The organism is Bradyrhizobium sp. SZCCHNS30572 (assembly GCF_032484415.1).
Taxonomy (GTDB): Bacteria; Pseudomonadota; Alphaproteobacteria; order Rhizobiales; family Xanthobacteraceae; genus Bradyrhizobium.
The window spans coordinates 418,575-533,917 of record NZ_JAUESY010000007.1; the positions used below are offsets into that span (position 1 = coordinate 418,575).

The window sequence follows — 115,343 nt, forward strand, 5'->3', positions numbered from 1 at the left end:
GCGGCCCGCTTTGGTGTGACCGCTCAAGTGGTGCGGCTGCGGCTGCGGTTGGCAGCAATTTCGCCAAAGCTGATGCAGGTCTATCGCAAAGGCGATTTGACCCTTGAGCAGCTGACGGCGTTTGCCCTCACCGAGGACCACGCGCGTCAGGAGGCTGCGTTTGACCGGCTGTCCTATCATCGCGACGTCAGCTCCATCCGCCGCCGGCTGACCGAAACCCATGTCCCTGCCAGCGACCGGCGCGCGCGTTTTGTTGGCATCGTGGCTTATGTGGAGGCGGCGGGACCGTCCTGCGTGACCTCTTTAGCGAGGATCGCGGCGGCTATCTGGAAGATCTGGCATTGCTCGATCTGTTGGTGACAGCAAAGCTGGGCCGTGAAGCCGATGCGCTACGGGCGGCCGAGGGCTGGAAGTGGACGGAGCCCTATCCGGATTTCCCGTATGCCCATGGCTTGCGGCGGGTCTACCCCCATCAGATCGAGCTGTCGGCGGAGGATCAGGCTGCGCTTGAGACCGCCAAGCACGAAGTCGAGCAACTGTCCGAATGGCATCAGACCGCGGACGAAATCCCTGACCATGTGGATGTCCGGTTCTGCGAGCTCGAGGCGGAGATCGACCGGCTGGAGGCGAAGCGGCATGCCTACGACCCCGATGATATCGCCCGTGGCGGCGCCTTTGTCATTCTCGGCCATGACGGCGACCTTCGCATCGAACGCGGCTTCATCCGGCCTGAGGATGACAAGCCGCGACCGCAGCCGGAGCAGGCTGGCGAGGCCTCGGAGCCGCTGGAAGCCGAAGGCGCAGATGGCGAAGCTGCTGAGGGTGGGGAGGGTGAGGAGAGTGGGACCGACGACGAGGAGGAGGATTGTCCCTTATCGGACCTCCTTGTCCGCGACCTCACAGCCTGGCGCACTTTAGGACTGCGGCTCAATTTGAGTGAACAGCCAGACGTCGCCATCATCGCTGTGACCCACGCGCTCGCCGCGCAAAACTTCTACATCGGCGCCAATGCGCATGTTGTCGGCATTCAGCCGGTCAGGACCGATCTGGCATCACATGCCGATGGGATCGAGGATGCCGCGCCTGGGAAAGCGTGGGCGGATCGCAATGCCAATTGGGCAAGGCAGCTGCCGCGCGATGTTGCCGGCCTGTGAGCTTCGTGGCCGGACTCGATCACGACAGCCGCATGGCCCTGTTCGCGCATTGCGTGGCGCTGACGGTCAATGCCATCAAGCTGCCATGGGAACGGCGGCCGCGCGCGCTGGCCACAGCCGACCGGTTGGCGCAAGCAGTTGAACTGGACATGACCGGATATTGGCGTCCAACGGCGCGCAGCTATCTCGGCCGTGTCACCAAGGCTCATATCCTCGACGCCGTGCGGGAAGGGGCGGGCACCGAGGCGGCCGACGGATCGCGGATATGAAGAAGGTCGATATGTCAGAGGCTGCCGAGCAGCTGTTGGTCGCGACCGGCTGGCTGCCGGTGCTCTTGCGGACGCCCAGACGCGATCAGGAGCGCGTCAGCGAAGCGCCTGACGAGCAAAGCGGCGCGTCCTATCCCGCCGCTGCCGAGTGAGAATTGTGCCTGAGCCGCTCTCGCGGCTCCGGCGGCACATCGGGAAATGTTCGGCCGCGCACCTGACCGGCGCGCGGCCAATCGGTTATTGTGACGGTGTCACGCAATATCAGTGACGGCGTAACGCGATCGCCCAACCTTCTTGTGAAGTGGAAGTGCGAGCGCGGACTAGCCAGTTGACCGCGCGTTGGCGGATATCCAAATCGACGCCGTCCATCTCGACCAGCGATGATATTGTCGCCTCTGGCCGAGACGTTGTCATGAATCGAGCGCCACGATCGGCTGGGCAGGCAACAGCAGGGCCTCTGCAATCTGGCAGGTGCCGCCCGAACAGTCTGGCTTGCGTTAGTTTCGACGCGACATCACGGTGGTTGCTTAGGGCACGTCAGAAATCCTTCGACCGCTGCGGCCTTGGTCGCGTCCGCGTGCTGCATCTGCTCCAATGGTTGCCATGGCTATCTCCGTATGTCGGTAGTGCCGCGTCCGACGCGACCTCGAATGGGCTGATCAGACCCGAGGGCCGGCCAAAGCCTCGATCGCCTTCCCGCAACGGCTACGCCGGCTTTTTTCCCCTGCCGCCAAGCGGCGGCATTCCTCGCGACAAGTCAAAAAAGCCGGCTCTCATCGTCCTCCGCTTGCGCTTCGGGCCTGACGGCTGCGGGCCGATCGCTCCCCGGGCCAAGGACCGCCATCGAGGCCGCGATGGCCGCGGCCCGAGCAAACAGACGGAGACCACCATGGCGACTATCGGCACCTTCACCGCATCGGATAACGGCTACACCGGCTCGATCAAGACGCTGACGCTCAACATCAAGGCCAAGTTCGTCGCGGCCGAAAAGGACAACGACAAGGCGCCGGACTACCGCATCTTCGCCGCCACGGTCGAGTTCGGCGCGGCCTGGAAGAAGACCGCCCGCGACAGCGACCGCGAATATCTCTCGGTCAAGCTCGACGATCCGAGCCTCCCGGCGCCGATCTACGCCTCGCTGGTCAAGACCGAGGGCGACGAGGGTTTCACCTTAATCTGGTCGCGCCGCAGCGGCGACTGATCCAACGCTGGATCATCGGCCCCGCCTTCGAAGGAGGCGGGGCTTCTTGCATGTTCATCGCCGTCTGGAAGGAAGGCCAAGGCTCTTTTTCTCAAGAGGGATTGCTAAGGGCTCCGCCCTCGCGCGGGCAAGGGTGAAGCACGACAACGTGCCGGCCGGAGCGGTCTCCCCGGTCTTCCGCGCCTCTCACTGATGCCAAGAATCTCGCACTGAAACGGCGCGTGCAGACGCGCGCGGATCTCGCGCGCCCTTGTCAGGCGGGTGATCCCCCTCCACTCCGGCCGCCCTTGACCTTGCTACCCCAGGTCTCGCCGACGGGCAGGGTTGCAGCGCAGCGCTGCGCTTCAACCTCAGACCCGAAGGAGAAAACAATCATGACCGTGATGACTTTGTCGCAAGGCCAGCAGCCTGTTTCCGGCGGCTTTCGCGTGGACGTATCGCGCGGCCAGCGCATCGGCCGGGTGTCGTCGGAGTGGTTTGCGCGTCCCGATGACGAGCGCTACCTCAACCTGCCGGACCTCTATGACGCCGTGCGCAGCCGGGCAGAGTGCGCCGAGGTGCGCACCGTGGAAAGCGCGTCCATCCGCGTCGAAGCTGCCCGTGAGAACGCCGAGCGGCTGGCCCTGATCGTTCCCGGCCGTGGCGAACCTGTGGCGCCGACGCATTGGAGTTTTGGGCAGTTATGCACGCTTGTTGGCGCGCCAAGCGCCTATCTGCGGCAGCTGCCTGCAGCCTTGTCAGCCATCAATCTGCAACATGGGTTGCTGTCGCACCGCGCCGAGCTGATCAAAACCCTGGAAACCGACAGCGGCCGGATCGAGCTTCGCGCTGTCACCGGACCGGACTACGGCCGCATCTGGGATCACGAACTGGTTGCGGCCGTCATGCAGATCGCCGGCAATGGCACCGGCGACACACGATGGAAAGTACCGGGCGTGCTCGACTGGTCGAGCATGACTCATAACCCGTTTGTGGATGTGACCAAGGACACCACTACGCTCTACGCCAGTGACCGCGACGTGTTCCTGTTTTTGGTCGACGACACCAATCCGATCGAAGCGGGACGGCTGCCTGACGGTTCGCCGGACGTCTACTTCCGGGGGTTCTATTGCTGGAACTCCGAGGTCGGCAGCAAGACCCTCGGCATTGCGAGCTTCTATCTGCGTGCCGTCTGCATGAACCGGAACCTCTGGGGCGTGGAGAATTTCGAGCAGATCACGATCCGGCATTCGAAGTTCGCGGCGCAGCGCTTTGCGCATGAGGCTGTACCGGCCTTGACGAACTTTGCCAACTCCTCGCCCGCGCCATTCGTCGCCGGCATTGCGGCAGCACGGCAGCGGATTGTCGCTCGCACCGATGAGGATCGGGAGAGTTTTCTGCGCAAGAGCGGTCTTTCCAAAGCCGAAAAGTCGAAGGTTATTGAAGCGGTCTTGGGTGAAGAGAATCGCAAGCCGGAGAGCATCTTTGACTTTGTGCAGGGCATCACCGCCGTTGCGCGCGGCAAGGCGCATCAGGACGCCAGGCTCGACCTCGAAGGCAAGGCCAGGCGCCTGATGGAGCGCGCCATCTGAACAATAGCCGCGCAGCCGGGTGACATCGGTTGCGCGGCCGTCTGTAACCCCGATCCGCAGCGTGGCCATCTGGGTAGGCTCGACCGGCGGGGCAGCTACGCGCAAACGGCCGGAGCTCGCCGGGCCTCCGGCCCGGCTCGCGACAGAAGAAGAAACCAACGTGGGATTACAAGTACAACCTCCAATTGGACGGACGAATCCGTCCGAGGTCTTTGAATTGCGCGGGTTGCGCTATCTCACAAGATCGTCGGCTGCCGCGACTTCACGACGTCAAGCGACGGCTAGGACGTTGGCCTGCAGTGACGTTGCTGACGCTCACGTCCTGCTAAGAACGTACCGAACAAACGATACCTCGTTTGCAGTGGTTGCGAAGAAAGTCAGTCGGAGCGCCGGCGTGGACGCGCTGGGGAATGGCTTCAACCTTGGTTCTGCGAGCGCTGCATCTCTTTGGACCAACGTTGTCAGATTGGCCATGATCGACATTGGCCAGCGCCAGCAAGTGTATTCGGTCTGCAGCCGGACGGCTGAGAGATCGTTAGACGTGCAGCGGTCGAAGGGAACTTCGCTTCATTGTTCTGCACATAAACGGCACGAATTCCGAACTTGGACCGCAGCTCGTTGGCTGCGTCGCAGTGGCCTGATCGACACTCCGATCGCAAGACCTATGCGACGTAGCGGCTGAGATCGGGCTGATCCACAAGCCTCGGAAGAAGACGAGAAGCCAAGCCAAGGCTCAAGGAAGGAAGAGAAGGGATTTTTCACACCCTATGCACCTCCGGTGCTGACGCTTCGCAGGCCGCGTACGGCTATCTTATTGGGGTGAAACAAAAAACCTTCTCTTGACTGGCGTTTACGAGGGTAGGATCGACCGAATACAGCGGTCCTGCCGAACGATCGGCAAGTCGCGGCTCATCAATAACTTGCTGTCGGTTGGACGCTCATACGACTGAACTCCCGGTCTGAAGCTCGATTTCCAGTGGGATTGCCTCGGCTTAGGGCCCGCGGAAGATGTCGACCCTTGAGACAGGATTTGACCTTGCAAATGGGTTCACGAGGGCTGCAGATTGATTTGCGATGCGCGCAGTAGCTCGCTCAGGGTCGGCAATCCGGGTGTGCATCCAGGGACCGCCGCAGGCCGGGAAGCAACCTCCAATTTGTGTTCTTGGGATCTCAGCTAATCCCGCTCGTGCTCGCGATAACGTAGCTTGATCTTGGCGCCAGACATGCCGGTCGGCTGGTCCAACGTGCGGAGGACTCGACCGAGGCGAGAGCCGAGCTGAGCGGCGGCTTGGTTCCGGGTTGGCTGACCTGCGGGCAAAGCTGTCGACGGTGATGGTTGAGCGATCGGCGAGCCGGCTTGACCTAGCCGTCCTGGGAGCCCCGCGTGAGAACGGCCGCTGGTCGCCGCGTGCACGTGATCACGGCTCTTGCCGAGATCAAATCCCAGCGCCTTGGCCTCGGCCTGCCAGTGGCTGGTGAGCTCGCCGAGCTTGGCATCCCGCTTGGGGCGGCGCGTGCGTAAGGTCGCGAGCTCCATGCCCTTTGGCGTGCTGTAGCCGTGGGCCTTCGCGGCCTCCTCAATCGCCTGCCGCCGCTTGGAGAAGGCGCGCTCGACGTGGCGCGGGATGGCCGCCACCCGGAACGTATCCTTCTGCCCTTCGAGCTGAAGGCCTTTCCGTTCGAGCTCCGCGGCAAGGGTTTGGCGGTACGTCGCGCCGGCTTGCTTCTGGGCCTTGTAGAGCTCGCGGCTGACGATGGCGCCCCAACTGCCGTCGCGCCGCGGCGCGAGATTGAAGATGAAGGTGTGGGTGTGCAGCTGCGGGTCGGATTCGCGGCTGGTGTGGTGGTCGAATTGGGCCATCAGCAGCCCCGCGGTCTGCTCTCGCGTGGCTCCAGCCCGGCCACGTCTGGCCCAGCCAGCCTTGGCTTCCAGTTGAGCGGATGCCGCCAGCACGGCCGTCCGATGAGCTTGCGCGATCATCTGGCGCTCCGGAGCCTCAGAGAGCGCCCAGAGTACCGAGACCGATTTGGGGGCGCTGAAGGTCATGTCCCAGCCCGCCGCGTGCTCGCGGCCGCGGCCGCCGGGCTGCGCAAGCCGCTCGCCGGTCTTAGGATCGATCCCGCGCAGCGCAGCGTCGAACTCTGTCCGCGTGACCGACCCGTCGAGGCTAAGCCGTTCGGCCGCTTTGCCGGTCCAGCGGCCGGGTGGCTCGCCATCGCGGCTGTAGTAATCGTCGCGCTGCAGATGGCTGTAGTAGCGGGAGGCAGAAGCGGCGTTCCCGCGGGCAGAGATGGAGGCCACCATGGCTCACTCCCGCCGCTTGAGGATCTGGGCCGCCAAGTCCTTCGTGAGGCGGGCAGGTGAGGGCGTCGGAGCTGGATCGGTGTGTTCGCCGGCGCCGCCCGAGAGCCTCGCTCCGGCCAAGGGGCGGGTCCAATCCGCCGGCATGATCGGCTCCCTCAGTTGGCGTAGCTTGAGATAGGGCAGCTCCAGCTCATAGACGTCCTCTCCAAGGCCAATGAGCAGGACTCGTACGCCGTCTCTGGTTGGGCCAAGGCGAGAGCCAAGCTCAGATGCCGTAATCACCCGGCGCATCTCGCGTTGGGTGCTCTCGGTGACGCTGGTCTTGCCGCCGGCATGCGTTGAGCTCTTCGTTCTCCGCTCGATCTCCTGCTCGCCGATTAGGCGGCTGATGTCCTCGGCCGCTTCGCTGGCATTGATCCGAGTGATGATCTTGGTGCCGGTCATGCCAAACCAGGACTTGGCTTGGTCCTGTCCATAGACTGCGCGGATCTGGGCCGTGTCCTGCGCTCCGATCACGACCGCAATGCCCTTGGAGCGGCCGAGCTCGAGGAAGGTCGGAAACTGCTTGATCGGCGGCAGCTGTGGGAACTCATCCAGGAAGAGCCAGACACGTCTCTCGCGGCTTTCCGCGAGGGTCGGGCTGCCCACGGCCGAGGCAAGCAGGCCGAGCATGCTGCCAATCCAGATCCGCGACAGTTCGGGATAGCCGGGGTCGTGTTGCAGGATCAGGGGGCGATAGGGCGTGGGGTGATGCAGCCAGTTGCGGATCGAGAAGCGGCGCGCCGTTGGATCGGACCAGGCCTCTGCCAGGACGGAGACAATCTGCATGTGGGTCTGGAAGGTGGTCAGGATGCTGAGAGTCGTCTTGCTTTCCGGCTGGTCGAGCAGTCGCAGCGCATTGGGGTTGTGGTCTTTGGCAAAGGCTGCGAGCTTGTCGACATCGGCGGTCACCGCTCGTTCCAGATCACTCCACCCCCAGTCCTTCCCCTTGGTCGCCTGGAGATAGACGATACAGGCGACGAAGATCTCTTGTGCCGCCTGCGACCACATCGGGTCTGAGCTTGGCGGAATGAAGCGGGCGGCGAGCTCGCGGGCGTCCTGCTTGATGCTGCAGTCGGTTGCCACGTCCCAGGCCAGAGACCGCTGATCATGTGGCGCGACGAGGAGGGGGTCTCCATCGGCTGGAAGCCCGCCCATCATGTCGCCTTTGGTGTCGAGCACCAAAAGGCCATCTCCGCGGGAGAGTGCTTCGTCGATCAAGTGAAGCATGGTCTGAGTCTTGCCTCCGCCAACGCTGCCGACGATCAGGAAATGCCGCGCCTCCCGCTCACGGCCGAACGGCACAGCCGGCATCAACTCAACCCCCTTGCCATGGACCTGGCACTCCGCGGCTGCGGCCCGGGCGAATGCCTTCAGGCCTTGGCGGCCTGTTTGCAGCCGTGCTCCGCGAAGGACCTTGAGCGAGACCGAATCCAGCCGAAGGCTTAGCGCAAACCCTAACAGCGCCAGTAAGCCCGCAAGACTGGCACCGATCACGCTCCAGAAGCGAAGCTCGAAGCCCGTCAAAGCTTGATATCGGGTGAGCCAGTCTCGGCAAGCCCGCCAATAGGCCTCGCCGGAGCGGTCTCCCAGCCAGGCCAGGCCACGCTCTCTGATGCAGACGTCGATGTCTGCTGGCTTGAACTCGGCGCTCCATCCGTTTGCCAGCTTGGCGCTCGGCGGCCAGACCTCGAACCCGAGATGCGAGATGCTTGCCGCAACCGTGAAGCAGCCTATGGCAGCGAGAAAGCAAATGATCCGCAAACGCCGGGTCATGCTGCCCTCCCGGAGCTTTCGTCGGTGAGCGCCTTCAAAAGCGCCTCGAACATCGCGAGCAGGTCGCGCGTCGCCTTGTCGACGGACTGGACCCGCGCGTATGTCTCTTGGCCTTGCTGTTCGAGCGCGACGATCCGGCGCTCGATCCGCATCAAGCGATCGGCTAGCGCTTTGTTGTCGCCGCCAGCAAGCCCGGTGCGGATCAGGTCGCGGGCAACCCCGCTGATGTTTGCTGAAAGTCTGTGAGCGCGTGTTTGGATTTGTTCAATCTCGCTCGCTGCGAGACGGATCGAGATTGGTCTTGTCTTGCTCGTCATGAGATTGCCTCAACAGAGTTGCCGAGGCGATCGATCACGAGATCAATAAGACATTTCGCTCAAGGACGTCACCGTTCTTAGGCAACGTCTGGTCTCGCCTGGCGATGCCTCAAGGAGACCAAGCGAGCAAAGATGCAGAAGTGTCTACCGACGAAGAACATAGATCGAGCTGATCGTCGCCCCGAGTGGACGTCGATTGCCGATTGTGGTTCTTTTCGGAATCCAGGTCGCCGATCGTACGATCGGCGTGAAATTGCTAGACCAGCTGCTGAAGTGGCCATGTTGCTCGACAATCATGCGAACGTTTTCTGACTTGCCCCCAAGGCCGCAAGCCACGATGTCGACCTCTGATCCGGCTGGCAAATCGTGAGCAAATACGTTGCGTCGATCGTGCGCGTTAATCGGCCCGTTTTATTTGAAGGGCAGCTGCACGTCGGCAGCGTTACACACCGCTTCGATCAAGAGCCTAACGGCTTGGGCGTGCCAGTCAATTTGCTCGATAGGAGCATCCCAATGCTCTGACATCACGTAGGCTGCATGACGAGCCTTTATGCCCAGACCTACGATCGTCCGCGCGGGCGTGGCCATAATTGCCCGCTCAACGGGTTCCAGGCGAGCCAGGACCGATTCGAACTCTTGCGTTCGTTTGGCCTCGTCCGAGCGAACGCTCTCCGCGTCTCGTCGCCCCCGACCGTCATGGTGCTCGGGCTCCAGGGCGAAAAACTCCGACAGCAGTGTGACAAACGCCGTGTCAAGTTGGACAAGCGCGAAATCGTCCTCAAGCTGCTCAGCTAGGACCGTCCGGCCCGCTAGAAGCTCATTTGGAATGTTTAGCGCCTCGACTCTCAGAGAGCTGCTGGAATTCATCGACGGCCCCGACGGTACGTTGCCATTCTCTCTGGACACCGCTTCCGGGGAGGTTGCCTCTGATGGTGATGGGGTTGCGCCAGAGCGAGCGCCGCAGCCAGGCTGCATAGGGACAATCAGCCTTTCCATTGGAAACTCCAGAATAAATGGAGACGATCCCGTATAATACCGAATTTATCGGTATCTGAAAAGTCGTTTTATGTCTCTGGCCCCTTCGGGAGGCCAGGATGCCGAAAACGGTGACATCACCGCTGCAGAAGAAGCTTGCCGCCATGCTGGTCGAGCACAGGAAGGCTGCGGGGCTGAGACAGGTCGACCTAGCTGAGAAGATGGGTGTCTACCAATCTTGGGTGACCCATATGGAATCCGGCCAGCGACGGATTGATGTCGTCGAGCTGATCGAGTTGGGGAAGATCCTGGGGTTCGACCCGGTCGACGTAGTCCGGAAACTGAGTCGCAAGTAGATCTTGCGAAATCCGTTCGCTCGAACGAGACCGCGTTTCGAAAACCGCGCGATGTACTGGACTTCCTGTTCCAGATTCGCGACAAAAGCGATGAAAGTGCGGCGAAGTCAGCGGAGCGTCGGGCGGTCCTTTGCTGTTGATGAGTTGCCAGGGCGGCTACCGTAACAAGGGCACGGGTTACGTCACTTGGCTTAAGTTTGGTCGACACTCGGACGTGTCGCTGGCCAGAGCGCGCGATATCGCGAACGACGCCGCAAGACCGTGGCGGCCGGCGGAACGCCGCTGATGCCGAAGATCGAGCGCGCCGACGCCGAAAAAGACTTAAACGTACAGGTGTCGCGGGACGCCGAAACCGCGCTGCGGCTGGTCCTCGTTAGGGCGGCATGGTCGGCGGCGAGCTTCGCAACTTGAGCGGGCCGAGCGAGAATGGTCCGCACCGGTCGCTTTCCGCAGAGCGGACGAAGGCCGGGAGCCCGTTCATCGCGCCGCTCACCGGCTTGCCCCTCGGACTGGTGCGGCCGCACCTACAGAGCGACCCGACGGTGAGGCTGTTCAAGCCGACTGGCCGCAAACAGTTACACGAAGCGGCGCAGCGCTTGGTTGAGGGGCTGAAGATGGAGCGATGGACGCCCCACGACCTCCGGCGCACCGCCGCGACGATCCTGGACAAAGTCAGGAACCACCAGTCGGCCATTCAGAGGCACCGCTGTCAGCACCACGTCGTAGCCCCGACGGTCTTCGTGCGACCAGGCCGCGCCGATTCTGGTCTAAAAGGCCTCGTCGCCTTCCACCGTCCGACACGAAAACTGTGAGGGTGGGGCAGCTCTTTGTGAGTGAGTGCCATTTTGGATTTCTCCTGTTAGTTTCCTGGCCACGCCAATCGCGGCCTTCGGGAGCTCAAGAGGCCGGACGGATCGAGCGGACGCGCAAGGAGGTTCCGACCGAGGGGGCGGTTGGATGCCTTGTGGGGATGCGCCGTTGGCCTAACTCTCCGCCCCATTTCTGGCCGCGTTGGCGCTGGCCGGGCATTGAGAGAGGCGGGATCGCGCGATAGCCGCCTCTACCGGGCTTTGTTCACGTGGGGGTAGGATGTTTAATTGGACTCAACTAATGTGGCGCGTGGGCGCTTGGTGACGGCTGCTGCTCCCGCGACGGAGGTTGCCTTTCATGTCGAAGAACATCGTCGTTTATTCCGACGGGACGGGTCAGGACGGCGGCGTTCGTCCGGAGCAACGCATCAGCAACGTCTACAAGATGTACCGGTCGTCTCACGTGCATCCGGACAATCCGATCGATCCGACCGAACAGGTCTGCTTCTATGATCCTGGGCTAGGAACTGACATCGGTGCAAGCGGCCTGACCGGCATCATGCGTAAGATTGACAAGCTGCTGCAGTCGGTGACTGGACGCGGCATCACCAAGAACATGGCCGACTGCTACGAGTTCATAATCAATCACTACAAGGAGGGCGACAGGATCTACCTGATCGGCTTCAGTCGTGGCGCGTACACCGTCCGCTGTCTTGCCAACACGATCATGCTGTGTGGCATCCCGACAAAGGCGGAGAACGGTCCACTGCTGCGCTACCGCAAGCAGGTCCATGATATCGCAAGGGAAGCTGTTGAAACCGTCTATGAGCATGGCGCTGGACATGCGCGCGGGGATTATGAGACCGAGCGTGACGAGCAGGCCCGAAGATTTCGCGCGAAGTACGGCTCGAACTTTGTCGGTGAGGATGCCGACAAGGACAGGTCCAACGCGGCCGTCTACTTTGTTGGCGTCTTTGATACAGTCGCGGCGCTCGGCGCGAGCGGCGTGCGCAGGTTTGTGATTCAGGCGGGTCTGACGCTTCTCTTCGCCAGCATGGCCAGCTTCGCGGCTGCCGTCGTAGCAATCCTACCGTCGTTAGTCGCAGGATACTATTTTGACCTCGGCTTCTGGTGGTCGGAGCTTGTGATAGGTGCCGCTCTGGTCGTGCTCTCGGTCGTCTGGTTTCTGTACAGGCAGCGCGCGCAATACACGAAGACGATCTACGATTTCCCGAACAAGGGCGATAAGCATTCCCACCAGGCCGAATGGAAGTCAGGCAACTTCGACCGCCTCTTGTCGAAATATGTTGGCACGGCCCGTTCGGCCAACGCCATTGACGAAAGGCGAAAGGATTTCGACCGCGTCACATGGGGGCAGGCAGACAGCAAGCAATTGTCGCAAGTTTGGTTTGCCGGTAACCACTCCGATATCGGTGGCAGCTATCCGGAGACCGAGTCCCGGCTGTCTGATATTTCGCTGCAATGGATGCTGGAAGAGATCCTTACCCTGGACCATCCGATCAAATTCGGACCGGTAACGGTCAACGGCGGAGTCGTGACTGGCACGGGTGCTACCGGCACACCTTTGCATCTCTACCCGGACGGGACGAGCATGCAGCACAGCGAGATTGCGGGTACCCGAGATGCCATTGATGCATTCAGGGAGCGGCTGCCCCGTCTCCTGCGAGGCCTTCTGGCAAATGCCAACTACGAGATCATCAAGCGGTCAATTCTACCTCAGGCGAAGATTCATCCGACGGTCAAGGTCCGGTTTGCGTTGGAAACGATTATTGATTGCGCGGGAGACAAAGTCGGCAGCTATCGCCCGGAGGCACTTCGTGAACACGATGACTTCAAACAGTTTTATTCTGCTCCACCGCCTGCGGGTGCGCCGCCGCCTGGCAGAAGCGAAGAACTGGCGCCTCCAGCACAATTCCTGCGGTAGATGGAATTTTCTTTTTTCGGTAAGCTGGATGGTCATGTAATTCTCTCGTGGGTGAACAGATGATCAGTCCTCAAAAGCTTCCTTTTCCCGCTTTGAGTCAGCAATGCCTTCCTCGGCATGCTTTCGCAGCGCATCGTATAACTCGAACGCTGGTGAAAATCTCGGCACCGATTGGAGGATTTTCTCGCTCTCTTCTTTTATCTTGATATCACGCGGATCGCCTCCCCTGGTGTTCCTGACCGAATGCCGCCGATCGCAGAGGCAAACAGCGAGCTAATGGCTGTCTTGAGGACTCTCGGGTCTATCTGTTTGTCCTTATCTAAAGGCGTTCGACAAACGGTCGGTGGGTGAAAGCAAAGTCGTGGATTGCCTCACCAAGTATATCGGAGATCAAACGCAAATCGCTTTCGTCGGACATTGCAATCCATTCTTCCAGAAACGCTGCCGTCTCCCCGTCGAAAGGCCCGAACAAACTCTCGAACAATTCCTGGGCACGATCGCCAAACACGGCGGGCTTGCTTTTACCAGACTTCATCCACTCTGCGACTGTCCTCAGCAACTCGGAATAGGCGTCGGAATCGCGGAACCGGAGCGGTATGTGAGTGTACGGTCCATTGTTGACGGGCTGATATTGCCAATCTTCGTCGTTGGCGGCGCGCTCAACCCGGTTCATGAAGAGAAGCCATTGTTTCCTTCGGAAATGCCTTTGACGATAGCGCGAGGACTTCCTCGATCCTGTAGCCGTCCAGCTCTTTAGAAACCAATGCGTACATGTTGGCGGCGACGCGTAAGTGCACTGTTCTGGCCCTAAGCCGCCAAATGTTGGCGCACTTTCTAGTTGTCCGGCCAGCCCATTCTGTTTTAGCCTGCCCGGGGTTGTGGCGCGTTGGCGTTGAGTAATCCGTTCGATCTCTCCCGTAAGCTGAAGATACTGAAGTCCGGCGGCCGCTGGGGATTGAAGGCAGCTCGTTCACCGACAGCGACGTTTGCAAATGCAGAAGAGGAGCCTACACAGGCCAATAGGAGGGAGATCTTTCTGAGGACATCACCAAATGTGATTGCCCGCCCGATGATCCCGGCTGGGCGGTCAGGGTGCGAACAAGCGGTGCCAAAACGGCTAGGGCCGAGAAGCGGCCCGGCTGTTCTGTTGCATCCGCAGAACCGGCTTTTCAACGATGTGCCGATTGACAAGCGGATCGAAGCGTTGGAGCGAGACAGTTTCCTCAGGAAATTCCCGTTCAGGTGATCAGGCTTTGGAGGGCTCGACATGACCCGGGCGTTGTTCGATCGCCAAAAGGAGCTCTGGGCCTATGTGCGTCGCAGCGACAGTCCGAATTCCAAGCTGGTGATCTTCGTCCACGGGTTCTCGGGGAGCTATCTGAGCACATGGGGCGAGCTGGCAAATTTTCTGACGCAGCATGCCGACGCCGATCAGAAGCTCTCGACCTGGGATTATCTCTTCGTTGGTTACGAGACCTATTCCATCAATACTTACATGGCCATCGCCGATCTTGTCGGCACGCAATGGCATAGAGCCTCGACAGGTCAGCCGCCGTTTGACAACAACGCCTATACGCAGCTTGCGATCTTCGCGCACTCGCTCGGCACGCTGGGTGTTCGGCAGCTGCTTTGCGCCGCCTCAAAGCAGCCGCCGGGTATGATGACCGCGCTGAAGAAGGCGGTTCTGTTCGGAAGCCCGCTCAATGGTAGTCCGCTGGCCGGGATGGGCGGACTGTTCAGGATCGTTGATCTGTTCAAGGGCAAGCCCGCGGCCGTTCTGCCCAAGAATTTCCGGATCGCGCGCGCGCTGGTGGAGGGTAATCCTGAACTCGAAATGCTTCATGTCTGGAGCAAGACGATGCGGCTGCATGGCAAGTCGGCGTTCGGACCCACCAAAGTCATTCTCGGCACCGATGATCATGTGGTTGGTATGGGCGGCCTGGTGGACTGGGACGACGATGATAAGGCCGTGACCGCCATGGATCACTCCGGGATGGTGAAGATCGTCAATAATGCTCAATCCACCCAGGGCTTTCTGCTGGATGAACTGAGGGGGCTGCCGTGACGGCGTTCGAGGCCAGACAGCGCATCAAGTTCCTCAACCAGGGGCCCTGGATCAGAAGAGGCAGGCGCGCCTGGCGTGAGATTGGCGGTCCGCCCGCGGGATCGTCAATCGAGGTGGCGATGAGGCAAAGACAGCTCCGGCGTCTCCTGCGGTCTCACTGGGACGACGAGATTTATCTCGAAGAAGGGATTGTACGGGATTCCTTCGATGAAGCGCTCACCCTTTATCAGCTGTACGAGCTCGCGGTCGAGACCGGATACATCCAGCTTGAGGATGTCAGGGATCGCATTTACCGGGAATTGGGTGCTCTCCTGTGGTCGGACGGGGCGCGCCGGTACCTGCGCGACTACAGCTATGCCGCGATCGTCTACCTGGCCCAGCGGGTCGAACTCGATCTGGGCTTCAAGAGGATCCCCGAGCTGCCGCCCGTCCGCAAAAGCACGCAAGGACGCTTCGCATCATTCCTCTCTCAGCACGCGCTTTGGTACAAGGACAGGGAGCTTGATGGCTGGATCGATTTTCTGGATGACTATCAGGTCCTGAACGTTTCAGAAGAAACCGACAAGGAGGTCTTGTGGACTTTTCTCACCACATCGCGCCGGTTGAGCAAGGAAGCCAGGCTCTGGCGTTTTGTCGCTGGCGCGGACCGCCTCCTGATGCAGCTGGCCGGACTTGCCGAAAGTCTGGCCGTGGAAGAGAAGCCGAGCTACGGTATGTTCTATGCGTACTGGATGGCCAAGCTGTACGGCTACGACCTCAAAAGAAAGGGCTTCGTTCGCGACCCGGCGCAGGTGGACTGGCCGAAGGCCATGTTAGCCAGCCAGCGCATCATCGATCAGCTTAACGAGGCCGATCGACTCCGCGGTGAATTGCCTGAGGGCATAAAGCCCCAGGATGCAATGTCTCAATTCGCGCGCCGGGACGAGGTGGTACGTGCTTTCTGGGACATCACCCGAAAACAGTTTGAAAGCGATCCGATTCAGTTTGCGTGATGCCCGCCACGCAGAGGGGGCTGTAGTTGTTTGCTGCCCTCAGCGGTAGAGTCCTAGCCGATTAGACCGTTCGGAATCTAACCGGTTGCACTCCCGACACTTGCCGTTGCTGACCAGCCGATCCTCGACATGGCCATAGATGCAGGGATCGCCTGTAAAGTACCACTTCTTTCCCTTTGCCTTGGCTTCCGCCCGCAGTCTTCGTGCTCGCACCCTGGGACCTTCGCCGTGTCCGCTGCTCTGGCGCGAAGTCCTGAATGCGAACCGGGTGGCATCTCCCGGTACCACTTCAACCTCAGTCTCGATCACGGGCGGCGGAAGCTCGACTGGTTCACTTTCCTCGGCAGGCACTTTGTCCTGCTCGGTATCTTTCGAGACGAAGTGTTCTTTGATGACACTGCTTCGCAGAGACCCCGTCTTAAGTCGTATCCGCGGGATCGCGCTATCGTCGACATCTTCATCAACGTCGGTCTCTTCGCTTGCGGAATCTGCTGCGGCGCTATCGATGGGTTCGCGCGCCGAAGAGCCGACACTTTCATCGATGAGCCGGTTCATAGCCAACAGTTCGTCAAGATCAGCGATACTGCCAACCTTGACTACATGCCTCGGGTAATCCGTCACAGATGCTGCAAAAAGCATTTCAATTCTGTCAACTTCTGCCTTGTCGACTGCGTCCGTCAAATCGAAATCGAGCAGCATTCCGGTTTCGATATTGTAGTGCAAACCTGCAAGAGTGAGATTAGCGCTACCTATGATCAGGCGTGCACGCTCTCTCCCACGCACGAGGTATAGCTTGGGATGGAAGATCACTGTCCGGGATCCCGTATCGACAGTGTAGAGCTCATTTACGACGCGGTGTAGCCGAGCCAACCCTTGGTACGAGGTAGCGCCGTTTCGAATGCCCACAAACATGGTCGTGCAGGCCAAGTGCGGGATCAGATGTGCTTCAATCCGGTCCACGCCCCCTTCAGAAACGAACGCAGCGCTCACCAGAACCTTTTGAACATCCGGTAGCTCAAATAGCCGATGCAACGCATCGATATGCGTTGTTGACGTGAAACCCTGAAGGATGAATTCAGACGTCGCCATCCAAAGAGAATAGCAGATCTGGATTTGTTGCACAGACCGGAGGCCTCTGCGGGTACCCCGTCCTGGTAATCGGGCCCACAACGGTCATCTTTTGCCGTAACGCAGCTGCTGGCGGCGACATGGGCCTCGCGGCCGGCAACGGGATTTGTCTGATTGAGCCGGTACGCCGCAGCATTGAATAGCAAGTAAAGATCGTTGCCAGTCTCCGATTTGAACCTATCGATTGATCACCCCTGTAGTCGCAGTTGACCCTCGTCAGACTCGTCGTCCTTCAGATCTATCCCCCGCGTTTCGGCTCTAATGCCGGCCGCGGAAAGTCCAAAGATGAAGGTCGCCCTCGTTGTCGGTTCCCATGGGCCTTCGAGGCGGCGATATCGTGAGCGTCCGCAAATTGACGTCGGGATCGCGGCAGCAGCGCGTGCGGGGAGGCCATGGCGCTGCCGTTCTTGTCAGGCCCGCAGAGAGCCGATGTGCCCCTATTGTGCCCCAGCTTTTTTGGGGCACGCATCAGGCGAAGAGGCTCGCTAAGTCATTGATTGCAATGATCGAATGGTGGGCGCACAAGGGATCGAACCTTGGACTCTCCCGTGTGAAGGTTGATTGCGATCACGGCTGCGGTGCAAGCTCTTGATTTCACTGGCGCACTCGATGCGATTCGAACATGTGACCTTTGCCTTGGAGGCCAACGGTCATATGCGATGACGAGAGCAAACCTTTACCGCCGTTTTTCGAACGCTCCGCGTCAGGTCGCCCCAGTCGGATAGGCACGTCTATCCACCCGATCGCAAATCCCGCTCACGATTGTTCCGGCGGGGTTTCCGAGAAGCTCAAGCTGATCAGATCACCACCCCCACGACGAGTCTTGATGAAGGTTGCCTCGATGAACTTCAATCGCCCGTTCTTCAAGTCGACCTGCAACGCCCAGTACGCGGCCTCGGGCAAGTAAGCGGAGAATAATCCGCCTTCGTTGCTAAGTCGCATGTCGAGCAAGAAAGGCATTTCGGAAACGGTCTGACCCTTGCCAATTCGCGGCCAAGGCACTTCGTCTGGATCATCAACACGCGAACACATGAGCGAGCAGGTCACTTCTTTGCCTAGGTGCTTGGGCATCTCAGGCTGCATTGCGACGATGTCGCAGAGCACCTCGGTTATGGCTTCGTCCGAGACGCCGTCGCCGTTTTTTTGTAAATAGTAACTCACCGTGACGGATTTCACGGACGCAAGCAGCGCCTGTTTGTACGTCTGCGGCTGCTTGCGCTTGCGTCTTCGTTCCTTCTTCATTAGGCCCGCGCTCTCCAAACTCATCGATGTTGCGGACTGTGAATACCGCATAGAAGCGAATGAGTCGCACAGGCGATAGAAGGACGACTCGAACGCGACCATGCGGTCCGAAAATGTTGGCTCAGGTTTTTTAGGCTGATCCCTCCGCAGTCTTCTGATGTACGCCAGGACACTCTGCTCTTTCGGTCCTGTTGACGTCGGGTGCAGGCGGCCTCACGGTGCATTCCTTCGATCACGGAGGAAGTACATCCTTGACGCGGCGTGGCCGAGACATCGAATGCACTACCCAAACGGCGCCTATTGTGACTCCAGAGGAGTCGAAGCGTCACCCGCCGGATTGCATCCCGTTTGCGCAGCGGCTGACCTGTACCGTGGCGGAAGCGTGTGAAGCGACCGGTCTTGGGCGAACAAAAATCTATGAGCTCATCGGAAATGGTCGAGTTACGACTACGACGATCGGTCGTCGCAGGCTCGTCGTTGTGCAATCTCTGCTGTCTCTAGTTGGCATCAATGCGGTACCCGCCAACAGCAGATAGATTTTTTCCTCAAAAGTAGACAATAAAATAACTGACTGCCTGCAGCGTTACGACGCAGGCCCAACAGGGCCGTTCCATCTAAGGCATCATGGATCGGCAACAAGAGCTTCTGGTTGGACCCCGCCATCGGCGAAATGCTTGCTTGGCCTCTCCGGGAGAATAAGCGGTATGACAGCCGCCCTGGCAAGATCTTCGAGGGCCGTTGCGATGTATTTCGCATAATGGCGTTCAATCATCTGCACCGACGTGTTGTGCAGTTTAGCAACGTGTTGGATAGGCAGTAGATTGCGGAGGCCGCGTACGATGCTGGAATGCCGGAATGCATAAGGGATGACCTTCGGGAGCCCGGCGCGCTTGCGGATGTCTTGCCACGGGCGAGTGAGTTCGGCTGTCCTCCAGGGACCGCGCTCCGACTTTTTCCACCCGAAGCTACCAGCCTGCTGGTACCGCCATCGCTCGAACAATGACGCTTCTTTCGGGCGGCCTGAAATTGCCGGCAGCAAAACGTCGATGACATCTTCACCCACGGGTACCGGGACATAGCCGCCGTTGCCGCCGCGCCCCTTGTATGACCCTGGCACCATTAAGCGTCGCTCTATTCGCTGCGCATCACTCACGCGCATTCGCCTTAGTTGCGCGAATCGGGCACCCGTGGCCGCAAGGCACACGACAATACGATACAGGTCGCCTTCAAACCCTTGCTCCTCATCGATCTTGCGCGCGGCTCGGAGGAGAGTACTGACCTGTGTATCCGTGAGGATTTGGTTGTCTCGAGCGACAGATGTCTCGTCGTCATCGTCGATTCGCTCAGCCTTGAGGCCGTCTTTCACGATCGAGGGAAATGTCGGGTTCAACTTCTTTTGTTCCGAGGGTAGGCGGAGCCATGCTGCATTTAGGGCAGCCTTCAGGTCAGCTGCGAGCCGGCGCCTGGTTGTGGCCTTCAGTTTTGCGGGCAGGCTCTCACGCCAAGTCAAAAGGTGATTTTCTGTCAACGCGTACAGGCGGACAGCGACAAGGGAGGCAGCCTTAATGGCTTCCTGACGACCACGGCGCTCTTGGCCAAGAAGGTAGCGCCGCAGTCGGTGGCCAGCATCGGAGCGAACGTCGCGACCGGCCCTCCGGCTGTCACGAGCGTTGCGCTCTCGAACGTATATCTCAATTGCCGCTTGCACTGTGGGCGGCGGTCCGGCAGCTAGCGCCGCCGCTTCTGCCCTTGACCGGGTGACGTGTTCTCGCGCTTGTGTCACGGCTTGTTCAAAGGTCAGCGTGCCTTCGGCTGGTTTGTCGTTGACGTCGTTGGCAACGCCGATCGGCGCCTGCCTGTAATTTGCCCCATCATGGCGATTGCGCCAGCGAACCAACCATTTCCCACTTCGCTTGCCCTTGCGATAGCCAAGATGCGCCTCGGCATCGAGGCGACGCCAATGCACGCCTAGATCCAACCTGGAGCGTGCCCTGGCCGTCGTTATCTGTTCCTCTGCGAGTGTTTTCGCCATGACGACCTTCTCGAAAGCGTCGAATATCCGTCGAATAAGCGAGGGCGTACGGAGACGGCCGACCGCGAACCGCCATCGTCTAAGTATATGATAATATTGGATTGTGGCGAATGGATGCGAACTGGCCGAGCCGGAAAAACTCCAACTCTCAAGGCTGAAACAGGGGTTCGATTCCCCTAGGGAGCGCCATTTCCCGGCGCTCAACCCTCAATCTCCGACCATCACGACGCGGCTCCTCAGCCTCGCGGCGCGCTGTCGCGTCCGAGCTTTGCTCATCAAGGCACCCTTTCAAAAGAAGGGCGCAGGGAAGGCCGGGTGCAGGCCGCACCCATGGCCCGCCTGCAGAAAGAAAAGCAGGCGGCAGTCACCACAGGATTGGCCGAACATCCGGCCTTCCCTGCGCGATGGGTTGAACGGCTGCTCCGTGCTCTCCCAGGGGACCGGGCTTGCTTGCCCCCGTCATCGACGTCGTCGCCGACCAAGACACCAGCGTCGGGGTGTCGGGACCACACGGCTTGACCGTCCGCCCAGGGTTCGTTCGTCCGCACGCGAAACGCGCACTGCGACCCCAGGCGGCCACCGCATCTCCCGCTCCACGGTCCGTGACGATCGCGAAACGCCCCTTCTGTGAGCAGGAGACGGCGGGAAGCATCGATCTGATTTGCCCGACGACACAAGGCCGAAGTTGCCCGACGGAATGCGGCAAACTGGCATGACGGGCAGTTTGGGCAGGTGGGAGATTTCTTTGGAGCGGCTCGGAAACTCCGATCGGAGATAGTTGCTCTCGCTGATTCCCCTTTGGCTGGGTACATCACGGCTAAGCATCTTTCCACGAATGAGGTATTTGGCCAGTTGCCCGCAGGCTTCTCACTCAGCTATGCGTCATAAAGCAGGGGGATTCCGAATCAATGGCATCGCAAATTAATAGTGGCAGTGATCTTGGGTTCGAAGCGGAGTTATTCAAGGCCGCGGACAAGCTTCGCGGGAACCTTGAACCATCGGAATACAAGCATGTCGCGCTTGGCCTGATATTCCTGAAATACATCTCCGAGGCATTCGAGCATCATCGCGCCAAGCTGTTGCAGGAGGAGTTCGCCGACCCCGAAGATCCTGAAGAATATCTCGCGTCAAACGTCTTCTGGGTACCACCGGAAGCGCGGTGGGAGAACTTGCAGGCCAACGCAAAGCGCCCGCAGATCACCTTTATCGATGTTGCCACCGGCAGGGAGCGCGTGGGCGACATCGGCAACCTGATCGACAACGCGATGGATTCCATCGAGCGCGCCAACGCCTCTGTGCTGAAGGACGTGCTGCCCAAGGAGTACGGTCGCCCGCAGCTCGACAAGACCATGTTAGGTGAGCTGATCGACCTGTTTTCCAAGGTCGGGATGCATAGTGCGGACGGCAAGTCGAAGGACTTGCTCGGCCGGGCCTATGAGTATTTCATCAGCCAGTTTGCTGGCGCGGAAGGCCGGCGCGGCGGCGAGTTTTTCACGCCCCGTTCGGTCGTCCAGACTATCGTCGAGATGTTGGAGCCGCACAATGGTCGCGTGTACGATCCGGCTTGCGGATCGGGCGGGATGTTCGTGCAGTCCGAACGATTCGTCGAGAATCATCAGGGCCGCCGCAGCGACATCGCCATCTATGGGCAGGAGCGTAACCACACCACGTGGAAGCTCTGCAAGATGAACTTGGCCGTTCGCGGCATCGATGCGGATATCAGGTGGAACAACGAAGGCTCTTTCCTCAACGACGCCTTTCCCACGCTGAAGTTTGATTATGCGATGGCAAACCCACCCTTCAACATTTCGGACTGGTGGCAGCCCCAGCTTGAAGACGATGTCCGCTGGAAATACGGCACACCGCCTGCGAGCAACGCCAACTTCGCTTGGCTTCAGCATATCATTCACCACCTTGCTCCGCGCGGCACTGCGGGCGTCGTCCTGGCCAACGGATCGATGTCATCCCAGCAATCGGGCGAAGGCGAAATCCGCAAGGCCATGATCGAGGGCGACGTTGTTGATTGCATGGTCGCGCTGCCGGGTCAGCTATTCTATTCTACCCAGATTCCCGCCTGCCTTTGGTTTCTGGCCCGTGACAAGAGCGCGAACGGGCACCGTGACCGGTGCGGCGAAATCCTGTTCATCGATGCCCGCAATCTGGGCCATATGGTGGACCGCACCCGCCGTGAGTTTTCTGAAAGCGATATTGGCACGATCACCGAAGTTTATCACCGCTGGAGGGCGAAGCCGGAAGCGGGACTTGGCGAGTATCAAGATATCACAGGATTTTGCAGGTCAGCTTCTTTGGAGGAGGTCCGAGAGCTCGGTTATGTTCTCACTCCAGGGCGATACGTCGGAATCCAAGATTTTGTCGATGACGGTATCTCGTTCGAGCAACGTATTAGTGTACTTCGTTCAAAGATGTTCGATCTCATGGAGGATGCGCGGGCGCTTGATGAGAAAATTGCCGATGCTTTTGGTGGGCTGACTGGAAATGAGTAATTGGTCGAGCGGGCCGCTGGATAGCTATCTAGAGCGGATTACGTATGGATTCACCAACCCAATGCCGACAACGAGTGTCGGCCCCTTCATGCTTACAGCGAAAGATATCAACTTTGGCCGCATCTTGTATGAGCAGGCGCGACGCACATCTTGGGAAGCCTACAATACGCTTCTTACTGCCAAAAGCCGGCCAAAGGTCGGCGACGTATTAGTCACCAAAGACGGGACGCTTGGTAGGATTGCCGTTGTAGACAGAGATGATGTTTGTATCAATCAGTCTGTCGCACTTTTGAGGCCATCAAACAGAATCAGGCCGCAGTTCCTAAAATACTTACTGGAAGAGCCAAATAACTTCGCAAAAATGCTGGGCGACGCCGATGGCTCGACTATTAAGCACATTTACGTCACTCGACTTGCGAAAATGGAAGTGTCGGTTCCAGAAGTCTGTGTCCAAGATCAAATCCTGGATGTCCTTTTCTCGTTAGACCGAAAGATTTCTTTGAATCGACAGACAACTGAGACGCTGGAGAGTATAGCGCAGGCGATCTTTCGGGATTGGTTTGTCGACTTCGGCCCGATACAGCGCAAGCTAGCTGGCGTCACAGATCCAGTGGCGATTATGGGCGGCCTGAACACAGACCCGATCCGCGCCGCCGAGCTTTCTGCTCTGTTCCCCGCCGTCTTCGGCGCGGAAGGCTTGCCGATCGGGTGGGATAAAGAGTCGCTTTTGGATCAGGCGCATTGGGTTAATGGTGCCGCATACAAGAACATGCACTTCGTACAGAAGGGGCTCGGCTTACCGGTCGTCAAGATCGCTGAGCTAAAAGCGGGCATCACTAATCAAACGAGGTTTACGAATACGGATCTTGGGCAAAAATATCGGATTAGTGACGGCGAGCTACTGTTTTCGTGGTCCGGAAATCCTGACACTTCGATCGACGCGTTCATTTGGACCGGCGGTGAGGCTTGGCTGAATCAGCATATTTTCGCGGTGCGAGAGAACGGAAAGATGGACAGGTCAGCATTGTACACCTTGCTGAAATGGCTAATGCCGCAGTTTTCGGAGCTTGCACGAAACAAACAAACGACGGGTCTTGGTCATGTGACAAAGGACGATATGAAGCGCCTTTTGATCACGAAGCCAACTCCGCCGGTTGCTGCCGCGTTCGCGGCCTTTGTCGGGCCGATCTTTGACCGACTCGTTGCGACGCTCCTTCAAAACGTCACTCTCGCTGCAACCCGCGACTATCTGCTGCCCATACTAATGTCTGGTGCAGTGCGCGTCGCCCAAAAAGCTGAAATCGACTAATGGACGTGGCCCCTTATTTCCGGTCGTTGCCGCTGTTTCCGGCCTATGCCTTTGGAGACGAGCGTATCGATGGGCTCGTTCCTGCCTGCCGGGTTGAAAGCTGGGAAAAGTTCATTGAAGCGATGCGTTCGCCGGATCATAATCGGGCAAAAGCAGAAATCATCTATCGTGGACAGCGCGGGCATAACTGGCATCTGTCCTCTACTCTTGCACGACTTTTTGATGGCGGATCGGTCCCCCCTCAACACGAAGCCAGCTTGCTGGGTCAGTTTCGTCTCGCCATGCGCGGGCGCGGTCTGGATGTTAGTGGCTTGGATGAGCAGGAAATTTGGGCCTTCGGTCAGCATCACGGCCTGCGAACTCCGCTGATCGACTGGACTAAATCGCCCTATGTCGCGCTGTTCTTCGCTTTCGATGAGCCGGACCTCGAAGGCGTGGACAATCCCTCGCGCGCGGTCTTCTGCCTGAATATGACCGCCATTCGTGCTGATGAGAGCCTTTCCGAGATCATTTTCGAACCAACTCATCACGAAAATGCGCGGCTGGTCAATCAGGCGGGGTTGTTCACTATCACGCCCAGCGGTAGAGACAATCTCGTGTCCGCAATCTTGAATGAATTGATCGAAAACGAAGTAATCGATCCCAGCGACCCTATGGACGTGTCTCGATTTATCGCGAAAATCCACATCCCAAATGAACATCGCGTTGAGTGTCTGAACACGTTACGCAAGATGAATATTCATCATGCCAATCTTTTTCCTGATCCAGGCGGCGCATCGAAATACTGCAATGATTGGTTGGCGCGGGTGATCGAGGAAGAGAGACACGGCGAATTGGAAGCCCAGGTGCTTGAACAGCGCCGACTCCGAACGCAGGCTGAAGATCATGAACAGCAGCGCAAAGATGTTTCAGCGCCGCTAGATTCACAATTGATAACAGCAGGTGAAATTTCCGCAGAAGTCATAACCCAGCTTTTGCAAAATATGTTGGGGCCAGGCGACAAATTTTCTGCAGATTTGCTGACTGGCTGGGCGCCAAAGATCATCAACCTGTATGAGCGCGTTGCGGGGCTCGATTGGCCAGAACGTGATGCTGTGCGGGCGAACCTCAAGCTCGAATTTCGCAAGTTCTTGTTGAGCAACAGTGTCAACAAGTCGGTTGCGGAGGCATGCGCGCTGCAATTGTTGGATTTATTCGAATCAAACTGGCGGAAAGTTAATAACCGGCCCCACCAGTAGAAGTATGCTGGGCCTTCGGGAGGCGCCCCTTGACCATTACCGAAGACATTGTTGAGCTGGCGGCGCTGGAAACGTTGCGAGAGCTTGGATGGTCCTACGTCCATGGTTCAGTGATTGCTCCCGATGGAATTGCTCCAGAGCGTCGATCCTTTGGGGATGTTATTCTGACAAGCAGGCTGGAAGTTGCGATCGCTCGGATCAACCCCGATGCACCGGAAGCTGCTCGAGAGGAGGCCCTGCGCCGCGTGTTAACCGGCGAGTTGCCCTCTTTAGTCGAGGAAAACCGACGCATCCACAAGCTGCTGACCGATGGCATCGATGTCGAATATCGCGCCGACAGTGGCAAGACTGCCGCCACCAAGATTTGGCTGATCGACCTTGACCACCCCGACGCGAACGACTGGCTGGCTATAAACCAGTTCGTCGTCGTGCAGAACCGCGCCAGTCGTCGCCCGGACGTCGTGTTGTTCGTCAACGGCATGCCGCTGGCCGTGGTGGAACTGAAGAACGCCGCTGCGCAGAACGCGACGATTGCCGACGCCTACAATCAATTGCAGACCTACCTCCACCAGATCCCCGCCTTGTTCAACACCAACGCCATTCTGGTGACATCAGACGGCATGGAGGCGCGCATCGGTTCCATCACTGCCAATGCCGAACGCTTCATGCCCTGGCGGACCGTGGACGGCAAAGATTTCGCTCACCGAGGCACGCCCGAGCTGGAAACCCTGCTGCGCGGCGTGTTCACACGTGAGAACCTGCTGGCCCTAATCCGCGATTTCATCGTGTTCGGCGACAAGGGCGAAGGGTCGTTCAAGATCATCGCCGGCTATCATCAGTTCCACGGCGCGCAGAAGGCCGTGCGGCAGGCGGTGGAAGCCTCGCGGCCTGACGGCGACCGCAAGATCGGCGTGATCTGGCACACGCAGGGTTCAGGCAAGAGCCTGTTGATGGCGTTCTTCGCTGGGCTGGCTGTGAAGTCGCAGGCGCTCGAAAACCCGACGCTCGTCGTGCTGACCGACCGAAACGATCTCGACGATCAGCTTTTCAGCACCTTCGGCCTGTGCCGCGACCTGATCCGCCAGAAGCCGGAGCAGGCGGACAGCCGCGCCGACCTCAAGCGGCTGCTTGACAAGGCAGCAGGCGGCGTGGTGTTCACCACTGTCCAGAAGTTTTCGCCGGAGAAGGGCGAAGAAAGCTTCCCGCTGCTGTCCGACCGGCGCAACATCATCGTGATCGCGGATGAAGCGCACCGTAGCCAATACGGTTTCGAGGCACGGCTCAACCGGGAAACGGGCCTGAGGCGCTATGGCTATGCTCACTATATCCGACAGGCCATGCCGAACGCATCGTTCATCGGCTTTACCGGCACCCCGATTGAAGCAGCAGATATCAACACGCCCGCGATCTTCGGTGAATACATCGACATCTACGACATCAGCCGTGCGGTGGAAGACGGCGCGACCGTGCCGATTTTCTATGAAAGCCGCCTGGCCCGGATCGTACTGAGCGAAGACGAAAAGCCGCTGATCGACAGCGAGATCGAGGCGCTGGTCGAGGATGAATCGCTGACCGAGGCGGAAAAGCTCAAGGCAAGATGGTCAGCCGTCGAAGCCTTGGTGGGGTCTGAAAAGCGGTTGTCGCAGGTGGCGGAGGACATGGTCGCGCACCTTGAAGCGCGCATCGAGGCGATGAATGGCAAGGCGATGGCCGTCTGCATGAGCCGCCGAATCTGCGTCTCCCTTTATGACCGCATCATCGCCTTGCGGCCGGACTGGCACTCGACCGACGATGCCGAAGGTGCAGTCAAGATCGTGATGACCGGCTCAGCGTCAGACCCGCTCGAATGGCAGCAACATATCGGATCAAAGAAGCGCCGCGACGACCTGGCAAAGCGTGCGCGTAGTCCCGATGATCCGCTTCGCCTGGTCATCGTTTGCGATATGTGGCTGACCGGATTTGATGCACCTTGCATGAACACCATGTATATCGACAAGCCGATGCGCGGACACGGGCTTATGCAAGCAATTGCCCGTGTGAATCGTGTTTTTAAGGACAAGCCCGGCGGTCTGGTGGTCGATTACATCGGCGTTGCGCAGAATCTTCGCAACGCGCTCAGCCAATACACCGATTCCGACCGCGATAAGACTGGAATCGACGAATCCGCAGCCGTCGCCGCGATGATGGAACGGTACGAGACCATCCGAGACCTATTCCATGGCTTTGATTATCGCCTCGGTATCAACGGCCAACCACGCCAACGCCTGATCTGCCTTGGCGGAGCTATCGACTGGGTTCTGAAGTGGCAGGAAGCTCAGGCAGCACGGCAGAAGACCGATGAGGAAAAGAAGCGAGCGCACCGCCGCTTCATGGACATGGTGCTCGAACTATCAAAAGCCTACGCTCTTGCTTCTGCGAGCGATGAGGCTCGTACCATTCGCGATGAGGTCGGCTTCTTCCAGGCAATCCGGGCAGCGCTGGCCAAGACCACGGCGACCGGAAAGATCAGCGAAAAAGACCGGGCTTTCGCCGTTCAGCAACTCATTGATCGTGCCGTTGCGTCTTCCGAGATTATCGATATCCTAAAAGTGGCAGGCTTCCAGTCCCCGGACATTTCAATCTTGTCCGACGAATTCCTCTTGGAAGTCGGCAAGATGGAGAAGAAGAACCTAGCGCTGGAAGCGTTGAAGAAGCTGCTCAATGGCGAAATCGTTAGCCGCGCAAAGAGCAATCTGGTTGAAAGCAAAGCGTTTTCCAGCAGGTTGGAGGAGGCGGTCGCCCGCTACCATGCGGGGGCTATTTCAGCCGCAGAGATGATTCAAGAACTGATCGAACTCGCCAAGGACATGAAAGCGTCTCGCGCGCGTGGCGAAGAGATGGGCCTCAGCGAGGAAGAGGTTGCGTTCTACATGGCGCTTGCGGAAAACGAGAGCGCGGTGGAAGCCATGGGCAACGACAAACTGCGTGTCATCGCCCATGAGCTGCTGGAGCAGTTGCGCAGCAACGTCACCGTCGATTGGCATCAGCGCGAAAGCGCTCGCGCCCGTATGCGCGTCTTGGTGAAACGCATACTTAAAAAATACGGTTATCCGCCAGACCTTGCGGATGAGGCGGTACAGACCGTTCTTGCCCAAGCGGAGATTTTGCTAAGAACTCTCTAATTGAATATCGCTACCGCAACCTCACTACCAACCCCAGCGGCCCCCGAAACCCGAACCCGTGCCACCGCACGCCCGCCGCATCCACCAGCTCCATCTTCGGAAACCGCTCGAACAGCATCGGCAGCAATATCGCGCCGACGGTGCGGCGGGAGAGGTGGGCGCCGGCGCAGTGGTGGGGGCCGTTGCCGAAGGCCTGGTGGGGGTTGGGGTCGCGCAGGGCGTTGGTGGTCTCGCCGTCGGTGAACAGCTTCTCGTTATGGTTGGCGGAGGCCTGGATGGTCATCACGGTGTCGCCCTTCGGGATCAGGCAGCCGCGGATCTCGGTGTCCTCCATCACCAGGCGTGAGCTCGCCGGGCTCGGCGCCACCCAGCGCACACCTTCCTCGAAGACCGATCGTCATTTGTCCTGCGCGCGCACAGCGGCGAGCTGCTCCGGATTGGTGAGGAGGCCGTAGAGGATCGTCAGCAGCGCGTCGCGCGGTTCGTTGATGCCGCGGCAGCGGCCTCCGCACAGGAATGTGCGAGACGGGACGTTCGCCCTTCGAGCCCGCCGCTACGGCGTCCAGTTCCCCGGGCCCAGCAGGGTCGGAGGAATGAGCGCGCCGGTCATGGCGTGGATGAAGTGGAATCTCGAGCAGGCCGGGCAGCTCACGGTCTCGAAGGTCACGGTCTCGAACCGACAGTCGTCCTTCGGCTGGTGCAGGATGGCATCGACCTCGGACCCTGTCTGGGGGCAGCGAAATGTGATCGGACAATCCATCATCCCATCTCCGGTGCAGACTCGAAAGTTGGGTCGCCGCAGGTTGCGCCTGATTCTCCGGTATTGACTGAGCAATATTGATCAGCCGCGCGCGTTCGCCTCTGGCAGTCTGGTTGCGGGAGACATTGGGAGACGCGCTCGAACGGCGGCTTCGCCCCGCCCGAAAGGCCGCGAGGCGGATCAAGCGTCGCTTCAGACCCGCTGTATCACGGGGCGTTCAGTCGTGGCGGCCGCCCGCGAACGACGCGTCGTGGCGTCGCGTGCCGTGCGGCGGCGTCGAAGCTTGGATGACGACCATGCCGGAGAGCTGATCATGATCGCGAATTCCATCTTGCGACGTTTGACGCTTCACCTGAAGGAGACACGGATGTTGATCGATGTCAGGACCGATGGAAACGTCGAGGACGGCGAGCAGTTGTCGCAGGACGTGAAGGCGTCGCTTCATGCGGTGCTGCATCGCTATGAGGATCAGGTCAGGCGGATCGACGTGCAGCTCAGCGACGCGGTGAGCCACAAGCCCAGTCACGACGACAAGAGCTGCAAGATCGAGGTGCACCGTGACGGCGGCGAGCCGATCGTCGCGGCGCATCAGGACAGCTTCATGGAGCAGGCCGTGCGTGGCGCGGTCCACAAGCTGAAGCGCGCGCTCGACCACGCCTTCGGCAAGGAGGCGGTGTCCGATCAGCTTCGGGACCATCGCTAGACGCGTGGCGGGACGGTTTGCCGGCAAGGCCGCCGGTTGGGAGATCCGTGATGGACATGCTTGCTGAGATCACCGACATCGGGCCGCAGCCGCAGGCGTTCGACATCGAGCGGGCGACGCGGGACAATGCCAATTATCGGTCGGTCGCCTGGAGCGGGCGCTATCTGCAGGTGACGCTGATGTCGATTCCGGTCGGCGGCGACATCGGCCTGGAGGCGCATCCGGAAACCGATCAGTTCCTGCGGCTCGATGCCGGCCGCGGCCGGGTGCAGATGGGGCCCGCCAAGGACGAGCTGACATTCGACCAGACGGTGTCGAACGGCTGGTGCGTGCTCGTTCCGGCCGGGACCTGGCACAACATCACCAACATCGGCCCGACGCCGATGCAGGTCTATGCGATCTATGCGCCGGCCCATCACGCGCCGGGCAAGGTGCAGGCGACGGCGGCTGCGGCCGCAGCCGACCGTGACGACGCGCCCGCGACCTGGTCTGTGCAACCCAAACAGGTGGCCGATCACCACGGATGAACGACCGCGAGGATGCGATGAGGCCTCATTCACTCGGCCGGCGCGCGCCGAGGAGATGGTCGAACGCGCGGGGTCTGGTGCACGCCGGTCTCTCGTTCGAAGCGGCTCCGGCGTGAGCATGCTCCATCATGTGAGGGGCTGCATCGCAGGGAAGGTCTCGCATCGATTGCAGAATGGTGCTCGCGGCGCCTTATCCTCGCCGGGAACTCAATCGGAGGGCGATGAGAAGATTGACCTAGCGCAAAGATGGAAGCGGTTTCCACCGTAAAATTTCGGCATGTCCACCGAGGGGGATGGGGGCTGTGCCGAGTTCGAACCTCGCCAGATTTGATCCGAAGGCCTTTCTCGACAAGGTATGCCCGGGGCAGAAGGTCCTGAAGGTTCCCAAGGGGGGAAGCGTGTTCGCCCAGGGCGACCCGGCCGACGCCCTGTTCTTTCTCCAACAGGGAAAGATCAAGCTGACCGTCGTCAACGACGTCGGCAAGGAAGCGGTCATCGGCATCGTCGATGCCGGGCAGTTTTTCGGCGAAGGCTGTCTGACGCGGCAGGCGGTGCATACCGGCTCGGCATTCGCCCTGCAGGATTGCGTGGTCACCGCCATCGCCAAGAAGACGATGATCGCAGCGCTTCGCCTCCACCCCGAGCTTGCGGAGATGTTCGTCGCGTTTCTGCTGGCCAGGATCGACCGGTTCGAGGCGGACCTGATCGACCAGCTCTTCCATAGCAGCGAAAAGCGGCTGGCGCGGCTGCTTCTGACGATGGCCGATTACGGCCGCGGCGAAACGCCGCTGCCGGTCATTCCAAGAATCAGCCAGGAAACGCTGGCCGAAATGATCGGCACGACGCGGTCGCGCGTCAGTCATTTCATGAACAAGTTCAGAAAGGCGGGCCTGATCGAATATGACGGCGAGATCGTCGTCTATCCGGCGCTGCTGCAAGCCGTCCTGAACGACAACCTGCAGGCGGAGCAGCAGAACTAGCTGCGGGTGTGCAGCGCGCGGGTGGTCTGTTTTGCACAGACGGAACTCCGTCCGCATCGCTAGCTGCCAGAACTCGCCGCCGGGCTCTGCGTTTCGTTTCGCCGCTTGAAGGCGGGACACGCGAAGCGTTCGTGACGGGGGGACGTGTTGCGTAGGGAGGGGACCACATGTTCAAGCAGCAGTTTTCCGACGCGTCTGACGCGTGCGCACTTGCCGAAGCCATTGTGGACACGGTCCGGGAGCCGCTGCTCGTCCTCGACCACGATCTCCGCGTGATTGCCGCCAGCCGTTCGTTCTATCTCACCTTCTCCGCGACGCCCGAGGATGTGCTGGGACAACTCTTCTATGAGCTGGATGACGGCGCCTGGAATATTCCGGCGCTGAAGTCGTGGCTGAGCCAGATCTTCTCCAACACCGGCGTGCTGCATGATTTCGAGGTGGAGCACGTCTTTCCCGCCGTCGGACCCCGGGCGATGCGGCTGAACGCCCGGCAGGTGTCCTACACGGTCGGGTCCCATACGACCATCCTGCTCGGCCTCGAGGACGTCACCAGCGAGCGCGAGATGGCGCGCCGGAACGAGGAGCTGCTGCGTCAGAAGGATATGCTGCTCGAGGAGTTTCAGCACCGCGTCGGCAACAGCCTGGCGATCATCGCCAGCATCATCTCGTTGAAGGCACGGTCCGTCGGCTCCGAGGAGGCGCGACGCCACCTGGACGACGCCCGCGACCGCGTCATCTCGTTCGCGAACATCCAGCAGAGTCTCCACACCTCCGCGCGCAGCGGCGTGGTCGCGCTCGGAGCGCATTTCGCGAGGCTCTGCCAGGCGATCTCGCAATCGATGATCGCCGACCATCAGCGGACCAGGATCGAAACCCGCGGCGACGGCCAGGCGACGACGAGCGAAGCCGAAAGTCTCGGGCTGATCGTCACCGAGCTCGTCATCAACTCCCTCAAGCATGCGTTTCCCGAGGACACCGCGAATGGGCTGATCACCGTGACCTACGAGTCCTCCGGAGCCGGCTGGACCCTGTCCGTCTCGGACAATGGAACGGGGAAATTGCAGCTGAACGGCCGGCCGAAGGGGGGCCTCGGCACCGGCATCGTCACGGCGCTGGCGAAGCAGCTCGGTGCCGAGGTCACGACCGTGGCCGGCCGGCCCGGCACGACCGTCTCGGTGCGTCACGCCGCCGTGGCGACCCGCGACGACTTGACCGGAGCAAGCGTGCCGTCCGCTTCCGCGATCCGATCCAGGGCCGAATCCAAGGCGGGATCCATGGCCGGATCGCGAACCGTCAGCCGATCGTGACGTCGTCGCCGATCAGTACGACCCGATCAGTACGACGGAGAGACCAGGGTCCTAGCCCACCCGCGACCAGATCAGGCGCACTGACTCAGCGCGCAGTAGTACGATCCCCCGCGCGCTGCTTCTCCTGCAGCCGAACCGGCAGATTGAGCGGGCCGCGGAAGCCGAACCCGTGCCAGCGCACGCTCGCGGGATCGGGCAAGGTCATGTTGGGAAAACGCTCGAACCGCATCGGCAGCAGGATGGCGCCGACGGTGCGGTGGGAGAGGTGGGCGCCGGCGCAATGGTGCAGGCCGCCCCGATTGCCCAGCTCACTCTCCTCGCTCGAGCGACGGCGTCCTGATCGCAAGGAACCAATGGTCCGACACGGAGATTGGTATCGAGACCGGGCTGGCCCCACTCCGGCGATGCCGCACAGGAAGGCCTTTCAATGAACAAGCGCAAATCAAATGGCTCCCACAAGGGGAACAGCGCGAAACCCGTCGTGGCGAAGCCGGTATCAATGCCCAAACACGCCGACGCGACAGCGAGGCAGAAGCGCGCTCGCGTGCTAACCGAGTTCGTAAGCTCGGACGCAGACGAACTGCAGGCAGTTCCGGAGACCGAAACGAGGCTCCCGGGACGACCCGGCCAGGAGACGGAAACGATCCTGCCGCCGCTCCCGCCTCGTGAGCCCGAATCCGCGCCGGCGCGCCTGCCGCCTCTCAGCGAGCTGAAGCCCGATGCCGCTCAGCCTGTCGGCGCTGGGACGGACTCGCACGAAGCCCAGCCAACCCCGATCGCTGAAGCCAGGGCGGCCGATCCCTCGCCCGTGGCGGGCGGACCGCCGCCGGCGCTCGCCGGCATGGAGGCCTGCCAGACCCTGCTTATGGAGATGACGCGAGACAATCTCGATTTGGCGGCCAGCCTCGCCACGATGCGCTCGCCTCTCAGCATGTTCGGCGTCGCGACCACGTTTGCCGGCAGACAGATCGACATCTACCGCAGGTTCACGAAGGCCGTCGTCGAGATCGCCACCGGGCCTGCCAAAGCGCGATAACTCGAACGTGGTGATTCCAACCAACCCGGGGCCCGCCTCAGGTGCACTGAGACAACGCGAAGAACAACGCCCTTCGTGCCGGACCTATTGCAGCCGTACCGGCAGATTGAGCGGGCCGCGGAAGCCGAATCCGTGCCAGCGCACGCTCGCGGGATCGGGCAGCGTCAAGTTGGGGAAACGCTCGAACAGCATTGGCAGCAGGATGGCGCCGACGGTGCGGCGGGAGAGGTGGGCGCCGGCGCAGTGGTGGGGGCCGTTGCCGAAGGCCTGGTGGGGGTTGGGGTCGCGCAGGGCGTTGGTGGTCTCGCCGTCGGTGAACAGCTTCTCGTTATGGTTGGCGGAGGCCTGGATGGTCATCACGGTGTCGCCCTTCGGGATCAGGCAGCCGCGGATCTCGGTGTCCTCCATCACCAGGCGTGAGCTCGCCTGGATCGGCGCCACCCAGCGCACGCCTTCCTCGAAGGCGGAGCGCCATTTGTCCTGCGCGCGCACCGCGGCGAGCTGCTCCGGATTGGTGAGCAGGCCGTAGAGGATCGTCAGCAGCGCGTCGCGCGGCTCGTTGATGCCGCCGCCGATCGCGATCTTGATGTTGGCGATGATCTGGCTTTCGGCAATCGGATTCTTCGCGTTGACCATGAAGGAGAGCGCGGACGAATCCGGCGCGGCACGGACGCGCGCCATGTTGGCGCGGATGCAGCGGTCCATCTCGGCGTTGGCGATATCGGACGCGTCGAACGGCCCCGGCGTCCAGCCGAAATTGCCGGCGCCGTCGATCAGGGCCTGCGACCAGCGCTGCATGTCCGCGTCGCTGGCGTCCGGGATGCCCATCACTTCAGCGAGGATGCGCGCGGCCAAGGGGCCTGCGAGGGCGGGGAAGAGATCGACGATCTCGCCGCGCGGCAGCCGGCCGAGATAATCAGTGGCGAATTTGGTGTAGAGCGGCTCCCAGACGGCTTCGATCGTCTTCGGCATCAAAGCCGGCATCATCGCCATGCGTTCGGCGCGGTGCTCATCGTGATCCTTGCGCATCAGGGTATGCGCGAGGAAGGCGCGCTTCATCGGCGTGTTCGGATCGTCGGACGAGAACAGCGCCGCATTGTCCTTCACATATTTGGTGTCGGCCGCCTTGGTGAGGAACGTCCGGCCCACCGACTTCACTCGCAACACCGGCGCTTCGCGGCGCAGCCGCCGGTAGATCGGATAGGGATCGCGCGTCAGCTCCGCGATGGTGATGGTCTCGTCCAGGGGAGCCAGAGTCTGAGCCGGGGTCGCGGTCGGCATGGGGCGCTCCTGTGGGATGCGGGCCAGCGCGTGTCTCACCTCAAGGATAGTGGCCGGGACGGACCCGTGCAATCCTGGTCCGATGCATTGGCCGGGACGAGCGTCCGCACCGAACGAATTCTGACCTCGCCAGTTCCGTTCCTTCAGCGATTCCGCGGGTTTGCGGTGACAGCCGGCGGGCGACATTCCGTCCTTCAAGGCGTCAGCTCCGACATCGTCGGCGCTCCACCGCCATTGCAGCACGCGGATGGATCGCGAGATCGTTGTTGCCAGCGACTCTGCGCAACGCGGTGCGACGTGCGCTCCGCGGGGCGGCTGTGACGCGGCGTTCGGGCCGTGATTCCCAGCACGCATTCAGCCGGTCAGTCCTGCGCCGCCGGCGAAGCCTCCTGCGGCCTAGTCAGCAGCGCTCCTTCGCGGCGCAGGTGTCCTGCGTCGAGAAGACTTCTGAGACTGCCCTGCACGGTCTCCCGCAGCTGGGCGCTGGTCGACCCGAAGCCAAACAAGCGGGCCACCGCCTGGATCAACTGGTCCTCCTCGGCACCGAAGTTCTGCTCGACAATCTGCATGATGGCCGCCTTGATCTCCTCCGGCGGCAGCATCTCGGGCTTGCGCAAGGACTGCGATTGCACGTCCTCGCGCGTGCGGACGACGATCGCCTGTCCCGGCACGGCGTAGAACGGACCTCCGGCGATCCGTCCCCTCGCCACGGCCGATGTCAGCGCCGTTCGCACGGCATCGCGGATGCGATTGCCGGCGCGGGCAAGGCCCCAGGCCGATCTGATGCGGACGATGATTTCCGATTCATGCACCGGCCCTTCGATGGCGACGATCTCGACGACATGCCGCGTCATGTCGGCAAGCGGCGTCTCGTGCGGCTCGATCTCCCGACGGACGCGCAGCTTCGCCTCTTCATAGGGGGCCACCGTGGGTGCCTGTGCGAGGATTTCCTGAGGGCGCTGCTCGGTCTGCTCCGGCGCCGGCACATCGGAGGTTGCCGGAGGCTCGGGTTGAGCTCGCGCAGTCCCTTGGTCGATGTCCCGCCAATGCGCCTTCGCAGCGTCGATCGCGCGGAGGACCTTCTCGGTTTCCTCCTTGGGACGGAGAAACCAGTCGGTCGACCAGATGCGATGCAGCACCCAGCCATGCGCTTCCAGCACATTCTGCCTAAGGCGGTCGCGGTCTCGCGCCGAACGAGACGCATGGTACTGGGCGCCGTCGCATTCGATTCCGAGCAGGAAGCGGCCCGGCTTGTCGGGATCGACGACGGCGAGGTCGACGAAGAATCCGGCGGTGCCGATCTGGGTCTTCACGTCGTGGCCGAGCGCCCGCAGCCGTGCGGCGACCTGCTCCTCGAACACCGAGTCGGGATCGCGCCCGGTCTCCTGCGCGATGCCGAGCTGCCCCGTCTGCGCGAAGGTCAGGAACGTCTTCAGCGCCGCGATGCCGCGACCCTTGGCGCGCGACAGGTCGATGTCGTCGCCGGTGATCGAGGAGAACACCTCGCATCGGAGCTTGGCGCGCGAGATCAGCACGTTCAGCCGGCGCTCGCCGCCGTCCGAGTTGAGGGGGCCGAAGCTCATCGAAACGAAACCTTCCTTGGTTCGCCCATAGCCGATGGAGATGAAGATGACGTCGCGTTCGTCGCCCTGGATGTTCTCGAGGTTCTTCACGAAGAACGGCTCGCTCGTCCCGCGGACGAAGAAGCTCTCCGTTGCCGGGTTTTCCTTGCGCAGGATTTCGAGCTGATCCTGGATCGCCTGGCGCTGCGCCACCGAGAAGGTCGCGACGCCAAGGCTTCGGTCCGGGGTCTCGCGCGCATGGCGCATGACGGCCTCGGCGACGAGCCGCGCTTCCCCGGGGTTGGTCCGGCTGCTGCCGCGTTCGTAGTGCGCATCGGGGTTGTAGTTGAACTTCAATCCCATTCCCGCAACCGCGTCGTACGGGCTCGGCACGATGAACAGCCGGTTGTCGTAGAACTGCTTGTTGGAAACGGCGATCAGCGACTGGTGTTTGCTGCGATAGTGCCAGTTCAGCATCCGGTGCGACAGGCCCTTGGCAAGGCAGAGGTCGAGAATGCTCTCGGCGTCCTTGACCTGGAAGGTCGGCTGATCCTCGTCGTCATTGTCCTCGTCGTCGTTACCTGTCAGCTTCGCGAAGAAGCGCGTCGGCGGCAGCTGCCGCTCGTCGCCGACGACCACGATCTGCCGGCAGCGCGCGACCGCGCCGAGCGCGTCGACCGGCTCGATCTGCGAGGCCTCGTCGACCACCAGAAGATCGAAGGCGATCGCGCCGGGCTTGAGGAACTGGGCCACCGACAGCGGGCTCATCAGGAAGATCGGCTTGATCTGCTGAATGACCGGACCGGCCCGTTCCAGGAGCTGGCGGATGGGCAGATGATTGCGCTTCTTGGCAAGCTCGCCGTTCAGCACGCCGAGCGGCCCGATGCCGCCGGCGTTGCGCGGCAGGGCTGCGGCATGCTCGTGGGCGATCTGATCGCGGGCCAGTTGCATGCGCGCGACGTCGAGCTTGCGGAAGCCGTCGACCAGCCGATCGTGCGATTCGCCGTCGAAGCGCTTCAGCTCGGGATGGTCGGCGAAGATCACGCTGCGCATGGCGTCGTAATAGGACCGGTCGAAGGCGGCTTCGAGCGCTTCGCCCGGCAAGGAGCCGTCGAGCGTGCGGTCGACCAGCGCGGCGAGGCCTTGCGCGCGCGCAAGGCGGACCCGGTCCATGAACGCGATCCAGCGGGTGAGGCGCTCGGTCGCGCTCTGCCACTCCGACAAGGTCTGCGACAGGTCGGCCAACCGGATCTGGTCGCCGGCCTCGAGCGGGATGCGGGCAGGCTCCAGCTGGAGAGAGTCGATCAGCCTGCCGAGGCCGGACCTCAGACTTGCGAGGTCGTGGTTGAGCTGTTCGATCGATTGCCGATCATCGGCCGACAAGGCCAGCTGCGTCAGCCGCTGGCGCGTTTCGTCGTTTGCGAACGGCTTGGGGAATGCACTCCACCAGGTCGCCAATCTGGACAACGCATCCCAGTCCGACCGTTCCTTCTGCCACGCCGTTCCGAATGCGGTGCTGCCGGCAGCTTCGACCTCCGCGAAGGACCGGCGTGCGGCTTGCGCCGCGATGAGGCCGTCGAGCAGCAGAAGCCGCTGCTCGAGCGTTTTCGGCATCGGCACCTTCAGGTACGAGGCCAGCAGCGCCACCTGCTCGCGATAGCGCGGGCTGAGCAGACGCAGCCAGGAGCGGCCCTTCTCGGCGATGACCTTGCGGCACTCGGCGATCGGCGCATCCCAGGCGGCCTCGACGAAGGCGCTCTCGAAGGCCGTCCTCAATTTCGCGTAACGCAGCCCCTTGTCGATGATGTCCGTGATGAGTCCGGTCTGGCTCCAGACGCCGTCGCGGAAGGACGTCCGATCGCACTCCGGCATCGCGGCCGCGGCCTCGGCGAAGGCGAGTATCCCCGCGGCATCGGCCAAGGTGGCCGGCGGCGGGAGATCGAGCAGCGTGCCGAGGCGGGCCGCGCCTGTGGATACGCTGCCGACAACGTTCGAAATGTCGTCGAGCGATTTTCGCAGCTCTGTCATCTCGGCTGGATCCAGCGCGTCGCGGCCGACACCGCGCCAGGGATGCAGGTGCGGCGCGCCGTCGGCCGCAATTCGTTCGGCGAGTTCGGCGATCAGCTCACGCCGCCGCTCCAGATCGAGGGGAGACCAAGAGGGGGCACCCTGCAACGGATAGGGAGGCTGCGCGGAGTTGTCCCCAGAGCGCACGAGATGACCCAGCAGCCTGAACGGTGTCAGTTCGCTCGGCTGATGCGGCTGGTGCATCATCTCCGCATGCCGGTTGAGGCCGTCCCGGCTGTCGGTCAGGCGCTGCACCAGCGTGGCTTCGCCGCGCGGGACCGGGACCTCAGCCGATTTGCAGCGTTTCAGCTCTTCGAGCAGAACGCGCTTGTTGGCCTTGTTGGAGTGCAGCTCCAGCGCGAGCGCGCCGAGACCGACATGCTTCAGCCGCCGGTGCACGACCTCGAGCGCCGCCATCTTCTCGGCGACGAACAGCACCGTTTTCCCCTCGGCGGCAGCCGACGCGATGATGTTGGTGATGGTCTGCGATTTGCCGGTTCCAGGCGGTCCCTTGACGACGAGGTCGCGTCCGCGGACCACTTCCTCGATTACCACGGCCTGCGATGAATCCGCATCGACGACATGGTTCATCGCCACCGGCTGGATGACGGAATCGATCTTTCCGTCGTCGGCCACGATCGGCTCCGCGCCCTCGAAACCGTCCTGAAGCAGCGCTGCGATGAGGGGGTGACGATCAAGGCCGCCATCTGCGGGCCAGTTGTCAGGGTCCAGATCGCGATACATCAGGAACTTGGAGAACGAGAAGAAGCCGAGGACGATCGCGTCCGTCCTGACCTCCCACCGCTGTTTGTTGGCGACCGTCTCCGCGACGCCGGCGAGATAGGCCGCGATGTCGACATCGTCCTCGTCGCCAAAATCCTCGATCTTGAGTCCGAACTCGGCGTCGAGCTTGGCCTGGAGCGAGAGGTTCGGCGACGGCGGCTCAGCGCGCGAGACCAGGTGAAACCGATCGGCGGCGCTGCTGCGTTCCAGGCGGACGGGCAGCAGGACGAGCGGTGCGAAGCGCTCGACATCGGATTTGTCGTCCTCGAACCATTTCAGCAGCCCGAAGGCGAGATAGAGGATATTGACGCCCTGTTCTTCCTCGAGCGTTCGTGCGTCGTACCAGATATCCAGCAGGCGCTTCTGCAGCGCCTCCGATGACAGCCGGGTCCTGAGCCGGGTGTCCGGCTGCCGCGTCTGCGACTCCGAATCATCACCTTCCTGGTCCACCTTGGTGGTCGGCGTGTCGGATCGAGGTGCCGGCACGCTCAAGGGCAGGGTGCCTTCCGCCTCCGCAGTCTCTGCCTTCGTCGGAAGGAACGTGAAGCGCTTGCCTTCGCCGAGAAGCTCGAAGAGCGCAGCAGAGCGCGCGCCGACGATGTCGATGGTGCGGATGGTCTTGGTCTTGAGCGGGATGTGCACGAGCCGGTTGCGCGTGCCCAGATCGAGCAGCGCGCGCCGGTCCGCCAGCAATCGGTCTCGTACGGATGTGGTTGCCACGTGCAATCCTCCTGCGATTCGAGGATTGCAACCCGGAATGATCGCGGTCAAGCATCCGGCGCGGTGGAGAAGCGGTCAATGAGCGATGGTTCATCTTCCCCGTGAAGAGGTCTCATCTCCCAATCGAGGGAGACGAGACTCGTATGTTCCCAGGCCGCCTGTTCCTAGGCCGCTGCCTTATGCCGCGCCAGTTCCGCCTTGTAGAGCTCGAACTCCTCGGCGATGGCACGGGCGATCGACGGCCGCGCGCGCAGGCGCTCGTAGTACGCCTTCACGGCCGGCCATTTCGCGAGCTGGACCGGCGGCGTTGCCATGGTCCAGTTGATCACGGTGACGAGATACGCGTCGGCGACCGTGAAATGATCGAGCAGATAGTCGCGATCCCGCAGATGGTTCTCGAGATGATCGAGCCGCGACAGGTTCTTTTTCAGGACATGAGCCTTCATTTCCTCGGGCGCGGTCTTGTCGAGGATCGGAATGAACAGGCCCTTGTGCAGCTCGGTGCCGATGAAGCAGAGCCATTGATGCAGCCGGCTGCGGTCCATGCCGGGGCCGGTGCCGAGCTTGGCCTCGGGGAAGCGATCGGCGACATATTGCAGGATCGCGGCGTTCTCGGTCAGCAGGTCGCCGTCATCGGTGCGGAGCGTCGGGACGAGCCCGAGCGGGTTGACGGCGCGGAAATCGGAGCCGTCGTTGAGGACGATCTTGGTCTTGGGATCGACCTCGAGATAGTTCGCCTTCGCGCCGGCTTCGTAGAGCGCGATGCGGGTGGCGAGCGAGCAGGCGAGCGGCGAGAAATACAGGTCCATGGACGTCTCCCTCGGGCTCCGGACCGGAGCATTGGTTGATTTTTATACTGTCTCGCATAATATGAGCTCGGTCAAGGAATTTAGTGCGAAATGGTACAAAAAAAGAAAGGGCCGCCGCAAGGCGACCGTCCGATAGAAAAGGCGGGTGCCCCCGACCAGCCGAAGCGGCGCGGGAGGCCGCGGGCGTATGAGCCGGATGTCGCGCTCGGCAAGGCGCTCGACCTGTTCCGGTCGACCGGCTTCGCCGCGACCTCGCTCGACGATCTCAGCGCCGCCACCGGCATGAACCGGCCGAGCCTCTATGGCGCGTTCGGCGACAAGCGCGAGCTCTACATCAAGAGCTATCAGCGCTATCGCGACAATGCCCGCGCCCTCATGGGCGACGTCTTCAGTAACGATTGGCCGGTGCGACGGCAGCTCGAGCAGATCTTCGCCACGGCGCTCGACATCTATCTGTCGGGCGAGGAGGGACCGCGCGGCTGCTTCACGGTGATGACGGCGGGCTCGGAGGCTGTCGCCGACCCCGACATCCGCGCCATGGTGCAGAACGCGCTGACCGAGCTCGACAAGGCGTTTGCGCATTGCTTCCGCCGCGCCAAGGAAAAAGGCGAGCTGCCGGCCGACGCCGATCCCGTCGTGTTGGCGCGTCTGGCGTCGGCGACGATCCACTCGATCGCTGTCCGGGCGCGCGCGCGGGCGCCGCGTCAGGAGCTGGAGGCGATCGTCGCCGGCGCGATCGATGTGATGGTCGGCAACAAATAGCGGTTCAATATCCCCTGACGCGATCGACCAGATTGCGCAGCGCCCCGCCGGCCTCGAAGGTCGCGATCTGCTCGGCGACGTAGCGCGAGATCGCGTCGGCGTCGGTGTCGGCCGCATTGTGCGGCGTCAGCACCACCTTCGGGTGGCTCCAGAACGGGCTGTCGACCGGCAGCGGCTCCTGGCCGAACACGTCGAGCGAGACCGAACCAAGTGTGCCGTCGTCGAGGCAGGCGAGGATGTCGGCCTCGTTCTGCAGGCCGCCGCGCCCGGCATTGATCATGACGGGGGCGCCGAGCGGCGAGCTGCGCCGAAGCCTCGCGAACATCTTGCGATCCAGAATGCCGCGCGTGTCCGGCGTCAGCGGCAGCAGCGACACCAAAATGTCGGTCCGCGCCAGGAACGCATCCAGCTGCGCCGCACCGTGGAAGCACTCGATGCCGTCCGCCTGCTTTTCGCTGCGGCTCCAGCCGGCGACCTGGAAGCCGAGCCGCTTGAGCACCTCGGCCGCATCGATGCCGAGCGTGCCCAGTCCGAGAATGCCGACTCCGATCGCGGCCGCCGGCCATTGATACTTGGGCGCCCAGCGCTTCACGCGCTGCGACTCGCGCAGATACAGCTCCTGCCGATGATGCATCAGCACGTGCAGCACGACATATTCGGTCATCCGCGCCGTGAGATCATCGACCGCGACCCGGACCAGCGGCACGCTCGGCAGCGTCTTGTCGGCCATCAGCGCGTCGACGCCCGCGCCGAGATTGAAGATCACGCGCAGGTTCGGGAAGCCGGCGAGCTCGCCGGGGACCGGCTTCCACACCGCGGCGTAGTGCACCTCCGCCGGATCGAGGCTCGCATCCGGCAGCAGCACCACCGGGCGGTCGCCGCAGACGTCGTCGAAACGCGCCTTCCAGCGCTGCGGCGACCAGTTATCGGTGCCGCCATGGATCAGGAGCGCCAGCGCGCCTTTGGTCATCGGGGGGTCCTCGAGCTTATGTGACGTGTTCCACATACCAGATCGCGCGCGCAGGCCAATCTCCAGCCATCAACACGGAGACATCGTCATGCGCAAATTGCTTCTCGCCGCCGCTTTCGTCATCGCATCCGCCTCGGTCCAGGCTCAGACCATCGATGTCGGGTCGATCCTGTCGGCCAACGGCATTTCCATTGGCAAGGGCGGCGGTCAGCCGCAGGCCGCCAGTCAACAGGGCGCCGCGGACGGCATGGCGCAAGGTGCGGGCGGCCAAGGTGCCGCAGGGCAAGGTCAGGGGCAGGGCCAAGGCCAGTCGCAGCGCCAGACGGGCCGAGCCAGGCAGCCGCGCGAGAGCGCGCAGGAGACGCGGGCGCGCAACATCGCGGCCAAGTACGGCATCTCTTGGTAGGCGGCTTGTTCCTGCAGGCGGAACCCGCGAAAATACTTCGTGGGTCTGTCGGCCGGAGGCATACTCCGCCGTCTTGAAGACGAATGGAGATGACTTCCGATGCTGTATGCGCTGCTCTGCTATCATGACGAGGATGTCGTCTGCGCCTGGAGCAAGGACCAGGATGCCGCGGTCATGGCCAAGCTTGCGGTCATCCAGGAGAAGCTCGCCAAGCAGGGGCGGCTCGGGCCGGTGGCGCGGCTGCTGCCGACCACGGCCGCGACGACGCTCCGGAAGGAGGATCCGCCGCTCGTCATCGACGGCCCCTATGCCGAGACCAAGGAGCAACTGCTCGGCTTCTATCTCGTCGACTGTGCCAATCTCGACGAGGCGCTCGAGGTCGCGCGCGAGCTCGGTGAGGCCAATCCAGGCGGCTCCTACGAGATCCGTCCCGTCGGCACGTTCAGGCCGGGTGGAGCGCTGGCATGACCGATACGGCCTGGATCGATGCAGCCCTGACATCAGCACGTCCCCAGGCCGTCGGCGCGCTGCTGCGCTATTTCCGCGACCTCGACACGGCGGAGGAGGCATTCCAGAACGCCTGCCTGCGCGCGCTGAAGAGCTGGCCCCAGAATGGGCCGCCGCGCGATCCCGCGGCGTGGCTGATCATGGTCGGACGCAACGCGGCCATCGATGATGTCCGCCGTGTCCGCCGCGAGCAGCCGCTGCCGGAGGACGAGGCGATCTCGGATCTCGACGACGCCGAGAGCGCGCTGGCCGACCGGCTCGACGGCTCGCATTATCGCGACGACATCCTCCGCCTGCTGTTCATCTGCTGCCACAAGGATCTGCCCGCGACGCAGCAGATCGCGCTGGCGCTGCGCGTGGTGTCCGGACTGACGGTGAAGCAGATCGCCCGGGCCTTCCTGGTCAGCGAGGCCGCCATGGAGCAGCGCATCACCCGCGCCAAGGCGCGCGTCGCGCAGGCGAACGTGCCGTTCGAGACCCCTGGCGCGGTCGAGCGGTCGGAGCGCCTGACCGCGGTCGCCGCCATGGTCTACCTGATCTTCAACGAGGGCTATTCGGCCAGCGGCGAGACCGCCGCGCAGCGCCAGCCGCTGTCCGAGGAGGCGATCCGGCTGGCGCGGCTGCTGCTGCGGCTGTTTCCGAGCGAGCCCGAAATCATGGGGCTGACGGCGCTGCTGCTGTTGCAGCACGCCCGCTCCGCCGCCCGCTTCGACGCCGAGGGATTGCCGATTCTTCTGGAGGATCAGGATCGCTCGCTGTGGAACCAGCCGATGATCGCGGAAGGCACAGCCCTGATCGACAAGGCGATGCGCCATCGCCGCAGCGGTCCGTACCAGATCCAGGCGGCGATCGCGGCGCTGCATTCGCGCGCCGCGCGTCCGGAGGACACCGACTGGACGCAGATCGACCTGCTCTATGGCGCGCTGGAAGTGGTGCAGCCCTCGCCGGTGGTGACGCTCAACCGCGCCGTTGCGGTGTCCAAGGTCCGCGGCGCCGGGGCGGCGCTCGACCTGATCGCGCCGCTCGAAGGGCGGCTCGCCAACTATTTCTATTTCTTCGGCGTGCGCGGCGCGCTGCTGATGCAGCTCGGACGCGCCGACGAGGCACGGACCGCCTTCGACCGCGCCATCGCGCTGGCGCACAGCTCGGCGGAGGCCGCGCATATCCGCATGCAGCTCGATCGCCTGATGCGCGACAGCGCAACGGCTCAGGTCCAGGTCGGCCAGTGACATTCCGCTGAGATTCGATCCAAAATCTTGAACCGGGCTGTCGGCGGCACGCTCCTTCATTCGTCCTTGGAGCAGCATTACGGGGAGGAGCTGCAGATGACGACGATAACCTTGGAAGAACCGGTCTCGCGCGCCGAATTGTGGAGCGGCCGCATCCTGAGTGGGCTGGTCACCCTGTTCCTGCTGTTCGACGGCGCGATCAAGCTCGTCCCTCTGCCAGTCGTCACCCAGACGCTGGATCAGATGGGCTATGGCGCGAGTGACGGCACGGCCCGCGCGCTCGGTCTGATCACGATCGTCTGCACCGTGCTCTATGCGTTGCCGCCGACGTCGTTCGTCGGGGCGATCCTGCTGACAGGCTATCTCGGCGGCGCCATCGCTTCTCATGTCCGCATCGGCAGTCCGCTGTTCAGCCACGTCCTGTTCGGCCTCTATCTCGGGCTGATGCTGTGGGGCGGCTTGTGGCTGCGCGATCGCCGGCTGCGCGCGCTGCTGCCGCTGCCGCGCTGACGAATGATCTTTCAACCAAGGAGGATGACGATGATCTGTCCCTATCTGACGTTCAACGGCGATTGCGAGCAGGCGCTCAAGCACTACAGCGAGGTGCTCGGCGCCAAGATCGAGATGATGATGCGCAACGGCGAGGCGCCGCCGGAGATGCCGTGTGCGCCGGAGCACAAGGACAGGATCATGCATGTCCGCTTCTCGATCGGCGGCGGCGTCCTGATGGCCTCGGATTCGCCGCCCGAATATTATCAAGGCAAGCCGCACGGAATCTCGGTCTCGCTCCAGATCGCGGATCCGGCCGAGGCCGAGCGCAAGTTCAACGCGCTGCTCGAAGGCGGTGCCGTCACCATGCCGTTCGGCAAGACCTTCTGGTCGAAGGGCTTCGGCATGGGCGTCGATCGCTTCGGTATTCCGTGGATGATCAATTCCCCGGCGGAAGGCTACGCGGCGTGACGCCGCTAGCGGCACGAGGGGTACATCGCCTTGAGCTCGCGCCCGCGCAACAACAGAAGCCGCGACGTCAGGCCGCCGCGGCGCTCGATCCAGCCGCGCACCGGCGTGGGATAGGTCTGCAGCACCAGCTTGGAGGCTTCGGGTTCCGCATAAACGCGGCCGCGCCGGTCGACCGAGCGTGCGGCGTGGAAGCCGAGGAAGGCTCGCCGCGTCACGCAGATGCGGTCCTCGGGCACGACGCTGAGCACCAGCGTGCAGGCCGACAGGCAGGGACCGTCGATGATGACACGCTCCCCGGAGGCGCGCACCTTCTCGAACAGATCGAGGAACGGTCCCACCTCGCCGCCGGGCGAGGAGATGATGCGGACGTCGGCGCGCGCCAGCATCGTCGCGATCCCCCACAAGAGGACGGCGAGCAGCAAGGTCAGGATGACGCGCGTCCGGCTCGGCATCGTTTCATGTGTTCCTGCGTTGGCCGCGCAAGGTCGGCAATCCGATTCCCGCGGCATCGAAGCCGCCATCGACGGCCAGGATCTGTCCGGTGATATAGCTGGAGCGTTCGGAGCTGAGAAACAAGATCGCCTCGGCGAGCTCGTCCTCGAGGCCGTAACGGTTGAGTGGAATGGCGTCGTGATAGTCGGCGCGGATCTCCGGCGTGTGCACGTCCTTGGCCATCGCGGTCTCCACCGGGCCCGGCGCCACCGCGTTGACGCGGATGCCGGCGGAAGCGAGCTCGACCGCGAGCTGCTTGGTCAGATGCGCCAGCGCCGCCTTGCTGGTGCCGTAGGCGGAGCGCAGCGTCGAGGCGCGGACGGCTGAAATCGAGGTGATGTTGACGATGGTGCCGCCGTGCTCGCGCATCAGCGGCACCGCGGCGCGCGTGCACAGAAACGGCCCGGTCAGGTTGACGTCGAGGATGCGTTGCCAGTCGGCTTCGCTGGTTTCCATGATCGGGGCGAAACGCGCCACGCCGGCATTGTTGACCAGTGCATCGAGACGACCGAAACGGCCGGCAATGCGCGCCAACGCATCGGCGACCATCGCCGCGTCCGCGACGTCGCAATGCAGCGCGAGCGTTCGATCGGGGGATTTGAGTGCCGATGTGGCGTCGTCGAGCAGCGTCTTCTCGATGTCGAGAAGCGCCACGCGCCAGCCCTCGTGCAGAAATCTCTTTGCCGTCGCCAGCCCGATGCCGCGTGCCGCCCCGGTGATCAGGGCGACCTTGTCAGTCAGCGTCGTCGTCGATGTTTCCGTCACGGGGGTCGACTCCTCGGGCCGGCAGCCCGGCTCTTCTCGTCGTTGAGTCCTAACATGCGCTGCGCGGATCGGCTGTGAAGGCCGTCACATCTGTCAGTGTACGTTCAATCCAGCTCCGCGCGATGCGTATAGCCAGCGAGTTTCGTGGGCGTTGTCAAACAGCCAGGGGTGGTAACGACGACGTCAATTCGCGTTCTCGCGGTGTCGAAGCACCCGAGTCATGCTCGCCCTGGCCTCCCTCTCGGGTCGGAGGGCGCAGGGAAGACCGGGAGCTTGCCCGCCCCATGGCCCCCGCGGGAAAAATGCACGGGGCAGGAACCACAGATTCGGCTGAGACATCCCGGCCCTCCCTGCGCGATGCCCGGGGACCGGCTGTTTTGCCCCCGTTTCCGCCACAATACGCTCCCGCATCGGACACGGCATCAGCATCGGGATGCCAGGGACCACATGATTTCGCCGTACGCGCCGCGTTGTTCGTCTGCGTGTCCTCATATGAGCATGATCTTGTCGGAAAGCTGTGGCGCAATAGCCGTCAACGGCCTCCGGTTCCGAATCATGCTCCACGCTGCAACATCGACGCGTCCACCGCATCCTGCCCCCCACGTTCGTGACGACCGCGAAACATCCCTCTCGATCGGGAACAGGACGTGGCTAAAGGAGTATGAATTCTGGAAAGGCGAAAGAGGGACTTTCTTACGGGAAGCACTGGACAAGGGTGATCGACTTGAAAGTCTTCAGGAAAAGAGCCGCCTCTCCAGGCGCGTTCCCCCGTGGAATTGGACAGTCCCGCCGTCGGCTGATTTGCTCGTCGTCGGTGGCTCTCGGACGTGTCCGGGACGAATCTGAACCGGTGGCGTAGAGTTTAAGAGTCTCGGTAGAATCGACATGGGCGATCTATTCATCAGCCGGCGAATCACCCTCGTCAGAACCACGGAGCTGCACGCTTCGTCGCACGGGTCGAATGGTCTGTGGCGCGGGTGCGGCGCGCTGCTGTTGTCGTGCATTGTCCTCGGGCTCGCGGCGTCCGGCGCCGCCGGAGCGGATGGCAGCGTTGCTGCGAAACCGGCAGAGACCGAGCAGGCTGCGCACGATGTCGCGCCGCCGCAGCAGCCGCAGACGGCGGAGCCCGAGACGGTGGGGCGGCCGTCGGACGTGCAGATGCCGGCTCTGAAAGTGGTCGTTCCACCGACCGAGCCTGCGAAGCCGATCGCGGCCGAGCGCAAGGGCGACCCGCGGAGCGACGCCAAGACCACGAAGAATCTGTCGGTGCCTCAGCGCGCGCTGCCGGCCGACGTCGCGCAGATGATCGGCCGCAGGATCTGGCTCAACGAGGCCGGGGGACGGCGCGACGCGATCACGTCGTGGAATGCGGGTGAAGAATTCGCCTCGCTGGGAATCGGGCATTTCATCTGGTACCCGTCCACCGCGAAGCCGCCTTATGAAGAGGGTTTTCCGGGGCTGATCGCATTTCTGCGCAAGGGCAAGACGCCGTTGCCTGCATGGCTCGACAAGACGCCGATTCCGGCATGCCCGTGGACCAGCCGGGCCGACTTCAAGCGGAATTTCAACTCGCCGCAAATGCGGCAATTGCGGCAGTTCCTGCTCGACACGATTGCGGAGCAGACGCAGTTCCTGGTGGCGCGTGCGCAAGGCGCGATGGACAAGATCCTCGCCAACACGCCGGACAGCGCCGAACGCGAGCACATCGTCGCGCAATATTCGCGAGTCGTGCGCGCCTCCAACGATCTCTACCCGCTGATCGACTACATCAACTTCAAGGGCGAGGGCACCAATCCGTCCGAGACGGCCGTGGACAAGGAGACGGGCCAGCGCCAGGGCTGGGGTCTCAAGCAGGTGCTGCTCAAGATGAACGGCACCACCACCGAGTCCAAGGCCGTGCTCGCCGAATATTCCGACGCGGTGCAGGTCGTGCTGCAACAGCGGGTTCGCAATCTGCCCTCGAACCGCGTGTGGGAGGCGGGCTGGCTGCGTCGCGCCGAGACCTATCGCCGTCCGATCGCGCAGCTCGAGCAGGCCCCCGAACGCGCCCCGCGCAAATCATCGCGCTACAGGGCCGACAACACGCGGTTCTGATGCGGGAAGCGGCGCGCACGATCCGTGCGCGTCGCGAGGCGTGCGATCATCGGCCGCCTGCCTCGGCCTTCTTGGCAGCGACGACCTTCTGGTAAGCTGCCTGCAGCCGCTCGCCGACGCTCGGTCCAGCCCTCCTGCGCCGTTTCGCGCCGAGATGGGTTTCGCGCAGCTCGTCCATGAATTCGGCCCACATCTTCGGGCCGCCTTCCATCAATAGCTTGGCGCGGATGCCGAGCTCCTCCGAGACGGGCAGATACTTGTAACCCCAGCCCGCCATCTGCGCGAGGATCGGCAACAGCTCGATGCCCTGCTCGGTCAGGGAATAGATGCCCTTTTGCTTGTGGCTCGGATCGTCCTCACGGCTGATGATGCCGGCCGCGAGCAGCGTCTTCAGCCGGTCGGCGAGAATGTTCGAGGAGATGCCCTCCTCCGAGCCGCCGAGCAGCTCGCGATAGTGCCGGCGATTTCCGAACATCATGTCGCGGATGATCAAGAGGCTCCATTTATCCCCCACCACTTCGAGCGACAGGTTGATCGGGCAGCCGGAGCGCTGAGGGTCGGACATCGAAGTCTCGTGAGCAGGGATCGCGCATAAACCGCTTGCAATATTGCACCGGTCTGGGCATTCTCCAACTGCTTGCAAAATGAAAGCAGTCAGGGAGAGGCAGTCGATGGCGAGACTGGTGATGTGGAACATGATGACGCTGGACGGCATGGTTGCGGGCCCGAACGGCGACATCTCCTGGCACGAGGATGTGTGGGGCCCGGAGCTGGAGCAGATCTCCGAGACGCAGCTGCACGAGGCGGGCGGATTGCTGTTCGGCCGGGTGACCTACGATCTGATGGCCGGCTATTGGCCGACGGAGAAGGGCGTGATCGCCGACGTCATGAACAGCATCCCCAAATATGTCGCCTCCCGCACGCTGTCTCGCCTGGCATGGTCAAACGCGCATCTGCTGGGTCCGGAGCTCGCGGCCGAGGTCGACAAGCTCAAGCAGGAGAATGCCAAGGACCTGTTCCTGTTCGGCAGCGCCGACCTCGGCTCGACGCTTGTGGCACACGACCTGATCGATGAGCTTCGAATCGCGATCAATCCGCGCGTGCTTGGCGCCGGACGGCCGCTGTTCAAGCCGGGGCAGGCCTTGAAGCTCAGCCTGATCGACAGCCGGGCGCTGACCAACGGCGTTGTCATCGCGCGCTATGCCCCCGTTCGGGGCGTGTGAGCCCATATCTCGCGGCGCGCTCCGGGTTCCGGGGCAGCGCAGGTCTTTCCACTCACATCATCCGTGCGTCAAGGGCCTCACCTCAACCCTCTCCCCGTGAACAGCGGGCCGCGGGAGCGCACCGTCCTGCGGCCGCGCGTTCGGGACCAAACGACTTGTTCTCACTCAACTCAGCAGGAGCGTACGATGTCCCTGACCCTTTACTATCATCCGCTGTCGTCGTTCTGCTGGAAGGTGCTGATCGCGCTGTATGAGAACGACGTTTCGTTCACGCCGAAGCTGATCAATCTCGGTGACGCGGATGAGCGCGCGGCGTTCTTGAAGCTGTGGCCGATCGGTAAATTTCCCGTGCTGCGCGACGAGCAGCGCACGATTCCGGAATCGAGCATCATCATCGAGTATCTCGACCAGCACTATGCGGGCAGGACGCGCTTCATTCCCGATGATCCCGATCTCGCTTTGCGGACACGTCTGCGCGATCGCTTTCTCGACCTCTATGTGCACATGCCGACGCAGACCGTCGTGTTCGACCGGCTGCGGCCGGCCGATGCCCGCGATCCGCTCGGCGTCGCCGACGCCCGAAGCCGGCTCCGCACGTCCTACGCCATGCTCGAGGCCGAGCTGCCGCCGCGTGGCTGGGCGATGGGCGACCCTTTCACCCTGGCGGATTGCGCGGCCTTGCCGGCGCTGTTCTACGCCGACAGAGTGGAGCCGCTGGGTGATGGGCTGCCTGGGGTCACAGCCTATCTCGACCGGCTCAAGGCGCGGCCCTCCGTCGCGCGGGTGCTCGCCGAGGCCCAGCCTTATTTCCACATGTTCCCGCAAGAGCCGGGCTGAACCGGGAACCCGGCCAAAATAATTGCGGGAGCGTGTCGGCCGTGCCGGGGCCGGATCGTCCTACTGATGAGGGCAGGGCAGTCCTGCCGGACAGCATCAGGGGAGAGCAGCCATGCGGTTCATGGTGATCGTGAAGGCGACCAGGGACACGGAAGCCGGAATCCTGCCGACCACCGAGGAGTTCGCGGCGATGGGCCGGTTCAACGAGGGCTTGGTGAAGGCCGGCATGATGGAGGCCGGCGAGGGCCTGCATCCGACCGCGAAGGGGGCGCGCATCGACTTCTCGAACGGGACGCCGAGCGTCGCGCGCGGTCCGTTCGATCTCTCCCGCGATCTCGCGGCGGGCTTCTGGATGCTCAAGGCCGGCTCGCTCGAGGAGGTGATCGAGCACATGAAGCGGGCGCCGTTCCCGAGCGGCGAGATCGAGATCCGCCAGGTCTATGCCGCGGAGGATTTCGGCGAGACGTTCACGCCCGAATTGCGTGAGCGGGTCGAACGGCTGCGTGCGCAGGCCGCCAGGAACTGAACCGACCCTGATCAGGAGAGGAGGATAAACGCGATGCGATTCATGATGCTGATGATCCCGCTCGGCTATGAGAGTGCGCCGCCGGACGTGCAGCTCGATCCCGAGCGTGTCAAGGCGATGATGCGCTACAACGAGGCCCTGAAGGACGCCGGCGTGCTGATCACGCTGGAGGGCCTGCATCCGCTGTCGATGGGGGCGCGGGTCTCGTTCGCGGGCGGCAAGCCTGTGGTGACCGACGGCCCGTTCGCGGAGGCCAAGGAGGTGCTCGGCGGCTATTGGATGATCGAGGTCGCCTCGCGCGACGAGGCGATCGCCTGGGCCAGGCAGTGCCCGGCCTCGGACAACGAGATCATCGAGATTCGCCAGGTCCAGGAGATGGCCGACTTTTCCGAGGAGGTGCAGCAGGCGGCGGCGGGCTTCGCCGAGCTGCCGCATGCCGGCCGTGTCTGATCGATCCGTTTCACAGCAGGAGAGGGAAGTGCAATGAGTGACAACAGCAACACCTATCTCGCCGTCTTTCTCGGCAGCAAGACCAGTCCGGTCTGGAAAGACTGGGAGGCGCTGTCCGAGACGGAGCGCAATGCCAGGGGACAGCAGGGCATGGCGGCCTGGCATGCCTGGGTGGACCAACACAAGGACGCGATCGTCGCGATGGGCGGGCCGCTCGGCAAGACCAAGCGGGTCGACAAGGGCGGCGTCAACGACATCGCCAACGAGATGGGCGCGTTCACCGTGGTCCGCGCCGCGTCACATGAGGATGCCGCGAAGATGTTCGTCAACCATCCGCATTTTGCGATCTTCCCGGGCGAGCGGGTCGAGATCATGCCGGTGCTGCCGATTCCGGGCGGCTAGTTGAGCGGCCTGCAGGGCGGAGCACGTCGGCCGAGGTGAACGTCCCGCTTGCTGCGCGCGCCCGGCGTTTGTGCCGGGCGCGCTGATCCCGCGGCGACTTCGGTGCCACCCTGCCCCTTGCGGGGGCCCTCAAGGGGCGAGGGTGGCACCTGTTCGCGGGGGGCTTAACCGAACGGCGCGATAGAGCGTCCCGGAAGTCGGCGGCTGACCCCGCCCAAAAGTCGCTGGCTTCCTTCGACCCGGCTCATGTAAAAGCCATTTACATGAGCTGGCGCAAGGAAGAGCGCCGCGCCGAGCGCGGCTATCATCACGGTAACCTCAAGGAGGCGCTGCTGCAGGCGGCGCTCGACCTGATCGCGCAGAAGGGGGCTGCCGGCTTCACCTTTGCCGATGCGGCCCGCATGGCCGGCGTCAGCCCGGCCGCGCCCTATCGCCACTTCCGCGACCGCGATGAACTGCTGTCGAGCATCGCCCAGCGCGGCTTCGAGCAGTTCGAGGCGCAGCTCTCGGCGGCGTGGGACGACGGCCGGCCCGACACCGTCACGGCGTTCGAGCGCGTCGGCAAGGCGTATCTGGCATTTGCCCGTTCGGAGCCTGCGTTCTACTCGGCGATGTTCGAATCCGGCGTGCCGGCGGACTCCACCGCGGGCCTGTTGGCGGCGGGTGAGCGCGCTTTCGGCGTCATTCGGGCCGCCGCGGAGCGGCTGGCGGCGCTGGCGCCGCCCGGGATGCCGCGGCCGCCGGCCCTGATGATGGCGCTGCACATCTGGTCGATGGCGCATGGCATCGCCTCGCTGTTCGCGCGCGGCGATGCCGCCCGGCGCAAGCTGCCGATGTCGCCCGAGGAGCTGCTGGAGGCCGAGCTGCTGATCTATCTGCGCGGGCTCGGCTTCCCGACCGACCGCCGGCCTGCGCCGTCCTCCGCTGCCGAGCCGCCGCCGCTGCCGGACGATGACAAGCCGGCAGGGCCCTGGGGCCGCCCGAAATAAGGTTCAAAGAACGCCGAAAAATAATTCGAGCGACGCGTCAGGCGGTCGCCTTGACAAAATCCCGGGTTGAGCTAGCTATGTAAATGTTATTTACATTCACACGGCATGGCGCCGCGAATGGAGAGGGAGATGGCCTACACCGCAGATGTCAATCGTTGGCGCGGTTCGGAGGAGGAGCAGAGGTACCGGCCCCGCATGATGGAGTCGCCCTGGCATCCCGGCTGGATCGCCGTGACCGTGCTCGGCTTCATCATCTGGTGGCCGATCGGACTTGCCCTTCTCTTTTTCACACTCGGGAGCAGAAAGATGTCGTGCTGGAACGGCGGAGATCGCTGGTCGAACAAGATGGAACGGATGCAGTGGAAGATGGACCGCATGCGCGACAAGATGGAGCGCCGCGGCTTCGGCTTCGGTTTCTCGCAGCCGGCTTCGAGCGGCAACCGCGCCTTCGACGAGTACCGCATGGAGACCCTGCGGCGGCTCGAAGAGGAGCAGCAGGAGTTCCGTGACTTCCTGACCCGGCTGCGCCACGCCAAGGACAAGGAGGAGTTCGACGCGTTCATGGCCCAGCACAAGCCGCGTCCGACCCCGCCGAACGACCAGCCGCAGAGCTGATCGCCTCTCACCTGACGCCGCAGGGCTTTCAGCCCCCGCCCTGACGGCACAAGACGCCCGCCTGCGGTTCCCCGCCGGCGGGCGTTTTGCGTTCTCCGATACCGCCCGCCTGCGGCGGCTGGCCGCTGTCCGCCGCCGGCCAAAACGGTCAAGCGGCTGATCACAAAGGCTCTATCTGGCTGGTCCGGCTGGACCTTTGACCTCGGCAATACTCCGCGGTAACCCCGCCTTAACCCCGGAGGGGGTTTGGTTAAGGGGCGCTTACGCGCGCCAAGAGCCCTTGTTTTGACACGTTGGCAGAGGAAGCAGGCCGCTTATGGCTTCGGCGGGCCTCTTAAAGCGATCAGTTCAGGGTTTTCTCGCGCAGGCGCTTTCCGCCGCGACGGCATCCGGCATGGAACGGCGGCTGCATGGTCCCGGGCATCCCGGGATGATTGGTTGAGAGGATACTGCAGATGTCTGTCGATAGCGGCGGCCTGTCCCTGATCGATCTGTTCGGCAATGCCGGCTGGGTAGTTCGGATCATCATGCTCGGCCTGATCTCCTGCTCGATCTGGGTCTGGGCGATTGCGATCGACAAGATGTTCCTGTTCTCGCGGACCCGTCGCTCGATGGACCGGTTCGAGCAGGCCTTCTGGTCCGGAGAATCCATCGAGGAGCTGTACCGGGTGCTATCGGCGAAGCCGACGCAATCCATGGCGGCGTGCTTCGTGGCGGCGATGCGCGAGTGGAAGCGCTCGTTCGAGGGCCACGCGCGCTCCTTCGCCGGCCTGCAGATGCGCATCGAGAAGGTGATGAACGTGTCGATCGCGCGCGAGGTCGAGCGGCTGGAACGCCGTCTCCTGGTGCTTGCCACGGTCGGTTCCGCCGGCCCGTTCGTCGGTCTGTTCGGCACGGTCTGGGGCATCATGACCAGCTTCCAGGCGATCGCGGCTTCCAAGAACACCTCGCTGGCGGTGGTCGCGCCGGGCATCGCGGAGGCGCTGTTCGCCACTGCCATCGGCCTGATCGCGGCCATCCCGGCGACGATTTTCTACAACAAGTTCTCTTCGGAGGTGAACCGGCAGGCGCAGCGGTTGGAAGGCTTCGCAGATGAATTTTCGGCCATCTTGTCCCGTCAGATCGACGAGCGGGGATGAGGGCAGGTATAGTGGCATCCGGATCGTGAGTACCACAGCATGGGCATGAGCATGGGCAGCGCGTCCGGCGGCGGTGGTCGCCGCGGTCGGCGCAAGGCGGCCGTGATGGCGGAGATCAACGTCACGCCGATGGTCGACGTCATGCTGGTGCTGCTGATCATCTTCATGGTCGCGGCGCCGCTGCTCACCGTCAACATCCAGGTCGACCTGCCCCAGGCGCAAGGCGGCTCGGCCTCGACGGCCGACGCCAAGCCGCCGCTCGAGGTCACCGTGAAGAAGACCGGCGGCGGCTGCGCGTCGAAGGTGGACGTGTATCTCGGTGACTCGCCGATCGCGATCAACGAGCTTGGGCCGAAGATCAAGGCGATGAAGGAGGCGGGCGCCGGCGGCGGCGACAACGTCGTCAAGATCCGCGGCGATCGCGACGCCTGCTACTCCGACATGATGAAGGTGCTGGGCCTGGCGCGCGATGCCGGCTATCGCGCCAGCATCGTCGTGCTGCCGGATCAGGGCTCATGACGTCGAAGGACCTCATCCGGTTCGTGCGCACGCGCAAGGGGACGGTGCTGTCCGTCGCCCTGCACGTGCTCGTGCTGTGCTGGGGCCTGTTCAGCTTCTCCGCGCGCTCGATGGTGGCGCCGCCGGAGGACCTTGTGCCGGTCGACGTGATCTCGGAGGACAACAGCTCGAAGGCCAAGGCCGGCGCGCTGACGGGCAAGAAGGAATCCCAGAAGCTGCTGGCCGACAAGATCGGCGAGAAGAAGCCGACCGAGGACATCGTCGGCAAGGTCGATACCAAGCAGGTCACCGAGACCGACGCCGCGCCTGAGCCGCAGCCCAAGCCGGAGAAGCCGGTCGAGAAGAAGCCCGATCCGCCGAAGCCGGTCGAGAAGCAGCCGGATACGCCGAAGCCGGTGGCCGAGAAGAAGCCGGAGCCGCCGAAGCCCGCGCCGGCCGAGAAGCCGAAGCCGGAGGAGAAGAAGCCGGACCCGTTCAATCCGGACCAGATCGCCAGCGTGCTCAACAAGGACAAGGCGAAGCAGCCGCCGAAGCCGCAGGCCGCCGCCGCGCCGCCGGAGCCGCCCAAGCACAAGAGCGAGCGCAAGTTCGACGCCGAGAAGATGGCGAGCTTGATCAATCAGAAAGATCCGACGCGGCAGGCGGTCACGGGATCCGAGATCAATGCGAATGCGGCGCTGGGCTCGGTGCGAGGAACGGCAGAGGCCAATGTCGCGAGCTGGCAGGCCGCGTTCCAGGAGGCGGTCACCCGCTGCTTCAATGCGCCCTATAGCGGCGTGGATGAAGACAAGATCTCCGTTGATCTCGATATCCAGCTACGGCCGGATGGATCGCTCTTTGCTGCTCCCGCCGTCGTCGGCATGACCGGACCGTCCCGTACCGTCAGCCTGGCCATGGCGGAAAATGCCAAGCGTGCGGTCGAGAACTGTGCGCCCTACGCGTTTCTGCCGAAGAACCGGTACAATGAGTGGAAGTTGATACCCGCGACATTCAACCTCAAAATGATGAATTCGATGCGAGGCCGAACTTGACGACACCTCCGACGCGCAAGACAGGATCCACCACGCGGCGCCAGGTTCTGCTGGGCGGAGGAGCCGCCATGGCAGCCTTGGGCGCGGGGCCCGCGTTCGCGCAACGTGTGATTATCGGCCCCGGCGAGTTCAAGCCGATCCCGATCGCGATTCCGCCCTTCGTGCCCGGCGGTGCCGGCGACGCCGATGTCGGCAACGGTATCGCACAGGTGATTACCAACAATTTCAAGCGCAGCGGGTTGTTCGCGCCGGTGGACCCGGCCGCCTTTCCCGAGCGCATCAGCAATTTCGAGGCCCCGCCGCAATTCGCGAGCTGGAAGCCGCTCGATCTGCGCGGGCTCGTCACCGGCCGCGCGACGCGGCAGCCGGACGGGCGGCTGAAGGCCGAGTTTCGGCTGTGGGACCCGAACTCAGGCCAGCAGCTCACCGGCCAGCAATATGTGACGGCGCCGGAATACTGGCGGCGCATCGCACATATCATCTCGGACCAGATCTACACCCAGATGACCGGCGAGAAGGGCTATTTCGACAGCCGCGTCGTGTTCGTCGACGAGAGCGGCCCGTCCGAGCGGCGCGTCAAGCGGCTCGCGCTGATGGATCAGGACGGCGCCAACGTCCGCTACCTCACCCGCGGCGCCGACCTCGTGCTGACGCCGCGGTTCTCGCCGTCGAGCCAGGAAATCACCTACATGGAGTTCGGGCAGGGTGACCCGAGGGTCTATCTGTTCAACATCGAGACCGGCCAGCGCGAGATCGTCGGCAACTTCCCCGGCATGTCGTTCTCGCCGCGGTTCTCGCCGGACGGCCAGCGCATCATCCTCAGCCTCCAGCAGGGCGGCAACTCCAACCTGTTCGTGATGGATCTGCGCTCGCGCACGACGACGCGGCTCACCGACACGCCGGCGATCGACACCTCGCCGTGCTACTCGCCGGACGGCAGCCAGATCTGCTTTGAAAGCGATCGCGGCGGCAAACCGCAGATCTACGTGATGTCCTCCAGTGGCGGCGCAGCGCAGCGCATCTCGTTCGGCGAGGGCAGCTACTCGACGCCGGTGTGGTCGCCGCGTGGCGACTTCATCGCCTTCACCAAGCAGGGCGGCGGTCAATTCGCGATCGGCATCATGAAGACGGACGGCTCGGGCGAGCGCATCCTCACCGCCGGCTTCCACAACGAAGGGCCGACCTTCTCGCCCAACGGCCGCGTGCTGATGTTCTTCCGTGACCCCGGCGGCACCGCTGGTCCGTCGCTATATTCGATCGACGTCTCCGGCCGCTTCGAGCAGAAGGTGCCGACGCCGGGATTCGCCTCGGATCCGGCCTGGTCGCCGCTGCTGTCGTGATGGAGCGAGCCTCTGGGTCCGCTCACGTCGTGGTGGACGCGATTTTTCCAGTCGCGCGATGCGTGTTCTATGGAAAGGCATAACTATTAGTTGTAGTAGCCGGGTAGTGTTTGCCTAGTTCTCTGAATTTTCGAGCGAATTCGTGCACTTCGCGAACGCGGAAACGCTCCGCTAACGATGTTCCCTCAGAAAGACTTCACCTGCGAGCGGTAATGTTTGTGCACCGAACAGGACGCGTGCGCACGAATGCAGCTTGCCACTCAGAACGGAGAAGACGATCGAAAGTTGTCGCCTGCGATCCAGGCGGCTCTCGTCGACTCCCTCTTCCAGGATCCCGGCCCGATGTTCGCCGGCGCACTCTGCGCCGCCGTCGCCGCCGTCATGACCGCGATCAAGAGCGGCGACGTCAATCTGTGGCCGTGTGCCGCGATGCTGATCATCGCAGGGGCGTTCCGTTCGCTCGACATGCGCTACTATCGAAGCCTGTGCGACAACGGCCGCCTCACGCAGGAGGCGGTCGAGCGCTGGGAGGTTCGCTACCAGATCGGCGCCATGATCTATGCGCTGGTGCTCGGCGTCTGGTGCGTGGTCGCCCTGGTCGACAACAGCGACCCGGTGGTGCACCTGATCGCGATCACGGTGACGCTCTGCTACATGTCGGCGGGCGCGGGCCGGACCTACGGGCGGCCCTGGATATTCCACGTCCAGATCCTGCTCGCCTGCGGACCGCTCGCAGTGGCCCTCGCGATCCACGGCAGCCCTTATTACCTGGGCATGGCGGCGTTCTGCGTCCTGTTCTTCGTGTCGCTGAAACACATCTCGACCAACCTGCAGCGGATCTTCGTCCAGGCCTTCGTGGCGCGCGAAAGCGAGGCCGCACTGGCCAAGCAGTTCGATACGGCTCTGAACAACATGCCGCACGGCCTGTGCATGTTCCGCTCCGACGGGCGTCTGGCCGTGATGAACCATCGCTTCGGCCAGATGATGAGCCTGCCGGATGACATCCTGCAGCGTGGCGGCAAGGCGGCCGACATCATCAACGCCTGCGTGATTGCAGGCTCGATCTCCGCTTCGAGCGGCCGGCTGATCCTGGCCGAGATCGAGCACACCAAGACCCATAATGTCATTACCAGCGATCCCGACGTCGCGCGCGACCGGTCGCTGTCCTGGACCTTCCAGCCGATGGCCGACGGCGGCGCCGTGGTCCTGCTCGAGGACATCACCGAGCGCCGGCATGCCGAGGCGCGCATCTCGCATCTGGCGCGCTACGACGAGCTCACGACCTTGCCGAACCGCGTCAGCTTCCGCGACGAGATCGAACGGCTGCTCAGGATTCCGCAGCGGCACGGCGAATTGTCCGCGCTGCTGTTCGTCGATCTCGACCGCTTCAAGCAGGTCAACGACACGCTCGGCCACCCCTGCGGCGATCAACTGCTCTGCGCGGTCTCCGAGCGGCTGCGCGACATGCTGCGTCCTGAAGACTTTGTCGCGCGCTTCGGCGGCGACGAGTTCGTGGTGTTCCAACGCAACATCCGCTCCAACGACGACGCGGCGATGCTGGCGCGCCGGATCGTCGACCAGCTCAGCGAGCGCTACAAGATCGACAATCACCTGGTCGAGATCGGCGCCAGTGTCGGCATCGCCATGACCGCGCCGGGGATCAGCGCCGACACCCTGCTGAAGAATGCCGACATGGCGCTGTATCGCGCCAAGGCGGAGGGACGCGGCACCTTCTGCTTCTTCCGCGATGAACTCGCCCAGACGGTGGAAGCACGCCGCATCCTCGAGCTCGACCTGCGCAAGGCGCTGGCGAACGAGGAGTTCGAGCTGTTCTACCAGCCGCTGGTCAACCTGAAGTCCGGCAAGATCTCGACCTGCGAGGCGCTGCTGCGCTGGAACCACCCGGTGCGCGGCACGGTCTCGCCGGTCGACATCATTCCCGTCGCCGAGGACATGGGCCTGATCGTCGATCTCGGCCGCTGGATCCTGCGCAAGGCCTGCCTGGAATGCATGAAATGGCCGGATGCGGTCAGCGTCGCCGTCAACTTCTCGCCGCAGCAGTTCCATCAGCGCGATGTGCTCAGTGAGGTCCGCTACGCGCTCGAAGTGTCCGGGCTGCCGCCGCATCGGCTCGAGATCGAGATCACCGAATCCTCGCTGTTGCGCAACACTCAGCTCACCCACGATGTGCTGTCGCAGCTGCACATGCTCGGGGTCCGTATTTCGCTCGATGATTTCGGCACCGGCTATTCGAGCCTCAGCTATCTGCACAACTTCCCGTTGGAGAAGGTCAAGATCGATCGCTCTTTCCTCGAAGGCATCGACAGCGATCGGCCGCTGACCCTGTTGCGCGGTGTCGCAAGATTGTCCGCCGATCTCGGCATGTCGGTGGTGGTGGAGGGCATCGAGACCAACGAGCAGCTCGAACTGGTCAGCGCCGACGGTACGGTCACCGAGGCGCAGGGCTATCTGTTCAGCCGGCCCGTCCCCGCCATCCGCATCCGGCAGCTCCTGAATGCATCGCATGGGCGCCGTTCGAGCGACGGGGCGATCGCGGCCGCCGGCGGGACACGTTCGATCGCTTGATCGCCCGACCTCCGCCTTGATGCGGTGGTGCCGGGAAAGACCGACCAGTGCTGAAGGCGGCTCTGTGCGCAGCATCCCGCCGGTCCGAGCATGGCTCGTATGGGAATGGCAATGTAACAACCCCACGTCGCATCGTTCGGAAACATCGCACGTGCATGCCAAGCGAATCCGTTTCGATTTGATACGCAAGTGATCCGAAGCAATCGTCCAGCGTAGCATCCAATCCCGTAAGTCACGGTTACGCCTCCGGGATTCTACGTGCCGTTAACTTTGTACCGGCGAAAGCTTTGCGTCGGCATTAACCCGCTGTTAAGCTCATACTGCTCGTAGGAGTTGTGTGAAAAGGGGTTACGGATGAAGTCGGCGGCTAGAGTGAGTGCCGTTGCTGAGCAGAAGTCGGATGTGCTGGAGAACGTGGACTATCGACTGGCGTTGACTGCTGAAGACAAGGACGAGATCTATCGGCTGCGCTACCGCGCCTACCTGCGTGAAGGCGCCATCCTGCCGTCGCCCAGCGAACGCGTCAGCGACGAATATGACGATCTTCCCAACAGCTTCATCTTCGGCGTCTACGTCAATGGCGAGCTCTACAGCTCGATCCGCATCAGCGTGCTGAACTCGCAATGGCGCCGATCGCTGTCCTCGGACATGTTCGCCGACCTGCTGCATCCCGAGCTTGATCGCGACAAGGTCATCATCGACCCGACACGGTTCGTCGCCGACCATGAGAAGGCGCGGCTGTTTCCGGCGCTTCCCTATGTGACCGTCCGGCTCGGCTACGTTGCCTGCGCCCATTTCAATGCGGACATCGGTCTCGCCAACGTGCGCCCCGAGCATCGTGCGTTCTACAAGAAGGTGTTCCTGCAGGAACCATGGGGTGAACCGCGGCTCTACTCCGGTCTCACCAAGCCGGTCGGCCTGGTGGCGGCGCATTATCCTTCGATCCGCGATCGCGTGTTCCAGCGCTTTCCGTTCATGCGATCGAGCGCGTTCGAGCGACGGATGCTGTTCGATCGTCCGGCGCCGGACGCCTTCACTGATTCGTTCAGGATTCACGCGGTCGCGAGGGCCGGCTGATCGTCGGCCGATATCGGGGCCAGCTCGGCCGTCCGGCCGGTTCGCACCGTGGCAGCGATGCAAAAATCAGCGAAAAAGCGCCCTGCTGCAGGCGCTGAGCGGCTTGCCTTCACCCTGGCGCCACATTTACAACCCATTAACCATCGCGGTCGCTTTTCGGGTTTCGTTAGCATTTGACGGGGTTCGGCAAGACCCCATCAAGGTTGACGGAACGTTCGCTTAACCATCGCCCTGTAGACCGGATGGCAGTCTAAGAACGTGAGCGTGGAGGCTCCGGGAATGAAATATCAGATGCGTATCCTCCAGGGATTGAAGTTGGCCGCCGTGCTGGCCGTGGCGCTGTCGATGGGCGCCTGCGCCAACAAGAATCTCACCGGGGCCGACGGGGCGATGGCCAGCGCTGCGACTCCAGGCAGCCAGCAGGACTTCGTCGTGAATGTCGGCGATCGCGTCTTCTTCGAGAGCGATCAGACCGATCTCACGCCGCAGGCGATCGCGACCTTGGAGAAGCAGGCGCAGTGGCTGCAAAGCTATCCGCGCTACTCCTTCACGATCGAGGGCCACGCCGACGAGCGCGGCACCCGCGAGTACAACATTGCGCTGGGCGCGCGGCGCGCGCAGTCGGTCCGCAACTTCCTGGCGTCGCGCGGCATCGACCAGGGCCGCATGCGCACGATCTCCTACGGCAAGGAGCGGCCGGTGGCGGTCTGTAACGACATCTCGTGCTGGTCGCAGAACCGCCGTGCGGTGACGGTCCTGAACGCCAGTTCATAAAGCTGAACGAATCCGTTGCTGATGAAGCCGGCGTCGCCCATCGACGCCGGCTTCGTCGTTTGTTGTCGGCGGGTCTCGGCCGGACTTGGTATTTTCTTCGCTTGAACGTCATTTGTATCCGTCGCATTTCTGCTTTACAGCCACGCTCACAGGCCTGTTTTCAACGTCTCGCCGATCTGGTCGTCAGGGCAGCATGTCGTTCATGTTTCTTCCACGGAGCGCCGCCGCGATCCTCGCCGCGCTCGTCATTTTCTCGTGCCAGGCATTTTCGTCGCGGGCGCTCGCCCAGACCGATGATGATGATCCCGAGATCCGGATTCAGCGGCTCGAAAATCAGCTCCGGCAACTGACCGGTCAGAACGAGGAGCTGCAATATCGCAATCGCCAGCTCGAGGAGCGGCTGCGACAACTGCAGGGCGCAGCACCTGGGGGCGCCGCCGCGGCGCAGCCGACCGCGGCCGCGCCGGCGCAGGCCAATCCCGCCTACGGCCAGGCTGCTCAGCCGGCCAACGGCCAGCAGCAATATGGCCAGCAGCCGTACGGCCAGCCGCAACAGGCCTATCCCCAGCAGCAGCCGGGCTACGCGCAGCCGCAGGCCGGCGCGCCGGTGCAAATCGTCCAGGAGCCCGCGGCCCCTGGCCGGGGCCGCCGCGGCGATGCGTTCGATCCGAGCCAGAATCCGACGGCTCCCGGCGCCCCGCAAGCGCTCGGCGGCGGCCAGTTGCCGATCCAGCCGGGTGGCGGCCAGCCCGCCGGCCGTCCCGCCGGCGATCCCACGACTCTCGCCAACACGGGCGGTCGCTATCCCCAGGGTGCGCCGCCGGCCGCCGCTCCCGGCGCTGGCGGACTGGAAACCGCGCCGCCGCGGCAGACGCCGCGCGACGAATACGACCTCGGCATCGGCTACATGCAGCGCCGCGACTACGCGCTGGCCGAGCAGACGATGCGCAACTTCACCCAGAAATATCCGAACGATCCGATGGTCGGCGACGCGCAATACTGGCTCGGCGAGAGCTTCTACCAGCGTCAGCAATATCGCGATGCCGCCGAGGTCTTCCTCGCCGTGACGACGAAATACGAGAAGTCGGGCAAGGCGGCGGATGCGCTGCTCCGGCTCGGCCAGTCGCTGGCCGCGCTGAAGGAGAAGGAGGCCGCCTGCGCCGCGTTCGGCGAAGTGACGCGTAAATATCCGCGCGCCTCGGCGGGCGTGAAGGCGACCGTCGATCGCGAGCAGAAGCGGGTGAAGTGCTGAACGTCCCCGGGCGAGGGTAGCCTCTCGCCTATAATCGGCGAGGCGGGTAGGCTGCGGCGCCATGTCCAAGGCCCGTTCCGAAGCCGATCCTGCGATCTCCGCAGCCGAAGCCGAGCGCCTGTTCGCCCCGCTTTCGGGGGCGCCCGCGCTGGTGCTCGCCGTGTCGGGCGGTCCGGATTCGATGGCTCTGATGTGGCTCGCGGCGCAGTGGCGCGCGGGGCTCGCGCAGGGGCCGCGCCTTGTGGCCGTGACGGTCGACCATGCGCTGCGGCGCGAGTCCGCCCGTGAAGCCCGCATGGTGAAGGAGACCGCGCGCAGGCTGGCAATTCCACATCGGACCCTGCGCTGGAACGATGAGAAGCCGGACACTGGGATTCCCGAAGCGGCGCGCCTGGCAAGATATCGCCTGCTGGCACGCGCCGCGCGGCAGGCTGGCGCCGGACACGTCGTCACCGCCCACACCCGTGACGACCAGGCCGAGACCGTGCTGATGCGGCTCTTGCGCGGCAGCGGCATCGCGGGGCTCGCGGCGATGGCACCGCTCAGCGAGCGTGAAGGGCTGTTGCTGGCGCGGCCTCTGCTCGACGTTGCCAAGGCCAGGCTGGTGGCGACGCTGCGCTCGGCCGGCATCCCTTTCGCAGATGATCCGACCAATCAAGATCCCGCCTTCACCCGGCCGCGGCTGCGCGCCCTGATGCCGGCTCTGGCCGCCGAGGGCGGCGATGCCCGGACGCTGGCGACGCTGGCCGACCGGCTGGGGCGGGCCAATGCCGCGATCGAATTGATGGTGGATGGCGCCGAACGCTATCTTGCACTGCGCGCGGCCGGGAGCAGGCCGGTGGGCGCGATTCACGGCGAGACCTTCGAGGCGCGCGCCTTTGTCGCACTTCCAGCCGAAATCCGGCTGAGGCTGCTGATGCGCGCGATCAACCGCGTTGGAACCGAAGGTCCCGTGGAACTCGGCAAGGCAGAGTCGCTGCTGGCGCGGCTGGACCGGACTCTTGCGGAGATCGCAGATGGTGGTACGTCTGCTCCGGGCAGGCTAAAACAGACCCTGGCTGGTGCACTGGTAAGCATGACGAGAGAGACGATCCGCATCACGCCCGCGCCGCCGCGGCGGTCGCGCGGGGTCTGAAGCGGCTCACCGCCTTCGCGGACGCTTAACCACCTGCCTTGGCGGCGCTTTCCCGCGCCATTTTTTGAGCGGGAATCGGGCTAGGATGCGATAAATAGTCCTTTCTAGTTCCCTTGGCATTGCGGCGAGTGGTACCTAGATTACGAGATGGTCGACCGGGGGATTCCCTCGTGGCTACCCAGGGATGAGTCCGAGGACGAACGGCCGCGATCCGCGCGACCACGAAGGAAAATCGATGAACGCCAATCTGCGCAATTTCGCCCTTTGGGTCATTATTGTCCTGTTGCTGTTGGCGCTGTTCACACTCTTCCAGAACCCGGGGCAACGCGCGTCGTCGACCGACATCAACTTCTCGCAGCTGTTGACCGAGGTCGATCAGGGCAATGTGCGCGACGTCGTGATCCAGGGGCCGGAGATTCACGGCACCTTCAAGAACGGCTCGTCGTTCCAGACCTACGCGCCGAGCGATCCGAACCTCGTGAAGCGCCTGTACGACGCCAAGGTCAACATCCAGGCCAAGCCGCCCGGCGACAACGTGCCGTGGTTCGTGTCGCTGCTGGTGTCGTGGCTGCCCTTCATCGCGCTGATCGGCGTCTGGATCTTCCTCTCCCGGCAGATGCAGGGCGGCGCCGGCAAGGCGATGGGCTTCGGCAAGTCGCGCGCCAAGATGCTGACCGAGGCGCATGGCCGGGTGACGTTCGAGGATGTCGCGGGCGTCGACGAGGCCAAGCAGGACCTGCAGGAGATCGTCGAATTCCTGCGCGATCCCGGCAAATTCCAGCGGCTCGGCGGCCGCATCCCGCGCGGCGTGCTGCTGGTCGGCCCTCCCGGCACCGGCAAGACGCTGATCGCGCGCGCCGTCGCTGGCGAAGCCAACGTGCCGTTCTTCACCATTTCGGGTTCTGACTTCGTCGAGATGTTCGTCGGCGTCGGCGCCAGCCGCGTCCGCGACATGTTCGAGCAGGCCAAGAAGAACGCGCCCTGCATCATCTTCATCGACGAGATCGACGCTGTCGGTCGTCATCGCGGCGCCGGTCTCGGCGGCGGCAATGACGAGCGCGAGCAGACCCTCAACCAGCTGCTGGTCGAGATGGACGGCTTCGAGGCCAATGAGGGCGTGATCCTGATCGCGGCCACCAACCGGCCCGACGTGCTCGATCCGGCGCTGATGCGTCCCGGCCGCTTCGACCGCCAGGTCGTGGTCTCGAACCCCGACATCATCGGCCGCGAGCAGATCCTCAAGGTTCACGTCCGCAAGGTGCCGCTGGCGCCGGACGTCAACCTCAAGACCATCGCCCGCGGCACCCCCGGCTTCTCCGGCGCCGACCTGATGAACCTCGTCAACGAGGCTGCTCTGACCGCCGCTCGCCGCAACAAGCGGATGGTAACGCAGTCCGAGTTCGAGGAGGCCAAGGACAAGGTGCTGATGGGCGCCGAGCGCCGCTCGATGGTCATGACCGAGGAAGAGAAGATGCTGACCGCCTATCACGAGGCGGGACATGCGATCGTCGGCCTCAACGTCCCGAGCCACGACCCGATCCACAAGGCGACCATCATTCCGCGCGGCCGCGCGCTCGGCATGGTGCAGTCGCTGCCCGAGGCCGACCGCCACTCGCATACCCGTGAGTGGTGCGTCTCGAAGCTTGCGATGATGTTCGGCGGCCGCGAGGCCGAGGTGCAGAAGTTCGGTCCGGAGAAGGTGACCAACGGCGCCACCGGCGACATCCAGCAGGCCACCAACCTCGCTCGTGCGATGGTGATGGAGTGGGGCATGTCCGACAAGCTCGGCCGCGTCCGCTACCAGAGCAACGAGCAGGAGGTCTTCCTGGGTCATTCGGTGGCGCGCTCGACCAACATCTCCGACGATACCGCCCGCCTGATCGACTCCGAAATTCGCGGCCTGATCGAGGCCGGCGAGCAGGAGGCGCGCCGCATCATCACCGAGAAGCGCGACGACTGGGAAGCGATCGCCCAGGCGCTGCTCGAATACGAGACGCTGACCGGCGAGGAGATCAACGACCTCCTGAAGGGCAAGAAGCCGAACCGCGAATCGGCGATCGAGCCGTCGACGCCACGGGCGTCGGCCGTGCCGCCGGCCGGCAAGCCGCGGCCGCGGCCCGATCCGGGCCTGGAGCCGCAGCCTCAGGCGTGAGCCAGGGTTGATATGCAACGGACATCCGGCGGTCAGCCCGTCTGATCCGGAAGATTAAGAGAAACGACAGGCCCGGCTTGCAGCCGGGCCTTTTGTTTGCTTGGAGATCGGTGCCGGCGGTGGTCCGAACCGCAGGTTATGAGCGTGGGAGAAGTCCGTGTGTTGACGGGGTTGCCGCGGACCGCATCCAGCGGCGCCGCGCGCATCACGGCTTGTCGAACCAGGCCTTCCACTGCGGGACGGCGGTCGCGAACGTGCCGCGATGGCTGGTCGGCCCGGTCGACACCGCCTCGACCTTGCTGTTACCGGCCCCGATCGCCTGCTGGTAGGTCATCGCCAGGCGGCCGAGACCGGTCGAGATCGCCTCGTCGGTCTCACCGTAATAGTTGCGCACCGGCGTCTTGATGATCCAGCGATAGGCCTGCGTCTGCGCGACCAGGCGGCCGTAGGCCGACGCCGCGAAATACTCCGCATCGAAATAGTCGGGCTTGAGCAGCTTGTGCAGATCGGTCGGGACGTCGGCGACGTTGAAGGGCTCGCGCTCATAGGCCTTGCGCGCCACATCGTAGTAGCTGTCGCTGATCACCGAGCGCGCCAGCCCCGGCACCGCATAGTAGTTCTCGAACGCGAACGCCGACAGGATGAACAGCGAATTGACCCAGGCGGCGTCGTTCTTGCGCGGGAAGCTGAGGAAGCCGTTGAGCGCCACGGACACGTCGACAGGGGCGCTCGCGGTCGCCGCCGCCGTCACCGGCACGCCGGCGCTTTCGAGCTTCTCGAGAAAGGCCATGGTCACGAAGCCGCCTTGCGACCAGCCGGCGATGTCGAGCCTGGCGCTCGTCAGCTTCATCTGGTCGAGCACGGCGCGGCTCGCCCGCAGCATGTCGTAGGTGGCCTGCTGATGGCTGGCCTTCACCATGTAGCCTTCTGGCTCGGTCGAGATGCCCATTCCGAAATAGTCGGCGCCGATCAGCAGATAGCCTTGCCCCGCGAACTGCGCGATCATCAGCTGGGTCTCGGGCGACTGCTCCGGAAACGACGGCACCTCCTGCTTCCCGTACACCGTGCCGTGCTGATAGGACACCATCGGCAGGCTGGTCTCGCCGGTCTCGGGCACCGCGAGCAGGCCGCTCGCCGTGATCGGCTTGTTGCCGCGCTCGGGGATGACGGACGCATAGGTGACGCGATAGAGCCGGACGGCGTTGCGGGCCGGGGTGTAGGTCACCGAAACGCCCGCGAATTTCGGCGTGTCGACGGTGAGGATGGTGTTCAGCCGGGCGACGTCCCAGCGGGCCAGATATTCATAGCTGACGTCGGAGGAGACGCGCACGGGCCCCTTGTCCTGGGCGCGGGTTGCGGCCGGCCAAATGACGCAGACGAGCAGTGCGATGAGAGCGCGATGAACGAACATGGGATCTCCCCGGCCTGCCGCCGTTGGTTGCATTCGGACCCTGCGATACAGTTTGCGAGTAAACAATCGGTGCGGCGCCGGCAGTCGCGCGCCGTTGCCCGCGTTTAAGCCTTCTTCAAGCGTCCGCGCCTATGTCTCGATCGGGAATGCATCCATGCAGCGCGGGGCGAGGTCCAGATGGCCGACAATCCTGATGCCGCCGCGATCCCATCGCAGCGTCGTGACGTTCCGCTCGGCCTGTTCGCGGCCTGCTTTGCGCTCGCCTGCATCAACGCCTCGTTCTTCCCGGCCGGACTGTGGTCGGGCACCTGGATCTGGGACCAGGCCGGGCTCGGCATTCCGACGGACTTCGTCAATGTCTGGGCGGCCGGCAAGCTCGCGCTGCAGGGACATCCGGCGCTGGCCTGGGACTGGGACGTGCAGCGCCAGGTCGAGCTCGCTCTGCTGCGGCAGGATTTTCCGGGCTACTTCGCCTGGCACTACCCGCCGCCATTCCTGTTCGTCGCGGCGTTCCTGGCGCAATTTCCCTACACGCTCGCCTTTGTCGGCTGGGTCTATGCCAGCTTCGTTCCCTATGCGCTCGCGATGCGCGCGATCGTCGGCCGCGGCTTCGGCCTGCTGCTTGCAGCCGGCTTTCCGGCCCTGTTCTCGAACGCGCTGGTCGGGCAGAACGGATGCCTCACCGCCGCGCTCGTCGGCGGCACACTCTATCTGCTGCCGGTGCGGCCGGTGCTGGCGGGGATCTGTCTCGGCCTGCTGACCTACAAGCCGCAATATGGCCTGCTCTTCCCGATCGTGCTGATCGCCACCCAGCGCTGGACAGCCTTCATCTCTGCGAGCGTCACCGCCATCGTGCTGGCGCTGCTGTCATGGCTCGCCTTCGGGTTGGAGAGTTGGCAGGCCTTCTTGCATTGGCTGCCGATGTTCTCGCAGGCGTTCCTGACCGAGGGCAAGGCGACCTGGTGGAAGCTGCAGAGCCTGTTTTCGCTGGTACGCTATTTCGGCGGCTCGGAAGCGCTCGGCTGGACCTTCCAATGGGTGCTGACCGCGGCCGTTGCGATCGCGCTGGTGATGCTGTGGCGCAGCCCCGTGCGCTATGCTCTGAAGGCGGCCGCGCTGGCCGTCGGACTGCTGCTGACGACGCCTTATCTGTTCATGTACGACATGATGGTTCAGGCCATCGCCGTGGCGTGGCTGGTGCGGATCGGCCTCGCCGAGGGCTTTCGCCGCTACGAGCTGCCCGCGCTCGGCGGCATCGCGGCGCTTCAGATCACGTTCATGCTGTCCGGGATTCCGCTTGGGCTCGCCGCCAATCTGATCATGGCCGGCTTGGTGCTGGCGCGCGCCGGCTCGTGGTGGCGTCGGCAGCCGGCGCCCGCCGGCATGGCGCTCGCGCACGCCTGACGCATCGATCGCGCAGCACAGGGTCATGATTTCTCTTGTCTTATCGCGTGAACAAGTGTTCAGTTCTTCCCAGCCATTTGTGAGGTCGATCCTCCAAAAACACTGAACCAGCGTTCGCCGGGTGCCCTGGACGAGCGCGTCCGGGACGAGAAACGCCATGGTCTATCGGCGAACCCATCAGGTCGTGAAGCGGCTGGCGGCCCGCCGCAGTGCGATTCTGGCAGCCGCTCGCGAGACTGCTGCAGAAGGCGGCATGTCGGCCGTCCAGATCGCCCCGGTGGCGATCCGGGCCAATGTCGCAGCCGGCACCGTCTATCGCTACTTTCCTTCCAAGGCCGATCTGATCTCGGAGCTGATCGCGGAAGTCTCGCGCGACGAACTCGCTGCCGTCCGGCGCGCCGCCGATGCCGCGCCCGGTCCGTCCTCGGCCCTGGCTGCCGCGGTATCCACGGTGGCAGTGCACATCCTGTCGCAGCGCAAGCTTGCCTGGGGTATCCTGGCCGAGCCGGTCGACGTCGACGTGACGGCGTCACGGATCGCGAGCCGCCGCGAGATCGTCGGCGAGATCGCCTCGCGGATCGACGCGGCCGTCCGTGCCGGCCACCTTCCGGCGCAGGACACCCAGTTGGCCGCGACCGCGCTGCTCGGCGCGCTGCACGAGGCGCTGGTGGGGCCGCTGGCGACCGAGAATCCCGACGACCCTGCCAAACTCCGCGACACCGTTCAGGCGGTCACCCTGCTGGCGCTGCGCGCGGTCGGCGTCATGGATGCGCGTGCGCGCGGTCTCGTCGTGCAGGCCGTGCTGCCGGTCAGGAGCCTGGTCGGCGCGTAGTCCGCGTCACCCATGCCTGTCGGGCAAGGCCGCGCTTAAGCAAGGATTCACCCGTCGCGGCGATGGTGGGGGCTGGCGCGCCGCGAGAGGGCCGCCCTTGCCTCACTCCAGGTGCCTCCTCGGACGATGTCGATTGCACGCAACCCTCTGGCGACGCGCCTCGTCATCGCCGGATCGGCCGCCGCCGGCGCCGTCTATGCGTATCTCGCCGGCGAGGATATCAACTGGGACTGGCAGAACTATCACGACTATGCCGGCTTCGCGCTGCTGCATGGCCGCTTCGATGTCGATGTGGCGCCCGGCGGCTTTCAGAGCTTCCTCAATCCGCTGATCTACCTGCTGCCTTACGCGGTCCGCCACGGGCTCGAGGCGCCGTGGTGGGGCGTCGCACTGGGCGCGCTGCACGGCCTCAATCTCGCGCTGGTCTATTGGCTCGCGCGCGTGCTGCTCGGGCGCGCGGCTGACGCGTTCACGCTCGGCGCCGCGCTCATCATCGCCGCCCTCAGTCCGATGGCGCTGTCCGAGGTCGGCACCAGCTTCGCCGACATTCTCACGACCATTCCGATCCTCGCCGGGATCGCGCTGATCTTCGGGGAGGACGATGAGCGCGGCCGACGTTTCGTCGCCGCTGGCCTGCTGATCGGCGCGGCCACGGGATTGAAGCTCACCAATGCGACGTTTCTGGTCGGAGCGGGCGTGTCGCTGCTGCTGGTGGCGCGGCCGTGGCGCGCGATCGTCGCGTTCGGGGCCGGCAGTGCGGCCGGCGCGATCGTGACCGCGGGGCCGTGGGCGCTGAAGATGGCGCGCGACTACGGCAGCCCGCTGTTTCCATTCTACAACACGGTCTTCCGCTCGCCCGAAGCGCCGCAGATCTCGATCGCCGATACGCGCTTCATGCCGTCCGGCGTGCTCGATGCGCTCGCCTATCCGTTCTACTGGGTGATCGGCAAGCATCCCTCGTCGGAATGGCCGTTCCGCGATCCGCGTTTCGCCGTCGTGATCGTGCTGCTCATCGCGCTGATCGTCACCGGCCTATGGCAGCGGCGTGAAGTGCTGCCGCTGCGCGAGCGGCGCCTCCTGATCTTCTTCTGGCTCGGCTACGTCCTGTGGATGCTGGCCTTCTCGATCCAGCGCTATCTGATGCCGCTCGAGCTGTTGTCGGCGCCGCTGATCGTGCTGCTGCTCATCCGCCTGGTCGATGCTTGGCGTGCAGACGCTGGGCCGGTCGCGTCACCATCGCGGCGGATGACGCAGGCCGTCACGGTGATGGCCGCGCTCGGCATCGCGCTGGCGTCGCAGCCGACCGACTGGATGCGGCGGTCGTGGTCGGACCCCTATCGGCCGCAGCTCGCGGCCAACCTGCAGCGTCCGGCGACATTCCTGCTGCTGCAGAAGCCGCTCGGCTACGTCACGTCGTTCCTGCCACAGGGCTCGCGCGTCTATCAGTTGTCCGAGCTCGTGGTGCCGATCGTGCCTGGCGGCGTGCTTGACCGCCGGGTTCGCAACGGCCTGGCCAACCCGCTGCCGGGAGGCGTATGGGCGCTGTATCTGTCCAGAAGCCCGGCCGACAACCCGCCGCGGCTCGAGGTGCTCGCCGACTACGACCTCCAGATCGATGCGTCGCGTGGCTGCGAGCGCATTCCTGGCGCCGCCGGCATTGCCATCGAGGCCTGTCCGGTGATCGCGCTGCTCAAGCCCCCGTCCACGGCCGGATTGGGTGCGATCGATACGACCCAATAGGTCGTCTCAGATATGGGCGTCGCTCGACGGCCCGACATAGGCGATCCGCACCATGTTCGTGGTGCCGGGCGTGCCGAGCGGCACGCCGGCGACGATGATGACGCGCTGTCCGGCGCGGACGAACCCGTCGCGGAACGCGATCGAGCCGGCGCGCTCGACCATGTCGTCCTGGTCGCGCGCGTCCTCGGCCACCACGCAGTGCACGCCCCAGACGACCGACAAGCGGCGCCCGGTCGCCAGATTGGGCGTGATCGCGACCACCGGCGGCTTCGGCCGCTCGCGCGCGACACGGATGGCGGTGGAGCCGGACGAGGTCCAGCAGATGATCGTAGGAAGATCGAGATTTTCCGCGATCCGCCGCGCGGCCTCGGCGATCGCATCGCCCGCGGTCGATTCCGGCTCGGGACGCTGCGCCGCGATCACCGAGCGATAGACCACGTCGCGCTCGACCTCCTCGCCAATGCGGTTCATGGTCGAGACCGCCTCGACCGGGTATTTGCCGGCGGCCGACTCGGCCGACAGCATGATGGCGTCGGCGCCTTCATAGACGGCGGTGGCGACGTCGGAGACCTCGGCGCGGGTCGGCACCGGCGACTGGATCATCGATTCCAGCATCTGCGTTGCCACCACCACCGGCTTGCCGGCGCGGCGCGCCAGCCGGGTCATCTGCTTCTGCAGTCCGGGCACGCGCTCCAGCGGCAGCTCGACGCCGAGATCGCCGCGCGCCACCATCAAGGCATCGGAGACATCGATGATGTCGTTGAGCCGGTCGATCGCCTGCGGCTTCTCGATCTTGGACATCACCGCGGCGCGGCCGCGGATGATCTTCTTGGCTTCCAGCACGTCGTCTGCACGCTGCACGAAGGACAGCGCGATCCAGTCGATGCCGACGTTCAAGGCTGCATCGAGGTCGGCGCGGTCCTTCGGCGTCATCGCCGAGACCGGCAGGTCGGTGTCCGGCAGGCTCACGCCCTTGCGGTCGGACATCCTGCCGCCGATCACGACCCGGGTGACGGCGCGGGTCGGCGAGGTCTCCTCGGCGATCAGCCGCACCTTGCCGTCATCCAGCAGCAGCGCATGTCCCGGCTGCAGGGCGGCCAGGATTTCCGGATGCGGCAGGTGGACCCGCGTCACATCGCCCGGCGTCTTGTCCGAATCGAGCACGAAGCTCTGGCCGTTGTTGAGCTGAACCGGGCCCTCGGCGAAGGTGCCGAGCCTGAGCTTCGGGCCCTGGAGGTCGACCAGAATGCCGATCGGGCGGCCGTAGCTCGCCTCCACGCTGCGGATCGTGGCCACCAGCTCCCGCAACTTGTCGTGCGAGGTGTGGCTCATGTTGATCCTGAAGATGTCGGCTCCGGCCTCGAACAGCTTGCGAATCATCGTGCTGTCCGAGGAGGCGGGACCGAGCGTGGCGAGGATCTTGATGCGTCGCAGCCGCCTCATGGCTTGGGTGCTTGCCCTGGCGGCAGGGCCGGCGCGGCCGCCGGCGGCGTGCCCTGCGGCCCATTCGGCAGACCGGGGACGTTGCCTCCGGGCCCGAGCGTGCCCGGGATACCCGGAACGCGCTGCTGCGCCGGCTGCTCATTGGCCTCCGTGAGCTGCACGGTCCAGGCACGCTGGTCGCCGGTGTCGACCTCGAAGAAGCCGGTGCGGTCGAAGCCTCGGGCCAGGCAATTGTCGGTGCCCTTGATGGTGAATTCCTTGTCACGCGAGCACATGAAGGCCTGTCCCGACCATTCACCGCCGCGGTCATAGTCCAGCGCATAGATGTAATAATAGCGCGCCACCAGCGTGCCCTTGAGCAGCGTCTCGCAGCTGCGTGACGACACGTTCCACCAGCCTTCCGTGGTCCAGCCTTCGGCGTCCTTGTAGCCGAGGGCGATCCCGACCCGGCTGGAGGTGTTGTTGCAGAGCCGAAAATCGGCGGCCGCCGGGGACGACCACAGGCAGAGCGCGGCCAACCCAAGCAGCGAAAGCAGTCCGTAACCGGGGCGGAAGGGATTGCGATGCAAGAGAGAGGAGATTTTCGGGATCATTGCGCGACGCTATATCAACCGTTGAACGATGTCGCTGGGCTTGGCTGCGGCCATCAACGCCATGACGATCTCGTGCGAAGCCGCTGCGATCCAGCGCCTCGCTCCTCCTGACGGTGCTGCGATATGGCCAAATCTGCGACGAAGCCTCATTATATAGCAGACATCCGTCACGGCGCGGAACAGGGAACAAAGAGATGACGATGGACAGCACCACCCGGACCGAGCTCGAAGCCGCCGCCTTTCGCCGGCTCGTCGAGCATCTGCGGACCAGAACCGACGTTCAGAACATCGATCTGATGAACCTGGCAGGCTTCTGCCGCAACTGCCTCTCCAACTGGCTGAAGGACGCCGCCGACGCCCAGGGGGCGCCAATGACCAGGGACGAGAGCCGCGAGGCGGTCTATGGCATGCCCTACGAGCAATGGAAGGCGAAGTACCAGCGCGAGGCGAGCGCCGAGCAGCACGAAGCGTTCAAGAAGGCGCATCCGGGCCACTGAATCCGGAACGAGCGCGCAGGAGACGCGCTGTGTTGCCCTGCGCGCGCGAGTCCAGACTTGGCAGGGGCTTCGAACGGCGAATCGGGTGCTGCGCGCGATGGCGACGAAACACAAGTGGCGCGGGCGGCTTGCGCGGGCTTGACGCTGCGCAGGCCAACAAGATGTGGGCGCTCTGTGGATGAGGTCGATGTCGCCTTGACGCAGGGCACGCCAGATTTGAGGGTTCGCGGCGAACACGCAGCGCCCTTTGGCGCCTTCCTTGGACACAGAGTTCCACTCAGGAGTATCAGATGGCCACCTCCGCCGCCGCGAAGGACGACGACTCGCCCGCGACCCGCTTTGCCGTAGACCAGCTCAAGTCGATCATCGAGCGGATCGAGCGTCTCGAGGAGGAGAAGAAGGCGATCTCCGAAGACATCAAGGACGTCTACGCCGAGAGCAAGGGCAATGGCTTCGACGTCAAGGCGCTGCGCACGATCATCCGGCTGCGCAAGCAGGACCCGAACGAGCGCCAGGAAGAGGAAAGCATCCTCGAGACCTATATGCAGGCGCTCGGAATGATCTGAGCAGCCGGCCTCGCTCACCAGCAGGAGACCTCCGCCGGCCCCTGACGGGGCATTCGCTTTCTCGCGATTCGGCTCGGCGCGCCGGCGGCATGCGCGTGCTGCGGCGATCGACGCCGCACTCCAAACGCGTCAATGCTGAGGAGAACGACGAAGCCGGCCGCCTCGGCGTCAGCGCAAGGCTGCGGCGCGCATGGCGAAGGATTTGGTTTCGAGCTTGATGATCGCCGGCCCTGTGAACTGGTCATAGCTCAGTCCCGGCGTCGGCTCGGCGGCGAAGCTCATCGTCAGCGCGACCTGCGGCTTGACGAAATAGCTGCGCATCACGGTGAGGTCGACCTCGCCCATTTTCGTCACGGACATCGATGACGATGCGCTCGGCGTCAGCATGATGGCCCGCATCCAGGTCGAATCGGGGCCCTTGGCCGCGGAGATTCGCGTCGCCATCGTGATGGCGCCGTCCTGACCTTGCCCGTTCTTCGCGGCCACCGGGGCGGGCTCCGGCGCCGGCGTGACGCTGCGGGTCGCCGGGCGGGAGTTTCGCACCGGGATGGCGGTCGTGGAGGCGGCATTGGCGCGATCGAGCGGAGAGGAGGCCGGGGGCGCGAAGGCCATGGCCTGCATCAGGCTCGCCGTCTGTTGCTGATCGATCGACGACAGCGCACGGCGCGCCGTGATCGCGGCAACCTGCTCGGGGGTTGCCTGCTTCGGCGTCCCAGGATTGTCACCCCAGAAGCCGCGCGAATTGATGATGTCGGCGACGCTCTGCGGCGCGCCGTCCCTGGATTTGCTGCCGACAGCGCCCGTCGTTTCGGACTTCGTCTCGGGCCTGGTCGCCACGGGCTGAGCGGCAGATTGCGCATCCGCGGAGGCCAACTGCAGCGCATTGGCGATCTTGCCACGCGCGGTGGCGGCTTTGCTGTCCACCGCTCGCTCGGCGGTCCGGCTGTCCTTGTCGGAGCTCTTGTCAGCCGGCTTGGCGGCGAGTGCCGCGGTTTGGACCGGTTTGGCGTCGGCCTTGCTCTCGCTCTCGCCAGACTCGTCGTCATCCTCGCTCGGACGACCGCGGAACAGCCGTGCAAACAGGTTGGGGCGGCTGGACGACGCGTCATCGCCATTGCCGCGTTTCTCGATCTCGGCCTTCGCCAGCTCATAGCCCTTGAGCGGAACGCCGTTGCTCGGCACGTGAACGGTCTTTCCGTCCGGGAAGACGCGGGCAAGCTGGTCAGCCGTCATCCGCGGCCAGTGCCGGATGTTGCCGGTGTCGAGGTGCACGAAAGGCGAGCCGGAGGTCGGATAGAAGCCGACACCGCCGCGCTGCAGGCGCAGGCCGGCGAAGCGGATCTGCTCCAGCGGCACATTGGGAATGTAGAAATCCATCGCGTGGCCCAGCATGTGCTGGCTGTGCCGCGCCACACCGGAATGCGCCGAGCGACGGCGCAGCATCGAATTGGTGGCGGGCGACCGGTACGACGAGATGATCTGGATCGGCTGCTTGGCGTCGACGTCGCGATAGACTTCCCAGAGGATGTCGAACAGGCGGCGGTCCATGACCGTCTCGTCCTGGGTACGCCAGTCGCGGAGGAAGTGATTGAGCTTCTTCAGCGCGTCTTCGTCATAGCGGCCCTCGCGCTTGAAGGTGACCGTCAGGTCCTCGCCGGAATGGGTGTGGTGGAAGGAGAGGGTGTGGGTTTCATTCAGCGCCGCTGCGTCATGCACCGAGCCGGCGCCGATGAGCAGCAGCAGCGCCGCCAGCCCGCATTGGCATCCAGCCTTCCAACCCGCCCTCGTGAGCGAAACAGATTGGCGCGCGAAAACAGACAGCAAGATGCAGCCCACCCCGTCGACGAGCGTTTACTCGATTACCCTCTTGCGGCCCGTCCGGCGGAAGAGAGAGGAAACGCTTACCTAAGGCGGGATGGTTAAGGGATACTGACCGGCCCGCCCCCCAATTACCCTTAACATATACTCTTGAGTGTGGCGAAAAAGAGCCATCGAATCTTGGTTGATCCTTGTGGTTAACCTAAAGCAAAGGCCCCGCCGATCGGCGAGGCCTTTGATCTCCAAACGGAAATTGTGACCGTGATTGGCGGCCTGATCAGCGGGTGAATACCCGCCGGGCAGGACGGCCGACCGGCGCCGGCGGCGTCGGCGGGCCACCGCCACCGAACAGACGCTCGAAGAAGTTCGGGCCAGAGGAGAAGCTGTTGTCGCTGAGGCTGACCGAGTTCGGCAGCGCCCCCTTCGGACGCGCGTAGCTGGGTTGGGCGTGGGCGACGACGTTCTCGAGATCCTTGCCGCGGTTGTTCTTCAGGATCGCGATCATGGTGGCGTCGCGGCCATAGATGTCCTTGCGGAATTGCAGCTTGCCGGCATCGTCGACGAAGGCGGTCTGGTAGGTGATGTTGACCGGGATCGGCGTCGGGAATTTCAGGTCGATCTCGCTCCGGCCGTACATGCTGCGGATGCGCTCTGGCGTGTAGCGCTCGTTCGGCATGGTGATGTTGAGCAGCACCGACGCGTACTGATCCGGATACTGCACGCGCATGCAGCCGTGGCTGAAGGCGCGCTCGTCACGGGCGAACAGGTTCTTGTCCGGCGTGTCGTGCTGATAGACCAGGAACTTGTTCGGGAAGTTGAAGCGGATGCGGCCGAGCGCGTTGGCCTCGCCCGGCGGCTGCGAGATGTGGATCGAGCCGTCGCGCGCGCGCTCCAGCCGCAGGCCCATGCGGTCCAGCACGGTCGGGTCCTGCTGCAGCGCCGGCAGATACTCGTTGTAGATGATCGACGGCGGCACGTTCCAGGTCGGATTGACCGTGATGAACTTCATCGTCTCGCTGAGCAGCGGCGTCGCATGCTGCCCGGGCTTGCCGGTCACCACGCGGGTGGTCCACACCTGCGCGCCGTGCTGCATCACCTTCAGCGTGTAGTCGGGAATGTTGAGGATCACATAGGCGTCGCCGATCGCAGGCGCGCCGAGGTCGCGCGGCAACCAGCGCCAGCGCTCCATGTTGACGAGGACCGTATCGATCTGCTTGTCACGCTTGGGCGTGTTCAGCGCCTTCACGGTGCGGTCGTCGAGCACCCCGGTCGGCTTGAGGTCGACACTCTCCTGGAACTTGCGGACGGCGGCGGCGACCTTGGCGTCGTAGCGGATGTCGTCGGCATTCTCGGTGAGACCGAGCTTGGCGCGCAGCTTGGGCACGCGCGGGTCGGACATCTGCGCCTCGGCTTCCTGCGCATTCTTGCCGCGGGCCGGGGTGTATTTCAGCGGCTGGCCTTCGTCGATGATGACGGGCGCGCCGTCGGTGACGCCGCGCAGCTCGGCAAGCTTGGCCTTCAAGAGCTTGTAGAGCCGGTGCGGCGGGTTGTAGCTCTCCAGCGCCGCGGAGGCGTCCTTGGCGCCGGTGACGTTGGCCAGCACCTCGTTCGGGTCGATCGGGTGCTCGGGATACTGGATGTCCGCCGAGACCTGCGACCAGTGCATGCGGCCGCTCTGCGCCTGGCGGGCGTAGTCCATCATGCTCTCGGTGAGCCTGAGATCGGCCTCCGCCAGTGCGTCCGGTGCGGAGGCTGCGGCCGCGAAGTCCGGCACCGGATAGTCGCCGGGATTGAGGCCATCGGCCGCTGCATCCTTGAGACGGGCGATGACGCCCTTCGCGGCGGCCGTCAGGTTGCCGCCCTGGGTCCAGATCGGCGCGTAGTCGCGGCCGGTGTAGAATTTCTCGACGGCGGCGCGTTCGGCCTTGCGGTCGAAATACCTTGTCGCCTTGGTCGCCATCAGGTCGCGCAGACGGTCGGCAACCGGCTGATCGGCGGCGGGAACGGTGCTGGCGGCCTTGACCGGCTCTGGGACTGTCGCGGTCGCAGGGGCTGCTGCAGGCGGCGTGGCGATGGTCTTGGCGGGATCGGCCGCAGGCGCCGCGGCAGAGTCGAGCGGCTTGGTCGTCGTCTCCGGCGCCTTGGCCGGGTCGGGCGACACGGTGGCGGTGGTGTCGAGTTTGAAGTCGCTGGCGGTCGGTGGCGGCACGTTGGCCGGCTCGGGGAACGGGATCGCAGCATCGATGGCGAGCTCGGCCGCGCTGCTGCGGGGCGGATCGCTCTGGGCGAAAGCAGAGGTCGAGGACACCGCGAGGAAGGTCGCCGCGACAGCCATGAGCACGCGGTCATATCCGCCACGGGTGGTCACACAATCTCGCATCGTCAATCCCTCGGATGATCTGTCCCGGCTGGAACAGGTGTAACAAGGTCGATCTGCCAGCTTCGGCGTCGGTACCGCCGGTGAGGATGGTTCACGTCTGCACGCAATGATTCACGCCCAAACGATACTCAAGCCCCACTTCTGCGGCCAGCGCCACACGGGACAACTCACGACAAACTGACTCTTGGGAAACCCCGGCCAAACCGATCGTGCGTTTGTGCCACGCGTTATTTCCTTTGTCTGTCACCGCAAGGCAACGGTTCAGATGTTCCAGTGTTGCCAAGACTTGCGGCCTTTTTCGGACGACAGCCGAGCGCGACCATGGTGAGGATCCGAGCGGCTCAGCCGAGCGGCGGGCTTTCCGTCGCGGGCGTCTCGCCATTGGCTTCGTCGAGCTTGCGGTAGAGCGTCGAGCGTCCGATTTTGAGGCGGCGCGCCACCTCAGACATCTGGCCGCGGTAATGGGCGATGGCGAAACGGATGATCTCATGCTCCATCTCCTCGAGCGGCCGCACCTCGCCGCTTGCGGTGAGCAGCGGCAGGAACCCATGCGAGGGCAGGGGGGCAATGGGGACTTCACTCCCCGGCACCATCGCAGGCAGGGGAGGAACGGGCCGCTCCACGGTGAGGGCCGGCGCAGGCTCCACCGGCGGCGCGTGGGTGGGAATCAGCGGAAAATCGGCAACGCCGAGCTGGTCGCTCTCGCCCATGACGACGGCGCGGTAGACCGCGTTTTCCAGCTGGCGGATATTGCCGGGCCAGTCGAGCTTGGTCAGATAGGCGACGGCCTCGCCGGTGATGCCCGAAATGGCGCGGTTCTCCTCAGCCGCAAACCGCGCGAGGAAATGCCGCAACAGATGCGGGATGTCCTCGCGGCGGGTGCGCAGCGGCGGAACGGTGAGCGGCAGCACATGCAGCCGGTAGAAGAGATCCTCGCGGAAGTGGCCTTCCTTGACGCGGTCTAGCAGCCTGCGATTGGTCGCCGATATGATGCGCACGTCGACCTTGACCGGCTTGCGGCCGCCGACGGCTTCCACGGCGCCCTCCTGCAGGGCGCGCAGCAGCTTGACCTGGGCGGTGAGCGGCAGCTCCGAGACCTCGTCGAGGAACAGCGTGCCGCCATGGGCTTCGACGAACTTGCCCATGTGACGCTCGGTCGCGCCGGTGAATGCGCCCTTCTCGTGGCCGAACAGGATCGATTCCACCAGATTGTCCGGGATCGCGCCGCAATTGACGGCGACGAACGGCTTCGTCTTGCGCTCGCTGGTGCCGTGGATCGCGCGGGCGAACAGCTCCTTGCCGACGCCCGATTCGCCTTCGATCAGCACGGGAATCGACGAAGCCGCGGCCTTCTCCGCGATGCGCAGGATCGGCGCCATCGCCTCGGCGCGGGTGATGATGTCCGCGAAGGTCAGGCGCCCCTCGCGGCTGTGCCGGATGCGCTGCAATTCGCCCTTCAGGGCCGAGGTATTGAGCGCATTGCGCAGGGAGACCTGGAGCCGCTCGATGCCGACCGGCTTGACGACGAAATCCTGCGCGCCGGCGCGCATCGCGGAGATCACGTTGTCGATGCCGCCATGCGCGGTCTGCACGATCACGGGTATCGAGATCCCCGTCTCGCGCATCTTGGAGAGCACGCCCATGCCGTCGAGGCCGGGCATCACGAGGTCGAGCACGATGGCGTCGATGGGGCCGGCATCAGGATTCGTCAGCTTCTCGATGACGGCGTCGCCGGTCTCGACGACGACCGCCTCGTAGCCGCATTTCTGCACCATGTTCTCCACCAGCCGGCGCTGGACCGGATCATCATCGGCAATCAAAATGCTGGCAGCCATGGCTTTCCTTGCACGCTACGACTATCTGTCTCGAATCGGGGCACTCTCGCCGACGCCGATTAACGCAACCTTAAACCTCGCTGATCGGGATAAACGTTCGAACAACAGGTTACCCATCCGATGACCTCGCGCGCCTCTTCTGCCCTTCGCAAGCCGACCAAAGCTGCTCCTCCGCCCAAAACCGCGTCAAAGACTGCCAAGGCCAAGCCGGCCAAGAAGTCCGTCGTCAAGACTCCGTCGAAGCAGGCAGCCGCCAAGACCAAGCGTGGCGCGACGGCCAAATCGTCTGCAAAGCCGGCGAAGAAGGTGGTCGCGGCCAAGACGGGGATCGGGACGCTGCCCGAATGGAATCTCGGCGATCTTTATATGGGCATCGACGCGCCGGAGATCGCTCACGATCTCGCGAAGATGGATGCCGAATGCGTCGCGTTTGAGACCGACTACAAGGGCAAGCTTGCCGAGCATGTGGCGCGCGAAGACGGTGGCGAATGGCTCGCAGAAGCCGTGCGGCGCTACGAGGCGATCGACGACCTCGCCGGACGGCTCGGCTCCTTCGCGGGTCTCGCGCATGCCGGCGACAGCGTCGATCCTGCGATCTCGAAATTCTACGGCGACATCTCGGAGCGCCTGACGGCCGCGTCGACGCACCTGCTGTTCTTTCCGCTCGAGCTCAACCGCATCGACGATGCCGTGATCGCGCGCGCGATAGAGACGCCCGCGCTCGGTCACTACCGGCCATGGATCGAGGATCTGCGCAAGGACAAGCCGTACCAGCTCGAGGATCGCGTGGAGCAGCTGTTCCACGAGAAGTCGCAGACCGGCTATTCGGCTTGGAACCGGCTGTTCGACCAGACCATCGCCGGTCTACGGTTTCAAGTCGGTGGCAAGGAGCTTGCGATCGAGCCGACGCTGAATTTCCTGCAGGACCGTGACGGCGCCAAGCGGAAGGCCGCCGCCGAGGCGCTGGCCAAGACCTTCAAGGCCAATGAGCGAACCTTCGCGCTGATCACCAATACGCTCGCCAAGGACAAGGACATCTCCGACCGCTGGCGCGGCTTCCAGGACGTTGCGGATTCGCGCCATCTCAACAATCGCGTCGAGCGCGAGGTGGTCGATGCGCTGGTGGCCTCGGTGCGCGCGGCCTATCCGAAGCTGTCGCATCGCTACTATCAGCTCAAGGCGCGCTGGTTCAAAAAGAAGAAGCTCGCGCATTGGGACCGCAACGCGCCGCTGCCCTTCGCCGCCAATGCCACCATCGCCTGGCCCGAGGCCAAGAACATGGTGCTGACGGCGTATCGCGGCTTCTCGCCCGAGATGGCCGACATCGCCCAGCGCTTCTTCGACCAGAGCTGGATCGATGCGCCGGTGCGGCCGGGCAAGGCGCCGGGCGCGTTCTCGCATCCGACCACGCCCTCGGCGCATCCCTATGTGCTGATGAACTACCAGGGCAAGCCACGCGACGTCATGACGCTCGCGCATGAGCTCGGTCATGGCGTGCACCAGGTGCTGGCAGCGAAGAACGGTGCGCTGATGGCGCCGACGCCGCTGACGCTGGCCGAGACCGCGAGCGTGTTCGGCGAGATGCTGACCTTCAGGCGCCTGCTGTCCGAGACCAAGGACGCGAGGCAGCGCCAGGCGCTGCTCGCCGGCAAGGTCGAGGACATGATCAACACGGTGGTGCGGCAGATCGCGTTCTATTCGTTCGAGCGTGCTGTCCACACCGAGCGCAAGAACGGCGAACTGACCGCGGAGCGGCTGGGACAGATCTGGCTGTCGGTGCAGACCGAGAGCCTCGGCGAGGCGATCGAGATCAAGCCGGGCTACGAGAACTTCTGGATGTACATCCCGCACTTCATCCATTCGCCGTTCTACGTCTACGCCTATGCCTTCGGGGACTGCCTCGTGAACTCGCTCTACGCCGTCTACGAGCATGCCGCCGAGGGGTTCGCCGAGCGCTATCTGGCGATGCTCGCGGCCGGCGGCACCAAGCACTATTCGGAGCTGCTCGCCCCGTTCGGGCTGGACGCCAAGGACCCCAGGTTCTGGGACGGTGGTCTCTCGGTCATCGCCGGGATGATCGACGAGCTGGAGCGGATGGGGTAGGGGCGTATAACATGTGTTGAACGGGTCGAAGAGGCGCGCCGGCGAGGTCAGCGAGGCCAGCCTGACACGCTGGATCCGTGATAATTGGCCCTGCCAATAGGGCGATCGGAAAAGGTGATAAAACTGCCTTGCATGCCAGCCGTTGCCCTTGCATCGGCTTTGGGGTATGCGACCTTAACAAAGCATATTTTCTCTGGGGGACCCCGATGGCAAACCATGGCGAGATCGCCTACTCGACGGCTGACGGCAACGACTATCTGGCGCATGAGGCCACCTACGAGGGCTTCATCAGGCTGGTGAAGTACGGCACGATCAGCGTCGCTCTCATCGTCATCTTGATGGCTATTTTCCTCGCTTAATGTCGCGATCGGCCCGCCGGCATCCCCGCTGGCGGGCCTTCAGCTGACTGCCGAAGCCGATTGCTGACCAGGCGTCACGCTGTAGCCCATGGACGTCCCGCCCTCTTAAAGCTCGCGCGCGCATTCGCGCCGGAGGCCTCATGAAGATTGCCGTCGCCAAGGAAATCGACCCGTTGGAGCCGCGGGTCGCCGCCTCTCCCGACACGGTGAAGAAGTTCAAGGCGTTGGGTGCCGAGATCGCGGTCGAGCCCGGCGCCGGCATCAAATCCGGCCTGCCGGATTCGGAGTTCACGGCGGCGGGCGCAACCGTGAGCGCCGATGCGCTCAAGGACGCCGACATCATCATCAAGGTGAAGCGGCCGGAAGCCTCCGAGCTTGCCAACTACCGGCGTGGCGCCTTGGTGTTCGCGATCATGGATCCCTACGGCAACGATGCCGCGCTCAAGGCGATGGCCGATGCCGGCATTGCCTCGTTCGCGATGGAACTGATGCCGCGCATCACCCGCGCCCAGGTGATGGACGTGCTGTCGAGCCAGGCGAACCTCGCCGGCTACCGCGCCGTGATCGAGGGCGCCGAGGCGTTCGGTCGCGCCTTCCCGATGATGATGACTGCGGCCGGCACCGTGCCGGCGACCAAGGTCTTCGTGATGGGCGTCGGCGTCGCCGGCCTGCAGGCAATCGCAACCGCGCGCCGGCTCGGCGCCATGGTCTCCGCCACCGACGTGCGCCCCGCCACCAAGGAGCAGGTGGAGAGCCTCGGCGCCAAATTCCTGGCGGTCGAGGACGAGGAGTTCAAGAACGCGCAGACGGCCGGTGGCTACGCCAAGGAGATGTCCAAGGAGTACCAGGCCAAGCAGGCGGCGCTGACGGCGGAACACATCAAGAAGCAGGACGTCATCATCACAACCGCGCTGATCCCCGGCCGTCCGGCGCCGCGCCTCGTCACCATGGAGATGGTGAAGTCGATGCGCCCGGGCTCGGTCCTGGTCGACCTCGCGGTCGAGCGTGGCGGCAATGTCGAGGGCGTCAAGCTCGGCGAGACTGTCGAGATCGACGGCGTCAAGATCATCGGCTACCCCAATCTCGCCGGCCGGGTCGCAGCGTCCGCCTCCGGCCTGTACGCCCGCAACCTGTTCTCCTTCATCGAGACGATGATCGACAAGAAGGAAAAGACACTGGCGGTCAACTGGGACGATGAGCTGGTCAAGGCCACGGCTTTGACAAAGGATGGCGCCATCGTCCACCCGAACTTCCAGCCGAAGGCCTAAGGAGCAGAGCCATGGAACATGTCGTCCAAGCCGTCGACCCCTTCGTCTTCCGGCTGTCGATCTTCGTGCTGGCTGTGTTCGTCGGCTACTTCGTGGTGTGGTCGGTGACGCCGGCCCTGCACACGCCGCTGATGTCGGTGACCAATGCGATCTCCTCGGTGATCGTGGTCGGCGCGCTGCTGGCGGTCGGCGTTCCCATGCTCTCGAGCGGCAGCGGTCTGGCGCGAGCGTTCGGCTTCGTCGCGCTGATCTTCGCCTGCGTGAACATCTTCGGCGGCTTCCTCGTCACCCAGCGCATGCTGGCGATGTACAAGAAGAAGTCCAGGTAACAACGCCGCACGACGCGGGATGACAGGCACAACGGGGCATCTGCAATGAACGCCAATCTGTCGGCACTCCTTTATCTCGTGGCAGGTGTGCTGTTCATCCTGTCTCTTCGCGGGCTGTCGAGCCCGGCCTCGAGCCGGCAAGGCAACTTCTTCGGCATGGCCGGCATGGCGATTGCGGTCGCCACCACCCTGGCCGGGCATCCACCGGCGGATGCGATCGCCTGGGTGCTCGTCATCCTCGGCGTTGCGATCGGCGGCGGTATCGGTGCGGTGATTGCGCGCCGGGTGCCGATGACGTCGATGCCCGAGCTCGTGGCGGCGTTCCATTCGCTGGTCGGCATGGCCGCGGTGCTGGTCGCCGCCGGCGCGTTCTTCGCGCCGGAAGCCTTCGACATCGGCACGCCCGGCAACATCCATCCGCAGAGCCTGGTCGAAATGTCGCTCGGCGTCGCCATTGGCGCGCTGACCTTCACCGGCTCGGTCATCGCCTTCCTCAAGCTGTCCGCGCGGATGAGCGGTGCACCGATCATCCTGCCGGCGCGCCACATCATCAACATTGCGCTCGCGGTCGCGCTCGTCTTCTTCGTGGTCCGCCTGGTGATGACCGGCGGCGGCTTCGACTTCCTGATGGTGACGCTGCTGGCGCTGGCGCTCGGCGTGCTCATGATCATCCCGATCGGCGGCGCCGACATGCCGGTCGTGATCTCGATGCTGAATTCCTATTCGGGCTGGGCCGCGGCCGGCATCGGCTTCACGCTCGGCAATTCGGCGCTGATCATCACCGGCGCGCTGGTCGGCTCGTCCGGTGCGATCCTGTCCTACATCATGTGCCACGCGATGAACCGGTCCTTCATCTCGGTCATCCTCGGCGGCTTCGGTGGCGAGACCGCAGCGGCCGGCGGGGCGACAGGCGAGCAGAAGCCGGCCAAGCTCGGCTCGGCCGACGACGCCGCCTTCATCATGAAGAACGCCTCCAAGGTCATCATCGTCCCCGGCTACGGCATGGCGGTCGCCCAGGCGCAGCACGCGCTGCGCGAGATGGCCGACACGCTGAAGAAGGAAGGCGTCGAGGTGAAATACGCGATTCATCCGGTCGCGGGCCGCATGCCCGGCCACATGAACGTGCTGCTCGCCGAAGCCAACGTTCCCTACGACGAGGTGTTCGAGCTCGAGGACATCAACTCGGAATTCGCCCAGGCCGACGTCGCCTTCGTGATCGGCGCCAACGACGTCACCAATCCGGCGGCCGAGGAGGACAAGTCCTCGCCGATCTACGGCATGCCCGTGCTGCAAGTCTGGAAGGCCGGCACCGTGATGTTCATCAAGCGCTCGCTCGCCTCGGGCTATGCCGGCATCGACAATCCGCTGTTCTACCGCGACAACACGATGATGCTGCTCGGCGACGCCAAGAAGATGACCGAGAACATCGTCAAGGGCATGTAGCCCACGGCGTCGGGAGCCATGACGTTTCTGAAATGGCTCCTGATCGTCCTGGCGGCGGTCTACGGCATCGTGCTTGCGGCCCTGTTCGTCCGCCAGCGTGCGATGCTGTTTCCCATTCCGCCGGTCGGCCGCACGGCACCGGCTGCAGCCGGGTTTCCTCAGGCTGAGGAGCATGTGCTGACCTCGGCCGATGGCGAGCGGGTCATCGTCTGGCATGTGCCGGCGAAGCCGGGCCGCAAGGTCGTTCTGTACTTCCCGGGCAATGGCGATTTTCTTGCCGGCGTGGCGTCGCGCTTCAAGGCGCTCACGGCCGACGGTACCGGTCTCGTTGCGCTTTCCTATCGCGGCTATGCGGGGTCCAGCGGCAGTCCCAGTGAGCCCGGGCTGCTGCAAGATGCCGCAGTCGCCTATGCGTTCACGACAGAGCGCTACGAGGCGGGACGGATCGTCGCCTGGGGCTTTTCCCTCGGCAGCGGTGTCGCCACCGCCATCGCGACGGAGCACCCGATCTCCAAGTTGATCCTCGAAGCCCCTTATACGTCGACCGTGGACGTCGCCTCCGCGATGCTCAGGGTCGTCCCGGTCAGCCTGCTGATGCGCGACAGCTTCCATTCCGACCAGCGCATCGCCAATGTGCATGTGCCGCTGCTGATCATGCATGGCGAACGGGATCCGGCGATTTCGATCCGCTTCGGGGAACGATTGTTCGCACTTGCGCATGACCCCAAGCGCTTCGTACGGTTTCCCGGCGGCGGACATAACGACCTGGATCTTTTCGGTGCGACTGAGACGGCAAAGAGCTTCATCGACAATCCGTAACGTCCGTGGATCGCGGTGGCCGGCCCTGCGCGGGACCATCCTGCTCCTTGTCTTTGCGAGCCTGCCGGTGCAGGCGCATGCGGCCGGGCTGAACGGCTCCGCGATGACCTGGCCGTTCGCGCTGCCGTTCGCGGGACTGCTGTTGTCGATCGCGCTCGGGCCGCTGCTGTTTGCCAGGTTCTGGCATCGTCACTACGGAAAGATCGCCGCGGCATGGGCCTTGGTGACGTTGGCGGCGTTGACCTGGAATGCAGGGCTCGGCACGGCGCTCGCCGCCTTCGTCCACGCGCTGCTCGCCGAGTATCTCAGCTTCATCGTGCTGCTGTTCGCCCTCTATACGGTGGCCGGCGGCATCCTGGTGACCGGCGACATCAGAGGTACACCTGCGACAAATACGGCCATCCTGGCACTCGGCACGATCATCGCGAGCGTCGTCGGCACGACGGGCGCCGCGATGATCCTGGTGCGCCCCCTGATCCGCGCCAATCTGAGCCGGCCGCATAATGTGCATGTGCTGATCTTCTTCATCATTCTGGCCGCCAATGTCGGTGGTGCACTGAGCCCGCTCGGCGATCCACCGCTGTTCGTCGGTTTTCTGCGTGGTGTCGACTTCTTCTGGACGACGCAACATCTCTGGCTGCAGACCGCGATCGTCGCCGGATTGCTGCTCATCGTCTTTGCCGCTACCGACTGGTGGCGCTTCCGCGCGGAGAAGCTTGCGTTGCAAGCGTCCGTAACAAGGGAGCCGGTGCGCATTCGCGGCCTCATCAATGTCGTTTTGATCGCCGCGATCGTTGCCAATACGCTGCTATCGGCGACCTGGAAGCCGGGCATCTCCTTCGACGTCTTCGGCACGCATGTCGAGCTTCAGAACCTCGTGCGCGATGCCGTCCTCGTGGCGATCGCCGGACTGTCGCTGTGGCTGACGCCGGACGAGCACCGCGAGGCGAACGGGTTCAACTGGGAGCCGATTCGAGAGGTCGCCAAACTGTTCGCGGCGATCTTCACCGCGATCGTCCCGGTCATCGCCATGCTGAATGCGGGGCGCAGTGGCTCTTTCGGCTGGCTCTTGGATGCCGTGACGACACCCGCCGGCGCGCCGCGGGAGGTCGCCTATTTCTGGTTCACCGGGCTGATGTCGGCCTTCCTCGACAATGCCCCGACCTATCTCTTGTTCTTCGAATTGGCGGGCGGCGATCCCAAGGTGCTGATGGGCGAACTCTCGGGAACGCTGGCGGCGATTTCGATGGGCGCAGTCTACATGGGCGCGCTGACCTATATCGGAAATGCGCCGAACTTCATGGTCGCAGCGATCGCCACTGAGCGCGGCATCAAGATGCCGAGTTTCTTCGGCTACATGTTGCGGGCAGGTGCAGTCCTCATTCCGCTGTTCGTGCTGCTGACCGTGCTTCCGATCCATCCGCTGCTCAGCCCGCATTGACCTGATCGACGGCACTTTCAGAGACCGTCCTGGTTGACCCTGTCACGGCCGGACCGCGTGACGATCGCCTCGCGGTCGCGCATAGTCGGACAGAACGGATCGAAGGACGCGAATCATGAGCGTGAAGGGCGCAACGCCCGCATCATCGGTGATCTTTCCCGGCCTGGCGGTCGCGCTCGTCGCGATCGTCACGGCGACGCATTATGACTTCACGCCTTCGGCCGCCGGCGTGGTCTTCGCCGCGGTGCTGCTGGTGATCCTGTTCGGCACGGTGTTCGCGGCCGTGCACCATGCCGAGGTGATCGCGCATGAGATCGGCGAGCCGTTCGGCACGCTGCTCCTGACCCTGGCGGTGACGGTGATCGAGGTGGCGCTGATCGCCACCATCATGCTCGGCGACAAGGCTGCGCCCGCGCTGGCCCGCGACACCGTGTTCGCGGTCGTCATGATCGTGTGCAACGGCCTGGCCGGCATCTGCATCTTCATCGGCGGCCTGCGCTATCGCGAGCAGGACGTGCTGGTCTCCGGTGCCAATCTGTATCTCAGCGTACTGTTCACGATGGCAACCATCACACTGGTGCTGCCGAATTATACCTTGACGTCGCCTGGTCCGGTGTATTCTGCCGTGCAGATCGCCTTCGTCAGCGTCGTGACGATCCTGCTCTACGCGGTGTTCCTGTATACGCAGACCACCCGCCATCGGGATTATTTCGTCGGCGGCTCGGCTGGGTTCGCCGATGACGATGTCCGGCTGCCGCGTGCGAAGCTGTTGCTCAGTGTCGGGCTGCTGCTGGTCGCACTGCTCGCTGTGGTCCTGCTTGCCAAGAAGTTCTCGCTGGTGGTCGACGCCGGCGTTGCCGCAACGGGGGCGCCGCAGGCGGTCGCAGGCGTGCTGGTGGCGCTGTTGATCCTGCTGCCGGAGAGTGTCGCCGCCCTCTCGGCCGCCCGCGCCAACGACCTTCAGAAGAGCATCAATCTCGCGCTTGGCTCCTCGCTCGCCACCATAGGGCTGACCATCCCGGCAGTGGCGGTCGCCGCCCATGTGCTCGACAGGCAGCTCGTCCTCGGGCTGGACCCGCAGGGAACAGTGCTGCTGGTCCTGACCTTCGTCCTGAGCATGCTGACCTTCGGCACCGGTCGGACGAACATTCTGTTCGGGCTGGTGCACATGGTGGTGTTCGCGATATTCGTGTTCCTGCTCTTCGTCCCCTGATTCAAGAGATCCCCCATGCTCAGCGCTCAGTCCGACGTCCAGGTCGATACGCCCGAAGTCCGCGTCACGGAGTGGCGGCTATTGCCCGGCAGTGCCACGGGGCGCCACGTTCATGAGATGGATTACGTGATCGTGCCGGTCACAGCGGGCGAGATGACGATCGTGGCGCCGTCCGGCGAGCGCTCGAAGGCGCAGCTCGCGGTCGGCAAATCCTATTTCCGAAAGGCCGGTGTCGAACACGATGTGCTGAACGAGACCGGTTCCGAGATCGTTTTCCTCGAAGTTGAATTGAAGCCGTAACCAATTGTTTACCGGGATGCCGCTGATTGTGGTATCTTGAGCCGGCGATCCGGAAGCTGTGGCAACACCCTGGGATTGCTGGCTCCGGTTTCAAAGGATTTCAGGAAACGACTTTTCGGCGGTCGCGTCTGCGCGGAGTGCAGTCTGCGAGCTTCGGAAGGTGTGGGATGGTCCCTTAATTGTGCCTCAAAGTTCCCGCAAATACCGCGCGGGAGTGGTCAGCATGCTGAAATATCTCACAAAGTTCGCCATGGAGATCATCCCGTCGGTGGTTGCCACCATCATCGGGGCCTACATCGTCAATCACTACATCAACACCAAGCCGGACTCGCCGCCATCGACCGTGGCGTCGGTGGCGTCGGCTGCCTACGCCAAGCTCACCGGCTCAAAGAGCGACGCTCCGAAATCCACGGGCAAGGGGACCGACCCTGCCAAGCTGGAAGCGAAGGCCGATCCCAAGTCTGACGCCAAGCCGGCGGAAACGTCGAACGAGGTCTCGAGCATTCCCGCTCCCGGCATCAAGGCCAAGGGCGTGTCCGAGAAGTCGCTGGCCGACAAGGCTGCAGAGAAGGCGGTCGAAGTGAAGCCGGCCGAAACGGCGAGCCTCCCGGCCGATCCGCAGGCCTCGCGCCATCCCGCGTCGCCGCGGGATAAGCTGATTGCGCGCGGTACTCCGGCCGAGGCCCCAGCGACCCAGCAGGAAGATCGACGGGATGCCGCTGATCTCGCCCGCGCGGCGATCGAGCGGTTGCGCGCGAGCGAAGGTACCGGCAAGGCGGCTGTCGAGAAGCCGTCGAGCGACGCACCCCGGGGCGCTGGCGAGGCGCCGCGCATCGCGACCGTCGCGCCACCGGTGTCGCCGGTCCGTCCGCTGCCGCCGCCCGTGACGGTGTCTGCGCCACCGGTCGAGCAGGGCTTTGCCTTGCCGTCGGCCTCGAGCCCGCCCTACGCGGGATCATTGCAGCCGGACGGGCGCCCGACGCCTCCGGCGGAGATCCCTGTCCAGCAGTTGCGTCCGCTCGACCTGCGCGCCGACAGGACTGATCCATCGATCAAGGACCAGATGTCCAACGTGGCGCAGGACATGATGTCCGCAGCCAAATCGGTGTTCCACTCGGTGTTGCCGAAATAGCTGACCGAATCGTTCGCCGACGTGATCGAGGCGGTGGGCCCGGGCGGTCTGCCGCTTTTTCTTTGGAGTGGCGAACTCTGCAGCGATGCGAGGAGTGGCGGCGCAACCCGGATTGACCCCGGTCGCCGGATGGCAGGAGGCATGAAATCAAAGAGAGGCGCCCAAAACAAAAACGCGAGCCAAAGGCCCGCGCTTCAGACGACGTCAGATCAATCCGGCCAGATCAGCGCGGCGCGCTGGGACGGGCACCTGCACCCGGACCACGACCAGCACCACGGTCGCCGCCGGGGCCAGCGCCGAACACCGGCTTCGGCTTCATCGGCAGCAGGCCTTCACGCTGCAACTTCTTGCGGGCCAGCTTGCGCGCACGACGCACGGCTTCGGCCTTCTCGCGGGCTTTCTTCTCGGACGGCTTCTCGTAATGGCCGCGAAGCTTCATCTCGCGGAAAATGCCCTCACGCTGCATCTTCTTCTTGAGCGCCTTGAGGGCTTGATCGACATTGTTATCGCGAACGAGAACCTGCACGCGGCATCCTCTTTCTCAGTCTATCGGTTTGAAATCTGGTGAAGCCAGGGCTGGCAGATGGCCGCGCCCTTGACCTTGAGCGCGCCCGTGTATCAGAGGACATCCTCGCTGTCCACCCGCTGACGGGCTCTTGACCGCAAGTTTAACCCCGCCGGAGCGGTTTATTTCAGCCCTGCCTCGGCGGCAGTGGTGAGACCTGGGTCACATGCCCCATCTTGCGGCCCGGACGAGCGGCGCCCTTGCCGTAGAGATGCACGGTGGCGCCCGGAACCGTGAGCCACTGCTCGTAGCTGTCGATCTCGTCCCCGATCAGGTTCGTCATCGTGACGTGACCGTGGCGCAGCGGCTTGCCGAGTGGCCAACCGGCGATCGCCCGGATGTGCTGTTCGAATTGGGAAATCGAGGCGCCATCGAGGGTCCAGTGGCCGGAATTATGCACCCGCGGGGCAATTTCGTTGACCAGGACGCCTGGAGTGGGTCCGTCCGACACCACGAACATCTCCACGGCCAGCACCCCGACGTAGTCGAGGGCGGTGGCGATCCGGCTGGCAATGTCCCTGGCCTCGTCGGCGAGCGCATCAGGGATACGCGCCGGCGCCCGCGACACCTTCAGGATGTGATCGCGATGCTCGTTCTCGGTCACGTCGAAGCACTCGACCTGACCGTCGGCCGCTCGGGCCGCCACGACCGAGATCTCGCGCTCGAACGGAACGAACGCTTCGAGGATGGCCGATTTGGTGCCGAGCTCGGCCCAGATCCGCTCGAGATCGTCACCCTGTTGGATCTTGATCTGACCCTTGCCGTCATAGCCAAATCGCCGCGTCTTCAGCACGGCCGGTAAGCCGATCCGGAACGCAGCTTCGCGCAAGGTGGCGACCGAGGACACATCCGCATAGGGCGCGGTGCCGATGCCCAGCGAGGTGACGAAATCCTTCTCGGTGAGGCGATCCTGGGTGGTCTCGAGCGCCGAACGCCGCGGCAGCACCGGGCGTCTGGCCGCCAGCACCATGGCCGCAGCCGAGGGGACGTTTTCGAACTCGTAGGTGACGACGTCGACATCATTGGCGAACAGCTCGAGCGCCTCGACGTCGGCATATTCGGCGCAGGTTGCGTTCAGCACGACGTCGAAGGCGGGGGAGTCCGGGTCCGGCGAGAACACCTGGCAGCGCAGCCCGAGCCGCGCCGCAGCAAGCGCCAGCATGCGGCCGAGCTGGCCGCCGCCGAGAATACCGATGGTGTCGCCGGGCTTGAGCTTCACCCGATTGGAGTCGGTCACGCCGTGCCCTCCGGACGTTCGGCGATCGCATTGGTCTGCGCCTGGCGCCAAGCCGACAGACGGCTGGCAAGCGCGGAGTCCGAGAGAGCGAGCACGCTGGCCGCCAGCAGCGCTGCGTTGATGGCGCCGGATTTGCCGATGGCGAGCGTTCCGACCGGAATTCCGGCCGGCATCTGGACGATGGAATACAGCGAATCGACCCCCGACAGCGCCTTCGACTCGACGGGAACGCCGAACACGGGCAGTTCCGTGAGCGAGGCCGTCATGCCCGGCAGATGGGCGGCGCCGCCGGCACCGGCGATCACGACCTTGTAGCCCGCCGCCTTGGCACCCTTGGCGAAAGCATACAGCCGGTCCGGGGTGCGGTGCGCCGAGACGATCCGGGCGTCGTAGCTCACGCCCAGGGCGTCAAGCGTCTCGGCGGTATGGCGCATGGTACCCCAGTCCGACTGGCTTCCCATGATGATGGCGATCGGGGCGGTCATGACCTCAATTCTTCTCGGGAATCCATCAGCATGGGCCGGAGTATAGGATCGGTCCTGACAGCGGCAAGCCATGGCATGGAGGTCCGAATGGACTATCCTGTCTTGGTCAAGCCCGGCAAGCCCAAACGATGGCGCGGCAGGTGTCCGATGAAAAAGAAGCGCATGGCGGCCGCGTGGCGAGCCGGAAAGCGAAGAACCCGGTACCGTCATCGGCCTTCGCGGCGCGCGCGGGCTCCTGAACCCGGTTCCGTATCGGCAGGCGCGCGGCACACGATCCGACGCCTCAAGGCCGAGTTGGCGACAGCACAGGCCCGGATCGCCGAGCTGACGGCCTCCGCAGAGCGCGATTTCCTGCTCGACATCTTTAATCGTCGCGGCTTCGCCCGCGAACTCCATCGTTCCATCGCCTTCATCAAGCGCTACGACGCGACCGGTGCTCTCATCGTGCTCGACGTCGATCGGCTGAAACCGATCAATGATACGTTCGGCCATGCCGCCGGTGATGAGGTCCTGAAGGCGGTTGCGCGTGTCCTCGGCGAGCATGTGCGATCCTCCGACGTGATCGGTCGGCTCGGCGGCGACGAGTTCGGCGTGCTGCTCTGGCACCTCAGCGCGGCGGACGCACATGCCAAGGCGACGGAGCTGGAACAGGCCATCGACAGCCTGACCTTCACCTTCGGCGATCAGACCGTGCGTGCCGGCGCGTCGGCCGGGATTGCCCTTCTCGACAAGCGCGTCAACCCAGTACGTGCGTTGGAGGAAGCCGACCGTGCGATGTATATGCGCAAGGCCCAGCGGAGGTACGAGAGCCCCGCGCACGGCACGGCCCTGTCGGGCGACCAGCGGTGACGCTCGTGGGCCGTCCGCTCCGATGACAGAGCTGTGCACGGCGCTCACAACTCGCCGAGATCGTCGGGCAACTCGCCGAACTTGTCCAGCAGCCGGGCGTCGCAGAATTCCCCCAGCAAGGGATCCCCGCTGCGGCTGAAGGCAATGGCGCCGATGTTGTCCGGCAAGCGCGACATCGCTTCGGCACGACGCAGCGCTGCGGACGAGCTCTGGCATTCCTCGGCCGCGCCTGCGACCAGCATCCCAGTCTCGTCCCGTCTGAACGGCATGGCGACGTAATAGGTGATGTCAGGCATTGCACGCACCTCCCGGCCTTCGTCGAAGCTGCGAGCGAGCGCGGTGGCAATCGTCCGGAGAGCCTCGACGGCCTAGGGCTCAGGCCGCATTGTTCTGCGCATCGTCCGAAATGGTGTTGGGCATGCAGCCGCAGGAGATTGTCGCCCGCAGCTCCTGCAGCTCCAGCTCGAGATACTCGTTCGCCATGATCAGCGCCTTGATCGTGGAGCGCAGATTGCCGTCGCACATCGCGATGGCTTGGTCACAGGCCTGTTCATAGAGGCGATCCTGTGGGGAGAAGGAGGCGGGCATCACAACCATCCTTGTTGTCGTCAGGAGTTACGAGGGACTGGTCCGATTGTTCTCTTTTTGTTCTTATTGTCAAGGCGCTTCGGCAAATCCTGCACCGCTGTTGCGTATTGCTTGTGTGCATACGGTCAGCCGTGCTGACGCTTCGCCTCAGGCGATGATGTCGGGCGTGATCTGGTCTTCGATGAAGGCGATCCGATCGCGTAGCAGAAGCTTCCGCTTCTTCAGTCGTTGCAGCCGCAACAAATCGGGGGCGGGCGATTGATGCAAAGCGTCGATCGCCGCGTCGAGATCGCGGTGCTCCTGCTGCAGGCGCGCGAGTTCGGCCTGCAGTTCGCGCTCGTCTTGGTCAGCCATGATCTATGATAGCAAAAAAGCGGAAGGAAGTGGAAAGCCTTGCGAAGGCGGGCGCAAATATTGCGCCTGCGAAGCTGATAAGCAAGTCGCACTCCTCGAGATCGGTGCAGCTGTCCCGTGAATTTCGGGTTGGCGCCGGCTTTAGATTCGTCCGGATCTGCTCACGCTTCGTTACACACGGCGCTCAAATTTGCATGTGCGGTCTTTTGGCCCCATCGACAGGTCAAGCGACTTGTGTACACTCATTAGCCCTGGTCGAATCTCAGGTTCACCTACCGAGGAGGTTTCGAATGGCCATTCAGGCGCATCTCGTTGAACTGGAGCGTAAGCATAAAGTTCTTGAAAACGAATTGCATCAAGCTCTCCTGCATCCATCGACGGACGACCTGCGAATTGTCGAACTGAAGCGACGCAAACTGATGGTGAAGGATGAGATCGAGCGCTTGAGACAGGTAACCAGCGAAACACTTCACTGACATGTGACCATCATCCGCCGTACCATCTGATCGTAAGACCGTGCGCCTGGGATGGTGACGAGTCCATCCCAGACGCAACTCCAATCAAATTAGTTGCGATATACGATGACGCGGACGCATCTGCCTGCGTTGTCTGCCGGCGCATCTATCGCGACACGCCGTTCATCGCGATATCTGGGGTCTTCAGCTCGAGGCGAGATCGCAGACGTGAGCCGCAATCGCGAGCGATGACGTCAATCCAGGCGATTCAATTCCGAACAGATTGATGAGTCCGGGCACCCCGTGATCGCGCGGGCCCTGAATGACGAAATCCTGCGACGCCACGGCCGGCGGTACGATCTTCGGCCTGATACCGGAATAGCTCGGCATCAGCGCCCCATCCGGCAGCGACGGCCAGTACTTGCGGATCGCCGGGTAGAAGCGCTCGGCGCGCGCCGGATCGACCGTATAGTCGATCCGGTCGATCCACTCGACGTCGGGGCCGAATCTGGCCTGGCCTGCCATGTCGAGCGTGAGGTGCACGCCGAGGCCGCCTGGTTCCGGCACCGGGTAGATGAGCCGGCTGAACGGTGCCCGGGCGCTGCAGCTGAAATAGTTGCCCTTGGCGAGATAGGCCGTCGGCACCAGCGACGACGGCATGCCGTCGATCAGCCGCGCCAGCTCGGGCGCGTCGAGGCCGGCGGCGTTCACCAGCAGCCGGCAGCTCAGCGTCATCGGTTGCGCGCCGCCCGCATCGACCTCGATCGATCCCCCGGTCGCCTTGGCCCGCAGCAACGGCGTGTGGAAGGCGAAGGCACCGCCGGCGTCCTCGATCTCGCCGCGCAGCGAAAGCATGAAGGCATGGCTGTCGAGGATGCCGGTGGACGGCGACAGCAGCGCAGCCTGGCAGGCCAGGGCCGGCTCCAGCGCCAGCGCTTCGGTTCCGGATAGCAGCCGCATACCTTCGACACCATTGGCTTCGGCGTGCGCGCGGATGCCCTGCAGCTTCTCGGTCTCGGCCGGATTGGTCGCAACGATCAGCTTCCCGCAATTGCGGTAGGGCACGCCATGGTCGTCGCAATAGCGGTAAAGCATGCGCTTGCCGGCCACACAGAAGCGGGCCATCAGGCTCCCGGCCTTGTAGTAGATGCCGGCGTGGATCACTTCGCTGTTGCGAGACGAAGTGACGGTTCCGATACCCTCGGCCGCCTCGAGAACGATGACCTCGCGTCCGGCCCGCGCCAATTGACGTGCGACGGCAAGTCCGACGACGCCGGCGCCAACGACGACGCAATCCACTCTATCCATGCATAGTCCTGAGACGATTGGGAGAAGTCATGTCTCGCTGCAATCCCTGGTGGGTGGAACCCCGGTCCGGAGTGCGAGGGCCCTTAGCAAACCATTCATCATAAGGCGCCATTGACCAAATTTGCTTCGTCTTTTTCGAAGTTTGCAGAACCCGTTTACCCGATCCCAATAGGTGAAGCCAGATACTGTCGCCGAATACCGCGGGTGATTGATGGCTGGCAAGAATTGGCAGGCGAGCGACCGAAACGCGTTTTCTGCGCGTGTCGTTGCGGCCTCGGTGGCCGCCATGGCAGCGTGGGCGGCTGCGCCGACCCGAGCCTGGGCCGCTTCCGCCGATTTCTCGCCCTCCGGTTACCTGGCCACCATCGAGCCGGACGTGCTCTGGAAGGTGTTGATCGCCGGCGTTGTCGTCTGCGCCTTCCTCGCGTCGGTCGTGATCTGGATCCATTCGGCCTTGCGGCGCGCCAAGCGGGCACAACTGCGGCGTAATGTTTTCATCAGCTCCGCGCTCAACAATCTGAGCCAGGGGCTGATGCTGACGGACGCCGCCAACCGCGTCGTCTTCTACAATCATCGCTTTCTCGAGATCTACGGCATGAGCCGGGCCGACATTCCGCCCGGTTGCACCGGCCGGGATCTGGTCGAGTTGCGGCGGCAGCGTGGCCTGCTCAATCTGACGGTCGAGGACTATGCTCGCCAGGCGCGGGCACCGGACGGGTGCCTGACCGAACTGCCCGACGGGCGTGTGGTGCGTGCCCAGATTTTCCGCCTTCCCACCGGAGGATCGATCGGCATCCATGAAGACTGTACGGTGCAGCACCGGCTGGAGCGCGAGCTCGCCTCGACCAAGCAGTTCCTGGAATCGGTGGTCGATCAGGTTCCCGTCTGCGTCGCCGCCAAGAACATCGAGGACGGCCGCTACATCTTCGCCAACCGGGCGTTCGAGCAGTTCGCGCAGGTGCCGCGGGATCAGATCATCGGACGGCGCCCGAGCGACCTGTTCGGCGAGGAGACCGCGGCCGACATCGCGGCGGCCGATCGCGAAGCGATGCTGGCACCTGGCACCACCTATTGCAGCGAACTCGTGGTTCAACGCGGTGACGAGAAGCGCATCCTGGACGCCCACCGGGTCGTTGCACGCAACGACAAGAACGAACCGCAATTCCTCATCGCGCTGTTCGACGATGCCACGGAGCGGCGATCGCTGAGCCGCGAGCTGGAGAACAGCAAGAAGTTCCTGGAACTGGTTGTCGACAACATTCCGGTTTCGCTCATCGTCGAGAGCGTCAGCGACGGCCGTTATCTGCTCGCCAACCGCAGCGCCGAGATCATCCTCAACCGCAAGCGCGAGGACGCCACGGGCCTGACCACCGCCGACATCTTCAATCCGCGCGAGGCCAGACTGATCACGGCGCGCGACGAAGCCGCCATCAAGAAGCGGGGCCTTCTGACCGAGGAACATCCGATCTCGACCAAGGACGGCCTGCGGCTGTTCCTGACCCGGCGGGCAACCGTGCTGGGCGAGACCGGCGAGCCGCAATATCTGATCAAGACCTATGAGGACGTCACCGACCGGCGCCAGACCGAATCGCGGATGGCGCACATGGCCTATCACGACGGCCTGACCGATCTGCCGAACCGCGCCGCGTTCCTGCAGGCCCTGAGCCAGATGATCGAGGCCTGCGCGGATACGGACGAGGAGTTCGCGGTCCTGAACGTCGATCTCAAGGGCCTGAAGGACGTCAACGACGTCTTCGGCCACGCCATCGGCGACAAGCTGTTGATCGAGGTCGCCCGTCGCGTCCATGCCGTTGCCCGGGGCGGGGTGGTCGCGCGGCTCTCCGGCGATGAGTTCGGGCTGATCATCGACGGCAAGCAACCGGAAACGGGCAGGGCGCTGGCCGAGCAATTGGCGGCGGCGATCGCGGTGGACTTCCAGATCGAGGGCAAGTCGATCCGCACCGCGCTGACGACGGGCATCTCGGTGTTCCCGCACAATGGTTCGGATCCGGCGTCGCTGCTCGCCAATGCGGGTGCCGCTCTGTTCCGCGCCAAGGCCAAATCGCGCGGCAGTATCACCTTCTACGAGCCTGAAATGGATCAGCAGATTCGCGACCGCCGCGTTTTGCATCAGGAGCTGTCTGTCGCGATCAAGCATGGCGAACTGTCGCTGTACTTCCAGCCGCAGGCCGTCTCGGGCCGCACGGTCGACGCCAGCGAGATCATCGGCTTCGAGGCGCTGGCGCGCTGGCAGCACCCGGTCCGGGGTTTCGTGCCGCCGAGCGACTTCATTCCGCTCGCGGAAGAGAGCGGCCTCATCGTCGAGATGGGCGAGTGGATCCTGCGCGAGGCCTGCCGCGAGGCGGCGTCGTGGCCGAAGCCGCTGCAGGTCGCGGTCAACCTGTCCCCGGCCCAGTTCGTCCATGGCGACCTCGTTGCGCTGGTCCACTCGATCCTGATCGAGACGGGGCTCGCGCCCGGCAGGCTCGAGCTCGAGATCACCGAGGGTGTGCTGATCGAGGATTTCGATCGCGGTGTCGCGCTGCTGCGCCGGCTGAAGGCACTCGGCGTTCGCGTCTCGATGGACGATTTCGGCAGCGGCTACTCGTCGCTGAGCTACCTGCAGGCATTCCCGTTCGACAAGATCAAGATCGACCGCGCCTTCGTCATGAACATCGGCCGCAATCCGCAATCGGCGGCGATCATTCGTGCGGTCATCGGTCTGGGTCACGGCATGAACATGTCGATCGTGGCGGAAGGCGTCGAGACGCCCGAGCAGCTTGGCTTCCTCGCCGAGCAGGGCTGCGACTCGGTTCAGGGCTATCTGCTCGGCAAGCCCCTGCCGATCAACAAATACGACGGCATTGTCGGTCGCGCTCACGACGACGACGTCGCGTCCGTTCGCAAGACGGGCTGACCAGGCACGCCGGTCAGAGGCTGTTGCGCAACAGCGCGAATTTATCCGCGCGCACGACAGCTCGGCCGCTACGAGAATCATTTCCGCCGGTCTACGATCATTCGCCCTGGCACGCTCGAAGACCTTGCGTATGGCGGACTACGATCTTGCGATCATCGGCGGCGGTCTGAACGGCGTCAGCCTGGCACGCGATGCGGCCGGCCGCGGCTTGCGCGTGATCCTGGTCGAGCAGGGCGATCTTGGCGGCGCCGCCTCGTCGGCCACGTCGCGGCTGGTGCACGGGGACCTCGCGGCGCTGGAGCGCCGCGGCTTTCTGCGCGTGCGCCGCGCGCTCGCCGAGCGCGACGTCTGGCTCACGGTCGCGCCGCATCTGGTGCGGCCGATCCGCTTTGCGATTCCGGCTCACGCCAATGAGCGGCCGCCATGGCAGCTGCGCGCAGGGCTCTGGCTCTACGATCGCCTCGCTACGCGCAACCGGCTGCCGGCCGCGTCGGTGCTCGACGTCACGCATCATCCGATCGGCGATGCCCTGAAGCGTCCGATCGGGACGGCGTTCGACTATTCCGACTGCGTGGTCGACGATTCCCGCCTGGTGGTTCTGACCGCGATGGATGCCGCCGAGCGCGGCGCAGAGATCCGCACCGGCGCCCGCTGCGTGCGAGCCGACCGTGACCATCTATGGCGGCTCGCCATCATCGACCGCGGCCATCGCCGCATCGTCACTTCGCGCGCGCTCGCCAACGCCACCGGCGCGTGGAGCGTCTCGACGGCGGAAACCGTGCTGCGTCAGCCGCCGCCGCGGGTCACCGCGCGGCAGGTCAGCCAGATCATCGTGCCGCGGCTGTTCGATGTCGAAGCGGTCTACGTGTTTCAGAATTCGGATGGAAGGCTGATCTTTGCCCAGCCCTACGAGCAAGATTTCACCCTGATCGGCACGGTGGCCCACGGCTTCAAGGGCGACCCAGCCGTGGTGGCGGTGCCGGCGGCGGACGTGGCCTATCTCTGCAAGGCGGCGAACCGCTATTTCCGCTCGGACGTCCAGCCCGCGGATGTGGTCCGGAGCGTGTCCGGCGCCAACATGATGGTGCTGCGTGCTGCCGACAGCGGGGAATTGGAAACGATCGTGAGCCTTGATGCCGGCCGCGCCAAGGAGCCCGCCAAGGCGCCGCTCCTGACCATGTGCGGCGGCGATGTCACGACAGCCCGGTACCGGGCCGAGCGGGCGGTCTCGCGGCTTGCGCGCTTCTACCCGATGTCGCCGCGCTGGACTGCGAGCGCGCCGCTTCCGGGTGGCGATTTCGCCTGGGATCGGTTCGAGGATCTCGTCGACGACGCACGGGAGCGCTGGCGCTTTCTCGGCGAAGCCGAGGCCCGGCGGCTGGTCGGCGCCTATGGCACCCGGCTGGCGGAGATCCTCGGCGGGGCGAGATACCGGGCCGATCTCGGACAGGCGTTCGGGCCGAAGCTGACGGAGGCGGAGGTCCGCTACCTCATGACGCGCGAATGGGCGCGGTTTCCCGACGACGTTCTATGGCGGCGGACCAAGCTGGGCCTGACGCTTCCCGCTGCCGAACGCGATGCGCTCGCCGCGTTCATGGCGACGGTCGCCTGTGGCCGGGGCTCGCCGCAGGCCGCTGACGCGAGCGGGGATAGTCCGGCCCGTGCGGTTGAGCTGCAATCCATGGGCGGCTAGCTTGCCGACCGGCCGGGCGTTGTGTCCGGGCAGGGTGATTTGATCAGGACATGGCTGACGACATCGCAAATCCAGCGCCCGCCGAGGAGCCGGCGGCATCACCACTGCCGGAACCGCGCCCCGATCCTCAGCCGCCGATCCTGCGGATCGAGAACGTCGTCAAGACCTTCGGCAGCTTCCGCGCCGTCGACGGCGTCTCGCTCGACATCCGAGCCGGCGAGTTCTTCGCGCTGCTCGGCCCCAGCGGCTGCGGCAAGACGACCTTGCTGCGCATGCTGGCCGGCTTCGAGACGCCGGATGAAGGGCGCATCCTGCTATCGGGCGAGGAGATCGCGCAGGTGCTGCCGCATCAGCGGCCCGTCAACATGATGTTCCAGAACTACGCGCTGTTCCCGCATCTGAACGTGCGCGACAACATCGCCTTCGGCCTGAAGCGCGCCGGCATGCCGCGCGCCGAGATCGCCACCCGCGTCGCGGAGATGGTGGCGCTGGTCCGGCTCGAAGGCCTGGAGAAGCGCAAGCCCGATCAACTGTCCGGGGGACAGAAGCAGCGCGTCGCGCTGGCACGCTCGCTGGCGCGCCGGCCGAAGGTGCTGCTGCTCGATGAGCCGATGGCGGCGCTCGACAAGAAGCTGCGCGAGAGCACGCAGTTCGAGCTGATGGAGCTGCAGCGCAAGCTCGGCATGACCTTCATCATCGTCACCCACGACCAGGAGGAGGCGATGACGGTGGCGAGCCGGATCGGGGTAATGAACGCGGGAAGGCTCGAGCAGGTCGCTGCACCGCGCCGCCTGTATGAAGAGCCCGTGTCGCGGTGGGTCGCGGAGTTCGTCGGCGACATCAACCTGTTCGAGGGCGAGGTGACCGCGCGTGAGTCGCACCGGCTCCGGATCACGACCGCCGCTGCCGGCGAGCTCGCCGCGGCGCAACCCGTCACTCCGATCAGCGAGAGCAAGGTCGCAGTCGCGATCCGTCCCGAGAAGATCCGCCTCGCGCTTCGCCGGCCGGCGGCTGATGCCGCAGCGATCAACTGTGTCGAGGGCGCCATTTCCGATGCGAGCTATCTCGGCGGCAAGACCGTGTACAAGATCAAGCTCGACGGCGGCGCTGTCCTGCACGCGTCGCAAGCCAACACGGCCCGGCTCGACGCCGACGGCTATGGGCTGAACCAGCGCGTCGTGGCCTGGTTCACGCCCGATGATTGCGTGGTGCTGGAGCGATGAGCGCGCGCCGCATCTTCTCGCGTCCGGCGCGATTTGCGGCGATCGCGCCTTACGTCTGGATGGTGCTGTTCTTCCTGGTGCCGTTCGCCTTCGTCGCCAAGATCAGCCTGTCGCAGACTGCGATCGCGCAGCCCCCCTATACGCCGGTGTTCTCGCTGGCTGATGGTTTGTCGTCGCTTCGGGATGCATTTGCGGCGCTGTCGCTCGACAATTTCCGTCTGCTGCTGTCGGACGATCTGTATCTCGCGTCCTATCTGCGCAGCGTCGTCGTCGCGGCGACGTCGACCGCGATCCTGCTCCTGATCGGCTACCCGATCGCCTATGGCATGGCGCGGCTGCCCAGGCGTTGGCAGGGCATCGCGATGATGCTGGTCATCGTCCCGTTCTGGACCTCGTTCCTGATTCGCATCTATGCCTGGGTCAACATCCTGCAGCATGACGGCCTGTTGAACCAGATCCTGCTCGCGCTGCATCTGGTGTCCGCGCCGGTGGTGTGGCTGTCGACGGACAGCGCGATGTATGTCGGGATCGTCTATTCCTATCTGCCCTTCATGATCCTGCCGCTGTTTGCGACGCTGACGAAGCTGGAGCCGGCCCTGGAAGAGGCCGCCGCCGATCTCGGCGCCTCGCCGCGCCAGACCTTCTGGCTGGTGACGTTTCCGCTGTCGCTGCCGGGTGTCGGCGCCGGCGCGCTGCTGTGCTTCATTCCGATCGTCGGCGAGTTCGTCATTCCCGATCTGCTCGCCGGCTCGAAATCGCTGATGATCGGCCAGACGCTGTGGCTTGAATTCTTCACCAACAAGGACTGGCCGGTGGCCTCCAGCATCGCCGTGGTCCTCTTGGTCGTGCTGTCGCTTCCGCTTCTGCTCTACGACCGGCTGCAGCGCCGGCAGTTGGAGGAGAGCAGGTGATGGATGGCGTACAGCAAGGCACGTTCTCTCGCTCCCCTCCCCCTTGCGGAGAGGGGTTGGGGGTCCGCATCGGCGGTCTTTGCTGGGTGCCTCCCTCCCTGACCCTCCCCCACAAGGGGGGAGGGAACGGAGAGGGTTTCACTGGGATTGAGGGAGGAGGAGATCGTGCCTAATCCCTCCCGCCTGTCGCGCTTCAACGTCGCCTCGCTGACGCTTGGGCTCGCCTTTCTTTACCTCCCGATCCTGATCCTGGTGATCTATTCGTTCAACGCCTCGCGGCTGGTCACGGTCTGGGGCGGCTGGTCGCTGCGCTGGTACCACGAGTTCTTCAACGACCGCGCGATGATCGATGCAGCCTGGATGAGCCTGCAGGTCGGCGCCACCTCGGCGACGGTGGCGACCTTGCTCGGCACCCTTGCCGCGGTGGCGCTGTCGCGCGGCCAGGGATTTCGCGGCCGCATGCTGTTCTCCGGCATGCTGTATGCGCCGCTGGTGATGCCCGAGGTGATCACCGGCCTGTCGCTGCTGCTGCTGTTCGTGGCGCTGGAGGCCGAGCGCGGCTTCTGGACGGTGACGCTCGCCCACACGACCCTCACGATGTGCTTCGTTGCGGTGATCGTACAGTCGCGGCTGGTCTCGCTCGACCGCAGCCTGGAGGAAGCCGCGATGGACCTCGGCTGCGATCCCTTGCGCGCGTTCGTGATGGTCACCTTGCCACTGATCGCCCCGGCGGTGGTCGCCGGCTGGATGCTCGCCTTCACGCTGTCGCTCGACGATCTCGTGATCGCGAGCTTTACCACCGGCCCGGGCTCGGCGACGCTGCCGATCCGGATCTATTCGGAAGTACGGCTCGGGGTGAAGCCGGAGATCAACGCGATCTGCACGCTGGTGATCGGGCTGATTGCCGTGGTGATCGTCGTGGCGTCGTTAGCTTCAAAGCTGTCGAGTGATCGCGGCGAGAGCGCTGCGCCACTATAGAAGTCGTCATTGCGAGCGTAGCGAAGCAATCCAGGGCCGCGCCAGGACTCTGGATTGCTTTGCTACGCTCAAAATGACGGAGAATGCTGCGGCAGCGTCGCTCAGGCCTCGAACAGATGCAACGCGGCGGCCACAACCGTGCGGTGGATCGCGCCGCGGTCGACCGACGGCGGATCGACGCAGCACGCCGGGTCGGCGCTGCGTCCGAGCGCGGTGCTCTTCGGCAGGAACACATAGTGGCCGGCCTCGTCGGCAACGACATCAAAGGTGCTGCCGCTGAGCCGCTCATGCAGCCAGCGCGCGGATGGCAGCAGGGCGTCCCCACCGCCGACCATGATGCGTGCGGGTACGCTGATCGCGGCGACGCTCTCGTCGGAGAAGCCCTGCACCGATCGGCCCGGCGCCAGCAGCAGCGCAGCCTTGATGCGGGGATCGCGATAGGAGGCCGACATCCGCCCCCAGGAGTCGCGGAAGATCTGGCTCTTCTCCATCAGCCGCGGCAGATGATCGACGAGATCGGGAAACTCGCGCGGTCCGCGGCCCAGATTGGCGCCTGGTTCGAACGGCGAGCGGAGCATGATGGCGCCGAGCAAGGCGGTGGCGGTGACGCCGCCGAGCGAATAGCCGACGGCGTAGATGCGGTCGGGGTTGATACGGCCTTCGAAATCGGGATGAGTGGCGATGTGGTCGATCAGCAAGGACATGTCGCGCGGGCGTTCCCATGAGCAGAGGAAGCCCTCTGCCCGGTAGGGCTCAGCGTTGCTGTTGCCATGATGATTGACGGCGACCGCGACGAAGCCGCGGGACGCCAGCTCGCGCGCCAGCCATTCGAACTGCAGGCCGTTGCAGCCGGTGCCATGCGAATACACGACGAGCGGGCAAGTCCCGTTGGGACCGAGCGGCGCATCCAGCGCCGCAGGTCCCGCCTCGAACCATCCTTGCGGCCATGGGGCGACCGGAAGCGCTGCTTCGATCGCGCTATCCGCGGCCGGATACCAGGCGAACCAGTCGATGGGCCGCGGCCCGTCGTCGTCCCAGTTCGGCCGCGAAGCGTCGGCGAACCGTCCCTGACGAAATCCGACCCTCATCGCTCCGTCACGACTTCACGGCGCCGGCGGTCAGGCCGCCCACCATGTAGCGCTTGAAGGCATAATAGACCGCCGCGGGCGGCAGCGCGTAGATGAAGCCGGTGGTCATCAGGAGCTCCCACGGCGAATCGTCGGCGGCCAGGAAGTTGCCGAGCGCCACGGGCAGCGTGATATCCTTGTCGTTCGACAGCAGGAGGAACGCGTAGAGGTACTCGTTCCAGGCCAGCAGCACCGCATAGGTTCCGATCGCGACCAGCGAGGGCATCATCAGCGGCACATAGACGAGGCGGAAGATCTGCAGCGGGCTGGCGCCATCCATGACGGCGGCCTCGTCCAGCTCGACCGGCAGCTTGTCGGAGGCCTGTTTCAGCACCCAGATCGCGTAGGGCGAGGCAATCGTCACCATCGCCAGGATCAGCGACCAGTCGTTGTTGAGCAGGCCGTATTTGCCCATGGTGCGATACATCGGCACCGCGAGGAACGCCGCCGGGATGAAATAGGTGAACAGCGCGAGGTTCATCACCACCCGGCTGCCGGGCACGCGCAGGCGCGAGATGGCGTAAGCCGCGCAAGTCGCGATCACCAGGGTCAGCGCGCCGACGGCGGCGGCAATGATGACGGAGTTGCCGAACTGGATCCAGAAGTCGCGCAGGAAGTAATGCTGCTGATGGAACACGATCGAGAAATTGTGCAGCGTCGGATGGTCCGGCCACAGCTTGCCCGAGAACGCGTCCTCCTTCGGCGAGATCGCGAACAGGAACATGTGGTAGATCGGGATCATCGTCCAGATGAAGACGGGGATGCCGATCAGCAGCAGCCGGGCCTCGGTGCCGACTTCGCGCAGGGTGGGGAGCTTCATCGCGACAACCGCTTCATCATGAAATAGACTAGGGGGAGCACCAGCGGCATCGCGCAGACGATCGAGGCCATCGCGAGGCTGAGCTGATCGAGCCGGAGATAGCGGATGCCGAGTGTCGCCAACACGTGGGTGAGATCGGCCGGACCGCCGCCGGTCAGGAGATACACGCTGTTGAAGTCGCCGAGCGTCCAGATCATCGAGAGCAGCGTGCAGGTGACGTAGAGCGTCTGCATCGACGGCCAGGTGATGTAGCGGAACTTCTGCCACCAGGTGGCGCCGTCGACCTCGGCGGCCTCGAACAAATCGTGCGAAATCGCCAGCCGCCCGGTCATCAGGATCAAGGTCCAGAACGGCAGCGACTTCCAGATGTGCATGCCGATCGCCATCGACAGCGCGACCGTCGGGTCGTTCAGCCAGTTGGGGCCATCTTCGCCGGTGAACTTGAAGATCAGCTGGTTCACCACGCCCCATTCGGGATTGAGCATGAAGCGCACCGACAGGATGGTCGGGATCGAAGGCACCGCCCAGGGCAGGATGAAGATGACCGACAGCCATTTGATCCAGCCGCGCTGCTGAATGAAGAAGCCGGACAGGAACAGTGCGATCACCATCTTCAGATTGATGCCGACCACAAGGAAGATCAGCGTGTTGACGGCGGCGCGCGCGAAGATGGGGTCGTTATACAGCGCGACGTAGCTGGCCGGCTCCCGGGCGAGCCACAGGCCGTAGCCGACGGGATAGACGACGAAGGCGAGGAAGACGAGCAGATAGGGGGCAAGCATGACGATGCCCCACACCTGTGACGGTGTGAGCAGCACCGGGCGCGGCGCCTCCGCGAGTGCGGAATCGGAAGCTGAGAGCGTGATCGCCATGGTCGTTTTTCCCGGGTCGTCTCTTCCCGCCTATAAGCCATCCCGGCCGCATGCGCTGCGGCCGGGTTTTGTTGTCGTTGTCAGGATCTCGAGCTAGTGCCTCGCGAGGCGAGAGACTAGCCGGCGACCTCCTTCAGCCGCGCGATCAGCTCGTCGACGGCCTTCTCGACCGGCACCTTCTCGCTGACCACGCGGTTCATCGCCTTGGCCCAGACGTTCTCATTGTTGAGGATCGTGAACTTGTAGTTCTTGGTGAAGTCGAACGGCGTCGTGCCGCCGGTGAACTGGGTGTAAACGGCCTTGCGATGGCGGTCGGCCTGCCAGAACGGGCTCTTCTGGCCTGCGGTCGTCACCGGGAACCAGCGGCCCAGCGCGCCCTCGATGTAGGGGCCGAGGTTCTCCTCCTGCATCAGGAACTTGATGAATTCCTTGGCCTGCGCCTTGTGAGGAGCATTGGCGAAGATCAGTCCGGTCTTGACGTCGGAGCGGTACTTGATCGGCGTGCCGTCCGGCTTGTTGGGGAAGGACGCGGTGATGATGTCCTCCTCATAGGCCTTCTTGCCGGCCGCGCGCTGCTCGGGCGTCAGCGCCGGGTTGGTGGAGTCCTCGAACCACTTGGCCGCGATCGAGATCGTGAAATTGTGGGTCATCACGATCGTCTTGTTGTGGAACGCGACGTTGTTGTCCGGATCCTTCCAGGTCGTGGACGAGGGCGGCGTGCAGCCCTTGATGTAGGTGTCGGTATAATCCTTCATCGCCTTGACGAGGCCGTCGCGCACCTTGGGGTCGTCGACCAGCAGCTTGCCGTCGTCGTCGACCAGCTTGACGTTGTAGGCGTCCATGAAGGTGTAGAACGACTGGAACGAGTCGGTGGATTCCACGCCCATCGGCTGACCGACGCCATACATGCGCTGGCCGGTGGCCTTGCGGACCGCCGGCTGCACCTTGTCGCACCAGAACGTCCAGTAGTCTTCCCACTTGGTGGGGATGTCGCTCTGCTTGAAGCCGGCCTTGCTCAGCAGGTCGCCCCAGATCTGGACGTGCATGCTCTGTTGCTTCAGCGGGAAGCCGTAATAGGCCTTCTTCTTGGTGACGTTGTTGTAGAGGTAGGCGGTCTCGAGCGTGTTCGGAGCGAACGCCGACTTCATCGGCTCCAGGATGTCGGTGAGATCCTCGAGCTTGCCTTCGTAGGCCCACTTGCCCTGGGCCTGAACGTCGTAGGTGTCGGCATAGGCCACGTCGGGCACGGTGCCCGAATCGAGCGCGGCGACCGTCTTCGGAATCATGTCCTGGATCGCGTATTGCGACAGCTCGACCTTGATGCCGGTCTTGGCCTCGAACTTCTTGACGACGTTGAGCAGCGCATCGTCCTCGGACTTGTAGAAGCCCTTGCTCCACCAGATCGTGATGGTGTCCTGAGCGATGGCTGGTGCTGCAGCGCAAAAAAGCCCGGCGGCTGCGACTGCGATCGAAAGCGCACCCATTCCCCTGGATTTCACGTGTCTCTCCCTGATCCGCCGATCTTGCTTGATCGGTTGCGGCCGGACACTAGCCCAGGGACCCGACGTGATCCAGAAGTAATATATCAGACATAGGTCGTGACGGCGGCCGCGTATCGGCACGCGAAGCAAGCCGCGTCGGTCAGTTCTGCTTGGTGGGAGGGTCGCCCGTCGGGGCGTCAGCCTGCGGCGCAGTGTCTGGCTGCGCCGGGCGCAATCCGCCGCCGGTGAATCGTTCCAACACCGAGCGCACCGCATCCCTCGTCTTGCGGTCCTTGACCGCATCGAGCAGAGGGGCGGCGGCCGGAGCGCGGCGGATCAGGCTTTCCGGATCGGGAAAGATCAGCGGATCTTCCCAGGGGCCCTGGACGACGAAAGGCAGTTCGAAGCCGTTGCTGCCGTTGCCGGACGACAGCAGGCTCGCGACGCCCTTGAAATCGTATTCCCGTGTCGGCACCGAGGCCGTACCGGTCATCGTGATGCGCGCGGTCGGGCTCTCGACGCGGATGTCCTCTGCGGTCGCGATACCCTCGGAGAACTTGACCGCGATCGTCAGCGAATCGTAAGGCGTCGAACCGGAGCGGAAATTGCCGCCGCGCGACAGCGGGCTGCGCTCGAGGCGCTTCAGGAGCTGCTCGACGTTGAAGCCGGAGATCGCGCCATCGCGGCCCTGCAGGTTGGCGCTGCCGTCGAGCGACTGGGCGAGCCCGAACGGGCTCGAGCCCGAAGCCGTCAGCGAGACGTTGAGATTGCCGCGTCCCGACAGCGACGACACGCCGAACATCTCGTTGGCGCAGGCCTGCAGATCGACATCGTTGAATTGCAGCTCAGCCTTCACGTCGGCCACGGTGTCGGCGCGGGCGATTCCGAACGAGCCGCGCACGACGCCGCCATACATCTGCGCCTCGCCGACCGAGAGGGCGAGCACGCCGTTGCGCAGGTTGGCGCCGAAGGCCGTACGTCCGATTTTCGAGGAGCCGACCGTGACCTTTGCGGCCGATAGCCGCATGTCGAGGTCAGTGGTGGACAAGGCCTTGAGGTCGAAGAGTTGCCGATTCCAGTCGCGGGCCCCATTGGCCAGCAGCCGGACCGTCGAGATGTAGGGGGTGAAGTCGAGCGCGTCGGCCGCCAGCGTCGCCTGCAGCGTCTGCCGGCCGTTATTGGCGTAGGTCATCACGCCTTCGGCGGTGTTGCCGTCGAGTTCGACGTTGACATTGGTGAGGGCGATCGAGGCGCCGACCACGTTGGCACGGGCGCGCAAGGCGAAGCGCCCGAAGCCGCCGCCGCCGAGCGGCGTCTGCCCCGTCCAGCGCAGCGCATCGCGGAGCGAAGGGCTATCCACCGTCAGCATGCCTTCCATCAGCGCGCTGGTGCGGTTCGCGACCGTGCCGTCGAAGGCGACTTTCAGCGGCGCGCTGGCGAGCCGCATCTTCAAGCCGGACCGGTCCCCCGACAGCGCAGCCAGGAAGTCGCTGACGCTGATGGAGCCCTCGATGCGCTGGCCGCGCCAATCGAACTGCCCGGTCGCCGCGAACGAGCGCGAGATCGACGGCCAGGCGAGCGACAGGTCGATATCGTCGAGCCGCTCGGAAGCGTGGTGGTCGGTGTCCTCGTAGACCAGGATGCCGTCCTGGATGCGGATCTCGGAGAACGACATCTGGCTGTCGGGCCCCGGACGCATCGTGCGCGCGATGGTCTCGATGAAGGGCGTCCAGTTGCTGTTGCCGTCGGCCTCGCGGGTGACGTTGATCTGCGGCCGCAGCATCATGACATCGGCGATTTCGAACCGCTGCAGCAGCAGCGGCAACAACTGCAGATTGGCGGTCAGCACGTCGACGCGCAGGGCCGGATCCTCGGTGCCGCTGCCCTTCAGGCCGACATCGTGGAACGAGACATAGCTGCCCGGAAACAAGGAGACGTCGATATGTCCCTTGACGACGAGCTCGAGGCCGGTCACCGCGCGGATCTGGCTCTCCACCGCCTGCCGCAGTGCCTCGCGATTGACCAGCCAGGAGCTCGCGAGCAGGGCCACGAACGCGATGCCCAGCAGCACCGCGATCGGTGTGCCGAGGCGCCTCATTCCTTGGGCCATGGTCACGGACATGTCCTGGGATCGTCGGATCGCTGGTTACGCGGGATGGGCAGGGTGCGCCGAAAACCCCTGCCAACATCAACAACTTGATGCGCTTTCTTGACGCTTTCAAGGCCACGCCGCCGGTGTGGCCGGATTGCGGCGGAGCCCTGATATTCCGGACTCCGGATCGCCACGGAGGCGCAGGCTGGTGCGACAGCTAAAGCAGGATGTGCGCGTTGGGAAGGCATCATTGACGCATTGCGAAGATTTCGCCTAATAATCCGGTCGATATCCGCGCGGTCGCCGCTCTCCATCAGGTCATTCCCGTATGAACAAGGTCTATCCGGACGCCAAATCCGCCCTTGCCGGCCTCCTCAAGGACGGCATGACCATCATGTCGGGTGGGTTTGGTCTTTGTGGCATCGCAGAAACCCTGTCCGACGCCATTCGCGAGTCCGGGGTGAAGGACCTCACCGTCATCTCCAACAATGCCGGGGTGGACGGCATCGGCCTGAGCCGGCTGCTGGAGACGCGGCAGATCAAGAAGATGATCTCGTCCTATGTCGGCGAGAACAAGCTGTTTGCCCAGCAATATCTGGCCGGCGAGCTGGAGCTCGAATTCTGCCCGCAGGGCACCCTGGCCGAGCGCATCCGCGCCGGCGGCGCCGGCATCCCGGCCTTCTTCACCAAGACCGGCGTCGGCACGCTGGTCGCGGAGGGCAAGGAGGTGCGGGAGTTCGACGGCGAGAAATATCTGATGGAGCGCGGTCTGTTTGCCGATCTGGCGATCGTGCACGCCTGGAAGGGCGACACCGCCGGCAACCTCGTCTACCGCAAGACCGCGCGCAACTTCAATCCGATGATGGCCACTGCGGCCAAGGTGACGGTCGCGGAGGTTGAGCATCTGCTGCCGGCCGGCCAGATCGATCCCGACCACATTCATACGCCGGGCATCTTCGTGAAGCGCATCATCCAGGTCGGAACTGCGCTCAAGCGCATCGAGCAGCGCACCGTGCGCAAACGTGAAGCCGCCGCCGCAGCCGGGGAGGAAGTCTGATGGCCTGGACGCGAGAGCAGATGGCGGCGCGCGCCGCCAAGGAGCTGCGGGACGGCTACTACGTCAATCTCGGCATCGGCATTCCGACGCTGGTCTCCAACTTCATTCCGCCGGGCGTCGACGTCGCGCTGCAGAGCGAGAACGGCATGCTCGGCATGGGTCCGTTCCCCTATGAGGGCGAGGAGGATCCCGACCTCATCAATGCCGGCAAGCAGACCGTTACCGAGCTGCCGATCACCAGCTATTTCTCGTCAGCCGAATCCTTCGCCATGGTCCGCGGCGGCCACATCGACCTGTCGATCCTCGGCGCCATGCAGGTCGCCCAGAACGGCGATCTCGCCAACTGGATGATCCCCGGCAAGATGGTGAAGGGCATGGGCGGCGCGATGGATCTCGTCGCCGGCGTCAAGCGCGTGGTCGTGGTCATGGAGCACAGCGCCAAGGACGGCCCGAAGCTGCTCAAGCAGTGCACCTTGCCGCTGACCGGCGAGCGCGTGGTGGACATGGTGGTGACCGATCTGGCGGTGTTCACGATCGACAAGCACGGCAATGACGGCATGGCCCTGATCGAGCTCGCCGACGGCGTGACGCTCGACGAGGTCAAGGCCAAGACCGAAGCCGAGTTCCGGGTCGCGCTGAAGAATGCCTGAGGGCGCGGCTACCAGCGCCGGCACAGCATCTCCGCGACCTTGACGGCGAGCCGGCATGCCGCTCGCCGCGGCGGGCTCGCAGCAGTGGACTGCGCGGTCTCCGCCAGCCCCTGAATGATGAGACACGGCACACTGCGGCTGAGGCAGATCAGCCCCATCGCATAGGCCATGTTATCCGTCGCAAGCGCGCCTGGAAACGCTGCCGAGATCTCGGCATTCGTGCCGTCGCCATCGCACGTCACCGTCATTCCTTCGAAGAACACGCCGATGTCATCCAGCATGCCATCCGCGGCCTCGTGCGCGAGGCGGCAAAGCTCGGGATCGGCCGGAATGATCATTCCGCTGTCATCGACCAAGGGCGGCTCGGCAATGCTGAGCGCGTCGCGCAGCTTGATCTGAATCCGGAATGGCGCGACCGAGGTGGCGATGACGAGATCACCGGGGCCGGCGCCGAAGAATCGCGGGCCGCGGGCCGCGTGCGGGAGATTCGGGCCCAGTGCTTCGGCCCGTCCCGGCATGATCAGCCACTGCGCCCCATGCTCTTCGATCGCCACTGCGGCCGCGCTCGCCACCTCGGCCATCGATCGCCCGAGGCACACGACCGCATGGAAGCAGGAATGCCTGATGATGGCGCGCGCCGCGTTGCGCTGTTCAATCAGTGTGCCCGGGCCCATGGCCTGGACCAGGGCTTCGATATCCTCCGGCGTTTCGACCAGGAAACCGATCGTGTTGGCTTTGGCATGGAGAAATCGCAGCGCGTCGAGCATCGCGTTGATGCTGGCCTTCTCCCGACCATCGAGCTGCTGCCACAGCGCTTCCAGCACGTCCAGAGAGGCCTCGATGCCGGCGCCGATCACGCCCTGGCCGAGCGGGCGGCCGGGTGTCTCGCAACGGTAGAGCTCCTCCAATGCCTGCAGGACGGTTCTGCGGTCCTTGACGGCGTAGGCTCCTTGCAGGATGCGCGCGAGAACCTGGGCGCGCTTGCCAAGTTCGAGCGGAACGGCGAGCCAGGCAAAATCAGCCAGCTCGGCCGCCTGCTCGCTTGCGGCGCGCTGGAATTCGCCGACGACCTGACCGTAGTGCCAGCTCAATTGCCACGGCGTCACCTGCCGTCCGCGATACCTGCCGCGCTCGATGCGTTCGAGCGATTGCGCCTGCAACTCGTTGCGCAGGTCGGGATCTATTCCCGATGCGCGGGAATCCAGCAGACGATAGGCGCGTGTTGCGATCGCCGGTCCGAACCATTCGTGCTCGGGGTCGCCGACCGAGAGACCGCTCGGCATGCGGATGTGGACGGTCCTGCGAAACTGGTCGAGCTCGCGTCTTGCGACCTGGGCCGCGGTCACCGAAACCTGCTGCACCTCGCACAAACCGTCGACCACACTGGCCCAGTCCCAGAAGTCGTCGCCATAGAACGGAATGCGATATTGGCGGCTCGCGACGATCCGTGCGCAAGCCTGTTCGATGGCGGGAGCCACGCGATCGAGAATATCCTTGCGCGCCAGCGCGCCGTCCGTGAGACATTGGTGCACGAGACGCGCCGCGCCCGCATTCACCACGTGCCAGTCCCTGGCGGCGAATTTAGGCGACGTCCGCAGAT

General features: G+C 63.9%; 100 protein-coding genes and 3 pseudogenes (2 of these 103 cut by a window edge). 66 read left to right on the plus strand and 37 right to left on the minus strand.

The window, feature by feature from the left end; genetic code table 11:
• From QX048_RS21700 to QX048_RS21710, 3 genes and pseudogenes are all read left to right on the plus strand, one after another.
• A pseudogene (locus QX048_RS21700) lies at window positions 1-1,575 on the plus strand (ParB/RepB/Spo0J family partition protein); it begins 437 nt to the left of the window's first position.
• 737 nt (window positions 1,576-2,312) lie between these two features.
• Window positions 2,313-2,624, plus strand: a complete 312-nt coding sequence (locus QX048_RS21705) for a DUF736 domain-containing protein (RefSeq protein WP_316200664.1) — start codon at window positions 2,313-2,315, stop codon at window positions 2,622-2,624.
• Window positions 2,625-2,998: 374 nt separating this feature from the next.
• A complete protein-coding gene (locus QX048_RS21710; protein WP_316200665.1) occupies window positions 2,999-4,195 on the plus strand; it encodes a DUF932 domain-containing protein in 1,197 nt (398 codons plus the stop codon).
• A 1,174-nt stretch (window positions 4,196-5,369) separates the two neighbouring features.
• On the opposite strand, the gene mobF is transcribed toward QX048_RS21710, so the two are convergent.
• From mobF to QX048_RS21730, 4 genes are all read right to left on the minus strand, one after another.
• Window positions 5,370-6,500, minus strand: coding sequence for a MobF family relaxase (gene mobF / locus QX048_RS21715; RefSeq protein ID WP_316200666.1), 1,131 nt, complete (start codon window positions 6,498-6,500; stop codon window positions 5,370-5,372).
• Between the two features lie 3 nt (window positions 6,501-6,503).
• Window positions 6,504-8,315 (minus strand): type IV secretion system DNA-binding domain-containing protein, encoded by a 1,812-nt coding sequence (locus QX048_RS21720; protein WP_316200667.1) that lies wholly within the window; start codon window positions 8,313-8,315, stop codon window positions 6,504-6,506.
• On the minus strand, window positions 8,312-8,632 hold the full coding sequence (locus QX048_RS21725) for a hypothetical protein (RefSeq protein WP_316200668.1): 321 nt from the start codon (window positions 8,630-8,632) through the stop codon (window positions 8,312-8,314). Before QX048_RS21725 ends, QX048_RS21720 begins: the two co-directional genes overlap by 4 nt.
• A 411-nt stretch (window positions 8,633-9,043) precedes the next feature.
• Entirely contained in the window at window positions 9,044-9,628 is a 585-nt protein-coding gene (locus tag QX048_RS21730) for a hypothetical protein (RefSeq protein ID WP_316200669.1), read from the minus strand.
• A gap of 98 nt (window positions 9,629-9,726) precedes the next feature.
• On the opposite strand from QX048_RS21730, the gene QX048_RS21735 reads away from it, so the two are divergent.
• The 3 genes from QX048_RS21735 (at window position 9,727) to QX048_RS21745 (ending at window position 12,717) form a co-directional block, all read left to right on the plus strand.
• Window positions 9,727-9,963: a helix-turn-helix domain-containing protein gene (locus QX048_RS21735; protein ID WP_172182118.1), complete on the plus strand. Its 237-nt coding sequence runs from the start codon at window positions 9,727-9,729 to the stop codon at window positions 9,961-9,963.
• Window positions 9,964-10,248: 285 nt separating this feature from the next.
• Window positions 10,249-10,374: a hypothetical protein gene (locus QX048_RS21740; RefSeq protein ID WP_316200670.1), complete on the plus strand. Its 126-nt coding sequence runs from the start codon at window positions 10,249-10,251 to the stop codon at window positions 10,372-10,374.
• Window positions 10,375-11,130: 756 nt separating this feature from the next.
• Window positions 11,131-12,717: a DUF2235 domain-containing protein gene (locus QX048_RS21745; RefSeq protein WP_316200671.1), complete on the plus strand. Its 1,587-nt coding sequence runs from the start codon at window positions 11,131-11,133 to the stop codon at window positions 12,715-12,717.
• 319 nt (window positions 12,718-13,036) lie between these two features.
• On the opposite strand, the gene QX048_RS21750 is transcribed toward QX048_RS21745, so the two are convergent.
• Window positions 13,037-13,390: a hypothetical protein gene (locus tag QX048_RS21750; protein WP_316200672.1), complete on the minus strand. Its 354-nt coding sequence runs from the start codon at window positions 13,388-13,390 to the stop codon at window positions 13,037-13,039.
• A 594-nt stretch (window positions 13,391-13,984) separates the two neighbouring features.
• Between QX048_RS21750 and QX048_RS21755 the strand changes: the two genes are divergently transcribed.
• A complete protein-coding gene (locus QX048_RS21755; protein WP_316200673.1) occupies window positions 13,985-14,782 on the plus strand; it encodes a hypothetical protein in 798 nt (265 codons plus the stop codon).
• Window positions 14,779-15,774 (plus strand): hypothetical protein, encoded by a 996-nt coding sequence (locus QX048_RS21760; RefSeq protein WP_316200674.1) that lies wholly within the window; start codon window positions 14,779-14,781, stop codon window positions 15,772-15,774. The genes QX048_RS21755 and QX048_RS21760 overlap by 4 nt, the downstream gene beginning before the upstream one ends.
• Before the next feature lie 39 nt (window positions 15,775-15,813).
• Here the strand turns inward: QX048_RS21760 and QX048_RS21765 are convergent, their stop codons facing one another.
• A complete protein-coding gene (locus QX048_RS21765) occupies window positions 15,814-16,896 on the minus strand; it encodes a phospholipase D family protein (protein ID WP_316200675.1) in 1,083 nt (360 codons plus the stop codon).
• Window positions 16,897-17,658: 762 nt separating this feature from the next.
• Window positions 17,659-18,144, minus strand: a complete 486-nt coding sequence (locus tag QX048_RS21770) for a hypothetical protein (RefSeq protein ID WP_316200676.1) — start codon at window positions 18,142-18,144, stop codon at window positions 17,659-17,661.
• A 371-nt stretch (window positions 18,145-18,515) separates the two neighbouring features.
• Between QX048_RS21770 and QX048_RS35285 the strand changes: the two genes are divergently transcribed.
• A complete protein-coding gene (locus tag QX048_RS35285) occupies window positions 18,516-18,680 on the plus strand; it encodes a hypothetical protein (RefSeq protein WP_410052177.1) in 165 nt (54 codons plus the stop codon).
• An 86-nt stretch (window positions 18,681-18,766) separates the two neighbouring features.
• Here QX048_RS35285 and QX048_RS21775 read toward each other — a convergent pair whose 3' ends face one another.
• Window positions 18,767-20,176, minus strand: a complete 1,410-nt coding sequence (locus QX048_RS21775; RefSeq protein ID WP_316200677.1) for a tyrosine-type recombinase/integrase — start codon at window positions 20,174-20,176, stop codon at window positions 18,767-18,769.
• Window positions 20,177-21,084: 908 nt separating this feature from the next.
• Between QX048_RS21775 and QX048_RS21780 the strand changes: the two genes are divergently transcribed.
• Genes QX048_RS21780 through QX048_RS21795 form a run of 4 tightly spaced genes read left to right on the plus strand, consistent with a single transcriptional unit; the run spans window position 21,085 to window position 28,388 of the window.
• A complete protein-coding gene (locus QX048_RS21780; RefSeq protein ID WP_315826686.1) occupies window positions 21,085-22,680 on the plus strand; it encodes a class I SAM-dependent DNA methyltransferase in 1,596 nt (531 codons plus the stop codon).
• The gene (locus QX048_RS21785; RefSeq protein WP_315810573.1) at window positions 22,673-23,989 is read left to right on the plus strand and encodes a restriction endonuclease subunit S; all 1,317 of its coding nucleotides are present in this window, start codon (window positions 22,673-22,675) and stop codon (window positions 23,987-23,989) included. Before QX048_RS21780 ends, QX048_RS21785 begins: the two co-directional genes overlap by 8 nt.
• A gap of 5 nt (window positions 23,990-23,994) precedes the next feature.
• The gene (locus QX048_RS21790) at window positions 23,995-25,227 is read left to right on the plus strand and encodes an FRG domain-containing protein (protein WP_315717612.1); all 1,233 of its coding nucleotides are present in this window, start codon (window positions 23,995-23,997) and stop codon (window positions 25,225-25,227) included.
• A 29-nt stretch (window positions 25,228-25,256) separates the two neighbouring features.
• Window positions 25,257-28,388: a type I restriction endonuclease subunit R gene (locus tag QX048_RS21795; protein ID WP_315717611.1), complete on the plus strand. Its 3,132-nt coding sequence runs from the start codon at window positions 25,257-25,259 to the stop codon at window positions 28,386-28,388.
• A gap of 10 nt (window positions 28,389-28,398) precedes the next feature.
• Here QX048_RS21795 and QX048_RS21800 read toward each other — a convergent pair.
• Together QX048_RS21800 and QX048_RS21805 are read right to left on the minus strand one after the other, a co-directional pair.
• Window positions 28,399-28,881, minus strand: a pseudogene (locus tag QX048_RS21800) (cytochrome P450); the annotation flags it as partial.
• A gap of 60 nt (window positions 28,882-28,941) precedes the next feature.
• Window positions 28,942-29,148 (minus strand): hypothetical protein, encoded by a 207-nt coding sequence (locus QX048_RS21805; protein WP_315753977.1) that lies wholly within the window; start codon window positions 29,146-29,148, stop codon window positions 28,942-28,944.
• A gap of 367 nt (window positions 29,149-29,515) precedes the next feature.
• Between QX048_RS21805 and QX048_RS21810 the strand changes: the two genes are divergently transcribed.
• The 4 genes from QX048_RS21810 to QX048_RS21825 all read left to right on the plus strand — a co-directional run bounded on the left by QX048_RS21810 (window position 29,516) and on the right by QX048_RS21825 (window position 32,665).
• The gene (locus QX048_RS21810) at window positions 29,516-29,851 is read left to right on the plus strand and encodes an HPF/RaiA family ribosome-associated protein (protein ID WP_315717609.1); all 336 of its coding nucleotides are present in this window, start codon (window positions 29,516-29,518) and stop codon (window positions 29,849-29,851) included.
• A gap of 50 nt (window positions 29,852-29,901) precedes the next feature.
• Window positions 29,902-30,378, plus strand: a complete 477-nt coding sequence (locus QX048_RS21815) for a cupin domain-containing protein (protein ID WP_315753975.1) — start codon at window positions 29,902-29,904, stop codon at window positions 30,376-30,378.
• 293 nt (window positions 30,379-30,671) lie between these two features.
• Window positions 30,672-31,358 (plus strand): Crp/Fnr family transcriptional regulator, encoded by a 687-nt coding sequence (locus QX048_RS21820; RefSeq protein WP_315828620.1) that lies wholly within the window; start codon window positions 30,672-30,674, stop codon window positions 31,356-31,358.
• A gap of 167 nt (window positions 31,359-31,525) precedes the next feature.
• Window positions 31,526-32,665, plus strand: coding sequence for a sensor histidine kinase (locus QX048_RS21825; protein WP_315828621.1), 1,140 nt, complete (start codon window positions 31,526-31,528; stop codon window positions 32,663-32,665).
• Window positions 32,666-32,750: 85 nt separating this feature from the next.
• On the opposite strand, the pseudogene QX048_RS21830 reads toward QX048_RS21825, so the two are convergent.
• A pseudogene (locus tag QX048_RS21830) lies at window positions 32,751-32,957 on the minus strand (hypothetical protein); the annotation flags it as partial.
• Between the two features lie 135 nt (window positions 32,958-33,092).
• Here QX048_RS21830 and QX048_RS21835 point away from each other — a divergent pair.
• Window positions 33,093-33,701 (plus strand): hypothetical protein, encoded by a 609-nt coding sequence (locus QX048_RS21835; RefSeq protein WP_315753969.1) that lies wholly within the window; start codon window positions 33,093-33,095, stop codon window positions 33,699-33,701.
• A gap of 84 nt (window positions 33,702-33,785) precedes the next feature.
• On the opposite strand, the gene QX048_RS21840 is transcribed toward QX048_RS21835, so the two are convergent.
• From QX048_RS21840 to QX048_RS21850, 3 genes are all read right to left on the minus strand, one after another.
• Window positions 33,786-34,982: a cytochrome P450 gene (locus QX048_RS21840; protein WP_316172223.1), complete on the minus strand. Its 1,197-nt coding sequence runs from the start codon at window positions 34,980-34,982 to the stop codon at window positions 33,786-33,788.
• Between the two features lie 362 nt (window positions 34,983-35,344).
• Window positions 35,345-40,114, minus strand: a complete 4,770-nt coding sequence (locus QX048_RS21845; RefSeq protein WP_315826688.1) for a DUF3320 domain-containing protein — start codon at window positions 40,112-40,114, stop codon at window positions 35,345-35,347.
• Between the two features lie 164 nt (window positions 40,115-40,278).
• Window positions 40,279-40,923, minus strand: coding sequence for a glutathione binding-like protein (locus QX048_RS21850; protein WP_315717604.1), 645 nt, complete (start codon window positions 40,921-40,923; stop codon window positions 40,279-40,281).
• Window positions 40,924-41,013: 90 nt separating this feature from the next.
• Here QX048_RS21850 and QX048_RS21855 point away from each other — a divergent pair, with 90 nt between their 5' ends.
• Window positions 41,014-41,685 carry a TetR/AcrR family transcriptional regulator gene (locus QX048_RS21855; protein ID WP_315717603.1) on the plus strand — a complete coding sequence of 224 codons (672 nt, stop codon included), beginning with the start codon at window positions 41,014-41,016 and terminating at the stop codon, window positions 41,683-41,685.
• Between the two features lie 4 nt (window positions 41,686-41,689).
• On the opposite strand, the gene QX048_RS21860 is transcribed toward QX048_RS21855, so the two are convergent.
• Entirely contained in the window at window positions 41,690-42,655 is a 966-nt protein-coding gene (locus tag QX048_RS21860; RefSeq protein ID WP_315717602.1) for a glyoxylate/hydroxypyruvate reductase A, read from the minus strand.
• Between the two features lie 88 nt (window positions 42,656-42,743).
• On the opposite strand from QX048_RS21860, the gene QX048_RS21865 reads away from it, so the two are divergent.
• From QX048_RS21865 to QX048_RS21885, 5 genes are all read left to right on the plus strand, one after another.
• Window positions 42,744-43,061 (plus strand): hypothetical protein, encoded by a 318-nt coding sequence (locus tag QX048_RS21865; RefSeq protein WP_315717601.1) that lies wholly within the window; start codon window positions 42,744-42,746, stop codon window positions 43,059-43,061.
• A gap of 99 nt (window positions 43,062-43,160) precedes the next feature.
• Window positions 43,161-43,529 carry a YciI family protein gene (locus QX048_RS21870; protein WP_315717600.1) on the plus strand — a complete coding sequence of 123 codons (369 nt, stop codon included), beginning with the start codon at window positions 43,161-43,163 and terminating at the stop codon, window positions 43,527-43,529.
• Window positions 43,526-44,797: an RNA polymerase sigma factor gene (locus QX048_RS21875; protein WP_315826689.1), complete on the plus strand. Its 1,272-nt coding sequence runs from the start codon at window positions 43,526-43,528 to the stop codon at window positions 44,795-44,797. The genes QX048_RS21870 and QX048_RS21875 overlap by 4 nt, the downstream gene beginning before the upstream one ends.
• A gap of 96 nt (window positions 44,798-44,893) precedes the next feature.
• The gene (locus QX048_RS21880; protein WP_315717598.1) at window positions 44,894-45,307 is read left to right on the plus strand and encodes a DoxX family protein; all 414 of its coding nucleotides are present in this window, start codon (window positions 44,894-44,896) and stop codon (window positions 45,305-45,307) included.
• 30 nt (window positions 45,308-45,337) lie between these two features.
• Window positions 45,338-45,757: a VOC family protein gene (locus tag QX048_RS21885; RefSeq protein ID WP_315717597.1), complete on the plus strand. Its 420-nt coding sequence runs from the start codon at window positions 45,338-45,340 to the stop codon at window positions 45,755-45,757.
• 5 nt (window positions 45,758-45,762) lie between these two features.
• On the opposite strand, the gene QX048_RS21890 is transcribed toward QX048_RS21885, so the two are convergent.
• Both QX048_RS21890 and QX048_RS21895 read right to left on the minus strand, forming a co-directional pair.
• Window positions 45,763-46,209: a hypothetical protein gene (locus QX048_RS21890; RefSeq protein ID WP_315826690.1), complete on the minus strand. Its 447-nt coding sequence runs from the start codon at window positions 46,207-46,209 to the stop codon at window positions 45,763-45,765.
• A gap of 4 nt (window positions 46,210-46,213) precedes the next feature.
• The gene (locus QX048_RS21895; RefSeq protein WP_315717595.1) at window positions 46,214-47,014 is read right to left on the minus strand and encodes an SDR family oxidoreductase; all 801 of its coding nucleotides are present in this window, start codon (window positions 47,012-47,014) and stop codon (window positions 46,214-46,216) included.
• 885 nt (window positions 47,015-47,899) lie between these two features.
• Between QX048_RS21895 and QX048_RS21900 the strand changes: the two genes are divergently transcribed.
• A complete protein-coding gene (locus tag QX048_RS21900; RefSeq protein WP_315753950.1) occupies window positions 47,900-49,108 on the plus strand; it encodes a hypothetical protein in 1,209 nt (402 codons plus the stop codon).
• 46 nt (window positions 49,109-49,154) lie between these two features.
• On the opposite strand, the gene QX048_RS21905 is transcribed toward QX048_RS21900, so the two are convergent.
• Complete coding sequence (locus tag QX048_RS21905) at window positions 49,155-49,673, minus strand: helix-turn-helix domain-containing protein (protein WP_315753948.1); 519 nt, start codon at window positions 49,671-49,673, stop codon at window positions 49,155-49,157.
• 106 nt (window positions 49,674-49,779) lie between these two features.
• Between QX048_RS21905 and QX048_RS21910 the strand changes: the two genes are divergently transcribed.
• The 17 genes from QX048_RS21910 (at window position 49,780) to ftsH (ending at window position 67,155) form a co-directional block, all read left to right on the plus strand.
• Entirely contained in the window at window positions 49,780-50,331 is a 552-nt protein-coding gene (locus tag QX048_RS21910) for a dihydrofolate reductase family protein (RefSeq protein WP_315826691.1), read from the plus strand.
• Window positions 50,332-50,517: 186 nt separating this feature from the next.
• A complete protein-coding gene (locus tag QX048_RS21915) occupies window positions 50,518-51,168 on the plus strand; it encodes a glutathione S-transferase family protein (RefSeq protein ID WP_315826692.1) in 651 nt (216 codons plus the stop codon).
• A gap of 112 nt (window positions 51,169-51,280) precedes the next feature.
• Window positions 51,281-51,694 carry a YciI family protein gene (locus QX048_RS21920; RefSeq protein WP_315826693.1) on the plus strand — a complete coding sequence of 138 codons (414 nt, stop codon included), beginning with the start codon at window positions 51,281-51,283 and terminating at the stop codon, window positions 51,692-51,694.
• Between the two features lie 33 nt (window positions 51,695-51,727).
• Window positions 51,728-52,144, plus strand: coding sequence for a YciI family protein (locus QX048_RS21925; RefSeq protein WP_315717588.1), 417 nt, complete (start codon window positions 51,728-51,730; stop codon window positions 52,142-52,144).
• A 33-nt stretch (window positions 52,145-52,177) separates the two neighbouring features.
• Window positions 52,178-52,546 (plus strand): hypothetical protein, encoded by a 369-nt coding sequence (locus QX048_RS21930; protein WP_315826694.1) that lies wholly within the window; start codon window positions 52,178-52,180, stop codon window positions 52,544-52,546.
• 263 nt (window positions 52,547-52,809) lie between these two features.
• On the plus strand, window positions 52,810-53,535 hold the full coding sequence (locus QX048_RS21935) for a TetR/AcrR family transcriptional regulator (RefSeq protein WP_315717586.1): 726 nt from the start codon (window positions 52,810-52,812) through the stop codon (window positions 53,533-53,535).
• 129 nt (window positions 53,536-53,664) lie between these two features.
• Window positions 53,665-54,150, plus strand: a complete 486-nt coding sequence (locus tag QX048_RS21940) for a DUF2852 domain-containing protein (protein WP_315717585.1) — start codon at window positions 53,665-53,667, stop codon at window positions 54,148-54,150.
• Between the two features lie 455 nt (window positions 54,151-54,605).
• Window positions 54,606-55,289 carry a protein TolQ gene (gene tolQ, locus QX048_RS21945; protein WP_315717584.1) on the plus strand — a complete coding sequence of 228 codons (684 nt, stop codon included), beginning with the start codon at window positions 54,606-54,608 and terminating at the stop codon, window positions 55,287-55,289.
• Window positions 55,290-55,328: 39 nt separating this feature from the next.
• Window positions 55,329-55,808: a biopolymer transporter ExbD gene (locus tag QX048_RS21950; protein ID WP_315717583.1), complete on the plus strand. Its 480-nt coding sequence runs from the start codon at window positions 55,329-55,331 to the stop codon at window positions 55,806-55,808.
• The gene (locus tag QX048_RS21955; RefSeq protein ID WP_315717582.1) at window positions 55,805-56,839 is read left to right on the plus strand and encodes a protein TolA; all 1,035 of its coding nucleotides are present in this window, start codon (window positions 55,805-55,807) and stop codon (window positions 56,837-56,839) included. Before QX048_RS21950 ends, QX048_RS21955 begins: the two co-directional genes overlap by 4 nt.
• Window positions 56,840-56,907: 68 nt before the next feature.
• Window positions 56,908-58,179, plus strand: coding sequence for a Tol-Pal system beta propeller repeat protein TolB (tolB, locus tag QX048_RS21960; RefSeq protein ID WP_315717581.1), 1,272 nt, complete (start codon window positions 56,908-56,910; stop codon window positions 58,177-58,179).
• Window positions 58,180-58,425: 246 nt separating this feature from the next.
• Window positions 58,426-60,765 carry a putative bifunctional diguanylate cyclase/phosphodiesterase gene (locus QX048_RS21965; protein ID WP_315826695.1) on the plus strand — a complete coding sequence of 780 codons (2,340 nt, stop codon included), beginning with the start codon at window positions 58,426-58,428 and terminating at the stop codon, window positions 60,763-60,765.
• Between the two features lie 354 nt (window positions 60,766-61,119).
• On the plus strand, window positions 61,120-61,842 hold the full coding sequence (locus QX048_RS21970) for an N-acyl amino acid synthase FeeM domain-containing protein (RefSeq protein ID WP_315826696.1): 723 nt from the start codon (window positions 61,120-61,122) through the stop codon (window positions 61,840-61,842).
• Window positions 61,843-62,121: 279 nt separating this feature from the next.
• A complete protein-coding gene (gene pal / locus QX048_RS21975; protein ID WP_172133860.1) occupies window positions 62,122-62,616 on the plus strand; it encodes a peptidoglycan-associated lipoprotein Pal in 495 nt (164 codons plus the stop codon).
• 202 nt (window positions 62,617-62,818) lie between these two features.
• Window positions 62,819-63,868, plus strand: a complete 1,050-nt coding sequence (gene ybgF / locus QX048_RS21980) for a tol-pal system protein YbgF (RefSeq protein WP_315826697.1) — start codon at window positions 62,819-62,821, stop codon at window positions 63,866-63,868.
• A gap of 61 nt (window positions 63,869-63,929) precedes the next feature.
• Window positions 63,930-65,003, plus strand: coding sequence for a tRNA lysidine(34) synthetase TilS (gene tilS, locus QX048_RS21985; protein WP_315826698.1), 1,074 nt, complete (start codon window positions 63,930-63,932; stop codon window positions 65,001-65,003).
• A gap of 235 nt (window positions 65,004-65,238) precedes the next feature.
• Window positions 65,239-67,155, plus strand: a complete 1,917-nt coding sequence (gene ftsH / locus QX048_RS21990) for an ATP-dependent zinc metalloprotease FtsH (protein WP_315717576.1) — start codon at window positions 65,239-65,241, stop codon at window positions 67,153-67,155.
• Window positions 67,156-67,360: 205 nt separating this feature from the next.
• Here the strand turns inward: ftsH and QX048_RS21995 are convergent, their stop codons facing one another.
• Window positions 67,361-68,566, minus strand: coding sequence for an alpha/beta hydrolase family protein (locus tag QX048_RS21995; RefSeq protein ID WP_315826699.1), 1,206 nt, complete (start codon window positions 68,564-68,566; stop codon window positions 67,361-67,363).
• Window positions 68,567-68,743: 177 nt separating this feature from the next.
• Between QX048_RS21995 and QX048_RS22000 the strand changes: the two genes are divergently transcribed.
• From QX048_RS22000 to QX048_RS22010, 3 genes are all read left to right on the plus strand, one after another.
• On the plus strand, window positions 68,744-69,970 hold the full coding sequence (locus QX048_RS22000) for a glycosyltransferase family 87 protein (RefSeq protein ID WP_315826700.1): 1,227 nt from the start codon (window positions 68,744-68,746) through the stop codon (window positions 69,968-69,970).
• A gap of 157 nt (window positions 69,971-70,127) precedes the next feature.
• Window positions 70,128-70,802 (plus strand): helix-turn-helix domain-containing protein, encoded by a 675-nt coding sequence (locus QX048_RS22005; RefSeq protein WP_315717573.1) that lies wholly within the window; start codon window positions 70,128-70,130, stop codon window positions 70,800-70,802.
• 126 nt (window positions 70,803-70,928) lie between these two features.
• Window positions 70,929-72,542, plus strand: a complete 1,614-nt coding sequence (locus QX048_RS22010; protein ID WP_315826701.1) for a glycosyltransferase family 87 protein — start codon at window positions 70,929-70,931, stop codon at window positions 72,540-72,542.
• A 6-nt stretch (window positions 72,543-72,548) separates the two neighbouring features.
• On the opposite strand, the gene pyk is transcribed toward QX048_RS22010, so the two are convergent.
• On the minus strand, window positions 72,549-73,985 hold the full coding sequence (pyk, locus tag QX048_RS22015; RefSeq protein ID WP_315753929.1) for a pyruvate kinase: 1,437 nt from the start codon (window positions 73,983-73,985) through the stop codon (window positions 72,549-72,551).
• Window positions 73,982-74,578 (minus strand): DUF1036 domain-containing protein, encoded by a 597-nt coding sequence (locus QX048_RS22020; protein ID WP_315717570.1) that lies wholly within the window; start codon window positions 74,576-74,578, stop codon window positions 73,982-73,984. The genes pyk and QX048_RS22020 overlap by 4 nt, the downstream gene beginning before the upstream one ends.
• Before the next feature lie 194 nt (window positions 74,579-74,772).
• Here QX048_RS22020 and QX048_RS22025 point away from each other — a divergent pair, with 194 nt between their 5' ends.
• Together QX048_RS22025 and QX048_RS22030 are read left to right on the plus strand one after the other, a co-directional pair.
• On the plus strand, window positions 74,773-75,075 hold the full coding sequence (locus QX048_RS22025; RefSeq protein WP_315717569.1) for a DUF1244 domain-containing protein: 303 nt from the start codon (window positions 74,773-74,775) through the stop codon (window positions 75,073-75,075).
• Window positions 75,076-75,365: 290 nt separating this feature from the next.
• Window positions 75,366-75,641, plus strand: coding sequence for a DUF2312 domain-containing protein (locus QX048_RS22030; protein WP_008961835.1), 276 nt, complete (start codon window positions 75,366-75,368; stop codon window positions 75,639-75,641).
• A gap of 168 nt (window positions 75,642-75,809) precedes the next feature.
• Here QX048_RS22030 and QX048_RS22035 read toward each other — a convergent pair whose 3' ends face one another.
• From QX048_RS22035 to QX048_RS22045, 3 genes are all read right to left on the minus strand, one after another.
• On the minus strand, window positions 75,810-77,465 hold the full coding sequence (locus QX048_RS22035) for a DUF882 domain-containing protein (protein WP_315826702.1): 1,656 nt from the start codon (window positions 77,463-77,465) through the stop codon (window positions 75,810-75,812).
• Between the two features lie 271 nt (window positions 77,466-77,736).
• Window positions 77,737-79,794 (minus strand): murein L,D-transpeptidase, encoded by a 2,058-nt coding sequence (locus QX048_RS22040; protein ID WP_315826750.1) that lies wholly within the window; start codon window positions 79,792-79,794, stop codon window positions 77,737-77,739.
• A gap of 386 nt (window positions 79,795-80,180) precedes the next feature.
• Complete coding sequence (locus QX048_RS22045; RefSeq protein ID WP_315717567.1) at window positions 80,181-81,674, minus strand: sigma-54 dependent transcriptional regulator; 1,494 nt, start codon at window positions 81,672-81,674, stop codon at window positions 80,181-80,183.
• Between the two features lie 120 nt (window positions 81,675-81,794).
• On the opposite strand from QX048_RS22045, the gene QX048_RS22050 reads away from it, so the two are divergent.
• The 10 genes from QX048_RS22050 to QX048_RS22095 all read left to right on the plus strand — a co-directional run bounded on the left by QX048_RS22050 (window position 81,795) and on the right by QX048_RS22095 (window position 92,081).
• Window positions 81,795-83,777 carry a M3 family oligoendopeptidase gene (locus QX048_RS22050; protein WP_315826703.1) on the plus strand — a complete coding sequence of 661 codons (1,983 nt, stop codon included), beginning with the start codon at window positions 81,795-81,797 and terminating at the stop codon, window positions 83,775-83,777.
• Window positions 83,778-83,983: 206 nt separating this feature from the next.
• On the plus strand, window positions 83,984-84,136 hold the full coding sequence (locus QX048_RS22055) for an aa3-type cytochrome c oxidase subunit IV (protein WP_316175050.1): 153 nt from the start codon (window positions 83,984-83,986) through the stop codon (window positions 84,134-84,136).
• 140 nt (window positions 84,137-84,276) lie between these two features.
• Window positions 84,277-85,404: a Re/Si-specific NAD(P)(+) transhydrogenase subunit alpha gene (locus QX048_RS22060; RefSeq protein WP_315753919.1), complete on the plus strand. Its 1,128-nt coding sequence runs from the start codon at window positions 84,277-84,279 to the stop codon at window positions 85,402-85,404.
• Between the two features lie 11 nt (window positions 85,405-85,415).
• Complete coding sequence (locus tag QX048_RS22065) at window positions 85,416-85,733, plus strand: proton-translocating transhydrogenase family protein (RefSeq protein WP_315717563.1); 318 nt, start codon at window positions 85,416-85,418, stop codon at window positions 85,731-85,733.
• Window positions 85,734-85,778: 45 nt separating this feature from the next.
• Window positions 85,779-87,176, plus strand: a complete 1,398-nt coding sequence (locus tag QX048_RS22070) for an NAD(P)(+) transhydrogenase (Re/Si-specific) subunit beta (RefSeq protein ID WP_315717562.1) — start codon at window positions 85,779-85,781, stop codon at window positions 87,174-87,176.
• Between the two features lie 18 nt (window positions 87,177-87,194).
• On the plus strand, window positions 87,195-87,995 hold the full coding sequence (locus tag QX048_RS22075) for an alpha/beta hydrolase (RefSeq protein WP_315753918.1): 801 nt from the start codon (window positions 87,195-87,197) through the stop codon (window positions 87,993-87,995).
• Window positions 87,996-88,098: 103 nt separating this feature from the next.
• Window positions 88,099-89,436: a sodium:proton antiporter gene (locus QX048_RS22080; RefSeq protein WP_315754011.1), complete on the plus strand. Its 1,338-nt coding sequence runs from the start codon at window positions 88,099-88,101 to the stop codon at window positions 89,434-89,436.
• Window positions 89,437-89,551: 115 nt separating this feature from the next.
• Window positions 89,552-90,649, plus strand: a complete 1,098-nt coding sequence (locus tag QX048_RS22085) for an ionic transporter y4hA (protein WP_315810575.1) — start codon at window positions 89,552-89,554, stop codon at window positions 90,647-90,649.
• A gap of 15 nt (window positions 90,650-90,664) precedes the next feature.
• A complete protein-coding gene (locus QX048_RS22090; RefSeq protein WP_315717559.1) occupies window positions 90,665-90,949 on the plus strand; it encodes a cupin domain-containing protein in 285 nt (94 codons plus the stop codon).
• Between the two features lie 223 nt (window positions 90,950-91,172).
• Complete coding sequence (locus tag QX048_RS22095; protein ID WP_316200678.1) at window positions 91,173-92,081, plus strand: hypothetical protein; 909 nt, start codon at window positions 91,173-91,175, stop codon at window positions 92,079-92,081.
• 223 nt (window positions 92,082-92,304) lie between these two features.
• Here QX048_RS22095 and rpsU read toward each other — a convergent pair whose 3' ends face one another.
• The 3 genes from rpsU to purE form a co-directional block, all read right to left on the minus strand.
• Window positions 92,305-92,607, minus strand: a complete 303-nt coding sequence (gene rpsU, locus QX048_RS22100; RefSeq protein WP_315717557.1) for a 30S ribosomal protein S21 — start codon at window positions 92,605-92,607, stop codon at window positions 92,305-92,307.
• A gap of 166 nt (window positions 92,608-92,773) precedes the next feature.
• Window positions 92,774-93,883, minus strand: coding sequence for a 5-(carboxyamino)imidazole ribonucleotide synthase (locus QX048_RS22105; protein ID WP_315753912.1), 1,110 nt, complete (start codon window positions 93,881-93,883; stop codon window positions 92,774-92,776).
• Entirely contained in the window at window positions 93,880-94,368 is a 489-nt protein-coding gene (gene purE, locus QX048_RS22110; protein ID WP_315753910.1) for a 5-(carboxyamino)imidazole ribonucleotide mutase, read from the minus strand. Before purE ends, QX048_RS22105 begins: the two co-directional genes overlap by 4 nt.
• Window positions 94,369-94,455: 87 nt before the next feature.
• Here purE and QX048_RS22115 point away from each other — a divergent pair, with 87 nt between their 5' ends.
• Window positions 94,456-95,217 (plus strand): GGDEF domain-containing protein, encoded by a 762-nt coding sequence (locus tag QX048_RS22115; protein WP_316200679.1) that lies wholly within the window; start codon window positions 94,456-94,458, stop codon window positions 95,215-95,217.
• A 44-nt stretch (window positions 95,218-95,261) separates the two neighbouring features.
• On the opposite strand, the gene QX048_RS22120 is transcribed toward QX048_RS22115, so the two are convergent.
• The 3 genes from QX048_RS22120 to QX048_RS22130 form a co-directional block, all read right to left on the minus strand.
• Window positions 95,262-95,513 (minus strand): hypothetical protein, encoded by a 252-nt coding sequence (locus tag QX048_RS22120; protein ID WP_316200680.1) that lies wholly within the window; start codon window positions 95,511-95,513, stop codon window positions 95,262-95,264.
• Window positions 95,514-95,592: 79 nt separating this feature from the next.
• The gene (locus QX048_RS22125; protein ID WP_315753906.1) at window positions 95,593-95,805 is read right to left on the minus strand and encodes a hypothetical protein; all 213 of its coding nucleotides are present in this window, start codon (window positions 95,803-95,805) and stop codon (window positions 95,593-95,595) included.
• A gap of 147 nt (window positions 95,806-95,952) precedes the next feature.
• Window positions 95,953-96,159 (minus strand): YdcH family protein, encoded by a 207-nt coding sequence (locus QX048_RS22130; protein ID WP_009028242.1) that lies wholly within the window; start codon window positions 96,157-96,159, stop codon window positions 95,953-95,955.
• 290 nt (window positions 96,160-96,449) lie between these two features.
• On the opposite strand from QX048_RS22130, the gene QX048_RS22135 reads away from it, so the two are divergent.
• Window positions 96,450-96,635: a YdcH family protein gene (locus QX048_RS22135; RefSeq protein WP_315717551.1), complete on the plus strand. Its 186-nt coding sequence runs from the start codon at window positions 96,450-96,452 to the stop codon at window positions 96,633-96,635.
• Window positions 96,636-96,818: 183 nt separating this feature from the next.
• Here the strand turns inward: QX048_RS22135 and QX048_RS22140 are convergent, their stop codons facing one another.
• Window positions 96,819-97,922, minus strand: coding sequence for an NAD(P)/FAD-dependent oxidoreductase (locus QX048_RS22140; protein WP_315826707.1), 1,104 nt, complete (start codon window positions 97,920-97,922; stop codon window positions 96,819-96,821).
• A 211-nt stretch (window positions 97,923-98,133) separates the two neighbouring features.
• Between QX048_RS22140 and QX048_RS22145 the strand changes: the two genes are divergently transcribed.
• The 5 genes from QX048_RS22145 to QX048_RS22165 all read left to right on the plus strand — a co-directional run bounded on the left by QX048_RS22145 (window position 98,134) and on the right by QX048_RS22165 (window position 105,644).
• The gene (locus tag QX048_RS22145; protein WP_315826708.1) at window positions 98,134-100,839 is read left to right on the plus strand and encodes an EAL domain-containing protein; all 2,706 of its coding nucleotides are present in this window, start codon (window positions 98,134-98,136) and stop codon (window positions 100,837-100,839) included.
• Window positions 100,840-100,969: 130 nt separating this feature from the next.
• Window positions 100,970-102,532, plus strand: coding sequence for a glycerol-3-phosphate dehydrogenase (locus QX048_RS22150; RefSeq protein ID WP_315826709.1), 1,563 nt, complete (start codon window positions 100,970-100,972; stop codon window positions 102,530-102,532).
• 50 nt (window positions 102,533-102,582) lie between these two features.
• Window positions 102,583-103,755 (plus strand): ABC transporter ATP-binding protein, encoded by a 1,173-nt coding sequence (locus QX048_RS22155; RefSeq protein ID WP_315717547.1) that lies wholly within the window; start codon window positions 102,583-102,585, stop codon window positions 103,753-103,755.
• Window positions 103,752-104,666, plus strand: coding sequence for an ABC transporter permease (locus QX048_RS22160; RefSeq protein WP_315826710.1), 915 nt, complete (start codon window positions 103,752-103,754; stop codon window positions 104,664-104,666). Before QX048_RS22155 ends, QX048_RS22160 begins: the two co-directional genes overlap by 4 nt.
• A 165-nt stretch (window positions 104,667-104,831) precedes the next feature.
• Complete coding sequence (locus QX048_RS22165) at window positions 104,832-105,644, plus strand: ABC transporter permease (RefSeq protein WP_315826711.1); 813 nt, start codon at window positions 104,832-104,834, stop codon at window positions 105,642-105,644.
• 101 nt (window positions 105,645-105,745) lie between these two features.
• Here the strand turns inward: QX048_RS22165 and QX048_RS22170 are convergent, their stop codons facing one another.
• From QX048_RS22170 to QX048_RS22190, 5 genes are all read right to left on the minus strand, one after another.
• Window positions 105,746-106,732 carry an alpha/beta fold hydrolase gene (locus tag QX048_RS22170; protein WP_315754981.1) on the minus strand — a complete coding sequence of 329 codons (987 nt, stop codon included), beginning with the start codon at window positions 106,730-106,732 and terminating at the stop codon, window positions 105,746-105,748.
• Window positions 106,733-106,739: 7 nt separating this feature from the next.
• Window positions 106,740-107,591 (minus strand): carbohydrate ABC transporter permease, encoded by an 852-nt coding sequence (locus QX048_RS22175; protein WP_315717543.1) that lies wholly within the window; start codon window positions 107,589-107,591, stop codon window positions 106,740-106,742.
• Complete coding sequence (locus QX048_RS22180; protein WP_315826712.1) at window positions 107,588-108,463, minus strand: sugar ABC transporter permease; 876 nt, start codon at window positions 108,461-108,463, stop codon at window positions 107,588-107,590. The genes QX048_RS22175 and QX048_RS22180 overlap by 4 nt, the downstream gene beginning before the upstream one ends.
• Before the next feature lie 116 nt (window positions 108,464-108,579).
• Window positions 108,580-109,962, minus strand: a complete 1,383-nt coding sequence (locus QX048_RS22185) for an ABC transporter substrate-binding protein (RefSeq protein ID WP_315717541.1) — start codon at window positions 109,960-109,962, stop codon at window positions 108,580-108,582.
• 142 nt (window positions 109,963-110,104) lie between these two features.
• The gene (locus tag QX048_RS22190; RefSeq protein ID WP_315755006.1) at window positions 110,105-112,054 is read right to left on the minus strand and encodes an AsmA family protein; all 1,950 of its coding nucleotides are present in this window, start codon (window positions 112,052-112,054) and stop codon (window positions 110,105-110,107) included.
• Window positions 112,055-112,364: 310 nt separating this feature from the next.
• On the opposite strand from QX048_RS22190, the gene QX048_RS22195 reads away from it, so the two are divergent.
• Window positions 112,365-113,093 (plus strand): CoA transferase subunit A, encoded by a 729-nt coding sequence (locus tag QX048_RS22195; protein WP_315717540.1) that lies wholly within the window; start codon window positions 112,365-112,367, stop codon window positions 113,091-113,093.
• On the plus strand, window positions 113,093-113,743 hold the full coding sequence (locus QX048_RS22200) for a 3-oxoacid CoA-transferase subunit B (RefSeq protein WP_315717539.1): 651 nt from the start codon (window positions 113,093-113,095) through the stop codon (window positions 113,741-113,743). Before QX048_RS22195 ends, QX048_RS22200 begins: the two co-directional genes overlap by 1 nt.
• A gap of 8 nt (window positions 113,744-113,751) precedes the next feature.
• On the opposite strand, the gene QX048_RS22205 is transcribed toward QX048_RS22200, so the two are convergent.
• Window positions 113,752-115,343 carry the 3' portion of a hypothetical protein gene (locus QX048_RS22205; protein WP_315826713.1) on the minus strand. The gene runs 130 nt beyond the window's last position, so 1,592 of the gene's 1,722 nt are visible here — the last part of the coding sequence; its start codon lies beyond the right edge, outside the window; it ends in the stop codon at window positions 113,752-113,754.

Coding starts and splice junctions, on each gene's coding strand:
- QX048_RS22190 (WP_315755006.1), bottom strand. CDS start 112,054: ATGGCCCAAGGAATGAGGCGCCTCGGCACACCGATCGCGGTGCTGCTG.
- QX048_RS22145 (WP_315826708.1), top strand. CDS start 98,134: ATGGCTGGCAAGAATTGGCAGGCGAGCGACCGAAACGCGTTTTCTGCG.
- QX048_RS21825 (WP_315828621.1), top strand. CDS start 31,526: ATGTTCAAGCAGCAGTTTTCCGACGCGTCTGACGCGTGCGCACTTGCC.
- QX048_RS22010 (WP_315826701.1), top strand. CDS start 70,929: ATGTCGATTGCACGCAACCCTCTGGCGACGCGCCTCGTCATCGCCGGA.
- QX048_RS22045 (WP_315717567.1), bottom strand. CDS start 81,674: ATGGCTGCCAGCATTTTGATTGCCGATGATGATCCGGTCCAGCGCCGG.
- QX048_RS21995 (WP_315826699.1), bottom strand. CDS start 68,566: ATGTTCGTTCATCGCGCTCTCATCGCACTGCTCGTCTGCGTCATTTGG.
- QX048_RS21740 (WP_316200670.1), top strand. CDS start 10,249: ATGCCGAAGATCGAGCGCGCCGACGCCGAAAAAGACTTAAACGTACAG.
- QX048_RS22025 (WP_315717569.1), top strand. CDS start 74,773: ATGACGATGGACAGCACCACCCGGACCGAGCTCGAAGCCGCCGCCTTT.
- QX048_RS21750 (WP_316200672.1), bottom strand. CDS start 13,390: ATGAACCGGGTTGAGCGCGCCGCCAACGACGAAGATTGGCAATATCAG.
- QX048_RS22075 (WP_315753918.1), top strand. CDS start 87,195: ATGACGTTTCTGAAATGGCTCCTGATCGTCCTGGCGGCGGTCTACGGC.
- QX048_RS21885 (WP_315717597.1), top strand. CDS start 45,338: ATGATCTGTCCCTATCTGACGTTCAACGGCGATTGCGAGCAGGCGCTC.
- QX048_RS21915 (WP_315826692.1), top strand. CDS start 50,518: ATGTCCCTGACCCTTTACTATCATCCGCTGTCGTCGTTCTGCTGGAAG.
- QX048_RS22135 (WP_315717551.1), top strand. CDS start 96,450: ATGGCCATTCAGGCGCATCTCGTTGAACTGGAGCGTAAGCATAAAGTT.
- QX048_RS22000 (WP_315826700.1), top strand. CDS start 68,744: ATGGCCGACAATCCTGATGCCGCCGCGATCCCATCGCAGCGTCGTGAC.
- QX048_RS21835 (WP_315753969.1), top strand. CDS start 33,093: ATGAACAAGCGCAAATCAAATGGCTCCCACAAGGGGAACAGCGCGAAA.
- QX048_RS21775 (WP_316200677.1), bottom strand. CDS start 20,176: ATGGCGAAAACACTCGCAGAGGAACAGATAACGACGGCCAGGGCACGC.
- QX048_RS21705 (WP_316200664.1), top strand. CDS start 2,313: ATGGCGACTATCGGCACCTTCACCGCATCGGATAACGGCTACACCGGC.
- purE (WP_315753910.1), bottom strand. CDS start 94,368: ATGACCGCCCCGATCGCCATCATCATGGGAAGCCAGTCGGACTGGGGT.
- QX048_RS22195 (WP_315717540.1), top strand. CDS start 112,365: ATGAACAAGGTCTATCCGGACGCCAAATCCGCCCTTGCCGGCCTCCTC.
- QX048_RS21735 (WP_172182118.1), top strand. CDS start 9,727: ATGCCGAAAACGGTGACATCACCGCTGCAGAAGAAGCTTGCCGCCATG.
- QX048_RS22060 (WP_315753919.1), top strand. CDS start 84,277: ATGAAGATTGCCGTCGCCAAGGAAATCGACCCGTTGGAGCCGCGGGTC.
- QX048_RS22055 (WP_316175050.1), top strand. CDS start 83,984: ATGGCAAACCATGGCGAGATCGCCTACTCGACGGCTGACGGCAACGAC.
- QX048_RS21860 (WP_315717602.1), bottom strand. CDS start 42,655: ATGACCAAAGGCGCGCTGGCGCTCCTGATCCATGGCGGCACCGATAAC.
- QX048_RS22130 (WP_009028242.1), bottom strand. CDS start 96,159: ATGGCTGACCAAGACGAGCGCGAACTGCAGGCCGAACTCGCGCGCCTG.
- QX048_RS22160 (WP_315826710.1), top strand. CDS start 103,752: ATGAGCGCGCGCCGCATCTTCTCGCGTCCGGCGCGATTTGCGGCGATC.
- QX048_RS22090 (WP_315717559.1), top strand. CDS start 90,665: ATGCTCAGCGCTCAGTCCGACGTCCAGGTCGATACGCCCGAAGTCCGC.
- QX048_RS22115 (WP_316200679.1), top strand. CDS start 94,456: ATGGACTATCCTGTCTTGGTCAAGCCCGGCAAGCCCAAACGATGGCGC.
- QX048_RS21950 (WP_315717583.1), top strand. CDS start 55,329: ATGGGCATGAGCATGGGCAGCGCGTCCGGCGGCGGTGGTCGCCGCGGT.
- QX048_RS21785 (WP_315810573.1), top strand. CDS start 22,673: ATGAGTAATTGGTCGAGCGGGCCGCTGGATAGCTATCTAGAGCGGATT.
- QX048_RS21850 (WP_315717604.1), bottom strand. CDS start 40,923: ATGGACCTGTATTTCTCGCCGCTCGCCTGCTCGCTCGCCACCCGCATC.
- QX048_RS21815 (WP_315753975.1), top strand. CDS start 29,902: ATGGACATGCTTGCTGAGATCACCGACATCGGGCCGCAGCCGCAGGCG.
- ybgF (WP_315826697.1), top strand. CDS start 62,819: ATGTTTCTTCCACGGAGCGCCGCCGCGATCCTCGCCGCGCTCGTCATT.
- QX048_RS21745 (WP_316200671.1), top strand. CDS start 11,131: ATGTCGAAGAACATCGTCGTTTATTCCGACGGGACGGGTCAGGACGGC.
- QX048_RS22200 (WP_315717539.1), top strand. CDS start 113,093: ATGGCCTGGACGCGAGAGCAGATGGCGGCGCGCGCCGCCAAGGAGCTG.
- QX048_RS21870 (WP_315717600.1), top strand. CDS start 43,161: ATGCTGTATGCGCTGCTCTGCTATCATGACGAGGATGTCGTCTGCGCC.
- QX048_RS22020 (WP_315717570.1), bottom strand. CDS start 74,578: ATGATCCCGAAAATCTCCTCTCTCTTGCATCGCAATCCCTTCCGCCCC.
- QX048_RS21720 (WP_316200667.1), bottom strand. CDS start 8,315: ATGACCCGGCGTTTGCGGATCATTTGCTTTCTCGCTGCCATAGGCTGC.
- QX048_RS21730 (WP_316200669.1), bottom strand. CDS start 9,628: ATGGAAAGGCTGATTGTCCCTATGCAGCCTGGCTGCGGCGCTCGCTCT.
- QX048_RS22050 (WP_315826703.1), top strand. CDS start 81,795: ATGACCTCGCGCGCCTCTTCTGCCCTTCGCAAGCCGACCAAAGCTGCT.
- QX048_RS22180 (WP_315826712.1), bottom strand. CDS start 108,463: ATGGCGATCACGCTCTCAGCTTCCGATTCCGCACTCGCGGAGGCGCCG.
- QX048_RS21965 (WP_315826695.1), top strand. CDS start 58,426: ATGCAGCTTGCCACTCAGAACGGAGAAGACGATCGAAAGTTGTCGCCT.
- QX048_RS22030 (WP_008961835.1), top strand. CDS start 75,366: ATGGCCACCTCCGCCGCCGCGAAGGACGACGACTCGCCCGCGACCCGC.
- QX048_RS22080 (WP_315754011.1), top strand. CDS start 88,099: ATGACCTGGCCGTTCGCGCTGCCGTTCGCGGGACTGCTGTTGTCGATC.
- tolQ (WP_315717584.1), top strand. CDS start 54,606: ATGTCTGTCGATAGCGGCGGCCTGTCCCTGATCGATCTGTTCGGCAAT.
- QX048_RS21865 (WP_315717601.1), top strand. CDS start 42,744: ATGCGCAAATTGCTTCTCGCCGCCGCTTTCGTCATCGCATCCGCCTCG.
- QX048_RS21920 (WP_315826693.1), top strand. CDS start 51,281: ATGCGGTTCATGGTGATCGTGAAGGCGACCAGGGACACGGAAGCCGGA.
- QX048_RS21910 (WP_315826691.1), top strand. CDS start 49,780: ATGGCGAGACTGGTGATGTGGAACATGATGACGCTGGACGGCATGGTT.
- QX048_RS22040 (WP_315826750.1), bottom strand. CDS start 79,794: ATGGCTGTCGCGGCGACCTTCCTCGCGGTGTCCTCGACCTCTGCTTTC.
- QX048_RS22095 (WP_316200678.1), top strand. CDS start 91,173: ATGCTGAAATATCTCACAAAGTTCGCCATGGAGATCATCCCGTCGGTG.
- QX048_RS21955 (WP_315717582.1), top strand. CDS start 55,805: ATGACGTCGAAGGACCTCATCCGGTTCGTGCGCACGCGCAAGGGGACG.
- pal (WP_172133860.1), top strand. CDS start 62,122: ATGAAATATCAGATGCGTATCCTCCAGGGATTGAAGTTGGCCGCCGTG.
- QX048_RS21855 (WP_315717603.1), top strand. CDS start 41,014: ATGGTACAAAAAAAGAAAGGGCCGCCGCAAGGCGACCGTCCGATAGAA.
- QX048_RS22175 (WP_315717543.1), bottom strand. CDS start 107,591: ATGAAGCTCCCCACCCTGCGCGAAGTCGGCACCGAGGCCCGGCTGCTG.
- QX048_RS22170 (WP_315754981.1), bottom strand. CDS start 106,732: ATGAGGGTCGGATTTCGTCAGGGACGGTTCGCCGACGCTTCGCGGCCG.
- QX048_RS21770 (WP_316200676.1), bottom strand. CDS start 18,144: ATGAAGAAGGAACGAAGACGCAAGCGCAAGCAGCCGCAGACGTACAAA.
- QX048_RS21840 (WP_316172223.1), bottom strand. CDS start 34,982: ATGCCGACCGCGACCCCGGCTCAGACTCTGGCTCCCCTGGACGAGACC.
- QX048_RS22070 (WP_315717562.1), top strand. CDS start 85,779: ATGAACGCCAATCTGTCGGCACTCCTTTATCTCGTGGCAGGTGTGCTG.
- QX048_RS22065 (WP_315717563.1), top strand. CDS start 85,416: ATGGAACATGTCGTCCAAGCCGTCGACCCCTTCGTCTTCCGGCTGTCG.
- QX048_RS21810 (WP_315717609.1), top strand. CDS start 29,516: ATGTTGATCGATGTCAGGACCGATGGAAACGTCGAGGACGGCGAGCAG.
- QX048_RS22085 (WP_315810575.1), top strand. CDS start 89,552: ATGAGCGTGAAGGGCGCAACGCCCGCATCATCGGTGATCTTTCCCGGC.
- QX048_RS22005 (WP_315717573.1), top strand. CDS start 70,128: ATGGTCTATCGGCGAACCCATCAGGTCGTGAAGCGGCTGGCGGCCCGC.
- QX048_RS21935 (WP_315717586.1), top strand. CDS start 52,810: ATGAGCTGGCGCAAGGAAGAGCGCCGCGCCGAGCGCGGCTATCATCAC.
- mobF (WP_316200666.1), bottom strand. CDS start 6,500: ATGGTGGCCTCCATCTCTGCCCGCGGGAACGCCGCTTCTGCCTCCCGC.
- QX048_RS22140 (WP_315826707.1), bottom strand. CDS start 97,922: ATGGATAGAGTGGATTGCGTCGTCGTTGGCGCCGGCGTCGTCGGACTT.
- QX048_RS22150 (WP_315826709.1), top strand. CDS start 100,970: ATGGCGGACTACGATCTTGCGATCATCGGCGGCGGTCTGAACGGCGTC.
- QX048_RS22120 (WP_316200680.1), bottom strand. CDS start 95,513: ATGCCTGACATCACCTATTACGTCGCCATGCCGTTCAGACGGGACGAG.
- QX048_RS21780 (WP_315826686.1), top strand. CDS start 21,085: ATGGCATCGCAAATTAATAGTGGCAGTGATCTTGGGTTCGAAGCGGAG.
- tolB (WP_315717581.1), top strand. CDS start 56,908: ATGGCAGCCTTGGGCGCGGGGCCCGCGTTCGCGCAACGTGTGATTATC.
- QX048_RS21970 (WP_315826696.1), top strand. CDS start 61,120: ATGAAGTCGGCGGCTAGAGTGAGTGCCGTTGCTGAGCAGAAGTCGGAT.
- ftsH (WP_315717576.1), top strand. CDS start 65,239: ATGAACGCCAATCTGCGCAATTTCGCCCTTTGGGTCATTATTGTCCTG.
- QX048_RS21905 (WP_315753948.1), bottom strand. CDS start 49,673: ATGTCCGACCCTCAGCGCTCCGGCTGCCCGATCAACCTGTCGCTCGAA.
- QX048_RS21875 (WP_315826689.1), top strand. CDS start 43,526: ATGACCGATACGGCCTGGATCGATGCAGCCCTGACATCAGCACGTCCC.
- QX048_RS21900 (WP_315753950.1), top strand. CDS start 47,900: ATGGGCGATCTATTCATCAGCCGGCGAATCACCCTCGTCAGAACCACG.
- QX048_RS22155 (WP_315717547.1), top strand. CDS start 102,583: ATGGCTGACGACATCGCAAATCCAGCGCCCGCCGAGGAGCCGGCGGCA.
- QX048_RS21755 (WP_316200673.1), top strand. CDS start 13,985: ATGACCCGGGCGTTGTTCGATCGCCAAAAGGAGCTCTGGGCCTATGTG.
- QX048_RS22125 (WP_315753906.1), bottom strand. CDS start 95,805: ATGCCCGCCTCCTTCTCCCCACAGGATCGCCTCTATGAACAGGCCTGT.
- tilS (WP_315826698.1), top strand. CDS start 63,930: ATGTCCAAGGCCCGTTCCGAAGCCGATCCTGCGATCTCCGCAGCCGAA.
- QX048_RS21805 (WP_315753977.1), bottom strand. CDS start 29,148: ATGGATTGTCCGATCACATTTCGCTGCCCCCAGACAGGGTCCGAGGTC.
- QX048_RS21930 (WP_315826694.1), top strand. CDS start 52,178: ATGAGTGACAACAGCAACACCTATCTCGCCGTCTTTCTCGGCAGCAAG.
- pyk (WP_315753929.1), bottom strand. CDS start 73,985: ATGAGGCGGCTGCGACGCATCAAGATCCTCGCCACGCTCGGTCCCGCC.
- QX048_RS21890 (WP_315826690.1), bottom strand. CDS start 46,209: ATGCCGAGCCGGACGCGCGTCATCCTGACCTTGCTGCTCGCCGTCCTC.
- QX048_RS21710 (WP_316200665.1), top strand. CDS start 2,999: ATGACCGTGATGACTTTGTCGCAAGGCCAGCAGCCTGTTTCCGGCGGC.
- QX048_RS21940 (WP_315717585.1), top strand. CDS start 53,665: ATGGCCTACACCGCAGATGTCAATCGTTGGCGCGGTTCGGAGGAGGAG.
- QX048_RS21925 (WP_315717588.1), top strand. CDS start 51,728: ATGCGATTCATGATGCTGATGATCCCGCTCGGCTATGAGAGTGCGCCG.
- QX048_RS21880 (WP_315717598.1), top strand. CDS start 44,894: ATGACGACGATAACCTTGGAAGAACCGGTCTCGCGCGCCGAATTGTGG.
- QX048_RS21725 (WP_316200668.1), bottom strand. CDS start 8,632: ATGACGAGCAAGACAAGACCAATCTCGATCCGTCTCGCAGCGAGCGAG.
- QX048_RS21820 (WP_315828620.1), top strand. CDS start 30,672: ATGGGGGCTGTGCCGAGTTCGAACCTCGCCAGATTTGATCCGAAGGCC.